Origin of the sequence: Streptomyces sp. NPDC093225, assembly GCF_044753805.1 — a bacterium.
GTDB lineage: Bacteria > Actinomycetota > Actinomycetes > Streptomycetales > Streptomycetaceae > Streptomyces.
Window position 1 is genome coordinate 1 of sequence record NZ_JBIVNX010000028.1, and the last position, 107,665, is coordinate 107,665.

Consider the following 107,665-nt stretch of genomic DNA (forward strand, 5'->3'; position numbering starts at 1 on the left):
CTGCAGGCCCTGCGGCAGGCCCACCCCAGGGGCAAGGGGCTTCGCCCTGGCCTTCGGCCACCCCTGGCCCGGGCCTGCCTCCGGACCAGCCTGCCATGCCCCGTCAAGCGCCTCCCCCACACACCACACGGGGTTGAGGGGCGGGGCGGCGGGGCCGCGGGCCGGACCTTCTGGGGGCGGGGCGGGGCTGGGTGCGGATCACGGGTGGCGGGCGGGTGGGCTCGTGGGTGGGTGGGTGGGGTGGGTGGGTGGGGTGGGTGGGTGGGTGGGTGGGGTGGGTGGGGTGGGTGGGTGGGTTGGGTGAGTGGGTTGGGCCCGGGCAGGCAGAGGGGGCGGGCGCGTGGACGGGCAGACGAGCCGGCGGACAAGGGGCAGGGCTGCAGGCACGCAACCGGGCAGGCGGACGGGCGAATGGAACAGCGAGCGAGTAGGTGCACGAGCAGTACTGCGGGTGAGAGAGCTCGTTGACAAGCGATCGGGCGATCGGGCGATCAGGCGAGAGAGAACGGGCTAGGGGGTCGACATGGTGACGACGGTGGAGGCGGGCATGGGCGAGTGGGCGGCGGTGGACTGGGAAGGGTTGGTGACGGCCGCGCTGCTCGGGACGGAGCGGAGGCGGGCGGGAGCTGCCGGTGGGTCTCCGGAGGGGCTGCTGGACGCGGCGGCGGTCCACACGGTGCGGCGCCGCGCCGGGTTGCGGCCCGCGGCCGCCCGGGCGCTGCCCGAGCGGGCGGCGGTCGACCCGCGGCCCGAACTGCCTGCGGCGGCCCGGCGGCGGCTCGGGCGGCTGCTGGCCGGTCGGACCGGCGCTTACACCTCCGGGCGGGGCGCCCTGCCCGATCTGGCCGAGCTCCTGCCCCAGTGGCTGGCGGCCGCGAACGGGCACGGCTACCGGGCGCCCGCGGCGGTCCTGCCCGCGCTGCTGGACGCGGCGAAGGCCCGTACCGACCTGCGTCCCGCCGCCCTGGCCCTCGTGGGGGTGCGCGGACTGTGGCTGGCGCGGCTGAACCCGGACTGGCGGTTCGCGCTGCGCGGCGGGGCCGGCGGTACCGAGCTGCCCGACATCACGGACGCCGACGCGGTGGCGGGGCTGTGGGAGGAGGGCCTCTTCGCCGAACGCGTGGCTCTCCTGTCGGCGATGCGCGCGCGGGACCCGGCCGGTGCACGGGAGTTGCTGCTCACGACGTGGTCGCGGGAGCGGGCGGAGGACCGGCTGATGTTCCTCGACTCGCTGCGCGCGGGGCTGTCGGACGGGGACGAGCCCTTCCTGGAAGCGGCGTTGGTGGATCGCAGCCGCAACGTACGGGCGACGGCAGCGGAGTTGCTGTCGTGCCTGCCCGCGTCGGCGCTGGCCGGGCGCATGGCGGAGCGGGCCCTGGCGTGCGTGGGGCCCGAGGGGGTGCGGGCGCCCCTGGAGTGCGACGAGGGCATGCGTCGGGACGGGGTCGTGGAGAGGCCGCCGGCGGGACGGGGTGAGCGGTCGTGGTGGCTGAGCCAGCTGGTGGAGGCGGCTCCGTTGGGGTGCTGGCCGGAACGGTTCGGGGGGCGCGGCCCGGAGGAGATCGTGGCCCTGCCGATGGCCGACGGGTGGGCGGAGGACGTGCACGCCGCGTGGTGCCGGGCCGCCGTGCGGCAGCGCGACCCCGAGTGGTCGCGGGCGCTGCTCGGCTCCCCCGTCGCGTCGCCGGCCGCCGGGCCGGGCACGGCCTCGCTCGCGGAGCGGGCCAAGCTGCTGGAGACGCTGCCGGGGGCGGAGCGGGCGGAGTGGGTGGCCGCGTTCGTGCGGGCGCACGGGCTGTCGGAGGCGTTCCAGTTGCTGGGGGTGTGCGGTGTGCCGTGGGCGGCGCCGTTGGGGCGGGCCGTGGTCGACGCGCTCGACCTCGCGCGGGATGTGGGTAGCTACCCGTGGAGTTTCAGCGGGGTGATGGGGTTGGCGGAGCGGTGCCTCGACCCCGGCGAGGCTGCCCGCCTCGAGTCCCTGGCCCTCCCGTCGGCTCCGCCTCCGGATGCGCCTGCGGATACGCCTTCGGATACGGCTGTGGGTACGCCTGGCGGCTCCGGCGGTGCACCGAGCGCGGGTGGGGCCGCGGGGGCTTCGGCCCCGGTGGCGGGGGTGGATGCCACGCGCGTGCTCCGGACCGCGGGTGGGGCCGAGGCGTACTGGGACGAGGCTTTCCAGCGACTCGCGGCCACGCTCCGAATCCGTGCGGAGATGCTCGCGGAACTGGTTCCGTGATCTGGCCGGCCCGTCCCGGGCCGGCCCGTCGGGGCCCGGCCGGCCGTCCGGGGGCCCGGTGGGGCGGCTCCGGGCGGGCCGTCGGGGCGAGGGAGGTCATGCCCCCGACGCAGAGCGAAGCGGGGGTGTGATTCCACCGAATGGCCTAGCGGGGCCACGCCGTCACCGGACGGTGCGGCGGAGGTACACCTCGGGCGGATGGTGCGGCGCGGGCCTGCCTCCGGCGCATCGCGCGGTGGAGACAGGCCTCCGGCGCATGGTGCGGCGGGGCACGCCCCGCCGCGCCGCGTGGCGGGGTCGCGCCCCACCCGGACCGTGCTGTGGGGTCAGGCCTGTGCCGACTGGCGGACGTGGGTGCGGACCCACTCCACGATGGCGGTCGTGGTGGCGCCCGGGGTGAAGATCTCGGCGACGCCCTTGGCCTTGAGCGGGGGGATGTCCTCCTCCGGGATGATTCCGCCGCCGAAGACCATGATGTCCTCCGCCTCGCGATCCCGCAGCAGGTCGATGACCTTGGCGAACAGCGTGTTGTGCGCGCCGGAGAGGACCGAGAGGCCGATCGCGTCGGCGTCCTCCTGGATCGCGGTGTCCACGATCTGCTCGGGGGTCTGGTGGAGGCCCGTGTAGATGACCTCCATGCCCGCGTCACGCAGGGCCCGGGCGATCACCTTGGCGCCGCGGTCGTGGCCGTCGAGACCCGGCTTGGCCACCACCACACGGATCGGACCGGTCACACCCATCACTGCCTCCATGCCGACTGCGCTGTCGAAGCTACTCGTGATCGATCATCGAGTGAACGATCGTTAAGGACAGCATCCCGCACGCCGCCGTTTCGCGGCATCCCCCGAGGGGGAAATCACACGGTGGGACACGATCGCCCGGGGAGCCGCGACGAGGTCGCCGCGCCACCGTGCCGTCAGCCGCACGGCACGGTGGTGTGGCATACCGGAGGTGTCGAACTCCGGAGATCACTTCGGGAGGTCGGGAAATGGGCCTTTCACTATCGCTTCCGGCGACCGCCCTGCGCGCCGCCGCGCTGGAGCTGGTCATCCTCGCCGGCCACCTCCTCCTGTACCCCACCGGCGTATTCGCCGAGCGCCGACCGGCCGGGGGGCGCGACGGACGCGAGAACGGGCACGAGGGTTCGTCCACGGCCCGGTCCGGGTACCGGGAGGGCTCCGGTGAGCGCAAGGACACCCGTACGGACGAGCGGGGGCGTACGGACGTCCCGCTGCGCCCCGTCGCCGAGCGGCCGCCCGTGATCCTGCTGCACGGCTTCACCGACAACCGCTCGGTCTTCCTGCTCCTGCGCCGCGCCCTCACCGCACACGGCGGACGGCACGTCGAGGCGCTCAACTACTCGCCCTTCACCACGGACCTCCGCGTCGCCGCCCGGCTGCTCGGCGAGCACGTCGAGCAGGTCTGCGCCCGTACCGGCCACGACCGCGTCGACCTCGTCGGCCACAGCCTCGGCGGGCTCGTCGCGCGGTACTACGTCCAGCGCCTCGGCGGCGCCGAGCGGGTGCGCACGGTGGTCACGCTCGGCACGCCGCACGGCGGCACGCGCGTGGCCCCGCTCATGGACGCCCACCCCGTGGTGCGCCAGATGCGCCCCGACTCGCCCGTGCTGGTGGAGCTGGCCGCGCCCGCGCCCGGCTGCTCGACCCGCTTCGTGTCGTTCTGGAGCGATCTGGACCAGCTCATGGTCCCGCTGGAGACGGCGCGACTCGACCACCCCGACCTCCGCACGGAGAACGTCCGGGTCAGCGGCATAGGGCACCTCGCGCTCGCCGCCCACCCGGCGGTGACCTCCCGGATCCGCCAGGCCCTCGACGGCCCGGGTGACCTGGACGCCGCCGCGTCGGACAGCATGTCGGTCGCCTGACGGCCGGGCGACCCCGACGCCGGTCGACCCCGAGGCCGGTCGGCCCCGAGGCCGGTCGGCCGCCTCGGCGGCCACCCGCCGGCCGCCGGACACGCCCGAGCCCCCGCCCCGCTCCGACCCCGTAACCCGGGGGCAGCTGACGCTGACTCAGATCCGTCCGGGCGGTCGGATTTGCCCTTTTCCTGCTCGCTGGTCCGCTACGCGTCCCACCCGTTCGCTTCGAACAGATCTCGAACGAACGACCAAGCCTCGGCCGGGAGTCGGCCGAAAGGCGGTCGAATGCCCGGTTCCTGAGGATCCAGAACCCCCCGAAGATTGTCGTTGCGAGTAACCGCCGGGTACAGTCACGCCACTGCTCCTCCTCCGGGGACCTCTTCCTCCCCGGCCACCCAGGCCCCACTGCCGAGGCGAAAGAGAAGTTGGTGACCGACCGACCCTCGTCGGGCCACTACCCGCACGCCGGGTACGACGGCCTCTCCACCACCACTTTCGCGGGCGACCCGAGCCTCGGGTCCTACGGGAGCGGATACGAGAACGGGTACGAGGGCGGCTACGCCACCGGCTACGACGGCGGTTACGGCACCCAGCAGACCGCTGCCCCCGCGTACGAGCAGGCCTACGACTACGACCCGTATGCCGCCTACGCCCCCCAGCAGTCCTACGACTCCGGCGTCTACGACGCCACCGCCTGGAACGCGCAGGACGCCTCCGTGTCCGGCATCCCGACGCAGGCCGCCCCCCACGACACCTCCGCGCAGTGGGACGCCGGCGCCTGGAACACGGACCCCCAGGCCACCGCCTACGGCTACGACCTCTCCGGCGGGCAGTCGGGGCACTGGACGATGCCGGGCAGCACGGAGACCGGCGCGTACGACGCCACCGCCTGGAACTCCGGTACCGGCGGCGCGTACGACGGCTACGACGCGCAGTACGCCGCCCCGTCCCACGAGGCCGCCTACGCGCCCGCGCCCGACGCCACCCAGGTCCAGCCGCAGCAGGCCTACCCGGCGTACGACGCGTACGACCAGTACGACCCGTACGCGCAGCAGCAGCCCCACCAGCCGCACGACGGCCAGCACCCCGCGCAGCCCGCGCCGGCCTTCGAGCAGACCCCGACGATGACGTACGTCGACCTCGGCGCCGCCGCCCCCGGCCACCCGGACGCCGCGCAGCCCGCCCCCGGGCACTCCGCCGACGCGGTCGCCTTCCACGACGCCGCCACGATGGTCGGCGAACTCGGCATCGACTTCGACCTCCTCGAGTCGGACGCGGGCCCGGGCGCCCCGTACGACGCGGCGTACGACCACGACCAGGCCGACATCGCCGAGCCGGCGGACGACGCGGACGAGCTCTTCGAGGTCGCCGACGCCCCCGCCCTCGAGATCGGCCCGAGCCCGGCGCCGCACTCCCGGGCCGCCGCCCGCCGCTCCGGAGGCGCCCAGGCCGGGGCCGGCAACCGCGGTCGCCGCCGCACTCCCGCCAAGCGCTCCGCGCTGCTCACGGTCGCCGTGCCCTCGGCCTGCGTCATGGGCGTCGCGGGGGTCGCCGCCGCCTCGGTCGGCGGGCTCACGGGCCAGCAGACCGTCGAGGAGCCCCAGACCCTGGCCGCGCCGGACCCGGCCTCGGTCAAGCCGGTCGCCGCCAACAGCAAGCTCGACACCCAGCTCCAGGCGCTCAGCGCCGACGCGGGCGACTTCGCGGACCGCGCGAGCCGCACACAGGAACGTATCGACCTGCGCGAACGCCAGGAGCAGGACCGCAAGCGGCGTGCGGAGGAGGCGGCCCGCAAGGAGGCCCTGCGCCCCAAGTTCGCGCTGCCGGTCAGCCAGCACGGGCTCAGCGCCGGGTTCGGCCAGTCCGGGGTCAACTGGATGTCCCTGCACACCGGCATCGACTTCCCGGTCTCGTACGGCACCCCCGTGATGGCCGCGACCGACGGCACGGTCCGCACGCAGTGGAACAGCGCCTACGGCAACATGGCCATAGTCACCGCCCCCGACGGCACCGAGACCTGGTACTGCCACCTGAGCAGCACCAAGCTCCGGTCCGGCACGGTCAAGGCCGGCGAGGTCATCGCGTACTCCGGCAACTCGGGCAACTCCACTGGCCCGCACCTGCACTTCGAGGTACGGCCGGGCGGTGGCGGCGCCATCAACCCGCTCCCGTGGCTGCGCGCCCACGGCCTGGACCCGACGTGACCCGCGCCTGAGACACGGCGACACGGCGACCGAAACGCGGGAAGGGGCCCGGAGCTTGCGCTCCGGGCCCCTTCCACGTGTCCGGCTCCGTCAGAGCTTCTGCACCGGCGCGTACCGCAGCAGCAGCCGCTTCGGCTTGCCGTCACCGAAGTCGATCGTGGCCTGGGCGTCGGCGCCCGCGCCCTTGACCTCCATCACGGACCCGAGCCCGAACTGGTCGTGCGTGACCCGGTCCCCGACCGCCAGGGCGACCACCGGCTTGTCGGTGGTCCGGCGCGTCGCGAACCCCGAGGGGCCCGACCGGGCCCGGGAGGAGGACGCGCCGCCGGAGAGGAAGGCCTCGGGCGAGGTGCCGAACGACGCCCTGCCGCCGCCCGGGCCGCTGCGCATCGGGCCGGCCGGCTTCTGCGCGCCGGTCCGCTTCCACTCCAGGTACTGGTCCGGGATCTCCTCCAGGAACCGCGAGGGCGGGTTGTACGAGGGCGTGCCCCAGGCGCTGCGCATCGACGAGCGGGTCAGGTACAGCCGCTCGCGGGCGCGCGTGATGCCGACGTACGCCAGCCGCCGCTCCTCCTCCAGTTCCTTGACCTGCCCGAGGGCGCGCATGTGCGGGAAGACCCCGTCCTCCATGCCGGTCAGGAACACCACCGGGAACTCCAGGCCCTTGGCGGTGTGCAGGGTCATCAGCGTGATGACGCCGGACCCCTCCTCGTCCTCGTCGGGGATCTGGTCGGAGTCGGCGACCAGGGCCACCTGCTCGAGGAACTCGGCCAGGGTGCCGCCGCCGGCCGCCGGTGCCGCGGCGTCCCCGGCGGCCGCCGGGGCGGCGGCCTCGCCTCGGTCCTGCTCGAACTCGAGGGCCACGGCCGCGAGTTCCTGCAGGTTCTCGATCCGGGTCTCGTCCTGCGGGTCCGTGGAGGCCTGGAGCTCGGCCAGGTAGCCGGTGCGCTCCAGCACCGCCTCGAGGATCACCGCGGGGCCGGCACCGGACTCGACGATCGTGCGGAGCTCCTCCATCAGGGCGTTGAAGCGCTTGACGGCGTTGGCGGAGCGGGCGGCCATGCCGTACGCCTCGTCGACCCGGCGCAGGGCCTGCGGGAAGGTGATCCGCTCGCGGTGCGCGAGGGCGTCGATCATCGCCTCGGCGCGCTCGCCGATGCCGCGCTTGGGGACGTTGAGGATCCGGCGCAGCGGGACGTTGTCCTCGGGGTTGGCCAGGACGCGCAGGTAGGCCAGGACGTCCCGGACCTCCTTGCGCTCGTAGAAGCGGACGCCGCCGACGACCTTGTACGGCAGCCCGACCCGGATGAAGATCTCTTCGAAGACGCGGGACTGGGCGTTGGTGCGGTAGAAGACGGCGACGTCGCCGGCCTTGGCGTCGCCCGCGTCCGTGAGCCGGTCGATCTCGTCGGCGACGAATTGGGCCTCGTCGTGCTCGGTGTCGGCGACGTAGCCGGCGATCCGGGCGCCGGTGCCGGCGTCGGTCCACAGGTTCTTGGGGCGGCGGTTCTCGTTGCGCTCGATGACCGCGTTGGCGGCGGACAGGATCGTCTGGGTGGAGCGGTAGTTCTGCTCCAGCAGGATCGTCGTCGCGTCCGGGTAGTCCTCCTCGAACTGGAGGATGTTGCGGATGGTCGCGCCGCGGAAGGCGTAGATCGACTGGTCGGCGTCGCCCACGACGCACAGCTCGGCGGGCGGCAGGTCCTCGTAGCCGGCACCGACGAGCTCGCGCACGAGCGTGTACTGGGCGTGGTTGGTGTCCTGGTACTCGTCGACCAGGACGTGCCGGAAGCGGCGGCGGTAGTGCTCGGCCACGTCCGGGAAGGCCTGGAGGAGGTGGACCGTGGTCATGATGATGTCGTCGAAGTCGAGGGCGTTGGCCTCGCGCAGCCTCGACTGGTACATCGCGTACGCCTGGGCGAGGGTCTTCTCGAAGCCGTCCACGGCCTGGGCCGCGAAGGCCTCGTCGTCGATGAGCTCGTTCTTCAGGTTCGAGATCTTGGCGTTGAACGACTTCGGCGGGAACTTCTTCGGGTCCAGGTCGAGGTCGCGGCAGACCAGGGCCATGAGGCGCTTGGAGTCGGCGGCGTCGTAGATCGAGAACGAGGAGGTGAAGCCGAGGCGCTTGGACTCGCGGCGCAGGATGCGGACGCAGGCGCTGTGGAAGGTGGAGACCCACATCGCGTTGGCGCGCGGGCCGACCAGGCTCTCCACGCGCTCCTTCATCTCGCCGGCGGCCTTGTTGGTGAAGGTGATCGCCAGGATCTGGCCGGGGTGGACGTGCCGGGCGGCCAGCAGGTGGCCGATCCGGTGGGTCAGCACCCGGGTCTTGCCCGAGCCGGCGCCGGCCACGATGAGCAGCGGGGAGCCGTCGTGGACGACCGCGGCGCGCTGCTGCTCGTTCAACCCCTCGAGCAGGGTCGCGGGGTCGATCACGGGGCGTGCCGAGCCGTCCCGGTAGTACTCGTCCCGGGTCATGGGTACGTCGAAGCGGCCCTCGAAGAGGTCGTCCACGCCGGGCTCGGGGCCGGGGCCCTCTTCCGGGCCGTAGTCCTCCGGGGGCGGGGCGTCCTCGTCGGAGGGCTTCAGGTCCGCCAGGAAACTGTCGTCAAAGAGGCTGCTCATCGCCTTCCGAGTCTAGGGGTCCGCACCGACAGCGTGGCGCGGGTTCCGGAAGGGGGACGCGGTGTGCGCGGACGACGACGCTCGGCCACCGGGCCGGGGGCCCGTGCGCCGTACGGGCCGGGGCCCGTACGGCGCCGGGTGGGCGGCCGTACGGGGGTGGGCGGGCGGCCGTACGGGGCCGGTGGCGGAATCAGGTCCAGAGCACCGCTATGAAGATGTTCGCCGTGGTCAGGCCGCCGATCGCACCGAAGATCCCCTTGTCCAGGGTCTCCTCGTCGCGCTTGACGTAGACCAGGGCGAGGACGACGAAGAGGACCGCGAGCTTCACGCCGATCTTGATGTTGTTGACGTGGTGGCCCTGCGCCTGGTGGAGGCCCACCAGCAGCACGCCGGTCACCAGCATGGTCAGCGCGCCGTGCAGCATGGCCGGGACGACGCGGGCGGTGCCGGCGCCCATGGCCTTCATCTGGGTGAGGAAACCGCCCAACAGCGAGGCGATTCCGATGATGTGGAGCCCGACGAGGAGGTGGATGAGTACGTCCATGGCCGCGAGCCTACGATCCGGCCGAAACCGGGCCCGCGCAGGGGTCTCTTCTCTCTCTTTCCGCCACTTCCGGTCGCCTGCATCACGGACCAGAACACTTCCGCTCATCCCGTCATCCGGCCGTTACCTGGAGGTTTAGCGTCCTCCCCCAAGAAGCCGTGCCCCTGGCACCGGGGGCCGCGCCGACGGAAGGACGTGAGTGCCCTCGTGGCCAGTCATCGAAAGCCCAGGCAGCGCCCGCTCGCCGGCGGCACCGTACGGACCGCCGCCACGCTCGCCCTGGCGGGCGCTGCCACCGCCACCGCGTTCGACGGCACCTCGCAGGCCGAGCCCCGCCTGACCCCGACCCAGGTCAAGGCCAAGGTGGACCGGCTCTACGTGGAGGCCGAGGAGGCCACCGAGCGGTACAACGGGGCGAAGGAGAAGACGGGCCGGGCCCAGCGCACCCTGAACGCGCTGCGCGACGAGGCCGCCCGCAGGACGGCGCGGCTCAACACCGCGCGCAACGCCCTGGGCTCCCTGGCCGCCTCGCAGTACCGCAGCGGGAGCCTCGGGCCGGCCGTGCAGCTGGCGCTGTCGGACGACCCGGAGGAGTACCTGGAGCGGGCCGCGTTCCTGGAGCGGGCCGGCGACCGCGGAGCGGTCGCGATCGCCTCCGTGCAGCGGCAGCTCGACGAGGTGCGGGCGCTGCGCGCGAAGGCGGACGAGGTCCTCGACGGCCTGCGCGCCGACCAGACCCGGCTGGCCCGCGACAAGGCCGTCGTCGAGGGCAAGCTCGGCGAGGCGCGGCGGCTGCTGGCCAGGCTCACCGCCGAGGAACGGGCCCGGATCGAGGCCGCCGACGGCCACGGGACCGACGGCGGCGGCAGCGGCAGCGGCGGTGACCGCGCGAGCCGCGGCGGGGGCGGTGCGGAGCGCACGGCGCCCCCGAGCGGCCGCGTCCAGGCCCCCAACCCGCGGGCCGCCGAGGCGGTGGCCTTCGCCTACGGGGCGCTCGGCAAGCCGTACGTGTGGGGCGCGACCGGGCCGGGTTCCTTCGACTGCTCGGGGCTGACCCAGGCCGCCTGGCGCTCCGCGGGGGTCTCCCTGCCGCGCACCACGTACACGCAGATCAACGCCGGCCAGCGGGTATCCCGCTCCCAACTGGCGCCCGGAGACCTGGTGTTCTTCTACTCCGGCATCAGCCACGTCGGGCTGTACATCGGCGGCGGCCGGATGATCCACGCCCCGCACCCGGGGGCCCCGGTGCGGATCGCCCCCATCGACCAGATGCCCTTCGCGGGCGCCGCCCGGCCGTCCTGACGGCCGGGAGGCGGGCGGTCGGACGAGGGCGGCGGGCGGACGGGGCGGCGGGCGGTCAGACGAGGCGGCGGGCGGTCGCCCAGCGGGTCAGCTCGTGCCGGTTGGAGAGCTGGAGCTTGCGGAGCACCGCCGAGACGTGCGACTCCACCGTCTTCACCGAGATGAAGAGCTGCTTGGCGATCTCCTTGTACGCGTACCCGCGCGCGATCAGCCGCAGCACCTCGCGCTCGCGCTGCGTGAGCCGGTCCAGGTCCTCGTCCACCGGCGGCGCGTCGGTGGAGGCGAAGGCGTCGAGCACGAAGCCCGCCAGCCGCGGCGAGAACACCGCGTCCCCCTCCTGCACCCGGTAGATCGAGGCGACCAGGTCGGTGCCGGTGATCGTCTTCGTGACGTACCCGCGGGCTCCGCCGCGGATGACGCCGATGACGTCCTCGGCCGCGTCGGAGACCGACAGCGCGAGGAAGCGCACCGGCTGGTCGGCGGAGGCCATCAGCGGGGCGCACCGGCGCAGCACCTCGACGCCGCCGCCGCCGGGCAGGTGCACGTCCAGCAGCACCACCTCGGGTCGGGTGGCGGTGATGACGGTGACGGCCTGGTCGACGTCCGCCGCCTCCCCGACGACCTCCACGCCCGTGCGCGCGGTCTCGCCGATCTCGGCCTGGACCCCGGCCCGGAACATCCGGTGGTCGTCGACCAGCACCACCCGGACCCGGCGGCCGGCGGCCGTACCCGGCGCACCCTCTCCGCCCGTGCCCGTGCCCTGCCCCGCGGTCGTCCCCTGGTCCCCGGTCATGCCCTGCTCCCCGGTCATTGCGGCGCCCTCTCCATCTCCAGCTCGACTTCCGTGCCCCCGTCGGGCGCGGACCGCAGCCGCGCGGTCCCGCCGTTGCGCTGCATGCGGCCGATGATCGATTCTCTTACGCCCATCCGGTCGTCGGGTACCGCGTCCAGGTCGAAGCCCGGCCCCCGGTCCCGCACGGACACGAACACGCTGCCCGTCTCCACCTCGGCGTAGACCTGCACCGGCCCGCCCTCGCCACCGTACTTCGCCGCGTTGACCATCGCCTCGCGCGCCGCCTGTACCTGGGCGCCCAGCCGGTCGTCCAGCGGGCAGTCGCCGACGACCACGACCTCGATCGGCACCCCGTGCAGGTCCTCGACCTCCGCGGCGGCCTTCTTCACGGACTCGGCGAGGGTGTCGGGCTCGTCGGCCTCGTCCTTGCCGCGCCCCTCCGGCTTGTACAGCCAGTTGCGCAGCTCCCGTTCCTGGGCGCGGGCCAGCCGGCGCACCTCGCCCACGTCCTCCGCGTTGCGCTGGATCAGGGTGAGCGTGTGGAGCACGGAGTCGTGGACGTGGGCGGCGACCTCGGCGCGCTCCTGCGCGCGGATGCGCATGAGCCGCTCCTCGGACAGGTCCTGGGTCATCCGGATCAGCCACGGGCCGGCCAGCAGCGCGATGCCGACCAGGACGGCGAGCGCGGCGGTCATCACGTTGCCCAGCTGGGCCGCCGAGCCGCGGACGACGATGAAGACGGTCAGGCCCACGCCGACCATGGCCACGCCGGCCAGCGCCCGGGCGACGGGCAGCAGCCGGCTGTGCCGGCGCGAGACGTCGGTCCAGTGCGCCCTGCGGGCGTTGTCCGCCTGGCGCCAGACCAGCACCACGCCCGCGGCCACCAGCAGCGCGGGCCACACGTACCGCCCGGAGGCGTCGCCGAGCCGCACCTTCGAGATGAAGATGCCGGCGCCGACGCACAGCGCGATCAGCGCCAGGACCTGGCCGCGCTCGGGCTTGCGGAGCCTGCGGCTGCCGTCGGGCAGCGTCTCGAAGAGCGACCGGTCCGCGGCCGTCCCGCCCACGCCCAGCGGTACGAACACCCAGAACGCGGCGTACAGCAGCACGCCCAGGCCGTCGCCGAACATGCACAGCGCGAGGAACGCCACCCGCACCCAGATCACCGGCAGCCCGAGGTGCCCGGCGAGTCCCCGCGCGACGCCGCCCAGCATCCGCCCCTCGGCGCTCCGGTACAGCTTGCGCAGCGGTTGCTCGTCGGGCTCGGGCACGTGAGGCACGGGGCGCGGCGCTGCTACTGGCATGCCAACGATGGTCACATGCCCGCCGCGGGCCCGGCATCAGGGCATACCCCCAGTTCTTCGGGGGGATCGCCGGATGGATCTCAGGGTTGTGCCAGGGTCGGGCCCGATGTTCCGGGGCCGGCGGGACCGTCACCATGGATGCCATGACCGAGCCTTCCGACTCCCCGACCGCGGATCCGACCGCGGGCCTGAGGACCGGCCCGACCGCGGACCCGACCGCGGACCCGGGCACCTCCGCCGAGCGTCCGCCGCTGCGCCGCAGCCGGCGCCAGCACGTGCTGGCGGGCGTGTGCGGCGGCCTGGGCCGCCACTTCGACATCGACCCCGTGGTGTTCCGGATCGTGCTCGGCGTGCTCGCGTTCACCGGCGGCGTGGGGCTGATCTTCTACGGCTTCGCCTGGCTGCTGCTGCCCATGGAGGGCGAGGAGGAGAACGAGGCCCGCAAGCTGCTGACGGGCCGCATAGAGGGCTCGACGCTGGCCGCGGTGCTGGCGGCCCTCGCGGGCTGCGCCCTGTTCCTCGTGATGATCGACAACGGGGTGATGGCGGCCTTCTCGGTCCTGGTCGTGTTCGGCCTCGGCGCGGCCGCGTACTGGTCGCAGCGGCGGCGCGCGGAGCCTCCGGAGACCCGCGTGGAGGCGGCCCTGGGGGCGCACGTACGCGCGGAGGCCCCGCCGGAGACCCAGGCCCCGCCGGTGCCCGGGGTCAGCTCCTGGTGGCGCGACCCGCTGGTCAAGGACGGGACGACGGGTCCGGTGGGCGCGCCGTACCTGTGGGGCCCGGCGGAGGACACGGCCGGTGCGGACGGCGCGGCCGGCCCGGCCGGCACCGTCGGCGTCCCGGGCCCGGTGCACGGCACCTGGCCGGCCGAGGACACGAAGAAGCCGGCCCCGGCGGCCCGCCCGCGCGGGATCGGCGGCCGGGTGTTCCTGCTGGCCCTCGTGGCGGCCGCCCTGGGCACCGGCCTGAGCTGGCGGGGCAATCCGCTGGGCACGGCGCTGCAGACCGGCCTGGCCTGCGCGCTGGCGGTGTTCGGGGCCGGCATCGCGGTCAGCGCCTTCCGGGGCCGGACGGGCTTCGGCTCGGTGCTGCTGGCCGTGGTCACCGCGGGCCTGCTGGCGGGGGCGGCCGTCGTGCCGCGCGACATCGGCACGGACTGGGTGCGCACCGAGTGGCGCCCGGCCGGCCTCTCCGAGGTCCAGCCCCGGTACGAGGCCTCCACCGGCGAGGCGACGCTCGACCTGAGCCGGGTCGACGTGCCGAAGGGCAGGACCCTGCCCGTCGACGCGGAGATCGACGCGGGCCGGCTCAAGGTGGTCCTCCCGCCCGGGGTCACCGCCGAGACCCGCATCGACCTGGGCGTCGGCGACATCCAGCTGCCCGGCGACAAGCCGGACGACATCTGGGTGCGGACGGACAACGACAAGCGGGTGACCCTGCGGCCGGCCCCGGGGGCCGCGCCCGGCGGCACCCTGGAACTGCGGCTGAAGGCGGGAGTGGGACAGGTGGAGGTGACCCGTGCGTCATGAGTTCCAGCCGGGCCGGCTGATCGCCGGCGTGGTGCTGCTGGTGGCCGGGGTGCTCTTCGCCCTCGACGCCCGCGACCGCCTCGCCGTGTCCGTGTGGGTCCTCCTCCCCCTCCTGGCCGGCGGCCTCGCCCTGGCCGCACTGGCCGGCACGGTCGCCTACATCGTCCGCCGCGGCGACCGCGCCGACCCGGCCGGCGGCCGCGACCGGGGCTGACGGCGGGCCGGGCGGGGTGGGCGTCGCCGGACCGGCGCGACGGCCGCCCGGCCCCCCCTTCACCGCGCCGGGCGGGACCCCCAGCTCCCGGCGCTCGTCCACAGGCCCCGGACCTCCGGGTGGTCCGCCCCGAGCACGGCTTCCAGTTCGGTGGCGAGGGCGTCGTAGAGCTGGTGGGCCCGCTGCGGGTCTCCGGCCGCTCCGGTCCAGTGGGCGTGGCCCCGCCGGGCGGCGCGCGTGTTGCGGTCGTGCGGTCCCAGCATCCGTGCGGCGTCCTCGGCCAGGACCGCGTACAGGTCGCGCGCCTCGGCCTCGGAGTCCCCCATGCCCGTCACGTGCGCCAGGCCGCCCCGGGCCTCCAGCAGGAAGGAGTCGTCCTCGCGCAGCGTCCGCCGACAGTCCCGGACCAGCTCCTGATACAAGGTCCGGGCACGGGCCTGCTGGCCCGACGTGCCCGTGACGTGCGCCAACCCGAGGCGGGCCTCCGTGGTGATGCGGTCACCGGTGCCCAGCACGCGGCGGCAGTCGTCGACGAGCGAGAGGTAGATGTTCAGGGCCGTTTCCGGCCGGCCCGCCATGTACGCGTGGTGGGCGTGATCGACCCGCGCCACGAGGGTTGCGCGGTCATCGGGGCCGCGCTCTTCCACGAGGCGTCGCACGAGGGTGTCGTAGGCGACCACCGCAGCGGCGTGGCTCGTCTTGCCGGCGGCCCGCGCAGCGTCCCTCACCTCCTCCAGCGTGCGGTGGTCCGGCACGTCCGTCGAGGTCGGGAAGTTGTCCGGGACGGCGACGGACGCCCGGGCCGGGTCGGGGGAGGACCGTGGATCGGCCGCCCGGGCGGAGTGAGGCGTCGGGGCGTCGACCGGGTCGGAGAGTTCCGTGGTGATCCGGGTCAGGGTGTCGGCGTCGGAGTCGTTGACGGCGGCGGCGCGGGCGAGGGCCGCGTCGATGTCGTCGCCCTCGGGATCGTCGGAGGCCGCCGGGGCGTCGGCGGGCGCCGGGCCGGCGAGGCCGGGCAGGGCGTCGTGCGGTGACGGGCCGTCGCCGCGCAGCCGGTCCAGCTCGTCGGTCAGCGCCTCGATCCGCTCCTGGAGCCGGGCGGCCAGCTCCTCCGCCTCCCGGCGCTTGTCCTCCGCGCGCCGCAGTTCCTCCCGCGCCTTCTCCTCCTGCGCCTGCGCGCGCGCCAGCTTCCGTTCCGCGGACTCCAGCTCCCGGGCACCTGCGGACCCCAGGCGGTCGCGCTCCCGGCCCAGGGTGCCGACCCGTTCCTGGAGCCGGTGGATCATCCCCAGAAGGACCATGACGAGCTTCGCGGAGTTGTCCGCCGCCTGCCGGAGCTCGACCTGCTGCTCCAGGGAACGGGTCAGCCGGTCGTAGGTCTCGATCTGCCGCGCCTGGAGCGCCGCGAGCTCCGCCGCGGCCGCCGGTCCGGCGGCGTGCCCGGGCGCGGGATGGGTGGCACCGGGTGCGGTCGGTCCGACGCGACCGCGCGGCGGGTGCAGGGCCTCGTGCAACAGGCCGCCCGCCTCCTCCCGGCGCCGGGCCCGGAGCGATGCCGGCACGGTGGCCACGATCAGCTCGTCCACGAACCGCTGCGTCGGGAGCCGGCCGCCCAGGTAGACGCTGATCTGGGACTTGGAGAGGTTCACCTCCCCCGCGAGGACGGCCAGCGTCTTCCCGGACTCGTCCACCCGGCGCCGCAGGTACTCCGCCAGCCGCCGCGCCTGGGGGTTCGCCGCGTGGATCGGCCCCCACGGCCGGCCCCCTGTCGCTGCCTTGCCCGTCACCCGTGCAGCCCTCCCCTTCGAACGCCGTCCGGCCCGTCCGGGACAACCCCGTCCGCGTCCGGAATCCAACTGCATTGTCCCGTCCGGGCGTTCCGGAGAACCCCGGTTTCGGCCAGGGTCGGCCACCGACACGGACGTACGGGCAGAAGGGCACCGAACGCATGCACGACGCACTCTCACTCACGGCCGACGGACTGACCGTCGTGGGCACCCTGCTCACCCTCGCGCTCGAGCTCCGGCGCCTGCGCCGGGACCTGGGGGAAGAGGCCCGGGGCGGCGACGGCACAGACCCCAAGGACGACGTCCGGGGCACCGACCGGGACGACGACGTGGCGGGCGCCGCCGGCTAGGACACCCCCTAGGGCACGAGGTCCTGCCCGCGGTACGACGGCAGGGCGTCGTGGCGGCGGGTGGCGAGGAGGGCGTCGAGGGAGAAGGTGGGGGCCCCGGCGAGGACGAGGGGCAGCCAGGACATCAGGTAGATCAGGTCGTTGCCGTAGTAGTACGGCGTGGTCTGCCAGCTGACGGTCAGCCACAGGCTCAGCGAGATCAGCGCCCCGCCGGCGGCCGCGACGCGGCCGAAGAGCCCGACCAGCGTGCCGAGGCCGACCAGGATCTCCCCGATCGCGAGGAGGACCGCGAAGGTGACGGGCCCCTTCAGGGCGAGGTCCACCAGCGCGGGGATCGCGGAACTGTCGCGCACGGCGTGCATCAGCTCCCCGATGGAGCCGGTCCCGGAGTCCTTGAGGAACGCCGAGTCGGTCAGCTTGTCCAGCCCGGCGTAGACGAACGTCACGCCCAGGAACACGCGCAGCGGGAGCAGCGCGTGGCGGGCGGTCCGCGCGCGCAGCGCGGCGAGGTCGGAGCGAGCGAATCCGGTCACGCCCCATGTCTACCCGCTCGGTCCCGTCCCGTCGACGGCTGGGACGCGACCTGTGGGTCGGGTGGCGCCGCCGGACGGCCGGGGCGGCCCACCGCGCCGCGTCGCCGTGCGGGTCACCGCGCCGCGTCGCCGCGGGTCAGTCGGCCACGTCGATGGGGCAGCGGTTGGACTCCACTCCCGCGGCCGTGACGACCTGGACCTCGACCCGGCCGGGCTCGACGTCCGCCGGCACCGGGACGGTCAGGACCTGGTCGGACGGGTTGGAGAAGCCGCCGGCGACCGGCACCAGGGGCACGTGGACGTGCACCGTCCCGATCCGCACCACCAGCCGGGCCAGCATCTCGGGCGTCTGCGCCCCGGGCGGTACGAAGCCCACGCCGCGGATCTCGATGTCGTCCCCGGTGCGGATCGCCGCGTCGAGGTCCCCCGGCTCCCGGGCCCGTACGACCGACAGGACGAGCGGCCGCGTCCCTTCCGCGTACTTCGCGGCCAGGTAGACCGCCGCCGAGAGCCCGGTCAGCACCGCGAGCGACCACGGCAGGTGCGGCAGCCGGTCCGGGAAGCGGGCCAGCGCCACCGCCGCGAAGGCGAGGGTGACGGTCGAGACCAGCACGTACTGCGCGTCGGGGAAGCTGCCCCGCCCCGCGTCGTCGGTGAGCAGGTCCGCGCCGCGCGGCCGGTCGGCGGGCAGCTTCTGCAGCCGCTGGCCCAGGATCCGTACGGACACCACGCGCCGCACCACCACCGCCACCGCGGAGGTGATCGCGAGCACGGTCAGCAGGGGCAGCGCCCGGTCCAGCTCCAGCCCGTCGTACAGGCCCGCCCGCTCCTGCCCCGGCGGGTTCGCGGCCAGCCGCAGCGCGGGCAGCAGCGCGGCGAAGGCCGTCAGCAGCAGCCACGCGCAGGGCACGGCCTTCGAGGTCGAGAGCCGGTTGTCCTCGCCCACCAGCGGCGCCAGCAGGCCGCCACGCAGGGTCTGGGCGCGGGCGGCCACCGTCAGGAGCCCCGCCAGCAGCACCGCGGCCAGCAGCCCGGCGGTGCGCGCGGCGGACCAGCCGGTGCCCAGGGCGGTGCCGACCTGCACGACGAGCAGCACGCCGGCGGCGATCCACACGGCCAGTACGGCGCGCCGGGACAGCAGGTACAGCCAGGAGTGGCCGGCCTCCCGGCCCCGGTCGGCCACCGTCCGGGCGGCCTGCGTGAGCTCGTCGGACACCCACTGGCGCGAGGCCCCGGCCGAGCGGGCGACGGCGGCCGGCAGGCCCTGGCCGGCGGCGTACTCGTCGCGGCGCTCGACGAAGGCGGCGACGGCCCTGCGGTGGCCCTCGCGGGCGCCGTGCGGGCAGTCGTCGCAGGTGCAGCCGCCGCCGTGGGTACTCCGGTGGATGATCTCTTGGACAGCCACGTACGTGCCGCCTCTCTAACTACCGTGCAGTGCCAGCGAATTGTGCACCACCCCGGCAGTGCTCCCGGCCGCCGCCGACGTCAGAGGGGGTGAGTTCCCGTACGTGATGTTGACCCCGCCGGCCCCGGTTCCCCGGCGACGCGCTGCCACAGCGGCTGGAAGCTGATCCACGCGACCAGGTCCGTGCCCAGCTGCTCCCGGGTCAGCACGGCGCTCTTGTGGTCGATCGGTACGGGCTTCCCGGCGGCCCGCGCGGCCAGCTGGATCCCGCACGAGCGGTCGAGGGAGACGAACCACCACGCGGCCGCGTCGACCGAGTCCCCGACGGTCAGCAGCCCGTGGTTGCGCAGCACGAGGGCCTTGTGGGACCCGAGGGCCGCCGCGATCAGGCGGGCGTCCCCGGTCCCGGCGGCCGGCCCGGTGTAGCGGTCGAGCAGGGCGTGGTCCTGGTAGAAGGCGCAGGCCTCCTGGGTGATCGGGTCGAGCAGCTCGCCGAGGGCGGCGAAGGCCCGGCCGTGGTCGGAGTGGGCGTGGGCCACGGCCACCACCCCGGGCCGGGCCCGGTGGACGGCCGCGTGCACTTCGAAGGCGGCCTGGTTGACGTGCTGCTCGCCCTGCAGGACGCGCCCGTCGCCGTCGGCCAGGACCAGGTCCTCGGGCCCGATCCCGGCCAGCGTCCGGCCGAAGGGGTTGACCCAGTAGCAGTCGGGGAACTCCGGGTCGCGGGCGGTGACGTGGCCCGAGACCCCGTCCTCGTACCCGAGGGCGGCGAACAGCCGCAGCGCCCCGGCCAGCCGCTCCTTCCGGTGCGCCCGCTCCTCGGCCGGCGTCCCGTGCCGCGGCGGCATCGCGAACCGGAGGCGCTCCGCGGGCACGGGCTGGGGCTGCTCGGACATCGTCGGCGCTCCTCACGTACGGCTCGGGTCGCGGCGCACCGTACCCGCGCCCCGTGCAAGGGGCCAGAGCCGGGCGGCCACGAAACGGCGAGGCCGCCGCCCGCTCCCGGAAGGGGCGGACGGCGGCCTCGTCGGCGTACGGGAGGGACTACTCCCACTCGATGGTGCCCGGGGGCTTGCTGGTGCAGTCCAGGACCACGCGGTTCACGTCCGGCACCTCGTTGGTGATCCGGGTCGAGATGCGGGCCAGCACCTCGTACGGCATGCGGGTCCAGTCGGCCGTCATGGCGTCCTCGGAGGAGACCGGGCGCAGCACGATCGGGTGGCCGTAGGTGCGGCCGTCGCCCTGCACGCCCACGCTGCGGACGTCGGCGAGCAGCACGACCGGGCACTGCCAGATCTCGCGGTCCAGGCCGGCCGCGGTCAGCTCGTGGCGGGCGATGGCGTCGGCCTCGCGCAGCAGGTCCAGGCGCTCCTTGGTGACCTCGCCGACGATGCGGATGCCCAGGCCGGGGCCCGGGAAGGGCTGGCGCTGGACGATCTCCTCGGGCAGGCCGAGGTCCTGGCCGACCATGCGGACCTCGTCCTTGAACAGCTGGCGCAGCGGCTCGACGAGCTTGAACTCGAGGTCCTCGGGCAGGCCGCCGACGTTGTGGTGCGACTTGATGTTCGCGGTACCGGTGCCGCCGCCGGACTCGACGATGTCCGGGTACAGGGTGCCCTGGACCAGGAACTCGACGGGCTGGTCGTCGGGGGCCTCGGCGATGATCTCGGCCTGGGCCTGCTCGAAGACGCGGATGAACTCGCGGCCGATGATCTTCCGCTTCTCCTCGGGGTCGGAGACCCCGGCGAGGGCGGTCAGGAAGCGCTCCTGGGCGTCGACGACCTTCAGCTTGACGCCGGTCGCGGCGACGAAGTCCTTCTCGACCTGCTCGGTCTCGCCCTTGCGCATCAGGCCGTGGTCGACGTAGACGCAGGTCAGCTGGTCGCCGATGGCCTTCTGCACGAGGGCCGCGGCCACCGCGGAGTCCACGCCGCCGGACAGGCCGCAGATGGCGCGCTTGTCGCCGACCTGCGCGCGGATGGCGGCGATCTGCTCCTCGATGACGTTGCCGGTGGTCCAGTCGGGCTTCAGGCCCGCGCCCCGGTAGAGGAAGTGCTCGAGGATCTGCTGGCCGTGCGTGGAGTGCATCACCTCGGGGTGGTACTGCACGCCGTACAGCCTCTGCGCGTCGTTCTCGAAGGCGGCGACCGGCACCACGTTGGTGGAGGCGGTCACGGTGAAGCCCTCGGGCGCGGCGGAGCAGGCGTCGCCGTGCGACATCCACACCGACTGGTGCTCGGGGGTGCCCTCGAAGAGGGTGGAGCCGGTCTTGGTGACGCTCAGCGGGGTACGGCCGTACTCGCGCGCACCGGTGTTGTCGACCGTGCCGCCCAGGGTGGTGGCCATCAGCTGGAAGCCGTAGCACATGCCGAAGACCGGGACACCGGCCTCGAACAGGGCGCGGTCGATCGTGGGGGCACCCTCCTCGTACACGGAGGACGGGCCGCCGGAGAGGATGATCGCCTTGGGGTTCTTGGCCAGCATCTCGGCCACGGGCATCGTGCTCGGCACGATCTCGCTGTAGACCCGGGCCTCACGGACGCGGCGGGCGATGAGCTGGGCGTACTGCGCGCCGAAGTCGACAACGAGGACGACGTCCGGGGCGGCGGAGGGTGCTTCTGGCACGGCGGGCCTTCCGGCGGGAAAGAGGGTGTTGTTTTGTCGATTCTAACGGCGCCCGCACCACCGTCTTCGTCTCACCATCCGAACCCGGGCCTCGACCGGTCCTGTCTCACCATCCGAACCCGGTTGGCCGCGGGGCCGCGGGACGGCTAGATTCCGTGCCGTGCGCGAGCAGCTGAGCTTCCTCTTTACCTATGGCACCGGTCGGTCCGGTCGCCATGGGTCGTCGTGATGCTCGCTCCGAGCCGCTGAACAGACCACCCAGAGCGCCCCCGGCCGACAGGCCCGGGGCGCTCTGTCGTCGTACGGGTCGTCGGCCACCACCGACAGGAGAACCCCGTGACCACCACCGCCACCGCCACCGCGCCCGCCGCCCGGACCGCCCGGACCGCCGCCGAGACCACCGGTGCGCGCACCGCCGACGCGGCCGAGCTGATCGGCGGCGCCCGCGAGCGGATCGACACCCTCGACGACCGGATCATCGGCCTGATCCAGGAACGTATGGCCGTCTCGGCCGTGATCCAGGAGGCCCGGATCACCTCGGGCGGGCGCCGCGTGAACCTCTCGCGCGAGATGGAGGTCCTCGCGCACTACAACGAGGCCCTCGGCAAGCCCGGCACCGCGCTGGCGATGACGCTGCTGGAGCTGTGCCGCGGCCGGGTCTGACCGCCGTGCGGGCGTGCGTTTGTCACCCGTCCGGACCGTGACCGGCCCCGTGGGGCTTCGTTGGTGTGGATAGTCCGTGCCAGCCAGGCGCGGGCCCGCACACACCACGCGTGGCTCCGCTGGAGCGATGAGACGTACGGCCCGTGGAGCGTACGTCGTGGGACCTCGCTCCAGCGCGTGACCGGTCGGCAGGGGACAGCAGCCCGGTCACCCCAAAGGACGGTCGGCCCCGGGGACGCCCGGGGCCGACCGGTCCGATCTTTCCCGGCACCCATGACCGGGACCCAATGACCGGGACCCATGACCGGGACCCGACCCGGTACCTGCGCCCGGGACCCACCCCGGGACCCATCTGGCCGGAAACGGTCAGCTTGGCCGAAATGGTTGCGGGGCGGCGGCCCGTCGAGCACGATGCATGCACTGGCCACGCGGCGCGTCCCCCCGGCGCCGCGCAGCGGTTCCGGCGCTGCCCTGACGCCGGACGACATGTGGAGGGCCCCGCGGACAGCAGTCCGCGGGGCCCTTCTCACGCCCGTACGCCCCCCCCGTGCGTACGGGCCACGCTCCCCCCTCCACGCCGGCGCGCCCGTACCCCCCGGTCCGGGCGCGCCCGCGCGTCAGCCGTGCCGGCCCGTCCGGCGGCGGGTCGCCAGGAACAGGCCCGCGCCGCCGATGAGGGCGATCGCCGCGGCCCCCGCGAGGAGCGCGGCGGAGCTGCCGGTGGAGGCGAGGTTGCCGCCCGGCCCGGTGGCCGTCGGGGCCGTGGCGGACGGGGTCGCGCCACCGGTGGCCGAGGGAGTCGCGGCCGGCGTGGCGCCCGTGGTGGGCGTCGCCGTGGCGCCCGGGGTCGGCTGCGTCGGCACCCGGGTGGGGTTCAGGACCAGGGCGGCGGTGTCGTTGGCGTGCTTGGGGTCGAAGGCGAGCCGGCCCAGGCGGCCGTCGGGGGCCCAGGTGCCGACCGCGACGGAACCCTTGGCATCGGGGACGACGCGGTCGATCCGCAGCTCGAACGGGAAGGTGACGCTCGCACCGTCGAGCACGGTGTACCCGCTCTGGCAGCGGTAGCGCGGGGCCCCCAGCTGCCGCTCGCGCGGGGTGCCGTCGGCGCTGAGCGCGGCGCAGGCCTTGGGCTTGCGGGTGACGGACGCGCCGGCCGGGACGCGGATGTCGACGGTGGCGACGGGCTCGCCGGAGCGGATGTTGCCGATCCAGGCCGGTCCCTGGTTGCGGAACCCGAAGCGGGCCTTCACCTGCTCGCCCGCCTTGCCGTCGAGCGCGAGCGGGGTGGCGGCGAAGTCGGCGGTGTTGGCGGTCTGGAAGTCGAACTCCTGCTGGTTGTCCCAGGGGTTCAGGTCCGACGAGTACGGCTGCGCGAGGACCCGCTTCGCACCGATCCTGACGCCGGTCTTCGGGCCCGCCTTGGAGTCGTTCAGGGCCGTGGAGGCCGCGCCCGTCTCCTTGATCCGGTAGATGAACGAGTCGTACCAGGCCCGCTGCGTGGCCTTCAGGTGCAGCGGCGCGTCGAGCTCGTAGACGTACTTGGGCTCGAAGGAACCCTCGAAGGTGCACACGGTGGTGCCCCAACCGCGCTGCTGCGGGCCGTTCGGGCGGAACGTGCAGTTGTCGTACTTCTCGACGAACTCCAGGCCGCGGGTGTGCAGGAGCTCCAGCACCACGCCGTCGGCGGGACGGGTGCCCTTGTTCTCGAAGGAGATCGGGGTGGCCTGCCGGTCGCCGACCTTCATGCGGTTCTTCAGGTGCAGGCGCTGCATGACCAGGTCGGGGCCGCCGACCGTGACCGTGGTGGTGCGCGGGCTGATGCGGATGCCCGCCGCCTTGCCGGTGACCGCGACCGTGCCGTGCGCGCCGTCCTTCGCGCCCTTAGCGGCGGTCAGCCGCAGCTGTACGACGGTCCGCCCGCCGGCCCAGAGGGACGAGCCCTCGCAGACCAGCGTGTCCGCGGTGCGCTCGCAGTCGTCGCCGACCTCGCCGAGCGCGACGTCGGCGACTCCCTTCAGCCCGGCCAGGTCCAGCGTGAGCGTGTACGTGCCGTGGAAGTCCTTCGACGTGGGATTGGTGATCCCGATGTCGACGGTGGTCTTCTTCGGGCTGCCCTTCGCCGGGTACGGGTTCAGGCCGACCTCGGTGGGGCCGCTCACGGCGTAGTCGGGACCGGCGGCGTGTGCGGGGGTGGTCAGCCCAAGGGCCATCAGGCCCGCCGCGGCCAGCAGGGAGATTCGTCTCATGTCCGCTTCGACTTGCGAAAGCCGAACGGAGTTGCCTCCTCGTGGATCACGAATTGACGACGATGCCCGACGACGCACCAGGACCTTGTGACGCAGGTCACATGCACGGCCTACAACCATCCGCCGGGGCCGCGGGTCACCTTGTGCGGAACCCACGCCCCGGCGTGGACACCACGCATGCGCGAGGGGCTGCACCAGGAGGGGGGTGCAGCCCCTTACGCATCGCTCAGTCCGTGGCCGCGGCCCGCTTCGGCACCTCCGGCACCGCGAGGAACGGCAGCCGCAGCGCCCCGAAGGCGTCCTTCGGCACGGCCGGCCGCGCCGGCTCGACCGCCGCCAGCCGCACGTAGGCCGCGCCCTGCTCCGGACGCGGGTCCGCCTCGCCCTTGTTGGGCCAGAACGACATCGCCCGCTCCGCCTGCGCCGTGATGGTCAGCGACGGGTTGACGCCCAGGTTCGCCGAGACGGCCGCGCCGTCGACGACGAGGATCCCCGGGTGGCCGTACAGCCGGTGGTAGGGGTCGACCACGCCCTCCTCCGCCGAGCCGCCGATCGGGCAGCCGCCGAGGAAGTGGGCCGTCAGCGGGGTGCCCATCAGTTCGCCGACGTTGCTGCCGGCGAAGCCGTTGATCTCCTCGGCCAGCAGGGTCGCGGCCCGCGTGGCCTCCGCGATCTGGGTCGGGTTGGGCGCGCCGTGGCCCTGCCGGGCCGTGAGCAGGCCCTTCCCGATGCCGCCGGGCTTGCGGTACGTGGTCAGGGAGTTGTCGAGGGACTGCATCACCAGGCCGATGATCGTCCGCTCCGACCAGCGCCGGTTGGACAGCGAGCGGACCGCCTGGACCGGGTGCCGGACGGTGCGCCCGAACCAGGCCGCGACCCGGTGCCGGTGGTAGGGCACCTGGAGGACCGTCATCGCGCCCATCGCGTTCGAGCCCTTGCCGTAGCGGACGGGCTCGATGTGGGTGTCCGCGTTGGGGTGCACGGAGGAGGTGATGGCCACGCCCTTGGTGAAGTCGGCGCGCGCGTGCTGCCCGTACTTCCTGCGGTAGCGGCGGTCGTCGGTCTGGGCGCCGACGATGCCCTCGGAGTTGGTCCGGGTCAGGTCGCCGAGCCGGGCCGAGATCCGGGGCAGCTCGCCGCGGTCCTTCATGGTGTGGAGGAGGGTCTGGGTGCCGTACGTGCCGGCGGCCACGACCACGTACCGGGAGCGCAGCACCTGCGCCTTGCCCTTGCGGCGGCGGTCGGTGGGCGCGGTGCGCACCCGGTAGCCGCCGTCGGGGTGCTCGGCGAGCGCGGTGACGGTGGTCATGGGGTGGATCACCGCCCCGGCACGCTCGGCGAGGTGGAGGTAGTTCTCGTTGAGGGTGTTCTTGGCGCCGTGCCGGCAGCCGGTCATGCACTCGCCGCACTCGGTGCAGGCCGTGCGCGCGGGGCCGGCACCGCCGAAGTACGGGTCGGCGACCTCCTCGCCGGGCCGGGCCCGCGAGGCGCCCTCGGCGTCGTCGCCGTCACCGAAGAAGACGCCGACGGGGGCCATGTGGAAGGTGTCGCCCACGCCCATCTTCTCGGCGGCGGCGCGCAGGTGGACGTCGGAGGGGGTCATGGTCGGGTTGAGCCGCACCCCGAGCATGCGCTTGGCCTGGTCGTAGTACGGGGTGAGCTCCTCGCGCCAGTCGGTGATGGCGGCCCACTGCCGGTCCTTGAAGAAGGCCTCCGGCGGGACGTAGAGGGTGTTGGCGTAGTTGAGCGAGCCGCCGCCGACGCCGGCGCCGGCCAGCACCATGACGTTGCCGAGCAGGTGGATCCGCTGGATGCCGTACAGGCCGAGGGCCGGGGCCCACAGGTAGTTGCGCAGGTCCCAGGAGTTGCGCGGGAGGCCGTCGCGGGTGAAGCGGCGGCCGGCCTCCAGGACGCCGACCCGGTAGCCCTTCTCGGTCAGGCGCAGGGCGGAGACGGAGCCGCCGAAGCCGGAGCCGATGACGAGCACGTCGTAGTCGTACGCCTCGTCGTCGGAGGCGGTCGGGTCGCCGGGGTTGCCGGTCGCGTCGGCAGGGGTTCCGGTCGCGTCGGCAGGGGTCTCGGTCATGTCGGCGGCGGCTTCCTTCGTGTCGTGCGCGCGGTCGTCGGACATCGGGCGCCCCCTCAGCGCATCCGCAGCGCCTTCATGATCCGCAGGCTGCGGGTCATGAGGGCCGCGTACGCGTCGTCGTCCATGCCCAGCGAGGGCGCCATCGGCAGCAGCCGCTGGTGCGCCACGGTCTGGGCCTCGGTGTACTTGAGGATGCCCTCGGAGCCGTGCCGGCGGCCGAGGCCGGAGTCCTTCATGCCGCCCATGGGCGACTGGGCGCTGCCGTACGCGGGCGCGTACCCCTCGTTGATGTTGACCGTGCCGGTGCGCAGCCGGGCCGCGACCTGGTGGCCGCGCCGGGCGTCCTTGGTCCACACGCTGGAGTTCAGGCCGTACGAGGTGGCGTTGGCCTGCGCGATCGCCTCGTCCTCGTCGGTGAAGCGGTAGATCGAGACGACCGGGCCGAAGGTCTCCTCGGCACAGACGGCCATGGGGGCCTCGACGCCGTCGAGGATGGTCGGCTCGAAGAAGAGGGGGCCGATGTCGGGCCGGTGGGCGCCGCCCGCGACGAGCTTGGCGCCCTTCTCGACGGCCTCCTCGACGTGCCGGCGTACGGTCTCCAGCTGGCGCTCGCCCACCAGCGAGCCCATGTCCGCGCCGTACGCGAGGGCGCTGCCGAGCCGCATCGCCTTGGTGCGGGCGGCGAAGCGGGCGACGAACTCGTCGGCGATCGCCTCGTGCACGTACAGCCGCTCGATGGATATGCACAGCTGGCCGGCGGAGGAGAAGCAGGCCCGCACGGCTCCGGCGGCGGCCTTCTCGACGTCGGCGTCGTGCAGGACGAGCATCGCGTTCTTGCCGCCGAGCTCGAGGGAGACGCCGACCAGGCGGGCGGCCGCGCCCTGGGCGACCTCGCGCCCGGTGCGGGTGGACCCGGTGAAGGAGACGTAGTCGGCGTGCCGGACGACCTCGGGGCCGACGACCGGGCCCTCGCCCAGCACGACCTGGAAGACCTCGGCCGGCAGGCCCGCCTCGATGAGCAGGTCGCGGGCCCACAGGGCGGTCAGCGCGGTCTCGGTGTCGGGCTTCATGACGACCGCGTTGCCGGCGACGAAGGCGGGCAGGGCGTCGCCGACCGACAGCTCCAGCGGGTAGTTCCACGGGGCGATCTGGCCGACCACGCCGCGGGGCTGGCGCAGTTCGGTGACCTTGGTGAGGGTCGGCATGGCGCCGCCGTGCCGCTTGGGGCGCAGGTAGGCGGGGGCCTTGCGGCCGTAGTGGCGGGCGCCGACCGCGACGGCCTGGACCTCCTCGTGGGCGTGCAGGCGGGCCTTGCCGGTCTCCAGCTGGATGAGGTCGAGCACCTCGGCCTGGCGGGCCAGGACCAGGTCGTGGAAGCGCAGCAGGACCGCGGCGCGCTGCCGGGTCGGCAGGGCGGCCCAGGCCGGCTGCGCGGCGCGGGCGCGGCCGAAGGCCTCGGCCACGTCCTCGGGGGTGGACTCGGGCAGGTCGGCGAGCTTCTCGCCGGTGAAGGGGGTGTGGTTGGCGGTGCGGCCGGAGCCGGCCACCCCGCGGGTGAGGCGGGCGACCAGCTCGGGGGTCACGACGTCGGCTGCGGTGCGCACGCCGGCCGGGGTCGGTGCCACGGGATTGGTGGGGGCGGGGGCCTGCGAGTCCGTCATGGCGGTGAGGGTATGCCGATCGGGCACCTTTGGGTACCCGCCGGTAACCAGATTTTGCCAATCGCGCCAGCGTTCACTGGCGCGATGTCCGGAAGGTGCCTGATCAGAGGCCTGCGGCCCCCCTCCGCGCCGCTCACGCGGCCACCCGCGCGGCCACCCGCCCGGGGGCGGGCGGAGCCGGTCAGGGGGCGGGCTGCCAGTGGCTGAGCACGACGTCGAACTGCTCCCGCGTGGTGTCCCAGTCCTTGGCCGGGCTGGACATGTAGATCGCGTACTCGGTGCCGCCGGGCGTGACGTACATCTGGTCGATGGCGCGCTTGGCGCCCGGGTGGTCCTTCTTCTCCGTCCACGTGAACTCCCAGACGCCCGCCTGGGTCTGGCCGCGGTAGGTGTTCGCGTGCAGCGTCTCCCGGTGGTACTTCGGCAGGCGGCTGCGGACCGACTTCTCCACGTCCAGCAGGTGCATGTACGGGTTCTCGAAGTCGGGCGTGGTGTCGCGGCTGATCCGGATGCGGTGCTTGCCCTCGTCCGGCGTGTAGTCGATCTGGTCGCCGTCCGTACGGCGCTTCCAGCCCTTCGGCACGGCGAGAGTGAAGCCGGCCGGGTCGGTGACCCGCACCCAGCCGGCGGGGAGGGTGTCCTTGGTCGACCGGGTCACCGGGCCGCCGGTGGTGCCGCCGGAGCCGGTGGGGTCGTCGTCCTGCGTGTTCACGTACTTCAGGGCCCCGAACGCGAGCCCGCCGCCGAGCAGCGCCGCGACCAGGGCCACGATCGCCACCCGGCGGGTCCGGCCGCCGTCACCGTCGCGGCGGCGCTCCGCGCGCCCGCGGGGATCGGGGCCGGCCGGCCCGGCGTCGGAGCGGACGAACTGGTGCTGCTCGGGGAGGGGGGCCGTACCGGCGGGGCCGGTGGCGCCGGCGTGACCGGGGTGGCCCCCAGGACCCTGGTGACCCGGGTGACCCGGGTGGCTCGTGTGGCCGGTGGGGCCGTGCGGGGTCTGCGGGGCGAGGTCGGTCGGCGCGGGTCCCGTGATGCGCTGCGTGGGCACGTACGCGTGGGCGGCCCGCGGCTCGCGGCCCTCCATCGCCTCCAGCAGCATCCGCTCGGCCTCGGCCGCGGACGGCCGCTTCGCCGGGTCCTTGTGCAGCAGCGCCGTGATGACCGGTCCCAGCGCACCGGCCTGGCGCGGCGGCGGGAGCTCGTCGTTGACCACGGCCGCCAGGCTGGAGATCGGCGAGGTGCGGCGGAACGGCGAGCGCGCCTCGACCGCCGTGTACAGCGTCGCGCCCAGCGCCCACAGGTCGGAGGCCGGGTCCGGGGCGCCGCCGGTGACCCGCTCGGGCGCCAGGTAGTCGATGGAGCCCACGAGTTCGCCGGTGCGCGTGATGGAGGAGTCGCCCTCGATGGCCGCGATGCCGAAGTCCGTGAGCAGCACCCGGCCGTCCTTGGCCAGCAGCACGTTGCCGGGCTTCACGTCCCGGTGCAGCACGCCCACCGCGTGCGCGGCGCGCAGCGCGCCCAGGACGTGCAGTCCGATGCGGGCGGCTTCGCGGGGCTCGATGCGCCCGGCGGCCTTGGCCGCGTCGGCGAGCGAGGGGCCGTCGACGTACTCCATGACGATCCAGGGCCGGTCGTCGTGCTCGAGGACGTCGTGGACCGTGACCACGGCCGGGTGCTGGATCCGGGCGGCCGCCCGGGCCTCCTTGCGCGTCCGCTCGACGAGCACCGCCCGGTCGGCCTCGGCGACGTACAGACCCGCCGTCAGTTCCTTGACCGCGACGGTCCTGTGCAGCAGCTCGTCGTGCGCGCGCCACACCTTGCCCATGCCGCCGCTGCCGATGGGCTCTCCGAGCCGGTACCGGCCCGCGAGCACCGAGCCCGCGCCTGTCCTGTGTTCCACAAAATCCCGCCGCTCTGTACTTTCGGGGAAAGATTACGGAGCGAAGTAGCTCTCCGTGTACCGCGAGGGCCCGGTGAGACCGCACTGTGACGGAACTGTGGGGCTAGAGCCCGAACTTGTAACTGGCAGTGGCGTGCTCATAGATCTCGGTGACCTTGTCGCGTCCGGAATCCGGACCGATGACCATCAGGATGTGATACCGGCCGGACAGTACGTAGACCCGGTTGCGCACGTACACGGAGCGGCCGCTGCCGTCGGTCCACGTGTACTGCCCCTCGGCCGTCTTGCGCTGACCGACGGTGATCTCGCGGACCCCGGTCTGGGTGCTCCAACTGCTGGTCCGTACCGGCTCCAGTTCCCGCTCCTTGTCGCGCTGGTAGCCGAGCGGGTCGCCGGCTCCGCCGGGGGCCGGATCACGGCCCGGTACGACGATCAGCTCGTAGTCGCCGTCGGAGAAGCGGACCTGGCCGGCGTCGTTGAGCGGGCGCCGCTGCCACCCCTGCGGGACGGCCACCTGGAAGCCCTCGCGGTCCCGGTCGAGGGTGTAGCCGGGGCCGACGTCCGTGGCGGGGGCGGTGCTGGTCTGCGGCCGGGGGCGCGCGGGGGACGTGGACGGCGACGCCTTGGGTGACGCGGCGGGCCCGGGGGTGGTGGGCGCTGCGGTCGACGGGGCCGTTGCGGTCCCGGCGGGGCCGGGCGACTCGATGTCCTTGGCGGTGGGTTCGGCCTTCGGCATGAACACCATCGCGTACGCCACGAAGCCGGCCAGCCCGACGAGCACGACCAGCAGCAGGGTCCGGCCCAGCGCCCGGCCCGGCCGGCCCGTTCCGGGGGCGCGCGCGGGCGCGCGCGGTCCGGCGGGACGGCTCGAACCGGCGGGGCGGGACGGGCGCTTGGCCTTCGGCGGGGGCGGCTGGCGGTGCCGGCCGTGCCGTGCGGAGGACGGCGGTGGGGCGTGCGTCCGGACCTCCGCCTCGGCCCGGGCCAGTGCCTCCTCCTGGGCCCGGGACCGGGCCAGGGCCTGCTCCTGGGCCTCGGCCTGGGCCTCCTCCCGGGCCTGGGACCGGGCCCGGGTCTTGGCCTGCTGCTGCTCGCGCTTCGCCCGTTCGCGCGCGGCGCGCCGCCGGCGCACGAGCTCGCCGCGGCGGCGCACGATGGGCAGTTTGGCCGCGTCCGGGGGCGGCTCGGGCAGGGTCCGGCCGGTCCCGTCCGGCTCGGGGGCCGACCGGACGAGCGACCGCAGCCAGCCGCGCAGCTCCTCGAACTCGGGGCGCTCGGTGGGGTCCTGGCGCAGCAGCGACTCCACCACGGGGCGCAGCGGGCCGCACTCCTCGGCGAAGGCGGGCGGCTCGGAGCAGACCATCTCGACCAGTTCGGCGGCGCTGTCCTCGGGGTACGGGGCGTGGCCCTGGACGGCGCGGTAGAGCAGCGCGCCGAGGGCCCACAGGTCGGTGGCCGGGCCGACGGGTGCGGCGAGCTGCCAGTTCTCGTGGACGGGGTGGGCCTGTTCGGGGGCCCAGCGCTCGGTGACGGCACCGACGACCTGGATCCGGGTCTGCCGCGCCCGCTCCGCGGCCAAGGGGGTGCCGGGCCCGCCGCGTCCGGCCCGGGCCGTCCCGCCGGGCCGGTCCCAACCGGCTTGCGGGGACGGCGGTACGGGGCCTGCGGGCTGCTGCGGGGGCCGGGGGGCGGACGTGGGCCGCTCGGATCCGGACCGAGCGGGTACCACCGGGGTCCGGGAGGCACCGGCCTGCGGCCCGCCGGCCGGCGGGGCGGGGTGGTGCGGGGCTCGCGGGCCGCCGCCCTGCGGGGCGGGGGCGCCCGGGGCGGGGTGGGGCGGGTGCGGAGGCTGCGCGGCCGGCTCCGCCTCGTCGGGGACGGCGGGGGCGTAGCCCTCGGGCAGCGAGGGCCGCGCCGGCAGTGCCGGCCGGCCGCCGGTCGGCGGGCGGTTCCGGGGCGTGGCCCCGTGCCAGGGAGCGGCCCGGCCGTCGGTACCCGGCGCGGCGTCGCCGGCCGGGGCGGCGGGCAGGGCGGCGGCGGAGGGCGGGGCGCTCGGAAGGGCGTCGGTCGGGCCGGAGGTCGCGGGGTCCGGCGGGGCGTCGGCGCCGCTCGGTAGGGCGGGTCGGGCCGGGGCGTCCGGGGTTCCGGGGGTGCGGGGGCGGGCGGCGTCCGGACCGCCGCCGTACGGATACGCGTACCCCTCGGGCACGTTGGAGCCCTGCGGGCGGACGGGCTCGGTCCCGGCGATGTGCTGGGTGACGGCGGCCCGGGTCCCGGCCCGGTACGCGGCGACGGCCCCGGCCCGGGCGGCGGCCTTGAGGTCGGCTCCGCCGGGCGTCCCGTACCCGGGCGCCACCGGCGGCCGCTCCGCGGCCGGCAGGTCCCCGGTCGCGGCCGGGCCCGCCCGGTACGCGGCGGCGGCACCGGACGGGTCCGGGTGGTCGGGCGAGGTCCCGCGGGCGGCCGGCAGGTTCGCCCCCGGACCCGGGTGCCCGGCCGGGTGCTCCCCGGCGGGCTCGGGACGGGCCGCGAGGGTCGCCCCCGGCGCGCCCCGGCCGGGCGGGGCTCCGGGGCCGCCGGGCGGGACCGTGCTCGCGGGCGCCTCGGCGTACGGCGGCGCGGTGCCCGCCGGCACACCCGCCGGGTCGGCGGGCGCCGGGAGCGGGGGCCGGCCGGCCCGGCCGGTCGCCGCCGCGCGGCGGACCGCTTCGTCGGCCGCGCCCGGGCTCGCGGTCGGCCGGCCACCGCCGCCCGTGGCGAAGGACGCGTCCTCGAGCTCGTCCGCGGAGCGGGGGCCGGACGCCGGCGTCGTCGCCGCACCCGTGGGCGGGACCGCGGGGCCCGGGTCCGGTCCGGAGCCCTCGTACGCGGCGCCGTCCGGGTCGGCGGGCGGGACCGGGTCGTAGCCGCACAGGGCCTCTTCGGCGGCGCCGGCGGCGAGGCCGGTGAGGACCACCCGGCCGTCCTCGCAGACCAGCACGGTGCGCATCGTGATGTTCCGGTGCACCCACCCGTGCGCGTGCAGCGCGCGCAGCGCGGTGAGCACGTCGGCGGCCACCTCCGCCGCGCGGTACGGGCTCAGCGGCCGGTCCGCAAGCAGGGCCGCCAGCGGTCGGGCGACGACGAGTTCGCTCACTATCCACAGCGAGCCGCCTTCGGCGAAGACGTCGAAGACCTGGTCCAGCCGCGGGTGGTCGGGGATCCGGGCGGCGGCCTGCGCCGCCTCCAGCGCCCGCCGCACGACGGGGTCGACGGGGCGCCGGGTCGCGCCCCCGGCGGGACCGCCGCGGGGCGCGGGCATGGCGGCCCGCCCGTGGCCGGTCCGCGGCGGGCCGTCGACGGCCGCCTCGCCGTCGAGCAGTTCGGCGTCCACCACCTCGGGCAACGGCACCTGCCTGACCAGGACTTCCTGGCCGCTGTAGGTGTCGAAGGCACGGGTCTCGACCAGGTCGTACTCGTCGGAGGGGGGCAGCGGCAGGCGGTAGCGGTCGGCCAACACCCTGCCCGCGTACTCCTGCACGACCCCTACCCCCTAGTGCCGTTCCCCCGTCACCGCTCCCTCACGATACGTCGAGGGACGCACGCGCGTCGCCGGGTCGGGCGAGGTCAGCCGCCTTATCGGCCACGGAGTTGGCCGGTCGGCGGGCCGCCGGCAACGGGCCAGCGGCCCGGGCGCGCCGGGCCCGGCGTCAGTCGCGGACCTTGAAGGTGTCGAACGCGGTGTCGCGCAGGGTCTTGCACTCCGCGCCGTCCCACCCGTCCACCGGGCACGTGATCATGATGGCGTAGCCGTGGGTGGCGTCCACCTTGAAGCCGCGGTTGAGGACCCGGACCCGCTGCCCCTTCTCCGTGCGCTCGAACTGCCAGTCGGCGACGGTCGGGTAGCCCCGGTACTTGACCTCGGAGAGGCCGAGCAGCTTGTAGCCGGTGCTGGAGCTGGACACGGCTCCGGCGAGCTGGGCCCAGGCGAGCCGGGCGTCGTCGCTCGGGCTCTTGTTGTAGTCGACCTGGACGCGCGGGTAGCCGCCGTCGCGGTTGTATATGCCGCCGGAGTCGTCGCCCGCTATGGCGTTGCGCCTGAAGTCCGAGGGCATGGCCATGGAGAAGTGGAAGTGGGCGTCGGTGACCATGACGTAGCCGGCGGGCAGGGCGCCGATGGTGCCGGGGCCGGTGCCGCCCTGACCGGCGCTGCCGGCCGTGCCGTTCGACCCGTTGGAGCCCGTCGAGCCGTTGGCCCCGGCAGTGCCGTTCGCTCCGCCGTCGCTCGCGCCGTTGCCGTTCGTGCCGTTGGCGCCGCCGTCGTTCTGCTCGGTGCCCGCGCCCGCGGTCGCGCCCTTGCCGCCGGTGCCGTTCTCGGTGCCGCCGGCGGCCGTGCCGGGCTTGCCGGTCGCGGGGGTCCCGCCGGTGCCGCCCGTCGAGGGGGCGGCGCTCGAGCCCGGGCCCTTGCTGTTGTTCTTGTTGTCGTGCGGCTCGTCGTCACCGCTCATGGCCCAGACGATCGCACCGCCGAGGAGCGCCAGGGCGGCGACCACCGCGGCGATCGCGAGGCCGATCGTCTGGCGGGACATCACGTCGGTGAGCGGCGCGGCCACCGGCCGCGGCTTGGGCGCGGGCTGGACCGGCTCCTGGGCCTGGCCCTTCGGCTGCACCGCGCCCTGCCGGGTGCCCGACACGGCCGGCGCGGCCCCGGTCCCGGCGGCGGCAGCGGCGCCGAGCACGGCCTGCGGGCGCTCCTTGGCCTTGGCCTTGCCCTTGGCCTTCGCCTTGGCGGTCGGCTGGACGGCGGCCGCGGGCGCCTCCTGGGACTTGCCCTTCGGCCGCCCCTTGGGCTTCGCGGTGGCGGGCGCCGCCGCGACCGACCCGAGGTCCGCGAGCTCGGGTACGGGCGGCAGCGCGATCACGCGCGTCTCGTCCGCCGGCGGCTCCGGCTCGGGCTCGGGCATGTCGACGACGGCGGTCAGCAGCGCGCGGGCGCCCTGGTCGTCGAGGCGGTGCGCGGGGTCCTTGACCAGCAGGCCGTAGATGACGTCGGTGAGGGGGCCCGCGTTCTTGGGCGGGTCCACCTGCTCGGTCATCACGGCGGTGAGGGTGGCGAGGGCGGAGCCCTTGTCGTACGGGGGCGTGCCCTCGACGGCCGCGTAGAGCAGGCCGCCCAGCGACCACATGTCGGCGGGCGGGCCGGGCTTCTGGCCGCGGGCGCGCTCGGGCGAGATGTACGAGGGGGCGCCGACGAGCATGCCGGTGGAGGTGACCGAGGGGTCGCCCTCGACCTGCGCGATGCCGAAGTCGGTGAGGACGACGCGGCCGGTGTCGGCGATGAGGACGTTGGAGGGCTTCACGTCGCGGTGCAGGATGCCCTGGCTGTGCGCGGCGCGCAGGACGTCGAGCACGGCGAGTCCGACCTCGGCGGCCCGGCGGGGCGTCAGGGTGCCCTTCTCGCGGATGACTTCGGCGAGCGAGGCGCCCTCGATGAGCTCCATGACGATCCACGGGCGGCCGTCGTCGTCGACGACGTCGAACACGGTGACGGCTCCGGTACCGCGGATCCGGGCGATGGCCTTGGCCTCGCGCAGGGTACGGGTGACCAGGCGGCGCTTCTCGTCCTCGTCGACGCCGGAGGTGAAGCGGAGCTCCTTGATGGCGACGGTGCGGCCGAGGGTCTCGTCGACGGCCCGCCAGACCGTGCCCATGCCGCCCTTGCCGAGGACCCGCTCCAGGCGGTAGCGGCCGGCGAGCAGGTGCCCTTCGAGGTCGCCCTCGCCCCGCTCGCGCGCCTTACGGGCCGCCGTGCCCGCGGCGGACGAACCCCGGCCGGTGCGCGGTGCCTTGTCGGTCGCGCCGCCCTTGGCCTCCGGGGCCCGGGACGGCTCGTCCTTCGTGGCGTCGACCTTCGTGGCGTCGACGCGGGTGGCCTCCGCCTTCGCGGGTGCGGCGACCGCCTCGGCCTTGGCCGGCTCCGGCTTGGCCGGCTCCGGCTTGGCCGCCTCGGCCTTGGCCGGCTCGGCCTTGGCGGGCTCCGGCTTCGCGGCTTCGGCCCCGGCGGGCACGTCCTCGGCGGCCCCGGTCCTGCCCGGTGCGGCTGCGTCGGCGTCGGCCCCGCCCTCGGCGGGCGTGGCGGGCGCGGCCGGCTCGACCGGCTCGGCCTTGGCCCGGGCCGCCTCGGCCCTGACCGCCTCGCTCTTGGCGAATCGCACCGGCCCGGCCGACGCCGGCTTCGCCGCACGTTCGGTCTCCGTCGGGGCCGGCTTCGCCTCGGGCGCCACGCCGGCGGAACCGCCACCGCCCGCGAGGGAGTCCTGAGTGTGCTCCGGCTTCGACATGCGTCCCCTCAACGATCGTGCCGCCTGCTCCCGGGCCTCCCCCGGCGGGGCCCGGCGTGGTCTCCGGGGCGCTCGGCAACCCGCCCCGGCAGGAACCTTATTGTTCCTCACTCCGGCACGGACGGGTGTCCCGGGTCCGCGGTTCCCGCCAACCCGTGGCGCACCCCTTACCCCTGGTTCACCTCACGTCACATCGCGCTCCCATGCCCCGCGTTCCGGGCCCCGGAGGCCCGAGTCGTGCCCGTACGCGGGCAGCAGGGCGGCCGTGGCACGCGCTCCTGACCGACCGTAAGACGCCCCCTCCGGGCTACAGGGGGACGATGTCCGGCGCGCCGAGCCGCGCCGCGTCGGCCGTCTGGTCGTCCGGCTGACGCTGCGACTCCCGCTCCGCCTGCACCCGCTTCTCGTAGTGCTCCACCTCCCGGTCGACCTGCCCCTGGTCCCACCCCAGCACCGGTGCCATCAACTCCGCGCACTCCCGCGCGCTGCGCGTCCCGCGGTCGAAGGTCTCGATCGAGATCCGGGTCCGCCGGGTCAGTACGTCGTCCAGGTGCCGCGCCCCCTCGTGCGAGGCCGCGTAGACCACCTCCGCGCGCAGGTAGTCGTCCGCACCGCCCAGCGGCTTCGCGAGTCCGGGATCAGCGGCGATCATCTCCAGCAGTTCCTCCGTCAGGGCCCCGTACCGGTTGAGGAGATGCTCGACGCGGGCCACGTGCAGCCCCGCCCGGGCCGCGATCCGGGCCCGGGCGTTCCACAGGGCGCGGTAGCCCTCGGCGCCCACCAGCGGGACGTCCTCGGTGACGCAGGCCGCCACCCGCTGGTCGAGGCCGTGCACCGCCTCGTCCACGGCGTCCTTCGCCATCACCCGGTACGTCGTGTACTTGCCGCCCGCGATGACCACCAGCCCGGGCGCCGGGTGGGCGACCGTGTGCTCGCGCGACAGCTTGCTCGTCGCGTCCGACTCGCCCGCCAGCAGCGGCCGCAGGCCGGCGTACACGCCCTGGACGTCTTCCCGCGTGAGGGGGACGGCGAGCACCGAGTTGACGTGCTGCAGGAGGTAGTCGATGTCGGCGCTGGAGGCGGCCGGGTGGGCCTTGTCGAGGTCCCAGTCGGTGTCGGTGGTGCCCACGATCCAGTGGCGGCCCCAGGGGATGACGAACAGTACGGACTTCTCCGTCCGCAGGATCAGCCCGGTGCTGGAGTGGATCCGGTCCTTCGGTACGACCAGATGGATGCCCTTGCTCGCCCGGACGTGGAACTGACCGCGCTCCCCGATCAGCGCCTGGGTGTCGTCCGTCCACACCCCGGTGGCGTTGACGATCTGCTTGGCCCGGATCTCGTACTCGCCACCGGTCTCCACGTCCTGCACCCGGGCACCGACCACCCGCTCGCCCTCGCGCAGGAAGCCCGTCACCCGCGCCCGGTTCGCGGCCAGCGCCCCGTACGCCGCGGCCGTGCGCACGAGCGTCGCGACGTACCGCGCGTCGTCCATCTGGGCGTCGTAGTACTGCAGGGCGCCCACCAGGGCGTCCTTGCGCAGGCAGGGGGCCACCCGCAGGGCGCGGTGGCGGGTGAGGTGCCGGTGGACGGGCAGTCCGCGGCCGTGCCCGCTGGAGACGGACATGGCGTCGTACAGCGCCACGCCGGAGCCCGCGTACAGCCGCTCCCAGCCCCGGTGCTGCAGCGGGTACAGGAACGGCACGGGCCTGACCAGGTGGGGCGCGAGCCGCTCCAGGAGCAGGCCGCGTTCCTTGAGTGCCTCGCGGACCAGCGCGAAGTCGAGCATCTCCAGGTAGCGCAGGCCGCCGTGGATGAGCTTGCTGGACCGGCTGGAGGTGCCCGAGGCCCAGTCCCGGGCCTCGACGAGGCCGGTCGAGAGCCCTCTGGTGACCGCGTCGAGCGCCGTGCCGGCCCCCACCACGCCCGCGCCCACCACCAGCACGTCGAGTTCCCGCTCGGCCATCCGAGCGAGCGCCTCGGTGCGCTGGGCGGGTCCGAGTGTCGCTGTCCTCACCGCTGCCTCCCGTCGGTCGCACCACGTCCGTGTCCGTACGTCCGTACGTCCGTGTCCGTCCGTGACGTCCGTGTCCGCCCCATCGATTCTGACCGGGCCGCCCCCGGCCGGCCACCGGCTGTGGACAACACAAAGGTGGCCACCACATCACAATGCCGCAGATCGGTCATATATACGCCTAGTCTGACATAGCGCCAGCTCGCCCTGTCCACAGGACTTGCGCGGCCCGCCACCTCCGGTTAGGGAAGGACGGCCACCCCCCATGCCCGCAGATCTCGCCGTCATCGGCCTCGGCCACCTCGGCCTGCCGCTCGCCCAGGCCGCCGTCGCCGCCGGGATCGAGACCGTCGGATACGACACCGGCCCCGCCACGGACAGCTCCCTCACGGCCGCGGAGATCCGCCGGATGTCGGCGGCCGGCTTCCGCGTCGCCACCGATCCGGCCGAACTCGGCCGCGTCCGCACCGCCGTCATCTGCGCGCCCACCACCCTCGGCGCCGACCGCACCCCCGACCTGTCGGCCGTCGGCGAGGCCGCGCGCGCCCTGGCCGCCCGACTGCGCCCGCACACCACCGTCGTCCTGGAGTCCCCGGCCTACCCCGGCGCCACCGAGGACTACCTGCGCCCGATCCTGGAGGCCGGCTCGCGGCTGCGCGCCGGCCGGGACTTCCACCTCGCCTACTCCCCCAGCCGCCACGACCCGGGCAACCGCACCCACGCCCTCGCCAACACCCCCAAGGTCATCGGCGGCCTCACCCCCGCCTGCACCGAGTCCGCCGCGGCCTTCTACGCCCGGCTCACCGACAAGGTCGTCCGGGCCCGGGGCCTGCGCGAGGCCGAGACGGTGCACCTGCTGGAGACCACCTACCGGCACGTCAACATCGCCCTGGTCAACGAGATGGCGGTGTTCTGCCACGACCTCGGCGTCGACCTGTGGGACGTCATCCGCTGCGCCGAGACCAAGCCGTACGGCTTCCAGGCCTTCCGGCCCGGCCCCGGCGTCGGCGGCCACGGCGTCGCGGTGGACCCCGGCCACCTGCCGCTGCCCACCCGCACCCCCGGGCCCCCGCTGCGCATGGCGGGCCTGGCGCAGGAGGTCAACGGCCGCATGCCGCATTACGTCGTCCAGCGCTGCACCACCCTGCTGAACGAGCACGGCAAGTCCGCCCGCGGCGCCCGCATCCTGCTGCTGGGCGTCACCTACAAGCCCGACCTCGCCGACCAGGAGGGCGCCCCGGCCCGCGAGATCGCCTCCCGGCTGCTCGACCTCGGCGCGCTGATCAGCTACCACGACCCGTACGTGGCCGGCTGGCGGGTCCGGGACCGGCCGGTCCCCAAGGCCGACTCCCTCTACGAGGCCGCCGCCAACGCCGACCTGACGATCCTGCTCCAGCACCACCGCACGTACGACCTGCAAGGCCTCGCGGTCAAGGCCCAGCTGCTCCTCGACACCCGCGGCGCCACCCCGGCCGGCTCCGCACACCGCCTCTGACCGAGCACTTCTGTGCAACATTTGTTGCACAGAAGTTGAGCAGAACCCTACGGTGGAGGCATGGTGACGACCATAGGGTTCCGGCCGACCGAAGAGGACGAGCGCATCATCGCCACCGCCATGCGCGAGGGCGAGCGGACCAGCGACGTGATCCGCCGCGCCCTGCGCCTGCTGGAGCGCGAAGCCTGGCTCTCCAAGGCCCGCGAGGACGCCGAGCGACTCGCGGACGAAGACCTCTGCGGCGAGGCGGACGCCTGGTGATCCGCGGCGCGGTGTACCGGGTCGACCTCGGGGACGCCAAACCGGGCCACGAACAGCGCGGCCGCCGCTACGGACTGGTCCTCAGCCCCAGCGGCATGCCGTGGAGCGTCGCGACGATCATCCCCACGTCGACGAGCGCCCAGCCCGCACAGTTCCGCCCCGAGGCGGAGATCGACGGGGCGCTCACCCGCTTCCTCGTCGATCAGATCCGAACGATCGACGTCACCTTCATCCACGGGGATCCCGTCCACTACCTCGACCACGACGAACTGGCCGCGGTCGAGCGGGCGGTCGCCCTCTACCTGGGGCTGTGAGCCACTCGACCGGAGCCCGCACCACGCGGAAGTCCGCCCGCCGACCCGGCCCGCCGGCCTGCGCCGGCCCAGGGCCGGTGCCACAGCCCGGTACGCCGAAGGCCCGGCCCCCGCGATCGCGCGGGAGCCGGGCCTTCGGTGCGTACGGGGTCCGTACGCGCGGGGGTCAGCGGCGGTGCTGGGAGTCGGCGACCGTGACCTCGACGCGCTGGAACTCCTTCAGCTCGCTGTAGCCGGTGGTGGCCATCGAGCGGCGCAGGGCGCCGAAGAGGTTCATCGAGCCGTCGGGGGTGTGGGACGGACCGGTGAGGATCTCCTCGGTGGTGCCGACCGTGCCGAGGTGGACCTTCTTGCCGCGCGGGACGTCCTCGTGGACGGCCTCCATGCCCCAGTGGTGGCCGCGGCCGGGCGCGTCGGTGGCGCGGGCCAGCGGGGAGCCCATCATGACGGCGTCGGCGCCGCAGGCGATGGCCTTGGGCAGGTCGCCGGACCAGCCCACGCCGCCGTCGGCGATGACGTGCACGTACCGGCCGCCGGACTCGTCCATGTAGTCGCGGCGGGCGGCGGCCACGTCCGCGACGGCGGTGGCCATCGGGACCTGGATGCCCAGCACGTTGCGCGTGGTGTGCGCGGCGCCGCCGCCGAAGCCCACCAGGACGCCCGCGGCGCCGGTGCGCATCAGGTGCAGGGCCGCGGTGTAGGTGGCGCAGCCGCCGACGATCACCGGCACGTCGAGCTCGTAGATGAACTGCTTCAGGTTCAGCGGCTCGGCGGCGGAGGAGACGTGCTCGGCCGAGACGGTGGTGCCGCGGATGACGAAGATGTCCACGCCGGCGTCCACGACGGCCTTGGAGAACTGCGCGGTGCGCTGCGGGGAGAGCGCGGCGGCGGTGACGACGCCGGAGTCGCGCACCTCCTTGATCCGCTGGCCGATGAGGTCGGCCTGGATCGGGGCGGCGTAGATCTCCTGGAGGCGGCGGGTGGCGGCCTCCTCCGACAGCTCGGCGATCTCGTCGAGCAGCGGCTGCGGGTCCTCGTACCGGGTCCACAGGCCCTCGAGGTTCAGGACGCCGAGGCCGCCCAGCTCGCCGATGCGGATGGCCGTCTGCGGGGAGACGACGGAGTCCATGGGGGCGGCCAGGAAGGGCAGCTCGAAGCGGTAGGCGTCGATCTGCCAGGCGATCGAGACCTCCTTCGGGTCCCGCGTCCGGCGGCTCGGGACGATGGCGATGTCGTCGAACGCGTACGCCCGGCGGCCGCGCTTGCCGCGCCCGATCTCGATCTCAGTCACGTGTGGTGGCCTTTCCCTACTCGGCTACTGCCCGTCCAGTATCCCCGAAGGGCGGACGGCCGCGTTCCCGTGACCGCTGTACGGACGCACGGCGAAGGGGCGGGCCCGCCCGTGCGGACCCGCCCCTCGCGGTCGTTCTCGGTGCCGTGCTCAGCCCTTGCGGGAGTAGTTCGGCGCCTCGACGGTCATCTGGATGTCGTGCGGGTGGCTCTCCTTGAGGCCCGCCGAGGTGATCCGGACGAACCGGCCGCGGTCCTGCAGCTCCGGAACCGTGCGGCCGCCGACGTAGAACATCGACTGGCGCAGGCCGCCCACGAGCTGGTGGACCACCGCGGACAGCGGGCCGCGGTAGGGCACCTGGCCTTCGATGCCCTCGGGGATCAGCTTGTCGTCGCCGCCGACGCCCTCCTGGAAGTAGCGGTCCTTGGAGAACGACTTGCGGTCGCCGCGGGTCTGCATGGCGCCCAGGGAGCCCATGCCGCGGTAGGACTTGAACTGCTTGCCGTTGATGAAGAGCAGCTCGCCCGGGGACTCCTCGCAGCCGGCCAGCAGCGAGCCCAGCATGACCGTGTCCGCGCCGGCGACCAGGGCCTTGGCGATGTCGCCGGAGTACTGCAGGCCGCCGTCGCCGATGACCGGGACGCCCGCGGCCTTGGCGGCCAGCGAGGCCTCGTAGATCGCGGTGACCTGCGGGACGCCGATGCCGGCGACCACGCGGGTGGTGCAGATGGAGCCCGGGCCCACGCCGACCTTGATGCCGTCCACACCCGAGTCGATCAGCGCCTGGGCGCCGTCGCGGGTGGCGACGTTGCCGCCGATGACGTCGACCGAGGAGTTCGACTTGATCTTGGCGACCATGTCGCCGACCAGGCGGGAGTGGCCGTGCGCGGTGTCGACCACGATGAAGTCGGCGCCGGCCTCGATGAGCGCCTGGGCGCGCTCGTACGCGTCACCGGCGACGCCGACCGCGGCGCCGACCAGCAGGCGGCCGTCCTTGTCCTTGGCGGCGTTCGGGTACTTCTCCGCCTTGACGAAGTCCTTGACGGTGATGAGGCCCTTGAGGATGCCCGCGTCGTCGACCAGCGGCAGCTTCTCGATCTTGTGGCGGCGCAGCAGCTCCATGGCGTCCACGCCGGAGATGCCGACCTTGCCGGTGACCAGCGGCATCGGGGTCATGACCTCGCGCACCTGACGGCTGCGGTCGGACTCGAAGGCCATGTCGCGGTTGGTGACGATGCCGAGCAGCTTGCCCGCGGGGTCCGTGACCGGCACGCCGGAGATGCGGAACTTGGCGCAGAGGTCGTCGGCCTCGCGGAGGGTGGCGTCCGGGTGGACCGTGATCGGGTCGGTGACCATGCCCGACTCGGAGCGCTTGACGAGGTCGACCTGGTTGGCCTGGTCGGCGATCGAAAGGTTGCGGTGCAGGACACCGACGCCGCCCTGGCGGGCCATGGCGATGGCCATGCGCGCCTCGGTGACCTTGTCCATCGCCGCCGAGAGCAGCGGGATGTTGACTCGGACGTTCCGGGAGATCAGGGAGCTGGTGTCGATCTCATCAGGGGCCATGTCGGACGCGCCGGGAAGCAGCAGCACGTCGTCGTAGGTCAGCCCGAGCGAGGCAAATTTGTCGGGCACTCCGTCGACGTTGACAGTCATGACACCTTCCCAGATGGTCTTGCTCAGCGCGGATGTCCATGCTAACGGGATCGCGACGCGTCTCATTCCACGATGAAGATCGACCGCGATTTTCGTACCTTGCTACAAGTTTGAACGTAAGAATTACCGCAAACGGAATTGCTGTTCGACGAACACGTCGCGGCCCGGAAATCCCGCGGAACGGCCCGAGGGTCGAGCGGAACGGCCCGACACGCGGGCGGGAGGGTCCGGCGGATGCCCGTCACTGCTCGGCGAGCGCGCGGAGCCGGCTGAGCGCGCGGTGCTGCGCCACCCTCACCGCACCCGGGGACATCCCCAGCATCTGCCCGGTCTCCTCGGCGGTGAGCCCGACGGCCACCCGGAGCACCAGCAGTTCGCGCTGGGTCTCGGGCAGGTTGGCGAGGAGCTTGCGGGCCCAGGCGGCGTCGCTGCTCAGCAGCGCCCGCTCCTCCGGACCGAGCGAGTCGTCCGGCCGCTCGGGCATCTCGTCGCTCGGTACGGCCGTGCTGCCCGGATGGCGCATCGCCGCGCGCTGGAGGTCGGCGACCTTGTGCGCGGCGATGGCGAAGACGAAGGCCTCGAAGGGGCGCCCGGTGTCCCGGTAGCGCGGCAGGGCCATCAGGACGGCGACGCAGACCTCCTGTGCGAGGTCCTCGACGAAGTGCCGCGCGTCCCCCGGCAGCCGGGAGAGGCGGGTGCGGCAGTAGCGCAGCGCGAGCGGGTGGACGTGGGCGAGCAGGTCGTGCGTGGCCTGCTCGTCGCCCTCGACGGCCCGGCGTACCAGCGCGCCGACGGCTCCCTGGCCGCCGTCCTTCGAGGGCCCCGCAGGGCCGGTGGCCGTGGGGGACCCCAGGGCCTCGTCGTCGCGCATCGGTCCATGGTGCCCCGCCGCGGCAGGTGATGCCGCACCACGGGCCGGGTTGTGCATCGAAGCGTTATGAGCGGGCGCGCCGGAAGTCATCGTCGTCGCCCTCCCCTCCCGCTCGGCCGAATAGTCCCCGAGGAACCGCCACATCTCCAGAATGCGGCACACCTTCAAGGATGCGGCATCGCGCACGAAGCGACACGTCCCCCGGATTCTGCCCCGCCAACCCCCTCGCGCACACCGGATCCGGCCGAGTCGAGGGGGCTGTGGTCAGGTTCGGATACGGCGGACCCGTCGGTGGACCGGCACCCGGACGGTCAGCGGACCAGTCCCCAGCGGAACCCGAGCGCCACGGCGTGCGCCCGGTCGGAGGCGCCGAGCTTCTTGAAGAGCCGGCGCGCGTGCGTCTTGACGGTGTCCTCGGAGAGGAACAGCTCACGGCCGATCTCCGCGTTGGAGCGGCCGTGACTCATGCCCTCCAGCACCTGGATCTCGCGCGCGGTGAGGGTGGGCGCGGCGCCCATCTCGGCCGAGCGCAGGCGCCGGGGGGCGAGCCGCCAGGTCGGGTCGGCCAGCGCCTGCGTCACGGTGGCCCGCAGCTCGGCGCGCGAGGCGTCCTTGTGGAGGTAGCCGCGGGCGCCGGCGGCGACCGCGAGGGCGACCCCGTCGAGGTCCTCGGCCACCGTGAGCATGATGATGCGGGCGCCGGGGTCGGCCGAGAGCAGTCGGCGCACGGTCTCCACGCCGCCGAGACCCGGCATCCGTACGTCCATAAGAATCAGGTCGGAGCGGTCGGCACCCCAGCGGCGGAGGACTTCCTCGCCGTTGGCGGCCGTCGTCACACGCTCGACGCCGGGCACGGTGGCAACCGCGCGACGGAGCGCCTCTCGGGCAAGCGGGGAGTCGTCGCAGACGAGGACGGAAGTCATGACCGCCCTCCGCAGCTGCTGATGCGCGTCACCTTGAGCCTCCAGGCTGGTACGTATCGTCACCTGTGCGGTCGATGCTCTCGGACACCTGTCCGGGAACTTGTTCTTTCAACCGCCTTCGCTCTCTCAACGATGGTCACTCGAAAGAGTTACGGGTCGGACGGACACCTTCGGCACTCTACGTGAGGAAGCGAACACAGCGCTGGAGCCACAAGCCAACTGTCCTCCGTCTGGAGCTATGCCCTATTTGGCGGCTTTCCTTCCATCTGGCACGTGTCTGAGGCTAGATTCCCAATGAGTCATATTTACATCTACTCGGATAGTAGATGTGGAGACACGGACCGTATCCGCTTCAGTACCGGCTTGAAGAGGACTAGCAATGGCAGATTTCTCCCGCCTCCCCGGACCGAACGCCGACCTCTGGGACTGGCAGCTGCTGGCCGCCTGCCGGGGAGTCGACAGCTCCCTCTTCTTCCACCCGGAGGGCGAGCGGGGCGCGGCCCGGAGCGCGCGCGAGGCCTCGGCTAAAGAGGTCTGCATGCGGTGCCCGGTGCGTTCGGAGTGCGCCGCGCACGCCCTGGCCGTACGCGAGCCCTACGGCGTGTGGGGCGGCCTGACCGAGGACGAGCGCGAGGAGCTCATGGGTCGCGCCCGCCACCGCCTCATCTCCGCCTCCGGCGTGGGCGGCACTGCCGCGCACTGAACACCAGTGTGCGAAGGGCACTGGGAGTAACGTTTCCTCAACTCATTGGGGACACGACCCCGCCCGGGCGTGTCCCACGGGCCGCCGCACGCCCGACGGCGTGCGGCGCGCCCGGCAGGCCGGTCAGCGTGCCGCGGCCCGCTCCAGCTGGTCGAGCGTGGCCGCCACCGCGGGCACGCGCGCGAGGTCCGGCAGCGTCAGCGCCACCACCTCGCGCTCGACGGCCGGCTCCACGGTGACGGTGCGCGCCGCCTTGGTCCGTACGGACTCCACGGCGAGCTGCGGCAGCACCGCCACGCCCAGCCCGGCCCCGACGAGGCCGACCACGGCCGGGTAGTCGTCGGTGGCGAAGTCGATGCGCGGGGTGAACCCGGCCGCCTCGCACACCTCCACCAGGTGCCGGCGGCAGCGCGGGCAACCCGCGATCCACGGCTCCCCGGCGAGCTCCGCCATCTCCACCTTCTCCGCCTCGGCCAGCCGGTGGCCCTCGGGGACCAGCCCGATCAGCCGGTCGGTGAGCAGCGGCCGCACCACCAGGTCCGCCCACTCCGCCGGGTCGCCGCCGCCCGCGCCGGTGTAGCGGAAGGCCAGCGCCACGTCGCAGTCGCCCTCGCGCAGCATCTCCACCGAGCGCGGCGGCTCCGCCTCCACCAGCGAGACGCGCGTGCCCGGGTTCGCCTCCCGCATCGCCGCGAGCGCGGTGGGCACCAGCGTCGAACTGCCGCTGGGGAAGGACACCAGCCGCACCCGCCCGGCGCGCAGCCCGGCGATGGCGGCCACCTCCTCCTCGGCCGCGGTGAGCCCGGCCAGGATGCCGGCGGCGTGCCGGACCAGCGCCTCGCCCGCCTGGGTCAGCCGCATCTCGCGGCCGGTGCGGATCAGCAACGGGGTGCCGGCGGACTGCTCCAGCGCCTTCATCTGCTGGCTCACGGCGGGCTGCGTGCAGCCCAGCTCGCGGGCCGCGGCGGAGAAGGATCCGGTCGCGGCCACCGCGCGCAGGACTCTCAGATGACGTGCCTCGATCACCCCTCGAGCATAAGCCCTGCTTTGAGTCGCAAGCCAATATTCCCGAGCCCGCTTTGGGAGTGCTGGGCTAGCGTTACTGCCATGCAGCTCATCTCCGTGAACCTCGGCCGCCCCGTCCCCGTCCCGTACACGGACGCGCCCGACGGCTGGACCGGCATCGGCAAGCAGCCCGTCGCCGGCCCGGTGAAGGTCACCGCCCCGGGCCCCAAGGGCGTCGCGGGCAGCGGCCTCGCCGGCGACTCCGTCGGCGACCTCCGCCACCACGGGGGCGACCACCAGGCGGTCTACGCGTACGCGCGCGAGGACCTCGACCACTGGGAGCGCGAGCTGGGGCGCGAGCTGCCGGGCGGGATCTTCGGCGAGAACCTCACCACCACGGGGATCGACGTCAACGGCGCGCGGCTCGGCGAGCGCTGGCGGGTGGGCCGGGACCTGGTCCTGGAGGTGGCCTCGGCGCGCATCCCGTGCCGCACGTTCGCCGGACACCTGGACGAGAAGGGGTGGGTCCGCAGGTTCACCCGGGAGCTCCGGCCGGGGGCGTACCTGCGGGTGGTGGAGCCCGGCGAGGTCTCCCCCGGCGACCCGGTCGAGATCGTGCACCGCCCGGACCACGAGGTCACGGTGGCCTTCTGGTTCCGCGCCTTCACCACCGAGCGGTCGCTCCTGCCGCGCACCCTGGCCGCCGGGGACGCGATGGATCCGCAGGACCGGGCCAAGGCGCAGGCCTACGCGAACGCGTACGGCGACGCCTGACGGACCCGCGGCGGGGACACGGACGCGGGACGAAACCCGCGGCGGCTAGGTTGCGCGTATGACGACTGCTCTGATCACCGGATCCACGGCGGGCATCGGTGCCGCCTTCGCGCGCAAGCTGGCCGCCCAGGGACACAACCTCGTGCTCGTGGCCCGCGACACCGGGCGGCTGCGCGAACAGGCCACCGAGCTGCACGACCGGCACGGCATCGAGGCGGAGGTGCTGACCGCCGACCTGTCGACGGAGGAGGGCATCACGGCGGTCGAGGAGCGGCTGGGCGACCGTCGGGACCCGGTCGACCTGCTGGTCAACAACGCCGGGTTCGGCAACAAGGGGCGGTACCTCGACGTGCCCATGGCCGACGAGCTGACCATGCTCAAGGTGCACGTCGAGGCGGTGCTGCGGCTGACCTCGGCGGCCGCGGAGTCCATGCGCTCGCGCGGGCGCGGCGGGATCGTCAACGTCGCCTCGGTGGCGGCGTTCCTACCGCGCGGTACGTACGGGGCGAGCAAGGCGTGGGTCGTGCAGTTCACCCAGGGCGCGGCCAAGGACCTGGCCGGCTCGGGCGTGCGGATGATGGCGCTGTGCCCCGGCTTCGTGCGGACCGAGTTCCACGAGCGGGCCGGGATGGGCACCGACAACATCCCGAACTGGATGTGGTTGGACGCGGACAAGCTGGTCGGGGCCGCCCTGGACGACCTGGCCCGGGGCCGTACGGTCTCCGTGCCGGACCCCCGCTACAAGGCCCTGATGGGCGTCGTGAAGATGATGCCGCGCGGCGTGCTGGGCGGCGTGTCGTCGCGGACGGGCCGCAAGTACGGGCCCCAGTAGCTCTGGCGGGGCGGGTGGGTCAACCGTCAACCAACGCCCGAAAAGCCGCTGAACGGGTGGTTTCTCACTAAAATTGAGACCGTCCCTTCCAGCCCGGGAGACCACCATGACATTCGTACAACTGGTCGATTACACGACCCACCAGCCCGAGGCCATGAACAGCCTGCTGGACAAGTACGTCTCGCAGAGCCAGGGCCGGCGCACGGTGACGCACACCGTCGTGGGCAAGGACCGCGACAACTCCGAGCACTACGTCGACGTGGTCGAGTTCCCGTCCTACGAGGAGGCGATGAAGAACTCCAACCTCCCCGAGACGGACCGAATGTTCCACGAGATGGTGGCGCTGTGCGACGGCATGCCGACGTTCACCAACCTCGACGTGATCCGCGACGAGTCCCTCAACACCATGCTGGTGAACCGGATGTTCGAAGGGCTCATCCAGCAGGGCGACATGAGCCTCCTGGAGGAGTGTTACGCCACCAACTACATCGACCACGACATCGGCAAGGAGCAGCAGACCGTGGTCGGTCGCGAGGAGATCCGCAAGGACGTGGAGATGTGGCGCGGCGGCTTCGACATGGAGTTCACCATCGACACGCAGCTGGCCCAGAACGACTGCGTCACCACGGTGTGGAGCTGGAAGGGCGTCCACAAGGGCGAGTTCATGGGGATGGCGGCCACCGGCAAGACCTGCACGATGACCGGCACCACCACCTTCCGCTGCGAGAACGGGAAGATCGCCGAGGGCTGGTGGCACTACGACGCCATGAGCCTGATGCGCCAGATGGGCATGACCGGCTGAACCGAGCGCGCACCCGGTCGAACTGACGGACCGCCACCGGCCCGCCGTACGCGCACGGCGGTACGCGGCCGCGCACGGCGCCCGCACGAACGGGGAGGCCCCCGCCGCACAGGGTGCGACGGGGGCCTTGCGCGTCAGCGTCGGCCTCGGCGTCCGCGTCCGCGCCGTGGGGCGCGGCGGGTGCGAAGGTCAGTGGCTGTGGCCGTGACCGTGGCCGTGACCGTGGCCGTTCGCCTCTTCCTCTTCCTTCTTCTCGACGACCAGGGTCTCGGTCGTCAGCAGCAGGGAGGCGATGGAGGCGGCGTTCTCCAGGGCGGAACGGGTGACCTTGACCGGGTCGATGACGCCGGCCTTGACCAGGTCGCCGTACTCGCCGGTGGCGGCGTTGAAGCCCTGGCCCTTCTCGAGCTCGGCGACCTTCGAGGTGATGACGTAGCCCTCGAGGCCGGCGTTCTCGGCGATCCAGCGCAGCGGCTCGACGGCGGCGCGGCGGACGACGGAGACGCCGGTGGCCTCGTCGCCCTCCTTGCCCAGGTTGTCGGCGAGGACCTTGGAGGCGTGGACCAGAGCGGAGCCACCACCGGAGACGATGCCCTCCTCGACCGCGGCGCGGGTCGCGGAGATGGCGTCCTCCAGACGGTGCTTCTTCTCCTTCAGCTCCACCTCGGTGGCGGCGCCGACCTTGATCACGCACACGCCGCCGGCCAGCTTCGCGAGGCGCTCCTGGAGCTTCTCGCGGTCCCAGTCGGAGTCCGTGGCCTCGATCTCGGCCTTGATCTGGTTGACGCGGCCGACGACCTCGTCGCTGCTGCCGGCACCGTCGACGATGGTGGTGTCGTCCTTGGTGACGGTCACGCGGCGGGCGGAGCCCAGCACGTCCAGGCCGGCCTGGTCGAGCTTGAGGCCGACCTCCTCGGCGATGACGGTGGCGCCGGTCAGGACGGCCATGTCCTGCAGCATCGCCTTGCGGCGGTCACCGAAGCCGGGCGCCTTGACGGCGACGGCGTTGAAGGTGCCACGGATCTTGTTCACGACCAGGGTCGACAGGGCCTCGCCCTCGACGTCCTCGGCGATGATCAGGAGCGGCTTGGAGCCACCGGCCTGGATGACCTTCTCCAGCAGCGGCAGCAGGTCCTGGATGGAGGAGATCTTGCCCTGGTTGATGAGGATGTACGGGTCCTCGAGGACGGCCTCCATGCGCTCCTGGTCCGTCACGAAGTACGGCGACAGGTAGCCCTTGTCGAAGGCCATGCCCTCGGTGAACTCGAGCTCGAGACCGAAGGTGTTCGACTCCTCGACGGTGATGACACCGTCCTTGCCGACCTTGTCCATCGCCTCGGCGATGAGCTCGCCGACCTGCTGGTCCTGCGCGGAGAGCGCGGCCACGGCGGCGATGTCGCTCTTGTCCTCGATCGGACGGGCGGTGGCGAGGAGGTCCTCGGAGACGGCCTTGACGGCGGCGTCGATGCCCTTCTTCAGGGAGGCCGGGGAGGCGCCGGCGGCGACGTTGCGCAGGCCCTCGCGGACCAGCGCCTGGGCCAGCACGGTCGCGGTGGTGGTGCCGTCACCCGCGATGTCGTTGGTCTTGGTCGCCACCTCCTTGACGAGCTGGGCGCCCAGGTTCTCGTACGGGTCCTCGAGCTCGACCTCGCGGGCGATCGTGACACCGTCGTTGGTGATGGTGGGGGCGCCGAACTTCTTGTCGATGACGACGTTGCGGCCCTTGGGGCCGATCGTCACCTTGACGGTGTCGGCAAGCTTGTTGACGCCGCGCTCGAGGGCGCGACGGGCGTCCTCGTCGAACTTCAGGATCTTCGCCATGGGAGCGTTCTCAGTCCTCTACGTAGAACGGAACGCGCCCTGGGCACCCGGATATGAAGGTCAGGGAGCCCAGGGCGCGTTCACAGCATCTGCTTCGCGTACTCGCGAGCTTGCGGGGTGATTACTTCTCGACGATCGCGAGCACGTCGCGAGCCGAGAGGACGAGGTACTCCTCGCCGTTGTACTTCACCTCGGTGCCGCCGTACTTGCTGTACAGCACGATGTCGCCGACGTTCACGTCGAGCGGAAGGCGCTGGCCGTCCTCGAAGCGGCCCGGGCCCACGGCGAGGACGACGCCCTCCTGGGGCTTCTCCTTCGCGGTGTCCGGGATGACCAGGCCAGAAGCCGTGGTCTGCTCGGCGTCGAGCGGCTGGACCACAATGCGGTCCTCGAGCGGCTTGATGGCAACCTTGGAGCTGGCGGTCGTCACGATCCGACCTCCCCCTTCGGAGATCTCACGGGGTTAACTGTCTGAGGTGGCGACCAGGTCGATCCGTCGTCGCGGGTGCCGGACCTGCCCGTCGCTGTGTTGGCACTCCCCAGTGGCGAGTGCCAGGGCCGAGACTATTCCGGCGATTAGCACTCGGTCAAGCGGAGTGCCAATTCACAGCGCGGCGGTGTCGGCCGGAGGCACCTCCGGGAGCCCCGGTGCAGCTGTCCCGCCGGTGTGACCCTTCCCATCGCAGCCCGCCGGAGGAACCTCGCGGCGGACCCCGACGTCGTTGAAGACATGAAGATAAAGCGCCTCATAGGCGAGCAGAACGGACGGACTGCCTCCACCTACGCCGACGACGGCGGGCTCCCGTGCGGGGACTGAGGCCGCTGACGACGGCGGGCGCCCGGCGCCGGACCGAGGCGCTGCTGCTGGCGTTCGTCGTCCTGATCACCGTCGGCGGGCACGCCTGCGTGGGCCTGTCCATGACGGGCGAGCTGCCCGCGGAGCTGCCGAAGTTCGCGATCAGCATGACCCTGCTGGCGCTGGTGGGACACCTGGCGGTGCGCCGGTTCGCCGCGTACGCCGACCCGCTGGTCCTCCCGCTGACGTTCCTGCTGTCCGGGATCGGCCTGGTCCTGCTCGCACGGCTGGACCCGACGTACCTGGAGCGCTGGCCCAAGGCCGGCACCACCGCGCCGAACCAGCTCCTGTGGACGGTCGTCGGCACCGCCGCCTGCATCGGCATCCTGATGCTGCTGCGCGACCACCGGCACCTCCAGCGGTTCATCTACATCACGATGCTCGTGGCCCTCGCGCTCCTGACCGCTCCCGTGTTCTTCGGCGCGGACATGTACGGCGCCAAGCGGTGGATCATCATCGGCGGGCAGTCGCTCCAGCCGGGCGAGTTCGTCAAGATCATGATCTCGGTGTTCTTCGCCGGCTACCTCGTGGTCCACCGCGACTCGCTGTCGCTGACCGGGCGCAAGCTCCTGGGGATGCGGCTGCCGCCGATGCGGCAGCTCGGCCCGATCATCACCGTCTGGATCATCTCCCTGCTGGTGCTGGTCTTCGAACGCGACCTCGGCACCTCGCTGATCTTCTTCGGCGTCTTCGTCGTCATGCTGTACGTCGCCACCGAGCGCACCAGCTGGATCGTCTGCGGCCTGCTCATGGCCGCCCTCGGCGCCTTCGTCGTCGGCTCGACCGAACCCCACGTCAAGGGGCGCGTGGCGGCCTGGCTGGACCCGCTCGCCATCTACCTGCCGCCGGAGCAGCGGCCGCCCGGCATGGTCTCCGACCAGTCCGCGCAGGCGCTGTTCAGCTTCGGCAGCGGCGGGATCACCGGCACCGGACTCGGCCGGGGCCACCCCGAGCTGATCGGCTTCGCCGGGCGCAGCGACTTCATCCTGACGACCATCGGCGAGGAGCTGGGCCTGGCCGGGGTGATGGTCGTCCTCGTGCTGTACGGGCTGCTCGTGCAGCGGGGGCTGCGGATGGCGCTGGGCGCCCGCGACCCGTTCGGCAAGCTGCTGGCGGTCGGACTCTCGGCGGCCCTGGCGCTCCAGGTCTTCGTCGTCGCGGGCGGCGTCACCGGGCTGATCCCGCTGACCGGCAAGGCACTGCCGTTCCTCGCGAAGGGCGGCTCGTCCCTGGTGGCCAACTGGATCATGGTGGCGCTCCTGCTGCGCATCTCGGACAGCGCCGAACGCCAGCGGGAGGCCGACGCCCGGGGCCCGGTCGAGACCACGATCACCCCGGTGGTCGCCGCCCCGTCCGCGTCAGCGGGTCAGAGGTAGTCCTCCAGACGGCCTATGGCGTAGCCCTGGTCCTGGATGCGCCGCAGCATGCGCGCCGTCATCTGCGTGATGGTCGTGCCCTTGAGCTCGCTCGGGCCGCGGAAGTGGGCGAGGACGATGTCGCCGGGCCGGAGGGCGTCGCCCTCCGCGTACTGGAAGTCGTGGATCTGCATCGAGACCCGCCACAGCACGAGCTTCTCCAGGCCGCAGTCCGCGGCGGCGCGCAGCGTGGCGTCGTTGTAGTTGCCGTAGGGCGGGCGGAAGAGCCTCGGGGCCGCCCCGAACCGCTTCTCGAGGCGCTCCTGCTGCCCGCATATCTCGGCCCGCTGCCGCTCGTAGGGGAGGGTGCGCAGGTTGGGGTGGGTGAGGGTGTGGTTGTTGATCTCGCTGCCCGGTCCGAGCTTCTTGATCTCCGCGAAGTGCCCGTAGTCCGACGAGGCGACGCCGTCCGTGAGGAACATGCTGATCGGCAGCTTCAGGTCGGCGACCATCCGCAGGAACGCGGGGTCCTTCTCGGCGCCGTCGTCGTACGTCAGGAAGACGGTCTTCTGCCCGGCGGGCACGGGTATTCGGTCCACGACGGGTATCCGGCCGGGCTCGGCCGGCGGCAGCTGAGCCTTCCGCGCCGGCCGCGGCGCGAACCGCAGCGGCCGGGCCAGCCCCCACCGGCGGTACGCGGTCGACACCGCGGCCCCGGCCGAGCCGCCGGGCGACGGGGTCGGGGTGGCGGTGGCGGCCGGGTGGCCCGGCCGGCCGCTCCGCCCGTCCTGCACTCCCTCGGTGGCCTTGCGCCCGAGCCGCTCGATCGGGTCCACGCTGTTCGCGCAGCCCGCGAGGGCGCCCGACAGCGCGAGCACGAGCGTGAGTGCGAGCGCACCGGCCTTCGCCGTCCCGGCCCCCGGCCGGCGCGCCTTGATCACAGATAGTCCTCCAGCTTGGCCACGGCGTACCCCTTGTCCGTGACGGTCTTCATGACGCGACGGATCATGTCAGGCATGGTGCCCTTCCAGTCCTCGCGCCCCCGGAAGTGCGTGAGGATGATGTCGCCGGGGTGCAGGTCCTGGTCGTACTCCCGCCACTCCATGTGGTCGACGAAGGCCTCGGAGTTCCACAGCGGGACCGCCTTGACGCCGCAGGACTTGGCCGCGCGCAGGGTGTCCTGGTTGTAGTTGCCGTACGGCGGGCGGAAGACGGTCGGGCGCTTGCCGAACTGCTTCTCGATGGTGTCCTGCTGACCGCAGATCTCCTCGCGCTGCTTCTCGTACGAGAGCGCGGGCAGGTAGCGGTGGTTGAGGGTGTGGTTGTTCAGCGTGACGCCGAGGTCCTGCATCTTGCGGAAGTACGGGTAGTCGTCGCGCACGAGGTAGTCGCTGAGGAACGCCGTGTACGGGATCCTCAGCTCCTCCATCATCTTGAGGAACTCCGGGTCCTTCTCGGCCCCGTCGTCGATCGTCAGGAAGACGACCTTCTGCGTGGTGGGCACGGTGGTGAAGACCGGTGGCAGCTGCAGGCTCTGCTGGTCCTCCACCTCGAACCCCTCGCGCGGGGAGATCTCCGGCTTCTCCTTCGGCGGAGCCGGCGGCAGCAGCGGGGTGCCCGCCAGGCCCCATTTCCGCGCGGCGGCGATCAGGGCCTGCCGGGGCTGCTGGACGCGGAGGGCGTACGAGCCCGGCAGGCCGGCCGGGGCGCCGAGGGCCTTGGACTTCTCCTTCTCCCGCTCCTTGGCCGTCTTCGGGTGCGGGGCCGCGCCGTCCGGTGCCGACGAGCCGCAGGCGGTGCCCAGGGCGGCGACGAGGAGTGCGGCCAGGGCGATGCCGAGGCGCCGCCGACCACCCGACGCGTGCGTGTTTTGTTCCGTTTTTCCTACTAGCTGCATGGCGCCGGATCTTGTCACCCCGGGCCCCCGGCCCCCGGCCGACACCGCGGCCCGTGGCGATACGTTCCTTCGCCTGGCCGACACCGGGGGCCGCACCGGCGGGCAGGACAATGAACCCGTGAACGACCTCGCCGCCTTCGCCGCCCTGCTCGCCCCCGAGGGCCGCGCCCTGCTCGACGCCCTGCGCGACTACGACCCGGCCCAGGAGCTCGCCACCGCCACCCGGCTGCGCCGCGAGCACCCCGCCGAACTGGTCTCCGCCGCCCTCGGACAGGCCCGGCTGCGCCAGCGCGCGGTGCCCAAGTTCGGGGCCGAGGACGCCTTCCGGATGTTCTTCACCCCGGCCGGGGTCGAGATGGCCACCCGTGCCTCCGTCGCCTCCTACCGCGCCGAGCGGCTGGCCGCCCTGGGCGTGCGCAGCCTCGCCGACCTGTGCTGCGGCATCGGCGGCGACGCGCTCGCCCTGGCCCGGGCCGGGATCCGGGTGCTGGCCGTGGACCGCGACCCCCTGACGGCCGCCGTGGCGCGGGCCAACGCCGAGGCGCTGGGGCTGGCGGAGCTCGTCGAGGTCCACGAGGCGGACGTGACGGAGGTGGACACCACCGGCTACGACGCGGTGTTCCTGGACCCGGCGCGCCGGGGCGGGCGGGGCCGGACCTTCGACCCCGAGGCGTACTCCCCGCCGCTGTCGTGGGCGGTCGAGGCGGCCCGTACGGCGAAGCACGCGGCCATCAAGATCGCCCCCGGCATCCCGCACGAGGCGGTGCCGGCCGAGGCCGAGGCCGAGTGGATCTCCGACGCGGGCGACGTGAAGGAGGCCGTGCTCTGGTTCGGCACCGCACCGGGCGCGGTGCGCGCGACGCTGCTGCCGCGCGGCGCCTCGCTGGTGACGGCCGCCCCGCTGCCCGACCCGGCGGCCGGGCCGGTCGGACGCTACCTGTACGAGCCGGACGGCGCCGTGATCCGGGCCCACCTGGTCGCGGAGGTCGCTGCGGAGCTGGACGGCCGGCTGATCGACCCCACCATCGCCTACGTCACGGCCGACGCGCTGCGCGCGACCCCGTACGCCACGGCGTACGAGATCACCGACGTGCTGCCCTTCAACCTCAAGAAGCTCAAGGCCCTGCTGCGCGAGCGCGGGGTCGGGAACCTGACCGTCAAGAAGCGCGGCTCCGCGATCGAGCCGGAGGAACTGCGCCGGAAGGTCAAGCCGCAGGGGCCGAACGCGGCCACCGTCATCCTGACGCGGGTGGCGGGTGCTCCTTCGATGCTGATCGGTCACCCTGCTCCGGCACCCGCGTGAGGGGCGGCGCGGTGAGCACCGGGTACGCCGCCGGCCGGTCCGCCGTGCCGGCGGGGCGCCCGGCGCCGGCGCATCCCGGGCCGAGGCCGGTGAAGGCCCGTACCGCCCAGCGGTAGTGCACGGCGGCCTTCGCCACGCCCGCCAGTCCGGTGATCCACAGGATCACCGCCAGCCCCATGAAGTACACGACCTCGCCGTACGCGGTCCCGCCCGACCGGGGCCGGACCGCCACCCCGAAGGACACCCACAGCCCGAGCGCGCACACCGCGAGCGAGGAGAGCAGCCACACCAGGCTGCGCCCCGGCGCCCGGTGCCGGGGGTCGCCCGCCGGGTCGCGCCCCGACGCCGCCCAGGCGCACAGCAGCCGACGCGCCTCCCGGTCCAGCCGGACGGCCGCGGCCAGCCCGAAGCCGGCCGGCACCAGGACGCCCGCGCCGAGGGCGGCGAAGAACAGCCCGAGGATGTTCTCGGCCCCGCCGCGCCCGAAGGACATCCCCGCCATGCCGAGGAACGACCAGCCCAGTGCGGCGACCGCGGACACGCACCACATCAGGAGCAGCCGCCCGTAGCCGAGGCTGCACCGCACCAGCTCCGCCAGGACGCGGGCCCGCTCCTCCCGCGCGACGACCGCGGCGGCCGGACCGCCCGGGCCGTCGTGGCCGCGGGCACCGCACGTGCCGCCGGCACCGCCCGCCGTGCGCGCGGCGGGCCGGGGCCGTATGTGCGCGGGCGGCGGCGGGTGCGGCAGGTCACGGCGGAACATGCCCCGACCCTAGCGGGAGGTGATCACTCCCGGCCCACCGACTCGAAGCGCCAGCGGTGCACCGGACGGGTGATCAGGTCCGCGGCGGGTTCCGGCAGTTCGGGCAGCCGGGCCGCGAAGTCCGCGGCCGACCACCAGGTGATGACCAGCACCCGGTCCTGGGGGGCGCGGAAGAGCTCGCAGTGCAGCGGGCGTTCGGCGAGCTCGGCCGCCCGGGCCCGGGCCCACTCCAGGAGTTCGGCGCCCCGGCCGGCGGTGGCCCGGGCCTCCCACATCAGGGCCAGCGTCGTCGTACGGCTCGTCTCCGGCTCACTCACGAGTACAGGTTGTCCTTGCTCATCTCGTGGACGTGGTCGTGGTCGTGGGAGTGACCGTGGGAGTGGGAGTGGCCGTGGCCGCCCGTGCCCGGCACGTGCGGGTCGGTGACCGGCAGGGACGAGTCCGCCGACAGGTCCCAGTCGGACGCCGCGCGGCCGCGCGCGACCATCTCCGCCCCGAGGGCGGCGACCATCGCGCCGTTGTCGGTGCACAGCTTGGGCCGCGGTACGCGCAGCACGATCCCGGCGTCGTCGCAGCGCTCCTGCGCCAGCGACCGCAGCCGGGAGTTGGCGGCCACACCGCCGCCGATCATCAGGTGGTCGACGCCCTCGTCCTTGCACGCCCGGACGGCCTTGCGGGTGAGCACGTCCACCACGGCCTCCTGGAACGACGCGGCCACGTCCCGGACCGGCACGTCCTCGCCCGCGTTGCGCTTGGCCTCGATCCAGCGGGCCACCGCCGTCTTGAGGCCGGAGAAGGAGAAGTCGTACGCCGGGTCGCGCGGCCCGGTCAGCCCGCGCGGGAACGCGATCGCCGACGGGTCGCCCTCCTTGGCGAGCCGGTCGATGACCGGGCCGCCCGGGAAGCCGAGGTTCAGCACACGGGCGATCTTGTCGAAGGCCTCGCCCGCCGCGTCGTCGATGGTCGCGCCGAGCGGCCGTACGTCGGAGGTGATGTCGGGGGCCAGCAGCAGCGAGGAGTGCCCGCCGGAGACCAGCAGGGCCATCGTCGGCTCGGGCAGCGCGCCGTGCTCCAGCTGGTCCACGCAGATGTGCGAGGCGAGGTGGTTCACGCCGTACAGCGGCTTGCCGAGCGCGTACGCGTACGCCTTCGCCGCCGAGGTGCCGACCAGCAGCGCCCCCGCGAGGCCCGGGCCGGCGGTGACCGCGACGCCGTCGAGGTCGCGGGCGCTGACACCGGCCTCCTTCAGGGCGCGCTCGATGGTCGGGACCATCGCCTCCAGGTGCGCGCGGGAGGCGACCTCGGGCACGACACCGCCGAAGCGCGCGTGCTCGTCGACGCTGGAGGCGACGGCGTCGGCGAGCAGGGTGTGGCCGCGGACGATGCCGACGCCGGTCTCGTCGCAGGAGGTCTCGATGCCGAGGACGAGCGGTTCGTCAGCCATGGGTCTCACTTCGTACGGAGCTAGCGGAACTTACGGATCGGGCGGGGTCGGACAGGCGCATCACGAGGGCGTCGACGTTGCCGGGCTGGTAGTAGCCGCGCCGGAAGCCGAGGGGCTCGAAGCCGAAGCGCTCGTACAGGCGTTGGGCGCGGGTGTTGTCCACCCGTACCTCCAGCAGGACCTCGGCGCACTCGAAGGAGGTCGCGGCGCGCAGGAGTTCGGTGAGCAGCCGGGCGCCGAGGCCGGTGCCCCACTGGTCGCGGGCCGCGGCGATGGTCTGGACGTCGGCCAGGTCGCCGGCGGCGGCCAGGCCCGCGTACCCGACGATGCGGCCACCGTCCTCCGCGACGAGGTAGCGGCGGGTGGCGTGCGGGCCGCGCGCGTGGGCGAGCTCGGACCAGAACATCCCGGCGGACCAGGCGTCCTCCGGGAAGAGGTCGTGCTCCAGCTCCAGCACCGGCGCGATGTCCCACCAGCGCATCTCGCGCAGCACGGCCGTTCCCGGTGCGTCCGGCGCGTGCGGTGCCTGCGGTGCGCCGGTCACTTGGGGGTGACCACCTTGTAGTTCTTGGGCACCTGGGCGTCCGGGCGGCGCAGGTACAGCGGCTGCGCGGGCAGGAACTCCTCCCCGGCGGCGAGCTTCACGGCCGCCAGCGCCGCCAGGGCGGCGGCGGACTGGTGCTCGGGACCGCGCGGGTCCTTGAACACCTCGGGGTAGAGGAGCGCGCCGGCGCCGACCGCGGGCAGGCCCGCGACCTGGTCGGCGATGTCGGCCGGACGGTCCACGGCGGGGTCGCCGACGCGGGTGCGCGGGTCCTCGTACCGGGCCCAGTAGACCTCCTTGCGGCGCGCGTCGGTGGCGACGGCGAAGGGGCCTTCGATGCCGCCCTCCAGGCCGGCGGCGTACGCCAGACCGTCGAGGGTGCACAGGCCGTGCACCGGCACGCCGAGCACGGACGCGAAGGTCGCGGCGGTCACGAGGCCGACCCGCAGGCCCGTGTACGGGCCGGGGCCGACGCCGACGACGATGCCGGTGACGGCGTCGAGCTTCAGCCCCGCCTCGGCGAGGACCCGGTCGACGGAGGGGAGCAGGAGCTCCCCGTGGCGGCGGGCGTCGACCTGGTTGGCCTCGGCGACGACGGACTCGCCGTCGTGGAGGGCGACGGTGACGGCGGGAGTAGCGGTATCCACAGCGAGCAAGAGCACGCGAACAGCCTACGACCACGGGGCGGGAGCCATGGCGGGCCCGCTGTCCGGCGCCCCTGCTGCTACCGTCGGGCCAAGCATTGGCGGAGCGTGAACGCGAAGGTGGGACAGGGTGGCACGGACCAGCTCGGGAATCGTGGCCGGGCTCACGGCCGCGGCGATCGCCGCCGTCGGTTTCCTCGCCTACCAGGCCCAGGCCAGCGAGCCCCGGATGCGCGCCGCGTCCCCGCAGCAGCCGGGACGGACCGAGCCCAAGCCGAACGCCCCGACCGGTACCGGCACGGGCACCGACAAGCGGCACCCCGACGCCCTTCCCACGGACTCCGGCACGGGCGTGCGGGTCGTCTACTCGGTCGGCGGCAAGCGGGTCTGGCTGGTCGCCGCGGGCGCCAAGACCCCGAGGACCTTCGAGGTGATGCCCTCGACGGTGCACCCGAAGCCCGGCACGTACGCCGTGACCTCGCGGTCGGGGCAGGTGCAGGGGTCGGACGGGGTGCCGATCGAGCACGTCGTGCGTTTCACCAGCGTGGGCGGGGTGGCGATCGGGTTCAGCGCGCGGCTGGACGGCAAGCTGCCGGCGCCGAACGCCGGGCAGAAGACGGGCGGCATCCGCATGACGCGGGCCGACGGTGACGCGATGTGGAGCTTCGCGACGGTCTCGTCGAAGGTCGTCGTGGTCCCGTAACCCGGCTTCCACCCGGACGGAGTACCCCCCACCCGCTCGACGCCCCCCGACGCCGCGCCTCCGCCCCGGACGTCGGCCGTCCGCCCCGGCCCCCGCGCCCCGAACGCCGGCGAGGCTCGCCTTCCGCCCCGGCGCCGATCCGGCCCGCGCGGCGTCCGAAGCGCGCCCCGGGGCAACTCCCGCCCGCGCGGCGTTCGAGCGCACCCGGCGCGGAGCGCCGGGGACGTCGCCCCGCAGGGCCCACCGGCCCGCACTCTTTCCCGACAACTCGTCGGCAACATATTGCGCAGCGCCCCACACCCGTGGTGACATGGTATCCACGACCTGGTTAGGTATACCTAACCTCGGCTCTCCGGGGCACAGGAGGCGACCATGCCCGCACCGCAGCGCGAGCACGAAGACCACCCCCACCGCCGTCCGCCGCGCCCCGTACCCCCGACACTGTCCATGCGGGACCTGCTGGCCTCCTGCGCCGCCGCGACCGCGGTCTCGACGCCGCCGTCCGACGAGCCGGCGGTGCGCCCCGGCCCCCCGGACGCCCCCGAGCACCCCTCCCGCGCGGACCGCCCCGCCCCACCCGCAGCCGCCGCGTAGGGCGCGCGAGGGCAGGGCGGAGCGAGCGCGGGCCGGGCCCTACGCGTCCTTGAGGAGCGTCAGTTCGGCCGTGTCCCAGCGGGCGCCGATACCGGTGACGACGACCTCGCGCACGTCGTCGAGGACCTCCTCGTGCCCGACCGCCCGCGCGATGACGACGTGCAGCCGGTCGTCCGACAGCTCCTCGACCTTCCCGTCGCCCCACTCCACCACGACCACCGAATCCGGCAGCGAGACGTCGAGGTCCAGGTCCTCCATCTCGTCGAGCCCCCCGCCCAGCCGGTAGGCGTCGACGTGCACCAGCGGCGGCCCGTCGCCCAGCGACGGGTGCACCCGGGCGATCACGAACGTCGGCGAGGTCACGGCCCCGCGCACGCCCAGCCCCTCGCCCAGACCCCGGGTCAGCGTGGTCTTGCCCGCCCCCAGTTCGCCGGTGAGGAGGACGAGGTCGCCGGGGCGCAGCAGGCCCGCGAGGGCACGGCCGAGCCGCTGCATCCGCTCGGGGGAGTCGACGGTGACGCGCACGGCGGGCGCGGGCTCGGGGTCCGGCCCGGTGAGCGGCTCCATCCCGGTGACGGGGTCATCGGCCTCAGCGGGCCGGATGTGCGGTGCTTCCATACGCGCCAACGTTAGCCGCTGCCGGCAGCACGCCCGCCCGCGCCAGCAGCTCCGTCAGCCGCCCGGTGACGGTCTCCGGATGCTCCAGCATCACCAGGTGCCCGGCCTCGGGGACGACGGCCAGCTCGGCCTCCGGCAGCCGGCCCGCGATGACCTCGCTGTGCGCGAGTGGGGTGATCAGGTCCTCGTCACCGGCCAGCACCAGGACCGGCAGCCCGTCGAACACCTCCAGCGCCGCCGTCTTGTCGTGGGCGTGGAAGGCCGGGTAGAACTCCGCGACCACGTCGATGGGGGTGCTCTCGATCATCCGCTCGGCGAACCGCGCCACCGCCGGATCGACGTCCTTCCCCGCGAACGAATACTTCTTGATCATCCCGGCGAACAGGTCCGCGGTCGCCCGCCGCCCCCGCTCCACCAGGTCCACCTCGGCGCCGAGCGCGCGCAGCACCCCCGGCAGCACGCGCCGTACGACCGGCACGCTCGCCGCCGGCAGACCGTACGTGACCTCCCCCAGTCCCCCGCTGGAGGTCCCGACCAGGGCCACGCCCACCACCCGCTCGCGGACCAGCTCCGGGAACTGCTGCCCCAACGCCATGATCGTCATACCGCCCATGGAGTGCCCCACGAGCACCAGCGGCCCCTCGGGCGCGGCCGCCCCGATGACGGCCTCCAGGTCGCGGCCGAGCTGGTCGATGCTGACGGGTACGCCGTCGGCCTGGGCGAGCCCGCGCCCCGAACGACCGTGGCTGCGCTGGTCCCAGTGGACCGTGCGGACGAGCCCGCGCAGCGCGGCGCGCTGGAAGTGCCAGGCGTCCTGGCTGAGGCAGTAGCCGTGGCAGAACACCACCGTCGGCGCCGCCGCGGCCTTGCGCCGCAGCCGGCCGCGCTTGGGCTCGGGCGCCTCGTCGACCTCGTAGTACAGCTCGGTGCCGTCCTCGGCGCGCACCCGGCCCGGGGTGCCGCGCAGCGACCCGTACGGGCCGGCGGCGTCGAGCGCCAACCGCGCCTGCCGGCGCACCCCGCGCCCGACGGTCAGCCGCTCCACGGCCACGCCGGCCGCCGCGCCGGCGGCTATGACGCCGATCGCGGCACCGGCCAGGCCGGCCTTGCGCCAGTTCTCGCTCACGGCACCCACCTCGGGGAAGGGTCAGGTCGTCGGGAGGTTCAGGACGTCGCTTCGGGTGCGGACCCGGACGCGGGTTCCTCGTTGAGGTAGACGCGCGGGACGCGGGGACCGATGCGCGTCACGATCTCGTACGCGATGGTGCCCGCGGCCTGGGCCCAGTCCTCGGCGGTGGGCTCCCCGGCGTCGCCCGGCCCGAACAGGACGGCCTCGTCGCCGGTGCGCACCGTGTCGGTGCCGAGGTCGACCACGAACTGGTCCATGGCCACGCGCCCCGCCGCCGTCCGCACCTTGCCGCCCACGAGCACCGGACCGCGTCCGGAGGCGTGCCGCGGGACGCCGTCGGCGTAACCGGCCGGGATCAGGGCCAGGTTGGTCTCGTGCCCGGTGACGTAGTGGTGGCCGTAGCTCACCCCGTGACCGGCCGGGACGCCCTTGACCAGGGCGACCGAAGCCTTGAGGGACATGGCGGGGCGCAGCCCGAGCTGGGCGGACGTGCCGAGTTCGGGGGCGGGCGAGACGCCGTACACGGCGAGGCCGGTGCGGACGAGGTCGAAGTGCGAATCGGGGAGCGTGAGCGTCGCGGGCGAGTTGGCGATGTGCCTCACCTCCGGCTCCAGGCCTTCCTTCTCCGCGTACCCCACCATGTCGCGGAAGAGCGCGAGCTGAGCGGCGATGGACGGGTGGCCGGGCTCGTCGGCGCAGGCGAAGTGCGACCACAGGCCGGTGACCTTGATCGCGCCCTCGCTCTGCGCGGCGAGCGCCGCCTGGACGAGCTCGGGCCAGTCGGCGGGCTGGCAGCCGTTGCGGCCGAGGCCGGTGTCGGCCTTGAGCTGGACACGGGCGGTACGGCCGCTCGCCCGCGCGGCGGCGAGGACCTCGCCGAGGGCCCACATGCCGGAGACGGCCACGTCGAGGTCCGCCTCGATCGCCTCGCGCCAGGGGCCGCCGGGGGTCCAGAGCCAGCACAGGGTGCGGGTGGTGATGCCGGCCGCGCGGAGGGCGAGGGCCTCCTGCGGGGTGGCCGTGCCGAGCCAGGTCGCGCCGGCCCGGAGGGCGGCGCGCGCGCAGGGGACGGCCCCGTGACCGTAGGCGTCCGCCTTGACGACGGCCATCAGCTCGGCCCGGGGAGCCCGCTCGCGCAGTGCGCGCACGTTCCCCCGTACGGCGGCCAGGTCGATCTCGGCGCGTACGCGCGGCGGTGTCTCGTTCATCGCGCCCAGTCTCTCATCCGGGCACCGGAGGGCCGGGCTCCGGCCGCCGCCCCGCGCGCCCGCTCCCCCGCGGGTCCGGTCACCGCGCCTACCGGAGCTGCGTCGCGGCCCACTCGGCCCACTCGCGCCGCATGGCGTTGAACCGCAGGCCGTACTCCAGAGCGATCCGGCCGTATACGGACAACCCGTCCTCGCCCCAGTCGGCGGACGCCTCCAGCGCGCGCAGGTGCTCGCCACCCTGCTCCGACATCTCGACCAGCCGGCCGAGGTACCCGCGGGCCTCCTCCGGCGTGAGGACACCGAGGAAGAACACCCTCAGCAGGACGTCGCTGCGGGTGTTGCGCTGCGGGGCGGTCTCCGTCAGCCAGTGCCGCAGCTCGGCCAGCCCCTCCTCGGTGAGCGCGTACTCCTTGCGGCCGCGCGGTCCCTCGGTGGTGACGCTGATCAGTCCGGCGTCCGCGAGCTTGGTCAGCTCCGTGTAGATCTGGCTCTGCGTGGCCGGCCAGGCGTTGGCCAGCGAGGTCTCGAAGGTCTTGAGCAGGTCGTACCCGCTGGCGGGGCGCTCGGACAGCAGGCCGAGCAGGGCGTGGCGAAGGCTCATGCCCCCACTCTACCTTCCAGTCTTGACATGTCACTCCCAGAGCTTCTACTTTCGACATGTCACAACAGGAATATCCGAAGACCGAACCGAGGGGCTTCCGCCATGTCGTACGTACGCACCTTCCTCCCGTGGATCGTCTTCGCGGTCTTCCCGTCCGCCCAGTGGCAGTGGGCCTCGCTCGCCGCCCTCGTGGTGGCGGTCGCGCTCGTCGTCCAGCAGCGCAGGGCCGGAACGGGCTTCGACGCCCTGGTCGTCGAACTCGGCTCGGCGGCCTTCTTCGCGGCCCTGGCGGCCGTGGCCCTCGCCGACCCGCACTCCGCCGTCCACTCGTACTCGGCGGCGCTGTCCTCGGCCGTGCTGGCCCTGATCGCGGGGGTGTCCCTGCTCGTCGGCCGCCCGTTCACGCTGGGCATCGCCAAGCGCACCACCCCACGAGAGGTGTGGGGACTCAAGCCGTTCCGCCGCGCGAACACCGTCATCACCACCATCTGGACCGCCGCCTTCGCCGGTACGGCCGCCGTGCTCGCCCTCCTGGCCCACGCCGGCCAGGGCCACTCCACGACCGCGACGCTGGTCCAGGTGGCCGGCTTCGCCCTGCCGATGCTCTTCACCGTCCGCCACGTCGCCGCGGCGGCCACCCGATGAGCGCCGGCACCACTCCCCCGCGCCCCCGTCCGCGAGGAACTGACCTGCGGACGCCCGTCGCGGTGATCTGCACATTGCCCGCGCCCCGGTCCGCGAGGAACCGACGGTCACCGACCTGCGCGTCACCGGCGCGATCCCGCCCGAGACGGACCCCGCCGGCGGCGCGTACCTCGCACCCGACGCAGCCCCGTCAGGCCGGCCCGTGGTGTGTGGGGGAGGCGCTTGACAGGGGTGGCAGGCTGGACCGGAGGCAGGGCCGGGCCAGGGGTGGCCGAAGGCCAGGGCGAAGCCCCTTGCCCCTGGGGTGGGCCTGCCGCAGGGCCTGCAGGCCGCCCCTGTCAAGCGCCGAGGGGACCCACACACCACGGGGCGGCCGACACCGGAGCGACCCCACCCCGACACCGTTGGCCCCACACCCGGACCACGCACCACCAGAGCAAAAATCAGTCAAACCCCTCCAACCCCTCCACCCCGTCCAACCCCTCCAGATCCACCATCGGCACCGCCGCCGGCAGCTCCGCCGCCGTCAGGGGCAGCTCCGCCCAGATGACCTTCCCCCGCTCCGTGTACCGCGTGCCCCACCGCTCCGCGAACTGGGCCACCAGGAACAACCCGCGCCCGCCCTCGTCCGTGGTGGCCGCGTACCGCAGGTGCGGGGAGGTGCTGCTGCTGTCGGACACCTCGCAGATCAGGGTGCGGTCGCGCATGAGGCGGACCCGGACGGGCTGGCCGCCGTACCGGATGGCGTTGGTGACGAGCTCGCTGAGGATCAACTCGGTGGTGAAGGCGATCTCGTCCAGGTCCCACGCGGAGAGCCGGGCCGCGGCCCGGGTGCGCACCCGGGCCACCTCGGCCGGCTCGGGCAGCACGTCCCATTCGGCGACCCGGTCCGCCTCCAGCAGCCGGGTACGGGCGACCAGCAGCGCGATGTCGTCGTCGCCCGGTTCCGGTGCGAGCAGCGCGTCCAGGACGTCGCCGCAGGTCTCCTCCGGCGTGCGGCTGGCCCGGGACAGGGCGCCGCGCAGCAGGTCCAGGCCGGCGTCGAGGTCGCGGGTGCGGTTCTCCAGCAGGCCGTCGGTGAAGAGCACCAGCCGGCTGCCCTCGGGCAGGTGCAGCTCGCCGGCCTCGAACGGCATGCCGCCCAGGCCCAGCGGCAGCCCGGCCGGCAGGTCGGGGAAGTCCACGGAGCCGTCGGGGTGCACCACGGCGGGGCCGGGGTGGCCGGCCCGGGCGAGCGCGCACCGGCCGGAGGCCGGGTCGTAGACGGCGTACAGGCAGGTGGCGCCGGTGATGGCCAGCGCACCGGGGGCCGGGGTACCGGTCTCCGGCCCGTCCGGATCGCCCTCGGCGCGGGCCCCGGCGCCCTCGTACTGGTCGATCCGGCCCACCAGGTCGTCCAGGTGCCCGAGCAACTCCTCGGGCGGTAGGTCGAGGGTGGAGAAGTTGTGCACGGCCGTCCGCAGCCGGCCCATGGTCGCGGCCGCGTGCAGGCCGTGCCCGACCACGTCGCCCACCACCAGCGCCACCCGCGCCCCCGGCAGCGGGATGACGTCGAACCAGTCGCCGCCCACCCCCGCCAGGGCCGGCAGGTACCGGTACGCCACCTCCACCGCGCTCTGCTCGGGCAGGCCCCGGGGCAGCAGGCTGCGCTGCAGGGTGAGGGCCATGGTGTGCTCGCGCGTGTAGCGGCGGGCGTTGTCCACGGCCACGGCCGCCCGCGCGGCCAGCTCCTCGGCGAAGGACTGGTCCTCCTCCTCGAAGGGGCCGGAATCGCCGGCCCGCCAGAAGTTGGCCATGCCCAGGACCACGCCGCGGGCCTGCAACGGCACCGAGATGAGGGAGTGGATGCCGTAGGCGAGGGTCTCCTGCGCCCCCGGCGGGTCCTGGAGCCGCCAGCCGTGGGCGGTGGTGAGGTCCGCCTCCAGGACCGCGCGGCCGCTCTCCAGGGCGGCGGCCATGGGCGTGGTCGGGACCACGAACCGGATCAGGTCTCCCACGGGCTGGAGCGGCTGGTCGTCGCGGACCCCGCCCATCGCGGCGCGCCGCATCTCGGTGTGGACCCCGGTGGGCTCCTCGCCGTGCAGCACGGGGTCGAGCAGTTCGACGGTGACGAAGTCGGCGAACCTCGGTACGGCCACCTCGGTGAGCTCCTCGGCCGTCCTGACCACGTCGAGGGTGGTGCCGATCCGCACCCCGGCCTCGTACAGCAGCTGGAGCCGGCCGCGGGCCACCTCGGCCCGGCCGGAGAGGGCCGCCAGCTCGGTGGTGTCGCGCAGGGTCATGACGGTGCCGGTGTGGTGGCCGTGGCTGCCGTCGGTGGTCGGCCGGACGTTGACGGCGAGCAGCCGGTCGCCGGCCAGGTGCACCTCGTCGGTGGCGGTGCGCCCGGAGGCGAGCAGGTCGGCGATGCCGGGGTCGAGGCCCATCTCGGTGACGTGCCGCTGCTCGGCGTCCTTGGGCACGTTCAGCAGCCGCCGTGCCTCGTCGTTGGCGAGCAGCAGCCGGCGGTCGGCGTCGACGATCAGGACGCCCTCGCGGACGGCGTGCAGGACGGCCTCGTGGTGCTCGTTCATGCGGGTCATCTCGACCGGTCCGAGGCCGTGGGTCTGCCGGCGCAGCCGCCGGCTGACGAGCGCGGAGCCGACGATGGCCAGGCCCAGGGCGCCGGCCGCCGCGCCGAGCAGGACGGGCAGTTGGTCGCCGACCGCGTCGGAGACGTTGCGCACCTCGATGCCGGTGCCGACCAGGCCGATGACGACGCCGTGCACGTTGCGTACGGGGACCACGGCGCGGACGGCGTCGCTGGGCTTGCCCTCGAAGAGCTCGGTGAAGGCCTCCCCGTTCGCCGCCCGGGACAGGTCGCCCTTGGCCCGCTGGCCGATCAGGGCGGGCACGGAGTCGGTGTAGCGGATGCCGTCCTTGGTCATGACGGCGATGAAGTCCACGCCCGCCGCCTGCCGGGCGGCCTCGGCCCGGGCCTGGAGGACGGCGGTGGGGTCCGGGGACTCGAGGGCCGCCTCGAGGCCGGGGGCGTTGGCGAAGGCCTCGGCGGCGGCCAGCGAGCGGTGCCGGGCGTCGCGGAGGCCGTCGTAGCGGGCCTGGAGGACCAGGGCGAGCACGGCGGCGGCGATGAGCACCAGCGCGATCAGTGCCTCGAGGGCGAAGACCTGCCCGGAGACGCTGCCCAGCGTGCTGCGGGCCCGGGAGCCCTCGCCGGGCACCGGGCGGGGGCGCCGGTGCGGGTTGTGGCGGCCGGTCGGTCGACGGTCCGCGGGGCCGGTCACCGCTCGCCCCTCCCCGGGCCGGGCGACCCGGTCGGCAGGTCGCGGGCCCGGGCGATGAGCAGGGCCACGTCGTCGGGGTCGCCGGGGCTGCGCAGGTCGCGCAGCAGCCGGTCGCAGGTGGCCTCGAGCGGGCGGTCCGGGTCGTCCAGCAGGTCGACGAGCGCCTGGAGCCGTTCGTCGATGGGGTCGTGCCGGGTCTCGACGAGGCCGTCGGTGTAGAGGACGAGCTGGTCACCGCTGCGGAAGCGCACGGTGGTGGTCTCGAACGGGATGCCACCGACGCCCAGCGGGGCGCCGGTGGGCAGCTCGATCAGCTCGGCGGGGCCTTCGGCGTGCACGAGGGCGGGTGGCATGTGGCCGGCGTTGGCGATCCGGCACAGCCCGCGCGCGGGGTCGTGGACGACGTACAGGCAGGTGGCGAGGTAGTGCTCCAGGCCCTCGGTGATGCGGTCGAGGTGGCGCAGTACGTCGGCGGGTTCGAGGTCGAGGTCGGCGAAGGCCCGGGTGGCGGTGCGCAGCCGGCCCATGGTGGCCGCCGCGTCGAGGCCGCTGCCCATGACGTCGCCGACCACCAGGGCGGTCTTGTCGCCGACCAGCGGGATGACGTCGTACCAGTCGCCGCCGACCTCGTTGGAGGCCTGGGCGGGCTGGTAGCGGGAGGCCAGTTCGAGCGCGGCGGGGTGCGAGGGGGCGGCCGGCAGCAGGCTGCGCTGGAGGGTGACGGCGGAGTTGCGCACGCTCTGGTACCAGCGGGCGTTGTCGATGCTGACGGCGGCCCGGGCGGCCAGCTCCCCGGCGAGCACGACGTCGTCGTCGTCGAAGGGCAGCGGGTTGCGGGCCCGGATGAGGCCGAGGGTGCCGAGCACCTCGCCGCGGGCGATCAGCGGGACCGCGAGGTACGAGTGGACGCCCGCCCTGGCCAGCAGGTCGGCGGCCTCGGCGTTGCGGGCGATCCGGGCCAGGTCGGCGGCTCCGGCGCGGGCGACGAGGACGGGGCGGCCGGTGTGCACGCAGCGGGTGACGATGCGGTCCGCCCCGTACATGGCGAGTTCACCCTCGCGGTCGGGCGCGAACTCGGCCTCGGTGGGGTACGCCGCCTTGACCGCGAGGGCGCGGAACAGCTCGGGCCCGCTGTCCGGGCCGCCCAGGCGGCGCAGGGACAGCACGGAGTCGAGGACGTCGACGGTGGTGATGTCGGCGAGCTCGGGGACGGTGACGTCGGCGAGCTCGTGGGCGGTCCGGTCGACCTCCAGGGTGGTGCCGACCCGGGCGGAGGCGTCGGCGATCAGGGCCAGCCGCCGGCGGGCCCGGTCGGCCTCGAGGGCGGCACGGTGGCGTTCGGTGACGTCGACGACCGAGATCGCCACGCCCAGCACCCGTTCCTGGCGGCCCTCCAGCCGGTAGAAGGACACCGACCAGGCGTGCTCGCTGCCGGGATCGGCGGGGGTGCGGCCGACGGCGTACTGGTCGAGCAGCGGCCGGCCGGTCTCGAGGACCTGGCGCATCGCGGCCTCGATGGTGTCGACGTCGAGGAAGGGCAGGGTCTCGCGGACGTGCCGGCCGAGGTGGTCGGCGGCCGGTATGCCGTTGATGCGCTCCAGGGCCGGGTTGACCAGGACGTACCGCAGTTCGGTGTCCATGAGGGCGAGGCCGATGGGCGACTGCGAGACCAGTTGCTCGGACAGGGCGAGGTCGGTCTCGACGCGGCGCACGGTCTGGTGGTCGGCCGCGATGCCGAGCGCGTAGACGTCGCCGAGGCCGTCGAGCAGACGCATGTTGCGGAATTCGACCAGACGGGTGGTGCCGTCCTTGTGGCGGACGGGGAACGCGCCGGCCCAGCTGTCGCCCTGCTCCAGCACGGTGGCGAAGAGGCGCAGGACGAACGGGAAGTTCTCCTCGTGGACCAGCAGGCGGGCCGCGAACCGGCCGAGGGCCTCGCCGGGGGTGTAGCCGAAGAGTTCCTCGGCCTGCGGGCTCCAGAAGACGATGCGGCCGTCGGAGTCGAGGACCACGGCGGCGATGCCGAGGATGTCCAGCAGGCCGCTGGGGTGCTTCGCCTCGGTGCTGGGCCGCAGGTCACCGCCCCGGCCGCCGTCGTCGTCGGGCGCGGGGGACCTGCCGGCCGGCGCGGAAACGCCGTCGGCCCGCGCGGGACCGCTGTCGTCCGGCGCAGGACCGCCGACTTCCGGCGCGGGACCGCTGTCGTCCGGCGCAGCACCGTTCGCGGCCTGCGCGGCACCGCTGTCCCGTACGGAACCGCCGTCGGTCGGCACGCTGTCGTCCCGGCCGGCCGCTCCGCGGGAGGCTTCGCCCGTCACGAAATCACACTATCCGGGTCGTCCGCGCGCGGCGCTCCGCGAGCGTTCACAGGGAGCGGTGCTACAAAGGGTGGGTGACCGATTGGGTGACCGATCCCTTCCGCCTGTGCCGGGTTCTTCGGTGCGGTCACTGAGCGCGCGCCGCCGGTCGCGGGAGGGTTCCGCCAGGGCGGCTCGCCAGCGCAGCGTGGCCGGACAGGTGTTCGTCCTGCAGGTGGCGATCGTGGCCCTGCTCGCCGCGGGCGCCGTACTGGCGCTCGTGCTCCAGGCGCGCCACGACAGCGACCGCGAGGCCCGCACCCGTTCGGTGGCGGTGGCCCAGACCTTCGCCCACTCCCTGGGGCTGCGCCCGGCGCTGCGCACCTCCGATCCGTCCAAGATCCTCCAGCCGCTCACCGAGGCCACCCGCAAGGTCGCCGGGGTGGACTTCATCGTGGTCATGGACACCAACGGCATCCGCTACACCCACCCGCACCCCGACCTGATCGGCAAACGGTTCGTGGGCACCATCGAGCCGTCGCTGGACGGCAAGGTGTACACCGAGAGCGTCCAGGGGCCGCTGGGCCGGGAGATCCAGGCCACGGTGCCGGTCAAGGACGTGAACGGCAAGGTGGTGGCGCTGGTCTCCTCGGGCCTGACCGTCAAGAACGTCACCGGCGTGGCCGGCCGCCAGCTCCCCGTCATCCTCGGCGCGGCCGCGGCGGGCATGGGGCTGGCCACCGTCGGCACCGCCCTGATCAGCCGCCGGCTCAGCCGCCAGACGCACGGTCTGGGGCCGCTCGAGATGACGAAGATGTACGAGCACCACGACGCGGTGCTCCACTCCGTCCGCGAGGGCGTGCTGATCACCGACGGCGAGGGCACGCTGCTGCTGGCCAACGACGAGGCGAAGCGGCTCCTCGGGCTGCCGCCGGACCCCGAGGGGCGGCCCGTCGCCGAGCTCCCGGGCCTGTACGGACCGCTGGCCGGACTGCTGCTGTCGGGCCGGGACGCCACCGACGAGATGTTCGAGGCGGGCGACCGGCTCCTCGTGATCAACCAGCGGGCCACCGTGCGCGGCCCGGGCGGCCGGACCGACGGGGTGGCGGTCACCATCCGCGACTCGACCGAGATGCGGGTGCTGAGCACCCGCGCCGAGGCGGCCCGCCGACGGCTGAAGCTCCTGTACGACGTGGGGCTGGGCGTCGGCACCACCCTGGACGTGGCGCAGACCGCCCAGGAGCTGGCCGACGTCGCCGTACCGCGCTTCTCGGACTTCGTGACCGTGGACCTCGCCGAGGCGGTGCTGCGCGGCGACGAGCCCACCGCCACCATGCCGGAGATGCGCCGCACCGGCGTGGCCGGCATCCGCGACGACTTCCCGCTCTACGAGCGGGGCCGGCTGATCGGCTTCCTGCCCTCGACCCCGCAGGCGCGCGGGTTCAGCAGCGGACGGGCCGAGCTGATGCCGGACCTTTCGCAGGCCCCCGGCTGGTTCGTCCAGGACCCGCCGCGGGCCCAGGCGATCATCGACTACGGCATCCACTCCCTGATCACCGCGCCGCTCAAGGCGCGCGGCGCGGTGCTGGGCATCGTGAACTTCTGGCGTTCGGAGAAGCCCGAGCCCTTCGACGACGACGACCTGTCGCTGGCGGAGGAGCTGGTCGCCCGGGCCGGGATGACCATCGACAACGCTCGCCGCTACACCCGCGAGCACGCCCTGGCCGTCACCCTCCAGCGCAGCCTGCTGCCGAGGGACCTGCCCGAGACGAGCGCCGTGGAGGTGGCACACCACTACCTGCCGGCCCAGTCCGGGGTCGGCGGTGACTGGTTCGACGTGATCCCGCTGCCCGGCAGCCGGGTGGCGCTGGTCGTCGGCGACGTGGTCGGGCACGGCCTGCACGCGGCCGCGACCATGGGCCGGCTGCGCACCGCGGTGCACAACTTCTCCGCCCTGGACCTGCCGCCGGACGAGCTGCTGGCCCGGCTGGACGACCTGGTCCAGCGCATCGACCAGGTGGAGGAGCCCGGCGAGGGGCCGACCGCCCCGGCCGCCGGCCTCGACAGCCCGACCCGGGGCCTGGCCGGCGGCCTGACCGGGGCGACGTGCCTGTACGCCGTCTACGACCCGGTCTCGCGACGGTGCGTGCTCTCCCGGGCGGGCCACCTGCCACCGGTGCTGGTGTACCCGGACGGCTCCGCGCACCTGCCGGACCTGCCGGCCGGCGCCCCGCTGGGGCTGGGCGGCTTCCCGTTCGAGACGGCGGAGCTGGAGCTCCCCGAAGGCAGCCGGCTGGTGCTGTACACCGACGGCCTGGTCGAGGACCGGGCCCGTGACATCGACGAGGGGCTGGCGATGCTGTCGGCGGCCGCGGCGCACGCCGGCACGAGCCCGGACGAGACGTGCACGGCGGTGCTGGACGCGCTGCTGCCCGCCCGGCCGCGGGACGACGTGGCCGTCCTGGTGGCCCGTACCCGCACGCTGGGGGCGGACCGGGTCGCGGAGTGGGACGTGCCGCACGAGCCGAGCTCGGTGGGCGACCTGCGGGCCAAGGCCGCGGCGAAGCTCGCGGAGTGGGGGCTGTCGGCCCTGGAGTTCGGCACGGAGCTGGTGCTGAGCGAGCTCGTCACGAACGCCATCCGGCACGGCTCGGCGCCGGTCCGGGTCCGGCTGCTCCGCGACCGGGTGCTGACCTGCGAGGTCTTCGACGGCAGCGGCACGTCCCCGCACCTGCGGTACGCGGCGTCGATGGACGAGGGCGGGCGCGGCCTGTTCCTGGTGGCGCAGCTGAGCCTGCGCTGGGGCGTCCGCTACACCGCCGACGGCAAGATCATCTGGTCGGAGCAGGCCCTTCCGGAGCCGGAACACCCGGACGTGTGAGGACCACCACGGGACTTACGGGACCGGACCGACAGGACCAACGGCACCCCCGCGCCCCCGGCCGTCAGGAGGGACGCACGGACCGCGCCGGAGCGGGGTAGACGCGCGACTGCTTGACGCTGCCGAAGGCGAAGCTGGACTCGATCGAGGCGATGCCGGGGATGGCGTGGATGCGGTGCCGGACCAGGGCCTCGTACGCCTCCAGGCTCTCGATCACGACGCGCAGCAGGTAGTCGCTGCTGCCGGCCATCAGGTAGCAGTCCTGGATGTGCTCGATGCGGGCCACGTGCTCCTCGAAGACGCGGACCGCGTCCCCCGTGTGCCTTTCCAGCCGTATCCGGACGAAGACCGTGATGGGCAGGCCGAAGGCGGACTGGTCGACCATGGCCGTGTAGCCGCGTATCAGGCCCGCCTCCTCCAGCCGCCGGACGCGGCGCAGGCAGGGCGACGGGGAGAGCCGGACGCGGTCGGCCAGCTCCTGGTTGGAGAGCCGGCCGTCGGCCTGCAACTCGCGGATGATCTGCAGATCGATGGCGTCCATGACCACTCCTGAGCGCTTCGCGCCGTTCTCCGGGCATTCCTTGGCAGATTCTGCCCTCAAGCTATGCCTGGGAGGCAGAACTGGCAATCGGCTGCCCCGACGATCGGTCTAGCGTTGCGGTGTGGCCGGATCCGGCCCCTTGAAGCGGGAGGAGCCACCCCTTGGTCAGCGTCAGCAGCGTGGCGGGCGCGTCGCGTGACGGCGCCGCCGGTCCGGCGGTCGTCGACGGTCCGACGGTCGCCGACGGTCCGACGACGGCGGTCGCGGGCGGTCCGGCGGTACCGGCCGCCGGCACGGTGGGGGTCGCCCCCGCCGGGCGTCCCGGTCGCCTCTCCCCGCAGGCGCAGGGCGTCGCCGCGCTGGCCCTGACCGTGCTGATCTGGGCCGCCTTCGCGCTCAGCGCCCGGGCCCTGAGCACCTCGTCCCTGAAGCCCGCCGACGCGGCGCTGCTGCGCTTCGGCGTCCCGCTCGTCGTCCTGGCCCCCGCCCTGTGGCGGCGCCGCCGGCAGTTCGCGTCGGTCCGTCCGGCGGCCGCCGCCAAGATCGTGTGCGGCGCCGGCGTGCCCTTCTTCCTGGCCGCGATGTACGGCGGCTCCCTGACCTCGGCGGCCTTCGTCGGCGCGATCGTGCCCGGCATGGTCCCGCTGTTCGTGTCCGCCCTGATGGTCGCCGCCGGCCGGGGCCTGCCCCGGGGCGGCCAGGCGGTCGGCCTGGGCCTGATCGCGCTCGGCGTGGTGGCCCTGGTCTGGCGGTACGTCCTGCCCCTGAACGGCCACGTGCTGGCCGGCTCCGGGATCCTGCTGGTGGCCAGCGGCCTGTGGGCCCTGTACACGGTCGGGCTCAAGGAGGTCACCCTCGACCCCGTCGGGTCGATCGGGCTGCTGTGCCTGCCCTCGCTCGCCGTCATGGCCGTACTGGTGCTGACCGGGGTGCTGCCCACCGGCCTGGCGACCGCCGCCGGCTCCGACATCGCGCTGTTCCTGGTGGTCCAGGGGCTCGGGGTGGGCCTGTGCGCGGGGCTGCTGTACGCCTTCGCCATCCGACGGCTGGGCGCGGAGCGCAGCTCCGTGGGCGGCAGCCTCAGCCCGGTGCTGGTGGTACTGCTCGCCGTGCCGCTGCTGGGCGAGTCGCCGACCGCCGCCGTGCTGGCCGGCGTACCGATGATCGCCGCGGGGGTGGCCCTGGCCAACCGCCGCCCCCGCCCCGCCACCGCCTGACCGCGGGCACCCGCCCCACAGGCGCCGGCCGCCGCCCCGCTCCCGTTCCCGTCCCCCCTCCCCCGAGGTTGCCGCAGATGCTCGAGCTTCTCCTCCCGCCGCCCGTCGACCCGCTGTGGGACCTGACCGAGGCCTACGGCCTCGACCCGCGGCCCGAGCGGCTCAACCTGGTGCTGGGCGTGTACCGCGACCAGACGGGCGACACCCCGGTCATGGCGGCCGTGCGGGAGGCCGAGCTGCGCCTGGCGGAGCGGTCCGCCTCGAAGGAGTACCGCGGGCTCTCCGGGAACCTCGCCTTCAACCGCGCGATGCTCTCGCTGGTCCTGGGCTCCGGCTCGGCGGCCGAGCGCGCGGTGGCCGTGCAGACCGTGGCCGGCAGCGGCGCCCTGCGGCTGCTGGCGGACCTGGTCTGCCGGACCCGCCCGGGCACCACGGTGTGGATCAGCGACCCGGCGTACGTCAACCACCGGCCGATCCTCGAGGCCGCCGGGCTCACCGTGCGCACGTACGGCTGGGTGGACGCGCTGGGCCGGGCCGACAGCGCGGCGATGCTGCGGGACCTGGCGCAGGCGCGCCGCGACGACGTCGTCCTGCTCCAGGGCTGCTGTCACAACCCCACCGGCGCCGACCCGTCCGCGGAGGCCTGGGCCGCGCTGGCCGAGCTGGCGGGCCGCAACGGCTGGGTGCCGTTCGTCGACCTGGCGTACCACGGGCTCGGCGACGGGCTGGAGGCGGACCTGGCGGCGACCCGGCTGCTGGCGGACCGGGTGCCGGAGCTGCTGATCGCGATCAGCTGCTCGAAGAACTTCGGCCTCTACAACGACCGCACCGGCTGCGCGATCGTCGTCGGCGGCTCCCGGCAGTCGGCCCGGCACGCCGAGGCCGCGCTGCAGAACGCGGCGCGCACCCTGTACTCGATGCCGCCCGAGCACGGTGCGGCCGTCGTGACGGCCGTCCTGGAGGACCCGGGTCTGCGCACGCTCTGGCAGGCCGAACTGGACGGCATGCGGGGGCGGATCGAGGTCAACCGCACCGAACTCGCCGGCCGGCTCACGGTGTTGGGGCACACCGAGGAGGCCGCGACGCTCGCCCAGCAGAAGGGCATGTTCTCGATGCTGCCCCTCACGGCCCAACAGATGCTGCGGCTGCGCGACGAGTTCGCCATCTACGGCACGACCACGGGCCGCATCAACATCGCCGGCCTGCCGACGGACCGGGTCGACTGCGTGGCCCGGGGCATAGCGGGCGTCCTGGCCTGAGGCGCCGGGGCGCGGCGGTCGCCCGCGGTCAGCCGTCGCGGGCGGCCCGCCAGGCCCGCACCTCGGCCTCCACGTCGAACTCGGTCAGGCGCAGCGGCGGGCCGGGCGGCGGCCGGCGCAGTGCCGCGCGGATCTTCTCGTTGACCTCCGTGAGGACCTCCCGCACCCGTCGCTCGGTCCGGGCCGCGCGCACCGCCTCGCGCGCGTCCTCCGCCTCCTTGCGCAGCGCCAGCGCGGGCGGGAGCACGCCGAAGCCCTCGCGGTGCATCTTCTCCCTGATCCACCACATCTCGTCGTACGGGGCCTCCAGCGAGGCGAGCGGCTTGCCGTATCCCGGCAGGTCCTCGAAGGCGCCCTTCTCGGCCGCCTCGCGGATCTGCCGCTCCACCCAGGTCTCGAAGCCGACGCCCGGCGGCTTGCGCTCGGTCACGGTGCCTCCTCGCTCCGTCCCACGGATCCAACGTACCTCGCCGGCGGCCGGTGCCGCGGAGCCCGGGAGGGCGGGCGTTCTGGGAGGCTGGGGGCATGCACGCGCAGCAGTTCACCCGCGCCGACTCCGTCCCGGCCGACGTCCCGCGGGAGCTGGCCTCCTGTTGGGCGGACGTCCTCAACGCCGGGGGCGCGGTGGTCGCCCCCAGCCTCCCGATGCCTCCCGTCACCGCCGCCCAGGTGGCCCCCACCGTGGCGGAGCTGGTCGCGGGGCTGGACCCCGAGCGGTGCCGGCTGCTGGTGGCGCGCCGTGCCGGGGAGCTCGCGGGCTGGCTGGTCGTACGCCGGGATCCACACCCGCTGGTGGCCCACTGCGGGGTGGTCAACCACGTCCAGACCCATCCGCGGTTCCGCGGCCGGGGCGTCGGCGCGGCCCTGATGACGCGGGTCGCCGAGCTGGCCCGCACCGATATGGGGCTCGAACGGCTCCAGCTGAGCGCACGGTCCGGGTGCGGGTTGGAGGGGTTCTACCGGCGGCTGGGCTGGGTGGAGGTCGGGCGCTGGCCCGGGGCGCTGCGGGTGGCCCCCGGGGACGACCGCGACGACGTCCTGATGAGCCTGGTCCTCTGACCCGTCCAGGCCCCTCCCCTCCCGGCCCTCTCCCCACCGCCCCGACCGTCCCCGGCCACGCGAACGGCCCCACCCGCCACGCGGGTTACGGCGGCCCGCGCGCCGTCCGCCCCCCGTGCACCCGTGCCCCCTGGAGGTACCGCACGAAGCGAGCGATGATGGCCGGAGCCGTACGGATGATCGCGGATCACGGGGCCGCTGCCCGGGGTCCGTACCAGTGGCCCGCACCCGCGGTCCGCGCCCGCCGTCGGCCCGCATCGTCGGTACTCCGTCGAGAGGGGACGGCCTGCATGAGCGACGCCCCGCTGTACCTGGAGCCCCGGCTCAGCCCGGTCCCGGCGGCCCTGCTGCGTTCCGGGGCGTTCCTGCACTCCCTCGTCGAGGCCCTGGGGTCGCCGCTCAACGTCGTCCTGCCCGGGGAGATCGGGCGGAACGCCGCCGCCTTCGGCGCCGTGCTGCGCCGCCACCGACTGGCGGGCCGGATCTTCCTCGCCCACAAGACCACCGGCTCCAGCAGCCTGCTGCGCCACCTGGCGGCGACGGACACCGCACCGAGCACCGACCCGGTCCCCGGCCCGGAGCCCCGAACGGGCCCCGGACCGGGACCCGGACCGGGCCCCGGCTCCCCGCCCGGCCCCCGCGGCGCCCCCGGCGCGGCGACCGCCGCCACCGGTCTGGACGCCGCCTCCCTGGCGGAGCTGCAGCACGCCCTGGGCGCCGGCTTCACCCCCGACCGGATCCTGGCTACCGGCCCGAAGGACCCCGCGTTCCTCTGGCTCGCCGCGCGCTCCGGCGTGACGCTGGGCGCCGACGGGCCCGGCGAGCTGGAGCACGCGGCCCGCCTGGTGCGCAGGTACGGGCTCCCCCGCCTGCGCGTCCTGGTGCGGCTCTCGGAGTTCGAGACGACGGGGCCCCGCACCCTGTCCCGGCGCAGCCGCTTCGGCACCTCGGTCAAGGCGCTCGGGTCCCTGCTGGACCTGCTGGACAGGGAGCGGGACGCCCTGGACCCGGTCGGCGTCGGCTACCACCTCGACACCACGAGCCAGGACGAGAAGGCGGTGGCGCTGGAGGGGTGCCTGCGGGCCCTGGAGGAGCTGCGGTTACGGGACTTCCGGCCGCGCGCCGTGGACGTGGGCGGCGGCTTCGGCATCAGCTACCTGGCCCACGCCGCCCAGTGGGAGCGCTACACCACCGCCCTGACCGACGCCGCCCTGGGCCGCCGGCCGCCGCTCACCTGGGGCGGGCACGGCTACGGGCTGCGCGCCGAGAACGGCACCCTCAAAGGGGCGCTCGCGCTGTACCCCGCGCACCGCTCCGCCGCCGGAGCGGCCTACCTCGACGAGTTGCTGTCCCACCCGGCGCCCTCCCTGGGCCGCCCGCTGGGCACGCTGTTGCTGGAGAGCCTGTGCGACCTGTACGCCGAGCCCGGCCGGGCCCTGGCCGACCAGTGCGGGTTCACCCTCGGCCGGGTGCTGGAGGTGCGTACCGACGGCGCGGGACCGCCGTGGGTGCGCCTGGCGCTGAACGCGGGGGACGTCGGGCTGGAGGACCACGGCGTCCTGGTCGACCCGGTTCTGGTCCCGCGCGGACGGACCCCGTCCGGCCGGGAGGCCCCGTACGACCCGGCGGACCGGGCCGCCGCGGCCGACCGGACCGCCCCGGCAGGACCGCCGGTGGGCGTCCACCTCATGGGCAACCTCTGCCTGGAGGCCGATCTGATCACCCGCCGGACCGTCTTCCTGCCCCGGCTGCCGCACCCCGGGGACCTCCTCGCCTTCCCCAACACCGCGGCCTACTGCATGGACTTCACCGCCACCCGGGCCCAACGGCAACCCGTGGCCCGCAAGGTCGCGGTCACACCGGCCCGGGCCCTCGCGGGAACGGACGGCCGGGAATCGGACGACGGAGGAACGGACCACCGGGGCGGGAAGGAGGACGGAGCCTGGCGCTGGTGCCTCGACGAGCAGTACTGGCCGACCACGGAGACGGGGGTTTGAAGGGCGTGAGGTACGACAGCATCACCGAGGCCATCGGCAACACCCCGCTGGTGCGCATCGATCCGCGGGTGCACGGACTGAGGAACATCGACCTCTACGCCAAGCTGGAGATGCTCAACCCCTTCGGCTCGCTCAAGGACCGCGCCGCCTGGAACATGGTGCGCGACCGGCTCGCCGGCGCCGCGGACCGCGGCGAGACGGTGGTCGAGCTGTCGAGCGGCAACACCGCCAAGGCCCTCGCGCTGATCGCCGGCCTGCACGGGCTGCCGTTCAAGAGCGTGACGAACCGCATGCGGGTGCCGGAGATCAAGGACCTGCTGCTCCTGCTCGGCGCCGAGATCGAGGAGCTGCCCGGCCAGAGCGAGTGCCTCGACCCGACCGACACGGCCGATCCGCTGACCGTGTTCCACCAGCGGCTCGGCGAACCCGGCGGCGTCCACCTGCACACCGACCAGTACTTCAACCCGCTCAACGCCGATGCCCACGCGGCGGGTACCGGGCCGGAGATCATCGCGGACCTGGACGGCCGGGCACCCGACTACCTCGTCGCCTGCGTGGGCACCGCCGGGTCCTCGTCCGGGGTGGCCCGCGCGCTGCGCGCCCACGACCCGGGGGTGCGCGTGATCGGCCTGGTGGGCGGGAAGGCGGACTTCATCCCGGGCATCCGCACCGCGGACGAGGTGCGGGAGGTGGGCCTTTTCGACCCGGCGGTGTACGACGCGATCGAGCCGGTGGGTTCGGACGAGGCGCTGGACGGCATGCTGGTGCTGCTGCGCCGGTGCGGGCTGCTGTCCGGGCCGACCGGTGGGGCCGCCTACTTCGGTGCGGTGCGCCATCTCCGCCCGGTGGACGCCGAGTTGACGGAGCGTCGGACAGCGGTGTTCGTGGTGTGCGACCGGACGGAGAGCTACCTCAGCTACGTACGGGCGCGCCGGCCCGAGCTGCTCGGGCGGCCGGCCGTACGGAACTCCGTGGCCACCGTCACCGCGGCCGAGCTGGCAGCCGCGAGGACGGTGGAGGTGGACGAGGCGCGCAAGTGGACCGAGTCGGGGCAGCCGCTGGTGGTGGACCTGCGCGGCCCGTTCGCGTACGGGGCGCTGCACATCGACGGCTCGCTGAACATCGTCGACGAGCTGTTCGCCGAACTCGTCCGGGGCGGAATGCCGTTCAGCACCAGCCGGCCGGTGCTGCTGGCCTGCCCGGTCGGGGAGCAGTCGCTGCGGTACGCGGCCCTCCTCACCCGTATGGGCCATCCGGACGTGCGCAGCCTCGCGGGCGGCATCGTCGCCTGGCGGGACGCCGGCGCCCCGCTGGTGCGCGACTGATGGCCGACCCGACGCCCGACCCGACGCCCGACCGGACGCCCGACCGGACGCCCGACCGGACGAACCGCCCGACGGCCGGCCCGACGAACCGCCCGACGACCGACCCGGCGACCGTCCCGAGGACCGGTCCGACCGGTCCTGCGACGGGTCCGACGACCGCCCCGGTACAGGTGCCCGATCCGCGCGCCGAACTGGCCGCCCTGGCCGCGTGGCAGCTCCCGTTGCGCGCCCAGTTCCCGATCGTGGCGGGGGCCGACGGGGGCGCGGGGGCGCCGACCGGGGTGCCGGGCCCCGCCTACCTGGACAGCGCCGCGACCGCGCAGAAGCCGCGGGCCGTGCTGGACGCCGTCCACGCGTACCTGACCACCTCCAACGCGAACTCCGGCCGCGGCTCCTACCCGTGGGCGAACGCCACGACCGCCCTGGTGGCGGCCACCCGCGACCGGGTCAAGCGGTTCCTCGGCGACCCGGATCCGGAGCGTTCCACGGTGCACTTCACCAGCGGCGCCTCGGAGGGCCTGCGCACCGTCGCCCGGGACTGGCTGCCGGACCTGCTCGCGGACGGCGACGAGATCGTCGTCCCGTACGGCGACCACCGGGCGAACCTGGTGCCGTGGCAGGAGGCCCGCGACCTGCTGGCCCGGCAGGGGGTGCGGATCACCGTGCACGAGCTGCCCTGCCAGGCCGGGTCCGGCGACTACGACCCGGCGGCGCTCGGCCGGATCGTCGGGCCCCGCACCCGGTTCGTGGCCGCCACGCACGTGCACCACGTCTACGGCGCCGACATGAACGTGCACCGCATCCGCGAGGCGGTCGGACCGGACGTGGTGATCTGCCTGGACGCGGCGCAGAGCGTGGGCCACCAGCCGGTGTCCCTCGCCGGTCTGGACGTGGACTTCCTGGTGTTCTCCGGACACAAGGCCCTCGCCCTGCCCGGGACGGGGGCGGTGTGGGCGCGGGGCCGACGCGGACCCGCGTTCCGCCCCGGTGGCTGGCCCGGTACGCCCAACACCGCGGGCATCGCGAGCCTGGCGGCCGCGCTGGACTGGCTGGCGGACGCCGACGTCGGGCGGATCAGCCGCTGGACGACCGCGCTGACGGCCGTGCTGACCGACGGCCTGAGCCGGCTGCCGGCGTACGAGGTGCTCGGCTGCACGACCAGTCTCGCGGCGGACTCCCCCGTGCAGCGGCGGGGCAGCATCGCGACCTTCCGGCACCACGGGATCGGCTCGCAGGACCTGGGGTTCGTGCTGTTCAGCGAAGGCTTCATGGTGCGCTCCGACGACCACTGCCAGGCCGGGCGGAGTGTACGGGAGGGGTCGGTGCGCGTCAGCCTCCACGTGTACAACACACTCGAAGAGGTGGAGAAGTTGCTGGAGTCCCTCGCCAAGCTGCAATGATTTTCACTATGCAGGTGAGTGCGGTGACGGCCGGGCACTGGGTGGAGCGCTGGGAGTGCCAGCAGCAGCGGTACGCGGTCGACCGGGAGGAGCGGTTCACGGTCATCGCGGACGTCGTGGAGCACATCGCGCTGGACCGGCCCGCTCCGCTCGTGCTCGACCTCGGCAGCGGACCGGGGGCCCTGGCCGCGCTCCTGGCCGACCGGCTGCCCGGCGCCGAGGTGCTGGCGGTGGACGCCGATCCCCTGCTGCTGGAACTGGGCCGGGCCCACTACGGCGACCGCGTGCGGTACGTACGGGCGCTGATCGGCGCGCCGGGCTGGCTGGCCGAACTCGAACTGGACCGCCCGGTGGACGCGGTGGTGTCCGCCACGGCGCTGCACTACCTGAGCGAGTCCGCGCTGCGCGGGGTGTACCGGGAGCTGGCCGGGCAGCTGCGGCCCGGTGGGGTCCTCGTCAACGGCGACCACATCGGCCCCGACTCCGCCTTCCTGCGCGAGCTGGCCCTGGACGTCGGCCGCCGCCACGCCGAGCGCAACCTGTCCTTCACCCACGAGGACTGGCAGTCCTGGTGGTCCGGCGCGGCCGCGGACCCGGAGCTGGCGCCGTTCCTGACCTGCGACACGGACTCCGCCCACCCGCCGTGCGAGGGCAACGACCTGCCCGTCTCGGCCCACGTCGCCCTGCTCCGCGAGGCCGGCTTCCGGCACGTCGGCACGGTCTGGCAGTACGGCAACAGCCGCGTCCTGACCGCCGTCCGCTGAGCGGCGTCCGGTCCGCCCCCGGATCCGCCCTCGCCGCGGGCGGGGCGGATCCGGGGGGCACACCGGTGGGCGGCGGGGCGCACCTCGGCGGGAAAGCGGAAAGCCGCTTGCCGGAGGGCCACGCGGCGGACGATGCTCGCCGTATGGATCTCCCTGCACAGCAGCCCCCGCACGTCATCACGGTCGACGACACCCTCGTCCTCCGCCGCTTCGAGGGCGAGGCGGACCTCCCGGAGTTGCACCGGGTCATCGACGAGTCCCTCGACCACCTGCGGCCGTGGCTGGACTGGGTCGAGGACCACAGCCCCGCGCGCACCGCCGAGTTCCTCGCGGTGCGGGACGAACGCTGGGAGGCGGGCGAGGAGTTCGCGTACGCCGTCGTGCTCGACGGCGCGCTCGTCGGGGCCTGCGGGCTCCACCGGCACGAGGACACGCCCGCCGACGCGTTCGAGATCGGCTACTGGCTCCACCCCGCCGCCACGGGCCGGGGCGTGGCGGTCCGGGCCGCGCGCGCCCTGACCGGGGCGGCCTTCCGGCTGCCCGGCGTCGAGCAGCTCCTCGTCGTCCACGAGCCCGGCAACCACGCCAGCGCCGCGATCCCGCCCCGCCTGGGCTTCACCGAGCGCGCGCGGATGCACGACGGCGGCACGGAGTTCCGCGTCTGGGGCCTGGCCCGCACGTCCTAGTGCTGTGCCGCGTCAGCTCGTGGAGGGGTGCAGGTGGACGGCTCGACAGTTCGAAGCCTTCCGGTCTGCCGTAAGGCTTCTCGCGTTCTCGAGGAGGATCAGATGGCAGACCTTGTTGTCCGCAGAGCGGGCGCCGAGGACCGCGACGTCCTGGAACGACTCTGGCCGCTCTTCCTGCACGACCTGTCGGAGTTCTGGGGCGTCCTGCCGAACCCGGATGGAACATACCGCCGCGAGTGGCTGGAGTCGGCGATCGGCGACCCCACCTGGTCGGCGTATCTCGTATGGTCTGGCGACCGGCCGGTCGGCTTTGCGTTCGTACGCGCGCTGGACAGCGAGGTGCGCGTGCTGAACAGCTTCTTCGTGGTGCGTGGGGCACGCCGGTCGGGCCTCGGGTTGCGAGCGGTGCAGGCCGTCCTGGCCGCGCACCCTGGCCGATGGGAGATCGCTTTTCAGGAGGAGAACGCGGGCGCGGCACGCTTCTGGCGTCACGTCGCTTCCGAAGTCGCGGGCGAGGCCTGGACCGAGGAGCGGCGACCGGTGCCTGGGAAGCCTGAGCTGCCGGGGAACACATGGGTTGCCTTCGATGCGCGGTAGTCCTCCTTCGCGTGAGTTCGTGAAAGGGGTGTTGGTCAGGCCGGCCGATCACCGAGGTAGGGGTGGCAGGCACAGTCCGTGCAGTCGATAGGTAGGCCCGTGGGCACGCGTACTGCGACCCGCGCGTCGGGATGTCGGCGCCCGGCGGCCGGCGTCAGACCCCGCCCGACAGCCGGACGGCGGGGTCGGCGAGCGCGAGGGTCGCCGCGGTGAACGTCAGCGACCGGTGGGGGCCGACGACCGACACCGCGAGCCGGCCGTCCGGGAGCGGTTCGAGGGAGACCTCGCGCCGCTCGTCGGCGAGCAGCCCGTGCACGCGCAGTCCCGCCGCGCCGCCGAACACCAGCGAGAAGACGAACGTGTTGTACGGCTTCCCGCCCCACTCCGGCCGGGGCCGGTCGGGCAGCTGCCGGGTCTCGAAGGCGAGGGTCACCGACACGTCGCGCTCGTCGACGTGCGCGGAGAACATCAGGCAGTCGCCGAGCGCCGGCGGGGTCGCGTACAGCTCGTGCAGCGCGGCGAGCGCCGCCCGCACGTCGGGGTGGGCGGCGGGGTCAGAGGTGCTCATAGAACGTCTTCGCGGTCGTGGGCGGAACGGTGCGGTGGAGGCGGGCGTCGAGCCGGCGCACGAACTGGTGCGGGCCCCCGTCCCCGCCGTCCGCGGCACGCGTGAACGCGCTGAGGTGCCCGGCGAGCACGGACGCGTTCGCCGTGAAGCGCAGCAGCACGCCGGCACCGGCGGCCCGCACGGCCAGCCGGTGCCCGGGCAGTTCCTCGAAGCCGAAGTCCACGGTGGCGGGCGGCTGCCAGCCGTCCATCTCGAGGTCCTCGACGTGGGAGAACTGCAGGTGGCACTGCACGGTGTCGGCGGGCTGCCCCTCCCAGCGGTCGGCGAAGCCGGGCAGGTCGAGGCGGAGGGTGACGGTGGGCGCCCACCCGTCCAGGTGCACCGACCGCAGCCGCACCCCGGTCAGCGCCGGCAGGTCGTCGTACAGCGGGTCGAACACGGCCGCCCGGTTGTCGACGAGATCGCTCCAGGTCATCGGACCGGGTCACTCCAGGTCATAGTAGTAGTGCTCCTCGGCTCCCGGGATCTGCCCGTTCCGGGTGTCATCGTACGGCCGCACGTGGACGTGGGGCGGTTGGTAGCCGGGCTCGCCGGGCGTCTGGTGGCCGAACCAGTGGTCCTGGAAGACGACGATGTCCCCGTTGGGGTGCTCGTACCACTCCTCGGTGTAGTAGATCGGCTTGCCGTCGGGGCCCAGGATCTGCTTGCCGCCCGCCCACTCCGGGCCGCGGGCCGGCGTCCACTCGTTCACGTCGAAGGGTTCGGTGCCCTCCGGGATGCCCGCGTCGCGCAGGGCCTGCTGCCTGGCCTCCTCCATGGAGCGCCCGACCTTCGGGCAGGCATCGGGGGCCAGGCCGAGCGCGTCGGACCAGACGAACGGGTTGAGGACGTAGGCCGACGGGTTCGGAGCGGGGGCCAGCCCGAGGGGGTCCGCCGTGGCGTAGCGGGCCGTCTCCGGGTCGTAGTAGCGGAAGAGGTTGTAGTGCAGACCGCTCTCGTGGTCGGCGTACTGGCCCGGGTAGCGCAGCGGCGTGTAGGCGGTGGCCCCGGCATTCCAGCCGGTGCTGCCCCAGGTCGTGGCGCGGGCGCGCCAGGCGATCTCCCCGTCCTCGGCGACGAGTTCCAGCGGGGTGCCGATGAGGTCGGTGACGACGGCGAAGAACCGGCGGTCGATCTCGCGCTGGGACAGCGGGCCGGTGGTCCCGGCGAGCGGTCCGACGGCGGCGCCCTCGGGGTCCGTGCCGCGGGTGCCCGCGCCGGTGGGCGCACCGCCGGCCGGGGCGAGCATCCGCTCCGTCTGTGTGATCGGCCGCAGGCCGTCGTGGTCCCACGTCAGGGCGACCTGGTGGCCGGCCGCGGTGGTGGTGAGCTCCTCGCAGAGGGTGGTGCCGTCCCAGACGAAGACGGTCTGCTCCGCGACGGTGACGCCGTCGGCGGCCAGTCGCTGCTTGCCGCTGCGGCGGCCCAGCGGGTCGTAGGTGTAGCGCCAGACCGTGCCGTCGGGGGTGGTCACCCCGGTGAGACGGTCCTCGCCGTCCCACGCGTAGCGCCAGGTGTCGGGCCGCCGCGACGGGCGGCTCTTGCGGCGCAGCGTCATCCGGCCCAGGTCGTCGTGCTCGTAGCGGACGGAGCCGGCCCGGACGATCCGGGTGCCCGCGTAGGTGCGGGTGCCGGTGGCCTCGGCGCCGCCCGGGTGGTGGCCCGGCCAGGACGCCTCGGTGACGTTGCCGGCGGTGTCGTAGGCGTAGCGCTCGGTCCAGCCCTCGGCGGTGACCGCGGTGACCCGGCCCACCGGGTCGAGGTCGAAGCGCCGCTCGCCGCCGAGGAGGTCGTCGACGGCCAGCGGGACGCCGTCCGACCGGTACTGGTAGCCGCGCCGCTGCAGGGTGCGTCCCCCGGTGGTGCCGACCCGCTGGTCCAGGACGCGGCCGAGTTCGTCGCGCGCGGTCTCCACCACGAGGGCGCCGGTGCGCAGGGCCGTCTCGTGACCGAGGGCGTCACGGTCGAAGTCGACGCGGCGGTCGCCGGCCGTGAGCGAGGCGCGGCGGCCCGCTCCGTCGTACGTCCACGTGCTCACGGCGCCCGACGGCGTGGTGCGGGAGGCGACCCGGCCGAGGGCGTCGTACGTGCGGTGCAGGGTCCGGCCGTCGACGGTCTCGGAGCGGATCCGGCCGGTCCGGTCGCGCACGTAGACGATGCGGGACGTCGGTCCGGTGACGGCGGCGAGGCGGTCGGACGCGTCGTACTCGTAGCGGGTGACGCTGCCGTCGACCTCGCGTTCGACGCGCCGGTCCAGCTCGTCGTAGGCGAAGCGGGTGGTGCGGCCGGCGGGGTCGGTGCGCGCGGTCAGGCGACCGGCTGCGTCGTGCTCGTAGATGACGGTGCGGCCGTCGTAGTCGGTCTCGGTCGCGGGCAGGCCGGCCGGGTCGTAGGTGTACGTCCAGCGGCCCTGCGGGCCGGTCACCTCGGTGAGGCGCAGTTCGGCGTCGCGGGCGAAGGCGTGGTGGGCGCCGTCGGGGTCGGTGCGGCCGGCCAGGACGTCGAAGTGACCGTAGGAGAACGAGGTCAGGCCGCCGGCCGCGTCCCGGTGGGTGAGGCAGTTGCCCTCGCCGTCGTAGGTCCACTCCTGGTACGCGCCGTCCGGCTCGGTGCGGCGCGCCGGGCGGCCCTCGCGGGTCCAGGCCAGCCCGGTGGTCCGGCCGAGGGCGTCGGTGACGCGCACCGCCCGGCCGAACGCGTCGCGCTCGTAGCGGGTGACCGCGCCCAGCGGGTCGGTGATCTCGACGGGGAGTCCGGCGCGGTCGTTGCGGATCCGGGTGGTGCCGCCGAGCGCGTCGGTGACGGCGGTGAGGTGGCCGTGCTCGTCGTAGGTGTAGCGGGTGGTCGCGCCGGCCGGGTTGGTGAGGGTCAGGCGGTTGCCGTGCTCGTCGTAGGTGTGGCGCCAGGTGGTGCGGTCGGCCCTGGTCTGCAGCTCCGGCCGGCCCTGCTCGTCGTACCGGGTGGTGAGTTCGCGGCCGTCGGGCCGGACCACCCGGGTCAGCCGGCCGTGCTCGTCCCGGTGGAACCGGGTGGTGCGCCCGAGCGGATCGGTGCGGGAGACGAGCCGGTCCCGGCGGTCGTACGCGGAACGGGTGACCGCCCCCGTCGCGCCGGTCTCGGACACGATCCGACAGCGCTCGTCGACGGTGTAGCGGCGGACCTGTCCGGCGGCCGTCGTGGTGGTGGTCACGCGGTGGCCGGTGGCCGGGTCGGTGGCGCCGTAGGAGAGGGTCAGGGCGTAGTGGCCGGCGGCACCGCCTTCCGCCGTGCAGCGGTCCTCGTCGTCGTAGGCGTAGTCGTAACGGCTGCCGTTGGTGTCGGTCCAGGAGGTGATCCGGGCCCGGTCGTCGTACGCGAAACGCAGGGGCAGGCCTGAGGAGTTCACGACCTCGGTGAGGTGACCGTCGGTGTAGCCGTAGTCGAGGAGGCGGCCGCCGTCGGCCAGCGAGAGCGCGGTGACCCGGCCCTCGGAGGTCTCCAGCAGCAGGTGGTAGCCGCCGCTGTGGTGGATGCCGGTGGGGGCGCCCGCGTGGTCGTACGCGAACTGTGCGAAGTTGCCGTTGCGGTCGGTGATCTGCTCGATCCGTCCGTCCGCGTCGAAGTGGTGGACCCGTCCCGTCTCCGGGTCGGTGAGGGTGTAGTCGCCGTCGGGGGTCCGGGCCAGGGGCCGGCGCGGGCCCCTGGGCGCGTACACGGGGACGCCGGGGGCCGGGTGGGGGTAGGGAAGGATCAGTCCGTCGTCGGTGACGAGGACGACCCCTTCGGCGTCGATCTCCAGGTGCTGGTCGACGGTGCTGGCCCAGGTGGGGCCGAACCAGCGGCCGGCGCGGTAGCCGGACTCCGCGCGCCGGGTGAAGGCGAGCGGCAGCGTGCCGGGCAGGACCACGTCGGTCTGCGGCAGGAACATCCGGCCGGTGGCGAGGTCGACGGGGTCGGTGCCGTCGCACTTGCGCTCGGCGTCGGGCTGGTCGTGCCGGGTGTGGGAGTGGGGGCGGTCGGCGGCCTTCTCCGCGGCGCGCGCGGGTCCGGGGACGTCGTCCGCGAGGCGGGCGGCGCGGGCGATGCCGGCGCCTTCCTTGAGGGCGCCGAGGCCCTTGGTGCCGACGAGTTCGGGGATGAGCTTGCCGATGCCCTCCCCCGGGTCCTTCATGAAGTCGTCGACCATCGTCCTCGCCGTGCCGACCGGGTCGTTGACGGCGGTCACCAGGCCCGCGGCGGTCGAGTTGAGGCCGGTGAGGTACTCGGCGGGGTGGGTGAGATTGTACGGGTCGGTGGGGTTGACCGAGCGGGCGAAGTTGAGGAGTCCGGCGGTGCCCTTGACGACCCCGCCCACGACGTGGTTGGCGTCGATCTGCATGCCGACGAAGCCGTCTTCGAGCTGCTCGCCGTACGAGGGCTTCGGCGGGGCCGTGTCGCGGGCGGCGGCGATCGCGGTGTGCGCGGTCTTCGCGGCGTCGTTGCGCTGGCGGCGGGCCTCGGTGAGCTTCTCGTACGCGCCCTTGAGGGCGGACTCGCCGGGGTCGGTGAAGCCGGACGGCCGCTCGGGCAGGTCGTCCTTGCCGCCCTTGAGCGCCGTGTTGTAGGCGTCGACGCGCTTGTTGTAGTCGGCCCGGGCGTCCTCGGAGGCCTTCTTCGCGGCCTCGTACTCCGCGAGCGCCTCGGCGGCCTGGCCCTGCGCCCACTCCACGGTGTCCGCGAACGCCGTCAGGGCGCCGGCCGCCTTCTCGAAGGCGTCGGCGGCCTTGAACCACTTCGGCGGCTGCTTCGCGGACGCCTCCCCGAACGCCCGCGCCGACTCGCCCTTGATGGCGGAGGAGTCCAGGCCCTTGAGCCCGTTGCCCACCTGGTCGAAGTGCGTCTGGAAGCCGGACAGGCTCTTCGCGGCGCCCCGGATCGCCGGCACGCTGCCGTACACCAGCTTCTTCGGGTCGTCGGTCTCGTCGAGCTCCAACTCGGCGACGTCCGCACCCATCTGGTTGGCCAGCGAACGGCTCTTCTCGCGCAGCCAGTCGGCGCCGCTGTCCCAACCCGCCTTCTCGACCAGGTCCGCGGACTTGTCGCCCAGCCACTCGGCGCCGTCGCCGAGGCCCTCGACCAGGTCCTCGCCCGCGTCTTCCACCACGTCGGGCACGAAATCGCGCCACCCCATCGGCAGCCGCCCCCTTCGTACCCGTCGCCGTCCAGCGGATCTTCACCGTATCCCGCTGCTCGGACGGGGCGGCCACAGGGGGTGCGCGACTCCGGCGCCCGGCGCCGGATCCGTCAGGGGTGGGGCCGCGCGGGACACCGCCCCACCCCCGTGTGCGGTCAGCTCATCAGCGGGGAGCCGTTGAGGTTCCAGGTGATGGGGCCCTTGTTGTCGCCGGCGACGTCGTACACGGCGGTGGCGTCGCCGGACCACTGCTTGCCGTGGTCGAGGGCGGCGGCCGGCGTCACGCAGCCGACCTCCGCGTTCGGGTTGCTCTCGAGGGCCTTGTTGATGTCCTCGGCGAAGTCACAGGTCTTGCTGGTGACCACGGTGTCGGCGCCGCCCGGGAAGCGGCTCTCCAAGCGCACGGTCACCTTGAAGGAGGTGAACCGCTTGCTGGTGAAGTCGGACTGGCCGTCGTTGGGGCCGACCTTCCAGTGGAAGCGGAAGGTGCCGCGGACCTTGTCGCCGGGGAGGGCCTCGACGCAGGTGGGGATGCCCACCCACGTCTCGGGGATGGCACCCGACATCGCGATGATCCTGCTGTTGTCCTTCGTGGTGCACGTCTCCGCCGCGGCGGCGGGCTGCGCGGTGGCCAGGATCCCGCAGAAGGAGACCGCGGTTGCGGCGAGAGCGGAAGCGCGCATGCGCGTCTGATTCATGATCATCTCCAGATGGATGGTGGTTGACCGGAGTCAAAGGGGTGAAGGGCGGAGCCGCGGGCGACGGCCGCGGCGTTCGGCCCACGGGCCGCTCGGTCGCTCGACCGCTGGGCCACACGGCAGCCCGGGACCACAGGGGCGCATCCGCGCCGGGATTCCGGCACGGGCCCGAACGGTGCGGGTACTTCGCCGATGAGTTGGGGCCGCTCGCCCGTGCGTTCAAATCCGCCGGCAAGCCGACGCGAAGAACGGGCCTTCGGGCCATGACGGCGTGCCATGCCTCGGGCTCGACCCTCCCGGATATCCGGGAGAGGGGAATGGTCACGACATCCCCGAGCACAGCCGTCTGCAAAAGACCATACACACGATTTCCGGCTCCGCGGCCTCGGACGCCTCCGGGCCGGGCGTTCGAAATGCGTGTGACGTAGATCGCGCCACGAGTCCGGACCAAGATCGTCTTGACTGGTCCACGTATGTCCGGTTCGCCGGGTTCCAAAGGTGCTCTAATGGGCCAAGTCGCCGCGGGAGGTCCTGACCAGACTTCGCCGCACCGAGAAATTGCGACAGACCAAGTACCGCGCACTTCGGGGGAGTTCGGGCCGCGGCACCGGTGCATCCGGGGGGATGCCGAATTGCCGTACGCGTGCTGCGAAACCAGTGCCCACGGGCGTCTTCACGACGTCTGACGGCACACCCTTGCCCTGCCATGCTCCGGGCCGTCGGCCTGCCCATGGGAGTGCGCCCCATAAGGGGGCTGAAAACCATGAAGACCACTGGATCCCGCCTTGCCCTGGCTGCGGTGTCCGCCCTTGCGGCGACCGTGCTGACCGTGCCGGTGGCCCACGCCGACGGGCAGGAGCCCAACACGGGCTACGAGAACCAGATGAACCCGACCGTCTGCGACGACCCGGACAGCTCGACGTTCAAGTTCACGCTGTACTACAACTCCAACTTCGCCAACAGCTACCGCAACATCGGCTACAGCGTGTGGAACTTCGCCGACGAGCGCATCGGCGGCGCCCCGCAGGCGGGCACGCAGCCGCTGCGGTACTGCAGCTTCGGCGTGAGTTCACCGTGGCCGGGCTCGGGCCAGAACATCAAGAACAACGCGGCTTCGGCGAAGAACCGCCACTCCAGCTACGTGGCCAACGTGTACTACAACAGCGGCTACAAGGGCGCCGTCGACGACGTGGCCTGGGGCCGGAACCTGAACTACACGAAGAACAACAACGCTTCCTTCGCGTGGCGGGCCTAGCAATACCCCCTTCCCGGACACCGCAGTGAATTCCCTGCCGGGCCGTCGGTCACGACGGCGGCCCGACAGGGGCCTGCGCGCGTCCGGTCCCACCGCCATTGCCCCGTGGTTCCAGAACGGTCTTCCAGCATGCGCTTCTCTTCCTCCCTCCCCACGAAATGGGCGGGATTCCTCGTTCTCGGCCTGGCCTTCTCCGCGACCGCGGGGTGCTCGGCCTCCTCCGACGGATCCGGTGCGCCGGGCGGTTCGGAATCCCTGCGGCCCGCGCCGGCCCGCGCGTTCAACGAAGGCGACCCCGCGACCTGGACGCTTCCGATGGAGGCGTACCTGCCGTCCGACGACGAACGGCGTCAGATGGCGCGGGCCAAGAACGTCCTCATCGGCGACTGCATGAAGAAGGCCGGCTTCGGCCAGTGGCGTGCGGCACCCGAACTGCCCAAGGTCGGGCCGAAGACCCTCACCGACTGGCGCTACGGCATCCACGACGCGGGGCTGTCCAAGCGCCGCGGTTACAAGCCCGAAGAGGGGGAGCAGGAGGCGTACGACGCCGCGGTCGAGATCGGCGCGGTCGACGGGACGTCGGCCGGCGGCGCCGACGGCAAGGCGCTGCAGGTGTGCCGCGGCGAGGCCCGGACCCGTCTGAAGGGCGACGTCGTCGACTACGCCGCGGAGGCCCAGCGACTCGGGAACGAGGCGTACGTCCGGGCGAAGGAGGCCCCCGAGGTGGTCGCGGCCTTCCGGGCCTGGTCGTCGTGCATGGCCGAGCGCGGCTATCGGTACAAGCAGCCGTTGGACGCGAGTGACGACCCGCGTTTCGCCACGCGCGACGTCACCGCCGAGGAGATCGCCGCCGCGACGGCGGACATCTCCTGCCGGGACCGCACGCACGTGGCGAAGGTCTGGTGGCAGGCCGAGACCGGGTTGCAGACCGCGTCGCTGGAGAAGCACGCGGAGACGTTGAACAAGTCCCGGAAGGACATGGAGACCGCGGTGAAGGCGGCGGCCGCCGTGCTGGCCGGCCGGCAGTAGGGACCGGGACAGTGGAGCCGACGAGCAGGGACGAGCTCGCAGGGACGCCGACCCGGGCGGCACGCAGGCGGGCCGACGCGCAGCGCGGCGGTCTGGTGCGGCGGCGGCGGATCCTGGGCGGTGTCATCGGGGGGACCCTGGTGCTGACCGGCGTGGGGGCCGCGGCGGCGACGGTGCTGAAGTCGCCGGCGCAGGTGGCCGCGGAGACCGCTCCGCCGCCGCCGGACGTGCTGACGGTCCCGGTGGAGAAGCGGGTGCTGTCGACGTCCTTGGTCACGAGGGGGAAGGTGGCCGCCGCGCGGCGCGTCGAGGTCCTCTCGGCCGGCCTCAGCGGTCCCGACACCATGCGCCCGGTGGTGACCAAGGTGCTGGTGAAGCCGGGTGACGCCGTGCGGGCCGGGGCGGCGCTGGTGGAGGTCGCCGGTCGTCCGGTGCTGGCCCTGAACGGCTCGCTGCCGGCGTACCGGAACCTGGGACCCGGCTCGGTGGGCAAGGACGTGGAGCAGGTCCAGCGCGGGCTCTCCATGCTCGGCTACCGCCGTGGCGGCGACGCGCCGGGCACGTTCGGGCCGGGCACGCAGCGCGCCGTCAGGTCCCTGTACCGCGCGGCCGGCTACGCCGCGCAGGCCGGTGCGCCGGACGGGCCCGGGCCCACGGGTCCGGGCACCGGCAAGCCGGGCGAGAAGCCCGCCGGACGCACCTCCTCCACCGGACGCACCTCCACCGGACGCACCTCCTCCGTACCCACCGAGGCGGGCTCGGCGGGTGTGGTCCTGCCGGCGTCCGAGATCGTGTTCCTGGGCGACGGGCCGGCCCGCGTCGAGTCGGTCGACGCCGTCGTGGGTGCCACGGCGGGCGAGAAGCTGCTCACGCTCACCGCGGGCGCCCTGATGGTGGACGGCTCGCTGGAGGCGTACCAGAAGCAGGCGGTCAGGCCCGGGCAGCAGGTGGAGATCTTCGCCGAGACCACCGGTGGGCGGGCGACCGGCACCGTGGTGGCCGTGACGGCCGCCCCCGCCGCCGCGGCCAAGGACGCGGCGGCCGGGTCCGGTGCCGGGGCCGCCCCCGGCTACGTGGTCAAGATCGAGCCCGCGCAGCCGCTGCCGGCCGACTTCGCCGGTCAGAACGTGCGCCTCACCATCCGTGCCGCCTCGTCGCAGGGCGAGGTCCTCGTCGTGCCCGCCTCGGCGGTATCCTCGGGGGCCGACGGGCGCACGACGCTGACCACGGTGTCCGGCGGCGGCCGGCAGACCCGGATCGAGGTCCGCGTCGGCATGACCGGTGACGGCAGTGTCGAGGTCATCCCCGTGCAGGGCTCCCTCCGGGTCGGGGACCGGGTGGTCGTCGGCGCGGGTCCGACGACGGCCGTCGGCGGGGGTACGCCGTGACCCCGTCCGGCTCCGCCCCCGTGATCGAGTTCCGTTCCGTGGGGCTCACCTACCCCGGGCCGCCGCCGGTGCCGGCCCTGCTGCCGTGCGACCTGACCGTGCGGCGGGGCGAGTACGTCACCGTCGTGGGACCGTCCGGTTCCGGCAAGTCGACGTTCCTGAACGTCGCCGGCCTCCTCGACGTACCCACCCACGGGACGTACGTCCTGGACGGCCTCGACACCACGGGGATGCGGGAGCGCGACCGCACCGCGCTGCGCGGGTCCCGCATCGGCTTCGTCTTCCAGGCCTTCCACCTCCTGGCGCACCGCAGCGCCGCGGAGAACGTCGAACTGGCCATGGTCTACCAGCGCGTGCCCCGGGCCCGGCGGCGCACGCGGGCCCGGGACGCGCTCGTGCGCGTGGGCCTGGGCCACCGGCTGGAGGCCCTGCCCACCCGGCTCTCCGGGGGCGAGCGCCAGCGGGTCGCCATCGCGCGGGCCCTGGTGACCGAGCCGTCGCTGCTGCTCTGCGACGAGCCGACGGGAAACCTGGACACCGCCACCGCCGAATCGGTCCTGGCCCTCCTGGACCAGCTCCACGCCGACGGGGCGACCATCGTGGCGATCACGCACGACCCGCAGGTCGCGGCGCGCGGCGAGCGCACCGTGTCGATCCGCGACGGCCGCCTCGCCGCCGCCGGTGCCGGTGCCGGTGCCGGTGCCGGTGCCGGTGCCATCCGGGCGGGCGTATGACCGGCCGTCGCAGATCGGACCGCGCCCTGCGGAGGCCGGCGCCGCGGAACCCGGCGCTGCGCCGCAGGTCGGGGCTCTCGCCCCGGGACCTCCTCGCCGAGGCCCTCGCCGGCGTCCTCCAGCGCCCGGCCCGGTCCGCCCTCACCAGCCTGGGCACCGTCCTGGGCGTGGGCGCGTTCATCGCGGTCCTCGGCCTCACCGGCACGGCTGCCTCGCAGATCGACGGCCGTTTCAACGAGCTGACGGCGACCGAGGTGACCGTGCAGGACACCGGCGGCGACGACACCCGGCACGTCCCCCTCTCCTTCCCGGCCGACGCCGATCGGCGCATCACCGCGCTCAACGGCGTGACCGCGGCCGGAGTCCTCTGGAACGTGCGCCTGCCCACCGATCAGGCCGTCGGCACCTCCCTGCTCGGGTCCGGCACCGGATCGGGGATGCGCCCCGAGGTCGTCGCGGCGTCCGCGGGGGCCGTGGCCGCGGCGGGGCCGCACCTCGGCCAGGGACGGAGCTTCGACGCCTTCCACGAGGACCGACGGCTGCAGGTGGCCGTCATCGGCTCCGCCGTCGCCACGCGCCTGGGCATCACCACGCTCCAGAACGGTCCGGCGGTCTTCATCGGCAGCACGCCGTTCACCGTCATCGGCATCCTCGAGGACGTCGACCGCAGGCCCGACCTGCTGATGTCCGTGATGGTCCCCCGCTCCACGGCCGAGCGGATCTGGGGCCCGCCCGCCGACGACCGCGCCACCATGCTGATCTCCACCCGGCTCGGCGCCGCCCGTCAGGTCGCCGACGAGGCCGCCCTCGCCCTGCGCCCGGACCATCCGGAGTACTTCAAGGCCGTGGCGCCGCCGGATCCCCGGACCCTGCGCACCGGGGTCGGCGGGGACCTCAGCTCCCTGTTCCTCCTGCTGGCGGCCGTGTGCCTGGTCATCGGGTCCGTGGGCATCGCCAACACGACCCTCGTCGCCGTCATGGAGCGGACCGGCGAGATCGGACTGCGGCGGGCGCTGGGAGCCAAGGGGGCGCACATCACCTGGCAGTTCCTGGCCGAATCCGCGGCCCTCGGCCTGATCGGGGGGCTCGTCGGCACGTCCGTCGGAACGTCCGTCGTCGTCGTGGTCTCGGCCTCCCACCGGTGGACCCCGGTCATCGACCCGCTGACGCTGGCCGCCGCGCCCGTACTGGGCCTGACCACCGGACTCGTGGCCGGTCTCTACCCCGCCTGGCGCGCCGCCCGCATCCCCCCGGCCGAGGCCCTGCGCCGCTGAGGGTTGGCCGGGAGGCGGGCCAGGGGGGTCCGCCTACTTCGTGAAGACGAGGCTGACGTTGTGGCCGCCGAAGCCGAACGAGTTCGCCAGGGCGGCCGACCACCGGCCGGTGCGGGGCTCGCCGCGCACCACGTCGAGGTCGACCCGCGGGTCGAGCCGGTCCACGTTGATCGTGGCCGGGACGCTGCCTTCCCGGAGGGAGAGCAGCGCGACCATCGCGCCCACCGCGCCCGAGGCGCCCAGCATGTGACCGGTCATCGACTTAGTGGCCGTCACCGCCGCGTGCCCGCCGACGGCCCGCCGGATCGCCTCGGCCTCGGCGACGTCACCGGACTCGGTGGAGGTGGCGTGCGCGTGCACGACTCCGATGCCCTGCGGGGCCAACCCCGCGTCGGCCACGGCCAGTTCCATGGCGAGGACCTGGCCGTCGGCGTCGGAGGCGGTGATGTGGTGCGCGCTGGAGCCGACGGCGCTGCCGGCCAGCGCACCGTACGTCCGGGCGCTGCGGGCCCGGGCGAACTCGGGGCGCTCGAGCACCATGACGCCCGCGCCCTCGCCCATGACGAAGCCGGAACGCGCCACGTCGAACGGGCGGGACACCGCCTCCGGGTCGGCGGACTCGGTGGACAGCGCCTTCATCTGGGCGAAGGCGGCGAGGGTGAAGGGGTGGATGCACGCTTCGACACCTCCGGCGACCACCACGTCGACGCGGCCCGCGCGGATCAGGTCCTGGGCCATGGCGAGGGCTTCGGCACCGGACGCGCAGGCGCTCACCGGCGTCCGGGCGCCGCCCTTCGCGCCGAGGTCCATGCTGACCCAGGCGGCCGGGCCGTTGGGCATGAGCATGGGGACCGCGAACGGCGACAGGCGGCGGGCGCCCGAGCGCTCGTACAGGTCGTCCTGGCCGAGGGTGGTCAGCACGCCGCCGGTGCCCGTGCCGATCACCACGGCCAGCCGCTCGGGTGCGACCTCGGGTGCGCCGGCGTCCTGCCACGCCTCCCGGGCGCTGAGGAGGGCGAGCTGCTCGCCGCGGTCCAGCTTCCGGGCCTCCACGCGGGGCAGCATCGCGGCGGGGTCCACCGGCAGGCCGGCCGCGACGTGCACGGGCAGGTCCTCGGCCCACTCCTCCTCGAGGAGCCGCACCCCGGACTTTCCGGCCAGCAGGGCCGACCAGGAGGACCGCGCATCGCTGCCCACCGGCGTCATGGCACCCATGCCCGTGACCACGACCTGACCGTTTCCAGCCATCCCCTGCCTCCTCGGATTAGTGGGGAGTTCACAACTCCTTTGCCGATCTGATGAAGATCATGCCAGCCAGAACCCTGTCGGCCAGCGAGGGGATCGACCGATTCGAGGCAACGGCCGTTATAGGGTTCCAACAACTCCGTGGGTCTTCGCTGCACCCGCGCCGCGCCGCCTCGGGTCACCGGGACCCGGACGACGCGGGGGTTCGTCACCCGGTTTCCGAGGAGCCGATCCGCTCGGCGAACGCCTGGTACGCCGGCTCGTCGAAGAGGACGAACCTGACCTCCTCGACGTCGGTCGCCGCGCCCCGCACCGCCTCCACGGCGATGCGGGCGGCATCCGCCATGGGCCACCCGTAGGCACCGGTCGAGACGGCCGGGAAGGCGACCGTCCGCGCTCCCAGCTCGTCGGCGACCCTCAGCGACTCGCGGTAGCAGGAGGCCAGCAGCGACGGATCGCCCCCGGAGGCCTGGTACACCGGGCCGACGGTGTGGATGACCCAGCGGGCGGGCAGCCGGCCGGCGGTGGTGGCCACGGCCCGGCCGGTGGGCAGGCCCTTGCCGTAGTGGGAGGCGCGCAGCTCGCGGCAGGCGGCGAGGATCTCGGGCCCGCCGCGGCGGTGGATCGCGCCGTCGACTCCGCCGCCGCCCAGCAGGGAGGAGTTGGCGGCGTTGACCACCGCGTCGACCTCCTGCTCCGTGATGTCGCCCCGGACCAGCGTCAGCCTCGTCATCCGTCCGTCCCCGTCGCTCGGTTCCGCCGCCGGCGGTACGTCACCGCCGGGTCTGCCGCAGGTGCCGCCAGACCGCCTTGGCCGCGTTGTGGCCCGACATGCCGTGCACCCCGGGGCCGGGCGGGGTCGCCGACGAGCACAGGAACACCGCCGGGTGCGGGGTGGCGTACGGCCGCAGGGACAGTCTGGGCCGCAGCAGGAGCTGGAGGCCGGAGGCCGCGCCGCAGGCGATGTCGCCGCCGACGTAGTTGGGGTTGCGGGCGGCCAGCTGCGGGGGGCCCGCGACGGCGCGGGCCAGCACCAGGTCCCGGAAGCCGGGCGCGAAGCGTTCCAGCTGCCGCTCGACGGCGTCGGTGAGGTCGCCGTCCCAGGCGTGCGGGACGTGCCCGTACGCCCAGAAGACGTGCTTGCCCCGCGGTGCCCGCGACGGGTCGACGAGGCTGGGCTGGGCGGTGATCAGGAACGGCGTGGCGGGCGGGCGGCCACCGGCCGCGGCGCGCAGCGCGGTCTCGATGTCGGCGCTGGTCGGACCGATCTGCACGGTGCCGGCCCGGCGGGCCTCCTCGGCCGTCCACGGGACCGGCCCGGACAGCGCGTAGTCGATCTTGAAGGCGGCGGCCCCGTACCGGTACCCGTCGTACACCCGGCCCAGCCGGGCGATCCGGGCCAGCGCGGTGGGCGAGGTGTCGAAGACGTACGCGCGGGCCGGCGGCAGGTCGTCCAGGCGCTTGACCTCGAAATCGGTGTGCACCTGGCCGCCGAGCTCCCGCAGGTACGCCGCGAGCGCGTCGGAGACGGACTGGGAGCCGCCGCGCGGCAGCGGCCAGCCCACGGCGTGCGCGGCGAGGGCGAAGACCAGGCCGACGGCGCCGGTGCCCGGCCCGTCCGGCGGTGCGATCACATGGGCCACCAGCCCCGAGAACAACGCGCGCGCCCGCTCGTCCCGGAACCGCCGCATCAGCCACGTGGCCGGCGGCAGCCCTGTCAGGCCGAAGCGGGCCAGCAGCAGCGGGTCGCGGGGCAGCGCGGTCGAGGGCAGCGACATGAAGTCCCGGACCAGGGTGTCCCACCGGCCCAGGAACGGCTGGACCAGCCGCCGGTACGCGCCCGCGTCGCGTGCTCCGAAGGACGCGGCGGTCTCGGCGACGGAGCGGGACAGCACCGCCGCGGACCCGTCGTCGAAGGGGTGCGCCATCGGCAGCGGGGCGTGCAGCCACTCCAGCCCGTACCGGTCCAGCGGCATCGTCGAGAACACCGGCGAGCCGGCCCCGAGCGGGTGCACGGCCGAGCACGGGTCGTGCCGGAAGCCGGGGAGGGTCAGCTCCTCGGTCCGGGCTCCGCCGCCCACGGTCGGCCCGGCCTCGAACAGGGCGGTGGAGAAGCCCCTGCGGGCCAGTTCGACCGCGGCCGTCAGGCCGTTGGGCCCCGCCCCCACGACGACCGCATCGAGAATCGACGGCACCTCGGCTCCTCACGTCGCGACGGCAGTGTCCCTGTCCCACAAGGATATTCGGGTGGACGACGGCACCCGGCGCGGAACCCGGCCGGGCGTCGGGATCCCGCGGACCGCGGCTCCCGATCCCGCGGACCGCGGCCCCGGATGGTGGTGGGCGCGCCCCCGGACCCCGCACGTCGCGACCGGGATCAGGCCGTCCCGGCCAGCAGGTCGCGGATCCGCACGGCCGTGGCCTCGTCGCGCGCGATCGCGAACGGCAGGGCGTTGTCCCGGTCCACCCGGAAGGGCTCCCCCGCGACCGTGTACTGCGCCCCGCCGGCCTCCGCCACCAGCAGCAACCCGGCCGCGTGGTCCCAGGCGGAGGGCCAACTGAAGGCCAGGGCGTCCATCTCGCCCCGGGCCACGCGCAGGTACTCCAGGCCCGCGGAGCCGCACGGGCGCGCACGCACGCCGGGCACGTCGAGCCGGGCGAGGACGGCCTTGTCCGCGGGGCTGGTGTAGTCGGGGTGGGCGGTGGCCACCCGCAGGTCGGCGCCCGGCGCGGGCGAACCGGAGCGCAGGCGCCGCCCGTTGAGGTACGCGCCGCCGCCCCGGACCGCCGTGGCCAGCTCGTCGAGCTCGGGGGCGTACGTCCACGAGGCGAGGATCTCGCCGCGCACGGCCAGCGCCACCAGCGTGCAGAAGTGCGGGTCGCCGTGCACGAACTGGCGGGTGCCGTCGACGGGGTCCACGATCCACACCGGGGCGTCGCCGCGCAGCGCCGCGTACACGCCCGGGTCCGCGTGCACGGCCTCCTCGCCGACCACGACGGAGCCGGGCAGCAGCTTGGTCAGCGACGCCGTCAGGTGTTCCTCGGCGAGCCGGTCCGCGACCGTGACCAGGTCGTGCGGGCCGCTCTTGGCCTCCACCTCGTCGTCGGCGAGCTGCCGGAAACGGGGCGCGATCTCGGCGGCCGCGGCCTCCCGCACGGCCTCCTCGACGGCGGCCAGGTCATGGGTCAGGAACTCATCGATCATGCCTCCAGCAAAGCACGCCGCGCCGACAACCCCTACCCGCCCGCATGGACGCGGGATGAAGTCCCCGCACCGGACGCCCGCTCAGTGCGGGGCCCGCGCGCCCCGGCCGGCCCGCATCAGCGCCACGTAGAGCACCAGCGAGGACGCCAGCCCCACCGCCCAGCCGTAGTCGGCCAGCGGCTTGAGCACGGGGATCAGGCCGTCGCTCGGGAAGGGGCCCTGTCCGGCGGCGGAGTGCGAGCCGCCCACGGCCAGGGTGCCGCCCACCGCCAGGGCGGCCAGCGCCTTCCAGTTCCACCCGCCCCGGTACCAGTACGCCCCGCCCTCGCGGTAGAGGTCGGGCAGCGACAGCCGGGTGCGCCGGACGATCCAGTAGTCCGCGATGAGGATGCCGGCCACCGTGCCGAGGAGGCCGCCGACCAGCCCGAGCCAGGTGAAGATGTACAGCTCGGGCGTGGAGGTGAGCTTCCACGGCATGATCAGCACCCCGACCACGCCGGTGATCAGGGCGCCGGTGCGGAAGTCGATGATCCGCGGGGCCAGGTGGGAGAGGTCGTAGGCGGGCGAGACGACGTTCGCGGCGATGTTCACCGAGATCGTCGCGACCAGCACGGTGACCAGGGCGAAGAGCAGCCCGAAGACGTTGTCCGTGTGGGCGACCAGCTCGACCGGGTCCCACACCGGAGCCCCGTAGACGGCCTGCGAGCCGGACGTGACGATCACCGACAGCAGCGCGAAGAGGGTCATCGTCGTGGGGAGCCCCAGGGCCTGTCCCACCATCTGGGCGCGCTGTCCGGAGCCGAAGCGGGTGAAGTCGGGGATGTTGAGGGAGAGGGTGGACCAGAAGGCGATCATCCCCATCAGCGAGGGGAAGAACACCTCCCAGAAGTCACTGCCCCAGCCGAGCTTCGAGGGCTGGTCGAGGAGCGGACCGAGACCGCCGGCCTTGCCCGCGATCCAGACGAGCAGCGCGAGCGCACCGACGATGACGAACGGCGCGGCCCAGTTCTCGAACCGCCGCAGGGCCTCCATCCCCCGGTAGATGATGGCGAGTTCGAGGGCCCAGAAGAGGACGAAGCACAGCCACAGCGTCCACGGCTGGCCGGCCACCTCCTTCGCCTGCGCCCAGCCGCCGAACACCTTGCCGAGCAGCACGAAGATCCCGGTGCCGCCGATCCAGGTCTGGATGCCGAACCAGGCGCACGCCACCCCGGCCCGGACGAGCGCGGGCAGGTTCGCCCCGCGCACGCCGAAGGGGGCCCGGGCCAGCACCGGGAAGGGGATGCCGTACTTGGGCCCGGCATGGCCGGTGAGCATCATCGGCACCAGCACCACCACGTTGGCGAGGGCGATGGTGAGGACGGCCTGCTTCCAGTCCATGCCGAGGGCGACGAGCCCCGAGGCGAGCATCCAGGAGGGGATGTTGTGGGCCATCCCCACCCACAGGGCGGCGAAGTTGTACGTCGTCCAGTGCCGCTGGGAGACCGGCACCGGGAGCAGGTCGGCGTTGGCGAACCTGCTGTCGGCCGCCACCTCCCCCGGTGCGAGTTCGACGCGTTCCGCGTCGCCTATCGGTACCGGTCCGGTGGTCACGAGTTGACCGCCGGGATGATCTGCTCCCCGTAGGCGTCGATGGTGGCCTCCTTCGCGTCGTGCATGTCGTAGAGGGCGAACTGGTGGACGCCGAGGGCCTTGAGGGCGCGGAGCTTCTCGATGTGCGCCTCGGCCGGTCCGAGGAGGCAGAACCGGTCGACGATCTCGTCGGGGACGAAGTCGGTCGAGGGGTTCCCGGCGCGGCCGTGGTGGCTGTAGTCGTAGCCCTCGCGGGCCTTGATGTAGTCGGTCAGGGCTTCGGGGACCATGCCGGAGTGCTCCCCGTACCGGGTGACGAGGTCGGCGACGTGGTTGCCGACCATGCCGCCGAACCAGCGGCACTGGTCGCGGGCGTGGGCGAGGTCGTCGCCGACGTACGCGGGGGCGGCCACGCAGATGGTGACGGCGTCGGGGTCGCGGCCGGCCCGGGCGGCGGCTTCGCGGACGGCGTGCACCATCCACTCGGTGAGGTAGGGGTCGGCGAGCTGGAGGATGAACCCGTCGGCCTTCTCGCCGGCGAGGGCGAGGGCCTTGGGGCCGTACGCGGCCATCCAGACGGGCAGCCTGCCCTCGCGGACCCACGGGATGCGGACCGGGTTGCCGTCGACGAGCGCCTCGCGGCCCTCGGCGAGGTCGCGGATCACGTCGATGGCCTCGCCCAGCCGGGCCAGGGTGTTGGGCCTGCGGCCGGCCACCCGCATGGCGGAGTCGCCGCGGCCGATGCCGCACACGGTGCGGTTGCCGTACATGTCGTTCAGGGTGGCGAAGGTGGAGGCGGTCACCTCCCAGGTCCGGGTCCCCGGGTTGGTGACCATGGGGCCGACGTGCAGTTTCTGGGTGTGGGCGAGGATCTGGCTGTAGATGACGAACGGCTCCTGCCACAGCACGGCCGAGTCGAAGGTCCAGCCGTAGCGGAAACCGTTGCGTTCGGCGCGGCGCATCAGGCTCACGACCGACGAGGCGGGCGGGTCAGTCTGCAGGACGAGTCCGAAGTCCACGTGGGGATCTCCTGGTTCGCAAAACTGTGGTGTCTACAGGTACTGGCAGGTGGCGCGGGGGACGAAGGCACCGTGTCCGGCGCGGCCGGTGTACTCGCCGGCGTCGATGACGACCTCGCCCCGCGAGAGGACCGTCTCGACCCGGCCGGTGACGCGTCTGCCCTCGTACGCCGAGTAGTCCACGTTCATGTGGTGGGTCTCGGCGGAGAGGACCTGCTCGGCCTGCGGGTCGTAGACGACGACGTCCGCGTCCGAGCCGGGGGCGATGGTGCCCTTCTGCGGGTAGAGGCCGAACATCCTCGCCGGGGTGGCACAGGCGATCTCGATCCAGCGGCGGCGGCTGATGTGCCCGTCGACCACGGCCTGGTGGAGCAGGTCCATGCGGTTCTCCACGCCCGGCAGGCCGTTGGGGATCTTGGAGAAGTCGCCGCGGCCCAGTTCCTTCTGGCCCTTGAAGCAGAAGGGGCAGTGGTCGGTGGAGACGACCTGGAGGTCGTTGGTGCGCAGGCCCCGCCAGAGGGCGGCCTGGTGCTCGCGCGGGCGCAGCGGTGTGCTGCACACGTACTTGGCGCCCTCGAAGCCGGGTTCGGCGAGGTTGTCGGTGGACAGGAACAGGTACTGCGGGCAGGTCTCGCCGAAGACGGGGAGGCCCTTGTCGCGCGCGGCGGCCAGTTCGGCCACGGCCTCCTCGGCCGAGACGTGGACCACGTACAGCGGCGCGCCGGCGACGCGGGAGAGCTGGATGGCCCGGTGGGTGGCCTCGGCCTCCAGGAGGGCCTTGCGGACCTCGCCGTGGTAGCGGGGGTCGGTCTCGCCGCGGGCCAGGGCCTGTTCGACCAGGACGTCGATGGCGATGCCGTTCTCGGCGTGCATCATGATCAGCCCGCCGTTGGCGGCCCCGCGCTGCATGGCCCGCAGGATCTGCCCGTCGTCGCTGTAGAAGACGCCGGGGTAGGCCATGAAGAGCTTGAAGGAGGTGATCCCCTCCTCGACGAGGAGGTCCATCTCCTTGAGGGTGCCCTCGTTGACGTCGGAGAGGATCATGTGGAACGCGTAGTCGACGGCGCACTTGCCGTCGGCCTTCGCGTACCAGGCGTCGAGCCCCTCGCGCAGCGCGCGGCCGGTGCTCTGCACGGCGAAGTCGACGATGGTGGTGGTGCCGCCCCAGGCGGCGGCCCGGGTGCCGGTCTCGAAGGTGTCGGAGGCGGAGGTGCCGCCGAACGGCAGCTCCATGTGGGTGTGGGCGTCGACCCCGCCCGGGATGACGTACTTGCCGGTGGCGTCGATGGTGCGGTCGGCCGTCCAGGCCTCGGCCGCGGCCGAGCCGTGTGCGGCCAGGGCGGCGATCCGGCCGTCCTCGACGAGGACGTCGGCGTGGACCTCGTCCGCGGCGGTGACGACCAGGCCGCCGCGGATCAGGGTGCGGTTGCTGCTCAACGGGGTCTCCTCCCGATGGGTCAGACGCTGCGCAGGGCGGCCTCGATCATGTCGGCGCCCTCCTCGGCCTCGGCGACGGTGAGGGAGAGCGGGGGTGCGATCCGCAGGACGCTGGTGTCGTGGCCGCCGCCCTTGCCGAGCAGCAGGCCGCCCGCCCGGGCCGCCTCCAGGACGGCCGCGGCCGCCTCGGGCCAGGCCTGGTCGGTGCCGGGCCGGACCAGTTCGATGCCGGCCATCAGGCCGCGGCCGCGGACCTCGCGGACGCACGGGACGCCGGCGCCGATGGCGCGCAGCCGCTCCAGCAGCAGGCCGCCGACCCGTCGGGCGTTGCCCTGGAGGTCGTGCTCCAGCAGGTACGCCAGGTTCGCCACGCCGGCCGCCATGGTGACGGGCGAGCCGCCGAAGGTGGAGATGGAGTTGGCGTCGAGGCCGTTCATGATCTCCGCGCGGGCGACGACGCCGCCGATGGACATGCCGTTGCCGATGCCCTTGGCGAAGGTGAGGATGTCGGGCGGCCCGTTCTGGGCGTGCGCCTGCCAGCCCCAGAAGTGCTCGCCGGTGCGGCCCCAGCCGGTCTGCACCTCGTCGCTGATCCAGAGGATGCCGTGCCGGTCGAGGACCTCGCGGAAGGCGGCGTACAGCCCGTCGGGCGGGGAGGTGAACCCGCCGACGCCCTGGACCGGTTCCGCGATCAGGGCGGCGACGCCGGAGCGGGCCTGGCCCAGTACGTCCTCCAGGTCGGCCACGCAGGCCCGGACGAACTCGGCGTCGCTCAGCCCGGCGAAGGGACCGCGGCCGCGCACGCCCCCGTGCACGTACAGGGTCTGGAGCGGGGAGAGGCTGGTCGGTGACCAGCTGCGGTTGCCGGTGATCGAGACGGTGGAGAAGGACCGGCCGTGGTAGCTGTTGCGCATCGCCAGGACCTGGTTGGAGCCGCGGTGGGCGGTGGCCAACAGCAGGGCGGTGTCGTTGGCCTCGGTGCCCGAGGTGGTGAAGAAGACGCGGGCGTCGCGGATGCCGGAGAGCGCGGCGATCCGTTCGGCCAGCTCCACCATGGGGCGGTTGAGGTAGAGCGTGGAGGAGTGGATGATCCGGCCGGCCTGGTCGGCGACGGCCTTGGTGACCTCGGGCAGGGCGTGGGCGGTCATCGTGGTGAGGATGCCGCCGAAGAAGTCGAGGTAGCGGTTGCCGTCCGCGTCCCAGACGTGCCGGCCCTCGCCGTGGGTGAGCTCGATCGGCTTGTCGTAGTAGAGGGCGAGCCAGTCGGGCATGACGGCCTTGTGGCGCTGGTACAGGCTCATCGGGATCGTCACGGCTTGGTCAGTCCTCCGTACGCGTCGGGCCGGCGGTCGCGGTAGAACGCCCACTGGGTGCGGACCTCTTCGATGACGTCCAGGTCGAGGTCCCGGACGAGGAGCTCCTCGGCCTTGTCGCTGGCGGTCTCGCCGACGAACCGGCCCCGCGGGTCGACGAAGTAGCTGGTGCCGTAGAAGTCGTTGTCGCCGTACTCCTCGACGCCCACCCGGTTGATGGCGGCGACGAAGTACTCGTTGGCGACGGCCGCGGCCGGCTGCTCCAGCTGCCAGAGGTAGGCGGACAGGCCGCGGTGGGTGGCGGAGGGGTTGTAGACGATCTGGGCGCCGTTCAGGCCCAGTTGGCGCCAGCCCTCGGGGAAGTGGCGGTCGTAGCAGATGTAGACGCCGACCCTGCCGACCGCGGTGTCGAACACCGGCCAGCCGAGGTTGCCGGGGCGGAAGTAGTACTTCTCCCAGAAGCCCTTGACCTGCGGGATGTGGTGCTTGCGGTACTTGCCGAGGTAGCTGCCGTCGGAGTCGATGACGGCCGCGGTGTTGTAGTAGAAGCCCTCGCTCTCGACCTCGAAGACCGGTACGACGATCACCATGCCGGTCTCGCGGGCCAGGGCCTGCATCCGCCGGACGGTGGGGCCGTCGGGGACGGGCTCGGCCCAGCGGTAGTGCTCGGGCTCCTGCACCTGGCAGAAGTACGGGGCGTTGAACACCTCCTGGAACCCGATGATCTTCGCGCCCTGCGCGGCGGCGGCGCGGGCGTGCTCCTCGTGTTTGGCGATCATGGATTCGGTGTCACCGGTCCAGGTGGCCTGGACGAGTGCGGCGCGGACGACGGCCATCGCTGCTCCTTCGACAGGACGTCAGAGAGCCTCTACGCACGTAGACGGAATGCGTAGGTACGAGACCGTAAGCCCCGTCACACTCCGGGGCAAGACCATCTCCGTCAACCGGCAGAGTCGATCATGTTTCGCATTTCGCTGATCTATTTCCGACAGGCGGCGGACAGTTCAAGCCAGGGGGTGAGGCAGGGGACACGCCAGAGCCTGGTGGGATCGCAGCCCCGGTGGGCCGCCCCGTGGTGTGTGGGGGAGGCGCTTGACTGCCCATGGCAGGCTGGTCCGGAGGCAGGCCCGGGCCGGAGGTGGCCGAAGGCCAGGGCGA

Annotated in this window: 87 protein-coding genes; 35 read left to right on the forward strand and 52 right to left on the reverse strand. The window is 73.8% G+C overall.

Annotation, left to right across the window (positions count from 1 at the left end; translation table 11 throughout):
- Positions 1-523: 523 nt before the first annotated feature.
- Entirely contained in the window at positions 524-2,236 is a 1,713-nt protein-coding gene (locus ACIQCH_RS23885) for a DUF5691 domain-containing protein (protein ID WP_402583933.1), read from the forward strand.
- 326 nt (positions 2,237-2,562) lie between these two features.
- Here the strand turns inward: ACIQCH_RS23885 and ACIQCH_RS23890 are convergent, their stop codons facing one another.
- Entirely contained in the window at positions 2,563-2,976 is a 414-nt protein-coding gene (locus ACIQCH_RS23890) for a cobalamin B12-binding domain-containing protein (protein WP_402583935.1), read from the reverse strand.
- Between the two features lie 248 nt (positions 2,977-3,224).
- On the opposite strand from ACIQCH_RS23890, the gene ACIQCH_RS23895 reads away from it, so the two are divergent.
- A complete protein-coding gene (locus ACIQCH_RS23895; protein WP_402583937.1) occupies positions 3,225-4,121 on the forward strand; it encodes an esterase/lipase family protein in 897 nt (298 codons plus the stop codon).
- Between the two features lie 422 nt (positions 4,122-4,543).
- The gene (locus tag ACIQCH_RS23900) at positions 4,544-6,319 is read left to right on the forward strand and encodes a peptidoglycan DD-metalloendopeptidase family protein (protein WP_402583939.1); all 1,776 of its coding nucleotides are present in this window, start codon (positions 4,544-4,546) and stop codon (positions 6,317-6,319) included.
- A gap of 90 nt (positions 6,320-6,409) precedes the next feature.
- Here the strand turns inward: ACIQCH_RS23900 and pcrA are convergent, their stop codons facing one another.
- Both pcrA and ACIQCH_RS23910 read right to left on the reverse strand, forming a co-directional pair.
- A complete protein-coding gene (gene pcrA / locus ACIQCH_RS23905) occupies positions 6,410-8,944 on the reverse strand; it encodes a DNA helicase PcrA (RefSeq protein WP_402583941.1) in 2,535 nt (844 codons plus the stop codon).
- Between the two features lie 190 nt (positions 8,945-9,134).
- Entirely contained in the window at positions 9,135-9,488 is a 354-nt protein-coding gene (locus tag ACIQCH_RS23910) for a hypothetical protein (RefSeq protein WP_402583943.1), read from the reverse strand.
- A 207-nt stretch (positions 9,489-9,695) separates the two neighbouring features.
- Between ACIQCH_RS23910 and ACIQCH_RS23915 the strand changes: the two genes are divergently transcribed.
- Positions 9,696-10,790: an NlpC/P60 family protein gene (locus ACIQCH_RS23915; RefSeq protein ID WP_402583944.1), complete on the forward strand. Its 1,095-nt coding sequence runs from the start codon at positions 9,696-9,698 to the stop codon at positions 10,788-10,790.
- A gap of 55 nt (positions 10,791-10,845) precedes the next feature.
- Here the strand turns inward: ACIQCH_RS23915 and ACIQCH_RS23920 are convergent, their stop codons facing one another.
- A complete protein-coding gene (locus ACIQCH_RS23920; RefSeq protein WP_402584080.1) occupies positions 10,846-11,583 on the reverse strand; it encodes a LuxR C-terminal-related transcriptional regulator in 738 nt (245 codons plus the stop codon).
- Positions 11,584-11,597: 14 nt separating this feature from the next.
- Positions 11,598-12,887 carry a PspC domain-containing protein gene (locus ACIQCH_RS23925; RefSeq protein ID WP_402583946.1) on the reverse strand — a complete coding sequence of 430 codons (1,290 nt, stop codon included), beginning with the start codon at positions 12,885-12,887 and terminating at the stop codon, positions 11,598-11,600.
- Positions 12,888-13,030: 143 nt separating this feature from the next.
- Here ACIQCH_RS23925 and ACIQCH_RS23930 point away from each other — a divergent pair, with 143 nt between their 5' ends.
- Positions 13,031-14,416 carry a PspC domain-containing protein gene (locus ACIQCH_RS23930; protein ID WP_402583948.1) on the forward strand — a complete coding sequence of 462 codons (1,386 nt, stop codon included), beginning with the start codon at positions 13,031-13,033 and terminating at the stop codon, positions 14,414-14,416.
- Entirely contained in the window at positions 14,406-14,630 is a 225-nt protein-coding gene (locus ACIQCH_RS23935) for a hypothetical protein (protein ID WP_402583950.1), read from the forward strand. The genes ACIQCH_RS23930 and ACIQCH_RS23935 overlap by 11 nt, the downstream gene beginning before the upstream one ends.
- A gap of 59 nt (positions 14,631-14,689) precedes the next feature.
- Here the strand turns inward: ACIQCH_RS23935 and ACIQCH_RS23940 are convergent, their stop codons facing one another.
- Positions 14,690-16,417: a hypothetical protein gene (locus ACIQCH_RS23940; protein WP_402583952.1), complete on the reverse strand. Its 1,728-nt coding sequence runs from the start codon at positions 16,415-16,417 to the stop codon at positions 14,690-14,692.
- Between the two features lie 161 nt (positions 16,418-16,578).
- On the opposite strand from ACIQCH_RS23940, the gene ACIQCH_RS23945 reads away from it, so the two are divergent.
- Positions 16,579-16,767, forward strand: a complete 189-nt coding sequence (locus ACIQCH_RS23945; RefSeq protein ID WP_402583954.1) for a hypothetical protein — start codon at positions 16,579-16,581, stop codon at positions 16,765-16,767.
- An 8-nt stretch (positions 16,768-16,775) separates the two neighbouring features.
- Here the strand turns inward: ACIQCH_RS23945 and ACIQCH_RS23950 are convergent, their stop codons facing one another.
- The 4 genes from ACIQCH_RS23950 to guaA form a co-directional block, all read right to left on the reverse strand.
- The gene (locus ACIQCH_RS23950) at positions 16,776-17,300 is read right to left on the reverse strand and encodes a TQO small subunit DoxD (protein ID WP_402583955.1); all 525 of its coding nucleotides are present in this window, start codon (positions 17,298-17,300) and stop codon (positions 16,776-16,778) included.
- Positions 17,301-17,436: 136 nt separating this feature from the next.
- Positions 17,437-18,705: a hypothetical protein gene (locus tag ACIQCH_RS23955; protein WP_402583957.1), complete on the reverse strand. Its 1,269-nt coding sequence runs from the start codon at positions 18,703-18,705 to the stop codon at positions 17,437-17,439.
- A gap of 80 nt (positions 18,706-18,785) precedes the next feature.
- Complete coding sequence (locus ACIQCH_RS23960) at positions 18,786-19,601, reverse strand: class II aldolase/adducin family protein (protein WP_402583959.1); 816 nt, start codon at positions 19,599-19,601, stop codon at positions 18,786-18,788.
- A gap of 148 nt (positions 19,602-19,749) precedes the next feature.
- Entirely contained in the window at positions 19,750-21,330 is a 1,581-nt protein-coding gene (gene guaA, locus ACIQCH_RS23965) for a glutamine-hydrolyzing GMP synthase (protein WP_402583961.1), read from the reverse strand.
- A 336-nt stretch (positions 21,331-21,666) separates the two neighbouring features.
- On the opposite strand from guaA, the gene ACIQCH_RS23970 reads away from it, so the two are divergent.
- Positions 21,667-21,993: a chorismate mutase gene (locus tag ACIQCH_RS23970; RefSeq protein WP_402583963.1), complete on the forward strand. Its 327-nt coding sequence runs from the start codon at positions 21,667-21,669 to the stop codon at positions 21,991-21,993.
- A 617-nt stretch (positions 21,994-22,610) separates the two neighbouring features.
- On the opposite strand, the gene ACIQCH_RS23975 is transcribed toward ACIQCH_RS23970, so the two are convergent.
- The 7 genes from ACIQCH_RS23975 to ACIQCH_RS24005 all read right to left on the reverse strand — a co-directional run bounded on the left by ACIQCH_RS23975 (position 22,611) and on the right by ACIQCH_RS24005 (position 38,223).
- On the reverse strand, positions 22,611-24,239 hold the full coding sequence (locus ACIQCH_RS23975; protein WP_402583965.1) for a peptidase: 1,629 nt from the start codon (positions 24,237-24,239) through the stop codon (positions 22,611-22,613).
- 226 nt (positions 24,240-24,465) lie between these two features.
- Complete coding sequence (locus ACIQCH_RS23980; RefSeq protein ID WP_402583967.1) at positions 24,466-26,370, reverse strand: GMC oxidoreductase; 1,905 nt, start codon at positions 26,368-26,370, stop codon at positions 24,466-24,468.
- Positions 26,371-26,381: 11 nt separating this feature from the next.
- Complete coding sequence (locus ACIQCH_RS23985) at positions 26,382-27,989, reverse strand: succinic semialdehyde dehydrogenase (RefSeq protein ID WP_402583969.1); 1,608 nt, start codon at positions 27,987-27,989, stop codon at positions 26,382-26,384.
- Between the two features lie 181 nt (positions 27,990-28,170).
- Positions 28,171-29,889: a serine/threonine-protein kinase gene (locus tag ACIQCH_RS23990; protein WP_402583971.1), complete on the reverse strand. Its 1,719-nt coding sequence runs from the start codon at positions 29,887-29,889 to the stop codon at positions 28,171-28,173.
- 103 nt (positions 29,890-29,992) lie between these two features.
- Positions 29,993-33,409 carry a protein kinase gene (locus ACIQCH_RS23995; protein WP_402583973.1) on the reverse strand — a complete coding sequence of 1,139 codons (3,417 nt, stop codon included), beginning with the start codon at positions 33,407-33,409 and terminating at the stop codon, positions 29,993-29,995.
- Positions 33,410-33,578: 169 nt separating this feature from the next.
- Positions 33,579-36,209, reverse strand: a complete 2,631-nt coding sequence (locus ACIQCH_RS24000; RefSeq protein ID WP_402583974.1) for a serine/threonine-protein kinase — start codon at positions 36,207-36,209, stop codon at positions 33,579-33,581.
- 307 nt (positions 36,210-36,516) lie between these two features.
- Positions 36,517-38,223, reverse strand: coding sequence for a glycerol-3-phosphate dehydrogenase/oxidase (locus ACIQCH_RS24005; RefSeq protein WP_402583976.1), 1,707 nt, complete (start codon positions 38,221-38,223; stop codon positions 36,517-36,519).
- A 262-nt stretch (positions 38,224-38,485) separates the two neighbouring features.
- On the opposite strand from ACIQCH_RS24005, the gene ACIQCH_RS24010 reads away from it, so the two are divergent.
- The 3 genes from ACIQCH_RS24010 to ACIQCH_RS24020 are packed head-to-tail and all read left to right on the forward strand — an operon-like array spanning position 38,486 to position 40,290.
- Complete coding sequence (locus ACIQCH_RS24010) at positions 38,486-39,715, forward strand: nucleotide sugar dehydrogenase (RefSeq protein ID WP_402583978.1); 1,230 nt, start codon at positions 38,486-38,488, stop codon at positions 39,713-39,715.
- Positions 39,716-39,775: 60 nt separating this feature from the next.
- A complete protein-coding gene (locus ACIQCH_RS24015) occupies positions 39,776-39,976 on the forward strand; it encodes a hypothetical protein (RefSeq protein WP_402583980.1) in 201 nt (66 codons plus the stop codon).
- Positions 39,973-40,290 (forward strand): type II toxin-antitoxin system PemK/MazF family toxin, encoded by a 318-nt coding sequence (locus ACIQCH_RS24020; protein WP_402583982.1) that lies wholly within the window; start codon positions 39,973-39,975, stop codon positions 40,288-40,290. The genes ACIQCH_RS24015 and ACIQCH_RS24020 overlap by 4 nt, the downstream gene beginning before the upstream one ends.
- Before the next feature lie 166 nt (positions 40,291-40,456).
- On the opposite strand, the gene ACIQCH_RS24025 is transcribed toward ACIQCH_RS24020, so the two are convergent.
- The 4 genes from ACIQCH_RS24025 to ACIQCH_RS24040 all read right to left on the reverse strand — a co-directional run bounded on the left by ACIQCH_RS24025 (position 40,457) and on the right by ACIQCH_RS24040 (position 45,031).
- Positions 40,457-41,581: a GuaB3 family IMP dehydrogenase-related protein gene (locus ACIQCH_RS24025; protein ID WP_402583984.1), complete on the reverse strand. Its 1,125-nt coding sequence runs from the start codon at positions 41,579-41,581 to the stop codon at positions 40,457-40,459.
- A gap of 150 nt (positions 41,582-41,731) precedes the next feature.
- The gene (gene guaB, locus ACIQCH_RS24030) at positions 41,732-43,237 is read right to left on the reverse strand and encodes an IMP dehydrogenase (RefSeq protein WP_402583986.1); all 1,506 of its coding nucleotides are present in this window, start codon (positions 43,235-43,237) and stop codon (positions 41,732-41,734) included.
- A 241-nt stretch (positions 43,238-43,478) separates the two neighbouring features.
- A complete protein-coding gene (locus ACIQCH_RS24035) occupies positions 43,479-44,108 on the reverse strand; it encodes a sigma-70 family RNA polymerase sigma factor (RefSeq protein WP_402583988.1) in 630 nt (209 codons plus the stop codon).
- A 311-nt stretch (positions 44,109-44,419) separates the two neighbouring features.
- Positions 44,420-45,031: a response regulator transcription factor gene (locus ACIQCH_RS24040; protein ID WP_003948568.1), complete on the reverse strand. Its 612-nt coding sequence runs from the start codon at positions 45,029-45,031 to the stop codon at positions 44,420-44,422.
- A 379-nt stretch (positions 45,032-45,410) separates the two neighbouring features.
- Here ACIQCH_RS24040 and ACIQCH_RS24045 point away from each other — a divergent pair, with 379 nt between their 5' ends.
- Positions 45,411-45,734, forward strand: coding sequence for a WhiB family transcriptional regulator (locus ACIQCH_RS24045; protein WP_030202916.1), 324 nt, complete (start codon positions 45,411-45,413; stop codon positions 45,732-45,734).
- Between the two features lie 123 nt (positions 45,735-45,857).
- Here ACIQCH_RS24045 and ACIQCH_RS24050 read toward each other — a convergent pair whose 3' ends face one another.
- Positions 45,858-46,760, reverse strand: a complete 903-nt coding sequence (locus ACIQCH_RS24050; protein ID WP_402583990.1) for a LysR family transcriptional regulator — start codon at positions 46,758-46,760, stop codon at positions 45,858-45,860.
- An 81-nt stretch (positions 46,761-46,841) separates the two neighbouring features.
- On the opposite strand from ACIQCH_RS24050, the gene ACIQCH_RS24055 reads away from it, so the two are divergent.
- From ACIQCH_RS24055 to ACIQCH_RS24065, 3 genes are all read left to right on the forward strand, one after another.
- Entirely contained in the window at positions 46,842-47,513 is a 672-nt protein-coding gene (locus tag ACIQCH_RS24055) for an MOSC domain-containing protein (protein ID WP_402583992.1), read from the forward strand.
- Positions 47,514-47,571: 58 nt separating this feature from the next.
- Positions 47,572-48,345, forward strand: a complete 774-nt coding sequence (locus ACIQCH_RS24060) for an SDR family NAD(P)-dependent oxidoreductase (protein WP_402583994.1) — start codon at positions 47,572-47,574, stop codon at positions 48,343-48,345.
- Between the two features lie 106 nt (positions 48,346-48,451).
- On the forward strand, positions 48,452-49,147 hold the full coding sequence (locus ACIQCH_RS24065) for an ester cyclase (protein WP_402583995.1): 696 nt from the start codon (positions 48,452-48,454) through the stop codon (positions 49,145-49,147).
- 189 nt (positions 49,148-49,336) lie between these two features.
- Here ACIQCH_RS24065 and groL read toward each other — a convergent pair whose 3' ends face one another.
- Both groL and groES read right to left on the reverse strand, forming a co-directional pair.
- Complete coding sequence (gene groL / locus ACIQCH_RS24070) at positions 49,337-50,968, reverse strand: chaperonin GroEL (protein ID WP_402583997.1); 1,632 nt, start codon at positions 50,966-50,968, stop codon at positions 49,337-49,339.
- A 121-nt stretch (positions 50,969-51,089) separates the two neighbouring features.
- A complete protein-coding gene (gene groES, locus ACIQCH_RS24075; protein WP_402583999.1) occupies positions 51,090-51,398 on the reverse strand; it encodes a co-chaperone GroES in 309 nt (102 codons plus the stop codon).
- Between the two features lie 374 nt (positions 51,399-51,772).
- Between groES and ACIQCH_RS24080 the strand changes: the two genes are divergently transcribed.
- Positions 51,773-53,200: an FtsW/RodA/SpoVE family cell cycle protein gene (locus tag ACIQCH_RS24080; protein WP_402584001.1), complete on the forward strand. Its 1,428-nt coding sequence runs from the start codon at positions 51,773-51,775 to the stop codon at positions 53,198-53,200.
- On the opposite strand, the gene ACIQCH_RS24085 is transcribed toward ACIQCH_RS24080, so the two are convergent.
- Both ACIQCH_RS24085 and ACIQCH_RS24090 read right to left on the reverse strand, forming a co-directional pair.
- Positions 53,191-54,120 (reverse strand): polysaccharide deacetylase family protein, encoded by a 930-nt coding sequence (locus ACIQCH_RS24085; protein WP_402584002.1) that lies wholly within the window; start codon positions 54,118-54,120, stop codon positions 53,191-53,193. The genes ACIQCH_RS24080 and ACIQCH_RS24085 overlap by 10 nt on opposite strands.
- Complete coding sequence (locus tag ACIQCH_RS24090) at positions 54,117-55,076, reverse strand: polysaccharide deacetylase family protein (RefSeq protein WP_402584004.1); 960 nt, start codon at positions 55,074-55,076, stop codon at positions 54,117-54,119. The genes ACIQCH_RS24085 and ACIQCH_RS24090 overlap by 4 nt, the downstream gene beginning before the upstream one ends.
- A gap of 118 nt (positions 55,077-55,194) precedes the next feature.
- On the opposite strand from ACIQCH_RS24090, the gene ACIQCH_RS24095 reads away from it, so the two are divergent.
- Positions 55,195-56,379 carry a methyltransferase domain-containing protein gene (locus ACIQCH_RS24095; protein WP_402584006.1) on the forward strand — a complete coding sequence of 395 codons (1,185 nt, stop codon included), beginning with the start codon at positions 55,195-55,197 and terminating at the stop codon, positions 56,377-56,379.
- On the opposite strand, the gene ACIQCH_RS24100 is transcribed toward ACIQCH_RS24095, so the two are convergent.
- From ACIQCH_RS24100 to tsaB, 5 genes are read right to left on the reverse strand one after another with little or no spacing between them, the layout of a single operon-like run.
- Positions 56,312-57,142 carry a hypothetical protein gene (locus ACIQCH_RS24100; RefSeq protein WP_402584008.1) on the reverse strand — a complete coding sequence of 277 codons (831 nt, stop codon included), beginning with the start codon at positions 57,140-57,142 and terminating at the stop codon, positions 56,312-56,314. The two genes, ACIQCH_RS24095 and ACIQCH_RS24100, sit on opposite strands and share 68 nt — an antisense overlap.
- Before the next feature lie 23 nt (positions 57,143-57,165).
- Positions 57,166-57,417, reverse strand: a complete 252-nt coding sequence (locus tag ACIQCH_RS24105; protein WP_402584081.1) for a hypothetical protein — start codon at positions 57,415-57,417, stop codon at positions 57,166-57,168.
- 38 nt (positions 57,418-57,455) lie between these two features.
- Positions 57,456-58,586, reverse strand: a complete 1,131-nt coding sequence (tsaD, locus tag ACIQCH_RS24110) for a tRNA (adenosine(37)-N6)-threonylcarbamoyltransferase complex transferase subunit TsaD (protein WP_402584010.1) — start codon at positions 58,584-58,586, stop codon at positions 57,456-57,458.
- A complete protein-coding gene (rimI, locus tag ACIQCH_RS24115) occupies positions 58,579-59,067 on the reverse strand; it encodes a ribosomal protein S18-alanine N-acetyltransferase (protein ID WP_402584082.1) in 489 nt (162 codons plus the stop codon). The genes tsaD and rimI overlap by 8 nt, the downstream gene beginning before the upstream one ends.
- A gap of 59 nt (positions 59,068-59,126) precedes the next feature.
- Positions 59,127-59,792, reverse strand: a complete 666-nt coding sequence (gene tsaB / locus ACIQCH_RS24120) for a tRNA (adenosine(37)-N6)-threonylcarbamoyltransferase complex dimerization subunit type 1 TsaB (protein ID WP_402584012.1) — start codon at positions 59,790-59,792, stop codon at positions 59,127-59,129.
- Positions 59,793-59,904: 112 nt separating this feature from the next.
- On the opposite strand from tsaB, the gene ACIQCH_RS24125 reads away from it, so the two are divergent.
- Both ACIQCH_RS24125 and ACIQCH_RS24130 read left to right on the forward strand, forming a co-directional pair.
- Complete coding sequence (locus tag ACIQCH_RS24125) at positions 59,905-60,477, forward strand: hypothetical protein (RefSeq protein WP_402584014.1); 573 nt, start codon at positions 59,905-59,907, stop codon at positions 60,475-60,477.
- A gap of 372 nt (positions 60,478-60,849) precedes the next feature.
- The gene (locus tag ACIQCH_RS24130) at positions 60,850-61,071 is read left to right on the forward strand and encodes a hypothetical protein (protein ID WP_402584016.1); all 222 of its coding nucleotides are present in this window, start codon (positions 60,850-60,852) and stop codon (positions 61,069-61,071) included.
- 39 nt (positions 61,072-61,110) lie between these two features.
- On the opposite strand, the gene tsaE is transcribed toward ACIQCH_RS24130, so the two are convergent.
- The 4 genes from tsaE to ACIQCH_RS24150 all read right to left on the reverse strand — a co-directional run bounded on the left by tsaE (position 61,111) and on the right by ACIQCH_RS24150 (position 64,627).
- On the reverse strand, positions 61,111-61,689 hold the full coding sequence (gene tsaE / locus ACIQCH_RS24135; RefSeq protein ID WP_402584018.1) for a tRNA (adenosine(37)-N6)-threonylcarbamoyltransferase complex ATPase subunit type 1 TsaE: 579 nt from the start codon (positions 61,687-61,689) through the stop codon (positions 61,111-61,113).
- Positions 61,661-62,824 carry an alpha/beta fold hydrolase gene (locus ACIQCH_RS24140; RefSeq protein WP_402584020.1) on the reverse strand — a complete coding sequence of 388 codons (1,164 nt, stop codon included), beginning with the start codon at positions 62,822-62,824 and terminating at the stop codon, positions 61,661-61,663. Before ACIQCH_RS24140 ends, tsaE begins: the two co-directional genes overlap by 29 nt.
- A 29-nt stretch (positions 62,825-62,853) precedes the next feature.
- The gene (gene alr / locus ACIQCH_RS24145; protein WP_402584021.1) at positions 62,854-64,026 is read right to left on the reverse strand and encodes an alanine racemase; all 1,173 of its coding nucleotides are present in this window, start codon (positions 64,024-64,026) and stop codon (positions 62,854-62,856) included.
- Between the two features lie 88 nt (positions 64,027-64,114).
- Positions 64,115-64,627: a PadR family transcriptional regulator gene (locus ACIQCH_RS24150; protein ID WP_402584023.1), complete on the reverse strand. Its 513-nt coding sequence runs from the start codon at positions 64,625-64,627 to the stop codon at positions 64,115-64,117.
- 102 nt (positions 64,628-64,729) lie between these two features.
- Between ACIQCH_RS24150 and ACIQCH_RS24155 the strand changes: the two genes are divergently transcribed.
- Complete coding sequence (locus ACIQCH_RS24155; RefSeq protein ID WP_402584025.1) at positions 64,730-65,272, forward strand: hypothetical protein; 543 nt, start codon at positions 64,730-64,732, stop codon at positions 65,270-65,272.
- Positions 65,273-65,715: 443 nt separating this feature from the next.
- Here the strand turns inward: ACIQCH_RS24155 and ACIQCH_RS24160 are convergent, their stop codons facing one another.
- Both ACIQCH_RS24160 and ACIQCH_RS24165 read right to left on the reverse strand, forming a co-directional pair.
- Positions 65,716-68,556, reverse strand: coding sequence for a SpoIIE family protein phosphatase (locus ACIQCH_RS24160; RefSeq protein WP_402584027.1), 2,841 nt, complete (start codon positions 68,554-68,556; stop codon positions 65,716-65,718).
- Positions 68,553-70,631, reverse strand: coding sequence for a SpoIIE family protein phosphatase (locus ACIQCH_RS24165; RefSeq protein ID WP_402584084.1), 2,079 nt, complete (start codon positions 70,629-70,631; stop codon positions 68,553-68,555). Before ACIQCH_RS24165 ends, ACIQCH_RS24160 begins: the two co-directional genes overlap by 4 nt.
- A gap of 364 nt (positions 70,632-70,995) precedes the next feature.
- Here ACIQCH_RS24165 and ACIQCH_RS24170 point away from each other — a divergent pair, with 364 nt between their 5' ends.
- Positions 70,996-73,734 (forward strand): SpoIIE family protein phosphatase, encoded by a 2,739-nt coding sequence (locus ACIQCH_RS24170; RefSeq protein ID WP_402584029.1) that lies wholly within the window; start codon positions 70,996-70,998, stop codon positions 73,732-73,734.
- Between the two features lie 64 nt (positions 73,735-73,798).
- Here the strand turns inward: ACIQCH_RS24170 and ACIQCH_RS24175 are convergent, their stop codons facing one another.
- Positions 73,799-74,275, reverse strand: coding sequence for an Lrp/AsnC family transcriptional regulator (locus ACIQCH_RS24175; protein WP_402584031.1), 477 nt, complete (start codon positions 74,273-74,275; stop codon positions 73,799-73,801).
- A 161-nt stretch (positions 74,276-74,436) separates the two neighbouring features.
- On the opposite strand from ACIQCH_RS24175, the gene ACIQCH_RS24180 reads away from it, so the two are divergent.
- The gene (locus tag ACIQCH_RS24180; RefSeq protein ID WP_402584033.1) at positions 74,437-75,492 is read left to right on the forward strand and encodes a DMT family transporter; all 1,056 of its coding nucleotides are present in this window, start codon (positions 74,437-74,439) and stop codon (positions 75,490-75,492) included.
- A 77-nt stretch (positions 75,493-75,569) separates the two neighbouring features.
- Entirely contained in the window at positions 75,570-76,751 is a 1,182-nt protein-coding gene (locus ACIQCH_RS24185; protein WP_402584034.1) for an aromatic amino acid transaminase, read from the forward strand.
- A gap of 28 nt (positions 76,752-76,779) precedes the next feature.
- Here ACIQCH_RS24185 and ACIQCH_RS24190 read toward each other — a convergent pair whose 3' ends face one another.
- Positions 76,780-77,181: a DUF1992 domain-containing protein gene (locus ACIQCH_RS24190; RefSeq protein ID WP_402584036.1), complete on the reverse strand. Its 402-nt coding sequence runs from the start codon at positions 77,179-77,181 to the stop codon at positions 76,780-76,782.
- Positions 77,182-77,276: 95 nt separating this feature from the next.
- On the opposite strand from ACIQCH_RS24190, the gene ACIQCH_RS24195 reads away from it, so the two are divergent.
- The 7 genes from ACIQCH_RS24195 to ACIQCH_RS24225 all read left to right on the forward strand — a co-directional run bounded on the left by ACIQCH_RS24195 (position 77,277) and on the right by ACIQCH_RS24225 (position 84,579).
- Positions 77,277-77,810: a GNAT family N-acetyltransferase gene (locus ACIQCH_RS24195; RefSeq protein ID WP_402584037.1), complete on the forward strand. Its 534-nt coding sequence runs from the start codon at positions 77,277-77,279 to the stop codon at positions 77,808-77,810.
- Positions 77,811-78,100: 290 nt separating this feature from the next.
- Positions 78,101-79,807, forward strand: coding sequence for a Y4yA family PLP-dependent enzyme (locus ACIQCH_RS24200; RefSeq protein ID WP_402584039.1), 1,707 nt, complete (start codon positions 78,101-78,103; stop codon positions 79,805-79,807).
- A gap of 5 nt (positions 79,808-79,812) precedes the next feature.
- A complete protein-coding gene (locus tag ACIQCH_RS24205; protein ID WP_402584040.1) occupies positions 79,813-81,132 on the forward strand; it encodes a pyridoxal-phosphate dependent enzyme in 1,320 nt (439 codons plus the stop codon).
- The gene (locus ACIQCH_RS24210) at positions 81,132-82,532 is read left to right on the forward strand and encodes an aminotransferase class V-fold PLP-dependent enzyme (protein WP_402584042.1); all 1,401 of its coding nucleotides are present in this window, start codon (positions 81,132-81,134) and stop codon (positions 82,530-82,532) included. The genes ACIQCH_RS24205 and ACIQCH_RS24210 overlap by 1 nt, the downstream gene beginning before the upstream one ends.
- 8 nt (positions 82,533-82,540) lie before the next feature.
- Positions 82,541-83,296, forward strand: coding sequence for a class I SAM-dependent methyltransferase (locus tag ACIQCH_RS24215; RefSeq protein WP_402584044.1), 756 nt, complete (start codon positions 82,541-82,543; stop codon positions 83,294-83,296).
- Between the two features lie 143 nt (positions 83,297-83,439).
- On the forward strand, positions 83,440-83,982 hold the full coding sequence (locus ACIQCH_RS24220) for a GNAT family N-acetyltransferase (RefSeq protein WP_402584046.1): 543 nt from the start codon (positions 83,440-83,442) through the stop codon (positions 83,980-83,982).
- A 102-nt stretch (positions 83,983-84,084) separates the two neighbouring features.
- Complete coding sequence (locus ACIQCH_RS24225) at positions 84,085-84,579, forward strand: GNAT family N-acetyltransferase (protein WP_402584048.1); 495 nt, start codon at positions 84,085-84,087, stop codon at positions 84,577-84,579.
- Positions 84,580-84,733: 154 nt separating this feature from the next.
- On the opposite strand, the gene ACIQCH_RS24230 is transcribed toward ACIQCH_RS24225, so the two are convergent.
- From ACIQCH_RS24230 to ACIQCH_RS24245, 4 genes are all read right to left on the reverse strand, one after another.
- Positions 84,734-85,147, reverse strand: a complete 414-nt coding sequence (locus ACIQCH_RS24230; protein ID WP_402584050.1) for an Imm50 family immunity protein — start codon at positions 85,145-85,147, stop codon at positions 84,734-84,736.
- A complete protein-coding gene (locus ACIQCH_RS24235; RefSeq protein WP_402584051.1) occupies positions 85,134-85,622 on the reverse strand; it encodes an Imm50 family immunity protein in 489 nt (162 codons plus the stop codon). Before ACIQCH_RS24235 ends, ACIQCH_RS24230 begins: the two co-directional genes overlap by 14 nt.
- Before the next feature lie 9 nt (positions 85,623-85,631).
- Positions 85,632-90,335 carry a putative T7SS-secreted protein gene (locus tag ACIQCH_RS24240; RefSeq protein ID WP_402584053.1) on the reverse strand — a complete coding sequence of 1,568 codons (4,704 nt, stop codon included), beginning with the start codon at positions 90,333-90,335 and terminating at the stop codon, positions 85,632-85,634.
- A gap of 158 nt (positions 90,336-90,493) precedes the next feature.
- A complete protein-coding gene (locus ACIQCH_RS24245; protein ID WP_402584055.1) occupies positions 90,494-91,036 on the reverse strand; it encodes a hypothetical protein in 543 nt (180 codons plus the stop codon).
- Between the two features lie 763 nt (positions 91,037-91,799).
- Between ACIQCH_RS24245 and ACIQCH_RS24250 the strand changes: the two genes are divergently transcribed.
- The 5 genes from ACIQCH_RS24250 (at position 91,800) to ACIQCH_RS24270 (ending at position 96,716) form a co-directional block, all read left to right on the forward strand.
- Complete coding sequence (locus ACIQCH_RS24250) at positions 91,800-92,291, forward strand: hypothetical protein (protein ID WP_402584057.1); 492 nt, start codon at positions 91,800-91,802, stop codon at positions 92,289-92,291.
- A 129-nt stretch (positions 92,292-92,420) separates the two neighbouring features.
- Positions 92,421-93,320, forward strand: coding sequence for a hypothetical protein (locus ACIQCH_RS24255; RefSeq protein ID WP_402584058.1), 900 nt, complete (start codon positions 92,421-92,423; stop codon positions 93,318-93,320).
- 11 nt (positions 93,321-93,331) lie between these two features.
- A complete protein-coding gene (locus ACIQCH_RS24260; protein ID WP_402584060.1) occupies positions 93,332-94,708 on the forward strand; it encodes a peptidoglycan-binding protein in 1,377 nt (458 codons plus the stop codon).
- The gene (locus ACIQCH_RS24265; RefSeq protein WP_402584062.1) at positions 94,705-95,442 is read left to right on the forward strand and encodes an ABC transporter ATP-binding protein; all 738 of its coding nucleotides are present in this window, start codon (positions 94,705-94,707) and stop codon (positions 95,440-95,442) included. The genes ACIQCH_RS24260 and ACIQCH_RS24265 overlap by 4 nt, the downstream gene beginning before the upstream one ends.
- Positions 95,439-96,716, forward strand: coding sequence for an ABC transporter permease (locus tag ACIQCH_RS24270; protein ID WP_402584064.1), 1,278 nt, complete (start codon positions 95,439-95,441; stop codon positions 96,714-96,716). The genes ACIQCH_RS24265 and ACIQCH_RS24270 overlap by 4 nt, the downstream gene beginning before the upstream one ends.
- 33 nt (positions 96,717-96,749) lie before the next feature.
- Here ACIQCH_RS24270 and ACIQCH_RS24275 read toward each other — a convergent pair whose 3' ends face one another.
- The 9 genes from ACIQCH_RS24275 to ACIQCH_RS24315 all read right to left on the reverse strand — a co-directional run bounded on the left by ACIQCH_RS24275 (position 96,750) and on the right by ACIQCH_RS24315 (position 107,343).
- Positions 96,750-97,964, reverse strand: a complete 1,215-nt coding sequence (locus ACIQCH_RS24275; RefSeq protein WP_402584066.1) for a beta-ketoacyl-[acyl-carrier-protein] synthase family protein — start codon at positions 97,962-97,964, stop codon at positions 96,750-96,752.
- Positions 97,965-98,169: 205 nt separating this feature from the next.
- Positions 98,170-98,694 (reverse strand): O-acetyl-ADP-ribose deacetylase, encoded by a 525-nt coding sequence (locus tag ACIQCH_RS24280; RefSeq protein WP_402584067.1) that lies wholly within the window; start codon positions 98,692-98,694, stop codon positions 98,170-98,172.
- Positions 98,695-98,734: 40 nt separating this feature from the next.
- Positions 98,735-100,156 (reverse strand): phytoene desaturase family protein, encoded by a 1,422-nt coding sequence (locus ACIQCH_RS24285; RefSeq protein WP_402584069.1) that lies wholly within the window; start codon positions 100,154-100,156, stop codon positions 98,735-98,737.
- A 182-nt stretch (positions 100,157-100,338) separates the two neighbouring features.
- Positions 100,339-101,166 (reverse strand): inositol monophosphatase family protein, encoded by an 828-nt coding sequence (locus ACIQCH_RS24290; protein ID WP_402584071.1) that lies wholly within the window; start codon positions 101,164-101,166, stop codon positions 100,339-100,341.
- Positions 101,167-101,247: 81 nt separating this feature from the next.
- Complete coding sequence (locus tag ACIQCH_RS24295; protein ID WP_402584073.1) at positions 101,248-102,759, reverse strand: NCS1 family nucleobase:cation symporter-1; 1,512 nt, start codon at positions 102,757-102,759, stop codon at positions 101,248-101,250.
- On the reverse strand, positions 102,756-103,757 hold the full coding sequence (locus ACIQCH_RS24300; protein ID WP_402584074.1) for a TIGR03842 family LLM class F420-dependent oxidoreductase: 1,002 nt from the start codon (positions 103,755-103,757) through the stop codon (positions 102,756-102,758). The genes ACIQCH_RS24295 and ACIQCH_RS24300 overlap by 4 nt, the downstream gene beginning before the upstream one ends.
- Positions 103,758-103,790: 33 nt before the next feature.
- Positions 103,791-105,194, reverse strand: a complete 1,404-nt coding sequence (hydA, locus tag ACIQCH_RS24305; protein ID WP_402584076.1) for a dihydropyrimidinase — start codon at positions 105,192-105,194, stop codon at positions 103,791-103,793.
- Between the two features lie 20 nt (positions 105,195-105,214).
- On the reverse strand, positions 105,215-106,495 hold the full coding sequence (locus ACIQCH_RS24310) for an aspartate aminotransferase family protein (RefSeq protein WP_402584086.1): 1,281 nt from the start codon (positions 106,493-106,495) through the stop codon (positions 105,215-105,217).
- A gap of 8 nt (positions 106,496-106,503) precedes the next feature.
- Positions 106,504-107,343: a nitrilase-related carbon-nitrogen hydrolase gene (locus tag ACIQCH_RS24315; protein ID WP_402584078.1), complete on the reverse strand. Its 840-nt coding sequence runs from the start codon at positions 107,341-107,343 to the stop codon at positions 106,504-106,506.
- Positions 107,344-107,665 lie beyond the last annotated feature (322 nt).

Excerpts from the sequence above, each read along its gene's own strand:
- ACIQCH_RS24000 (WP_402583974.1), bottom strand. The coding sequence starts at position 36,209 with ATGTCGAAGCCGGAGCACACTCAGGACTCCCTCGCGGGCGGTGGCGGT.
- ACIQCH_RS24130 (WP_402584016.1), top strand. The coding sequence starts at position 60,850 with ATGCCCGCACCGCAGCGCGAGCACGAAGACCACCCCCACCGCCGTCCG.
- ACIQCH_RS24195 (WP_402584037.1), top strand. The coding sequence starts at position 77,277 with ATGCACGCGCAGCAGTTCACCCGCGCCGACTCCGTCCCGGCCGACGTC.
- ACIQCH_RS23920 (WP_402584080.1), bottom strand. The coding sequence starts at position 11,583 with ATGACCGGGGACCAGGGGACGACCGCGGGGCAGGGCACGGGCACGGGC.
- ACIQCH_RS24065 (WP_402583995.1), top strand. The coding sequence starts at position 48,452 with ATGACATTCGTACAACTGGTCGATTACACGACCCACCAGCCCGAGGCC.
- ACIQCH_RS24040 (WP_003948568.1), bottom strand. The coding sequence starts at position 45,031 with ATGACTTCCGTCCTCGTCTGCGACGACTCCCCGCTTGCCCGAGAGGCG.
- ACIQCH_RS24015 (WP_402583980.1), top strand. The coding sequence starts at position 39,776 with ATGGTGACGACCATAGGGTTCCGGCCGACCGAAGAGGACGAGCGCATC.
- tsaE (WP_402584018.1), bottom strand. The coding sequence starts at position 61,689 with ATGGAAGCACCGCACATCCGGCCCGCTGAGGCCGATGACCCCGTCACC.
- ACIQCH_RS23960 (WP_402583959.1), bottom strand. The coding sequence starts at position 19,601 with ATGTCCGAGCAGCCCCAGCCCGTGCCCGCGGAGCGCCTCCGGTTCGCG.
- ACIQCH_RS24215 (WP_402584044.1), top strand. The coding sequence starts at position 82,541 with ATGCAGGTGAGTGCGGTGACGGCCGGGCACTGGGTGGAGCGCTGGGAG.
- ACIQCH_RS24105 (WP_402584081.1), bottom strand. The coding sequence starts at position 57,417 with ATGTGGGAGGCCCGGGCCACCGCCGGCCGGGGCGCCGAACTCCTGGAG.
- ACIQCH_RS24250 (WP_402584057.1), top strand. The coding sequence starts at position 91,800 with ATGAAGACCACTGGATCCCGCCTTGCCCTGGCTGCGGTGTCCGCCCTT.
- ACIQCH_RS24255 (WP_402584058.1), top strand. The coding sequence starts at position 92,421 with ATGCGCTTCTCTTCCTCCCTCCCCACGAAATGGGCGGGATTCCTCGTT.
- ACIQCH_RS23930 (WP_402583948.1), top strand. The coding sequence starts at position 13,031 with ATGACCGAGCCTTCCGACTCCCCGACCGCGGATCCGACCGCGGGCCTG.
- ACIQCH_RS23910 (WP_402583943.1), bottom strand. The coding sequence starts at position 9,488 with ATGGACGTACTCATCCACCTCCTCGTCGGGCTCCACATCATCGGAATC.
- ACIQCH_RS24240 (WP_402584053.1), bottom strand. The coding sequence starts at position 90,335 with ATGGGGTGGCGCGATTTCGTGCCCGACGTGGTGGAAGACGCGGGCGAG.
- ACIQCH_RS24230 (WP_402584050.1), bottom strand. The coding sequence starts at position 85,147 with ATGAGCACCTCTGACCCCGCCGCCCACCCCGACGTGCGGGCGGCGCTC.
- ACIQCH_RS23985 (WP_402583969.1), bottom strand. The coding sequence starts at position 27,989 with ATGACGGACTCGCAGGCCCCCGCCCCCACCAATCCCGTGGCACCGACC.
- ACIQCH_RS24280 (WP_402584067.1), bottom strand. The coding sequence starts at position 98,694 with ATGACGAGGCTGACGCTGGTCCGGGGCGACATCACGGAGCAGGAGGTC.
- alr (WP_402584021.1), bottom strand. The coding sequence starts at position 64,026 with ATGAACGAGACACCGCCGCGCGTACGCGCCGAGATCGACCTGGCCGCC.
- ACIQCH_RS24235 (WP_402584051.1), bottom strand. The coding sequence starts at position 85,622 with ATGACCTGGAGCGATCTCGTCGACAACCGGGCGGCCGTGTTCGACCCG.
- ACIQCH_RS24185 (WP_402584034.1), top strand. The coding sequence starts at position 75,570 with ATGCTCGAGCTTCTCCTCCCGCCGCCCGTCGACCCGCTGTGGGACCTG.
- ACIQCH_RS24310 (WP_402584086.1), bottom strand. The coding sequence starts at position 106,495 with ATGAGCCTGTACCAGCGCCACAAGGCCGTCATGCCCGACTGGCTCGCC.
- ACIQCH_RS24315 (WP_402584078.1), bottom strand. The coding sequence starts at position 107,343 with ATGGCCGTCGTCCGCGCCGCACTCGTCCAGGCCACCTGGACCGGTGAC.
- ACIQCH_RS24045 (WP_030202916.1), top strand. The coding sequence starts at position 45,411 with ATGGCAGATTTCTCCCGCCTCCCCGGACCGAACGCCGACCTCTGGGAC.
- tsaD (WP_402584010.1), bottom strand. The coding sequence starts at position 58,586 with ATGGCTGACGAACCGCTCGTCCTCGGCATCGAGACCTCCTGCGACGAG.
- groL (WP_402583997.1), bottom strand. The coding sequence starts at position 50,968 with ATGGCGAAGATCCTGAAGTTCGACGAGGACGCCCGTCGCGCCCTCGAG.
- ACIQCH_RS24270 (WP_402584064.1), top strand. The coding sequence starts at position 95,439 with ATGACCGGCCGTCGCAGATCGGACCGCGCCCTGCGGAGGCCGGCGCCG.
- ACIQCH_RS24100 (WP_402584008.1), bottom strand. The coding sequence starts at position 57,142 with ATGTTCCGCCGTGACCTGCCGCACCCGCCGCCGCCCGCGCACATACGG.
- ACIQCH_RS23975 (WP_402583965.1), bottom strand. The coding sequence starts at position 24,239 with ATGAGACGAATCTCCCTGCTGGCCGCGGCGGGCCTGATGGCCCTTGGG.
- ACIQCH_RS23895 (WP_402583937.1), top strand. The coding sequence starts at position 3,225 with ATGGGCCTTTCACTATCGCTTCCGGCGACCGCCCTGCGCGCCGCCGCG.
- ACIQCH_RS24055 (WP_402583992.1), top strand. The coding sequence starts at position 46,842 with ATGCAGCTCATCTCCGTGAACCTCGGCCGCCCCGTCCCCGTCCCGTAC.
- ACIQCH_RS24010 (WP_402583978.1), top strand. The coding sequence starts at position 38,486 with ATGCCCGCAGATCTCGCCGTCATCGGCCTCGGCCACCTCGGCCTGCCG.
- ACIQCH_RS24200 (WP_402584039.1), top strand. The coding sequence starts at position 78,101 with ATGAGCGACGCCCCGCTGTACCTGGAGCCCCGGCTCAGCCCGGTCCCG.
- ACIQCH_RS24150 (WP_402584023.1), bottom strand. The coding sequence starts at position 64,627 with ATGAGCCTTCGCCACGCCCTGCTCGGCCTGCTGTCCGAGCGCCCCGCC.
- ACIQCH_RS24210 (WP_402584042.1), top strand. The coding sequence starts at position 81,132 with ATGGCCGACCCGACGCCCGACCCGACGCCCGACCGGACGCCCGACCGG.
- ACIQCH_RS23945 (WP_402583954.1), top strand. The coding sequence starts at position 16,579 with ATGCACGACGCACTCTCACTCACGGCCGACGGACTGACCGTCGTGGGC.
- ACIQCH_RS24175 (WP_402584031.1), bottom strand. The coding sequence starts at position 74,275 with ATGGACGCCATCGATCTGCAGATCATCCGCGAGTTGCAGGCCGACGGC.
- ACIQCH_RS23925 (WP_402583946.1), bottom strand. The coding sequence starts at position 12,887 with ATGCCAGTAGCAGCGCCGCGCCCCGTGCCTCACGTGCCCGAGCCCGAC.
- ACIQCH_RS24060 (WP_402583994.1), top strand. The coding sequence starts at position 47,572 with ATGACGACTGCTCTGATCACCGGATCCACGGCGGGCATCGGTGCCGCC.
- guaB (WP_402583986.1), bottom strand. The coding sequence starts at position 43,237 with ATGACTGTCAACGTCGACGGAGTGCCCGACAAATTTGCCTCGCTCGGG.
- ACIQCH_RS23890 (WP_402583935.1), bottom strand. The coding sequence starts at position 2,976 with ATGGGTGTGACCGGTCCGATCCGTGTGGTGGTGGCCAAGCCGGGTCTC.
- ACIQCH_RS24090 (WP_402584004.1), bottom strand. The coding sequence starts at position 55,076 with ATGCAGCTAGTAGGAAAAACGGAACAAAACACGCACGCGTCGGGTGGT.
- rimI (WP_402584082.1), bottom strand. The coding sequence starts at position 59,067 with ATGCGCTGGTGGGACATCGCGCCGGTGCTGGAGCTGGAGCACGACCTC.
- ACIQCH_RS24290 (WP_402584071.1), bottom strand. The coding sequence starts at position 101,166 with ATGATCGATGAGTTCCTGACCCATGACCTGGCCGCCGTCGAGGAGGCC.
- ACIQCH_RS24275 (WP_402584066.1), bottom strand. The coding sequence starts at position 97,964 with ATGGCTGGAAACGGTCAGGTCGTGGTCACGGGCATGGGTGCCATGACG.
- ACIQCH_RS24245 (WP_402584055.1), bottom strand. The coding sequence starts at position 91,036 with ATGAATCAGACGCGCATGCGCGCTTCCGCTCTCGCCGCAACCGCGGTC.
- ACIQCH_RS24220 (WP_402584046.1), top strand. The coding sequence starts at position 83,440 with ATGGATCTCCCTGCACAGCAGCCCCCGCACGTCATCACGGTCGACGAC.
- ACIQCH_RS23980 (WP_402583967.1), bottom strand. The coding sequence starts at position 26,370 with ATGTCCGACGACCGCGCGCACGACACGAAGGAAGCCGCCGCCGACATG.
- ACIQCH_RS24155 (WP_402584025.1), top strand. The coding sequence starts at position 64,730 with ATGTCGTACGTACGCACCTTCCTCCCGTGGATCGTCTTCGCGGTCTTC.
- ACIQCH_RS23885 (WP_402583933.1), top strand. The coding sequence starts at position 524 with ATGGTGACGACGGTGGAGGCGGGCATGGGCGAGTGGGCGGCGGTGGAC.
- ACIQCH_RS24225 (WP_402584048.1), top strand. The coding sequence starts at position 84,085 with ATGGCAGACCTTGTTGTCCGCAGAGCGGGCGCCGAGGACCGCGACGTC.
- ACIQCH_RS24035 (WP_402583988.1), bottom strand. The coding sequence starts at position 44,108 with ATGCGCGACGACGAGGCCCTGGGGTCCCCCACGGCCACCGGCCCTGCG.
- pcrA (WP_402583941.1), bottom strand. The coding sequence starts at position 8,944 with ATGAGCAGCCTCTTTGACGACAGTTTCCTGGCGGACCTGAAGCCCTCC.